The sequence below is a fragment of the Sphingomonas horti genome (assembly GCF_009753715.1).
Lineage (GTDB): Bacteria > Pseudomonadota > Alphaproteobacteria > Sphingomonadales > Sphingomonadaceae > Sphingomonas_B > Sphingomonas_B horti.
In genome coordinates this window covers 277923-393265 of record NZ_WQMS01000013.1, presented here as the reverse complement: position 1 = coordinate 393265, position 115343 = coordinate 277923, and the positions used below count along the sequence as shown (strand labels likewise).

The following is a 115343-nucleotide window of genomic DNA, read 5'->3' as shown; positions in this document are numbered from 1 at the left end:
AGCACGACCTGACGCTGCGCGGGCTGGCGATGTTGGCCGAGCGCGCCCATATGGGCAGGTGACCAGATACAGGTCGTCATCCCCGCGAAAGCGAGGACCCACTTTTTTCTGATGAAGCGTTGGCAGCCCAAGGCAGGTGGGTTCCCGCTTTTGCGGGAATGACGAAGAAGGAAACGACGCGATAGTGACCCCCGGTAACGAACTTCTTTTCCTTGCGCTCGGCGGTTCCGGCGAGATCGGGATGAACGTCAATCTCTATGGCTGCCAGGGCAAATGGGTGATGGTCGATTGCGGCATCACCTTTGCCGATCCGGCCTATCCCGGCATCGATTTGATCCTGCCCGACTTGAGCTTCATCGAGGAGCGCAGCGACGACCTGCTCGGCATCGTGCTGACGCACGGGCATGAGGATCATATCGGTGCGCTGCCCTATCTGGCGGCGGACCTGGGCGTGCCGCTGTACGCGACGCCGTTCACCGCCGGGCTGATCCGTGGCAAGCTGGAAGAGGAAGGCGTTTCCGACCAGGTGAAATTGCACGTGATCGAGCGCGAGCACGGGCAGTTTCATCTCGGGCCGTTCGGCTTCGAATATGTGCCGCTGGCGCACTCGATCCCGGAAGGCAACGCGCTACTGATCGAGACGCCGCACGGAAACATCTTCCACACCGGCGACTGGAAGCTGGACGAGGAGCCTTTGCTCGGCACGCCCTCCACCGCGGCTGAGCTGGAGGCGATCGGCGACAAGGGCGTGCTGGCGCTGGTCTGCGATTCGACCAATGTGTTCAACGAGGACGCGTCGGGCTCCGAAGCGGCGGTGCGCGAGGGGCTTGACGCAGTGATCTCCGAAGCGACGGGGCGCGTGCTGGTCACGACTTTCGCGTCGAATGCGGCGCGGCTGGCGACGTTGGGCGAGGTGGCGCGCGATACCGGGCGGCAGCTATGCGTCGCCGGGCGCTCGCTCGATCGCATCCTGAAGGTGGCGAAAAGCGTCGGCTATCTGCGCGACTTTCCCGAGCCGATCGATTTTGACGCGGCGATGAAGCTGCCGCACCGCGAAGTGATGATCGTCGCGACCGGCGGGCAGGGCGAGGCGCGCGCGGCGCTGGGTCGCATCGCGTTCGACCAGCATCCGCTGAAGCTGGACGAAGGCGATCTGGTCGTCTTCTCGTCCAAGCAGATCCCGGGCAACGAAGTTGCGATCGGGCGCATCCAGAATGCGCTGGCGGCAAAGAACATCCGGATGATCACCGACCGGCAGGCGCATGTGCATGTGTCCGGCCACCCGGGACGGCCCGAGCTCGCGCTGATGTACAAATGGATCCGGCCGGAGATCATCCTGCCGGTCCATGGCGAGCGGCGGCACATGGCCGAGCAGGCGCGCTTCGCCGAGGAACAGGGCGTGCCGAAATCGATCGTGCAGGAGAACGGGACGGTGGTGCGGCTGGCGCCGAACGGGCCGGTGGTGATCGGCAACGAGCGTGCCGGGCGGCTGGTCGTCGACGGCGACGTGATCCTGCCGGCCGACGGCGCGACGATCAACGAACGCCGGCGGATCGCTGCCTATGGCCAGATCTCGGTCGCGGTGGCGCTCGGCAAAGGCGGCCGGGTGCAGGACACGGCGGTGCGGCTGCAGGGCATCCCGGTCGAGGAGGACAAGGACGATTTCATCGCCGACGCCTGCGACGCCGCCGAGGACGCCGCGGGCAAGGGCGGGGCGGACGAGGAAAAGCTCCGCGAGGCGATCCGGCTCGCGGTGCGCCGCAAGGCGGTCGAATGGACCGGCAAGAAGCCGGTCGTCGACGTGATGATCTTGCGCGTCTGATCGGCTAGAGACGCCGCATGCGCTGGACCTCGATCGTCGCCATCTACCTGCTGTTCTGGTCGCTCTCGGCCTTTCTGGTGCTGCCGTTCGGCGTGCGCACGCATGAGGAAGCGGGCGCGGACCGGGTGCCCGGCCAGGCCGACAGCGCGCCGCACGACTATCGTTTCGGCAAGCTGATCCTCCGCACGACGATCGTCGCCGCGGTGCTGTTCGGCCTCTATTACGCGAATTACGTCAACGGCTGGATCACCCCGGCGGACCTGGATTATTCGCGCTAGGTCCTGAGCCTTTCGATCGCCTGGGCGAGGGCGACGTACAGCTTGCCCATGTCCGACGACAGCAGAGTGACCGCGACCTGCGAGCCTTCGCGGGTGGCGAGGACGTTCCTGAGCATCGCCTCGAAATCGTGGATGTAGCGGCCGACCTGCTCGCGGAACTCCGGGTCGCTTTCGTAGTAGGACTGGACCGCGCGGCTCTCGCCGGCTTCGAGCAGCCGCACCGCGCGGCGCGTGAAGACGCCGCGATCGCCCTTCAGATAGGCCGCCCAGGCACTGTCGGTGACTTCGTTCGACAGGATCTTGGCGACGTCGATCGCGGTCGAGTTGAGCGCTTCCATCAGCAGCGCCGCGCGGCGGGCGAAATTGTCGCGATTGGCTTCGTCCGCCTGCTCGCGCGCGGAATCGATCCGCGCCTCGATCGCGGCGGCGCCCTGCTCGACGGCGGCCATCTGCTCCTGCAGCTGGATGGCCGCGGCGTTGGCGGCGGCGACCGCGCGCTCGGCGGCATCGGCGACCGACAGCACCTGCTTCTCGACTCGTGCGGCGACGACGTCCTGGATCGCCTTGTCGGTCGCGTGGCCGATCGAGGCCGCGGCCTGCGGCACGATGCGCTCGAACGTCTCTCGCGCGCGCTCGGCGGCCTGGTTGGCGGCGTCGCGGACGCGGAGCATCACGTCGATCAGCTGCGGGCCCGAGCCGTCGGCAACCGCGGCCATCTGCGCCTGCGCGGAGTCGAGCGCAGCGGTGAGCTCGCCCGCGCTGCGCTTGCCGGACTGGAGCTGGCGATCGGCGGCCTGGCCGAACAGCTCGATCGCCTCGCGCTGCTGCTGGAGCAATTTCTCGGTCTGGGCGAGACGGTCCAGCGCGGCGGTCGCACCCGCCTCGATGCCGCCGACCTCGGGCCGCATCGCTTCGATCCGGCCGCGGCTCGCCTCGGCATAGCCGTCGAGACGGGCGAGGGCGGCGGGAAGCGTCTCGTCGATCTCGCGCGCGCTGGCGTCGAGCGCGGTCAGAAGCGCCTCGCTGCGGGCGATGAAGCCGTCGGCGGCATCGCCGGCGCCGGCGAGCGAGCTCGACAGCCGGTCCGCATTCTCGCCGAGCGCGGCGATCGCGGCGGCAAGCTGCTCGGTCCGTGCCGTGCCGCTCTGGTCCAGCCGCTCGAGCCGCTGCTCGATTTCCGCCATGCCGGTCGACAGCTGCTCGACCAGGGCGCGCCCGGTCTCGTCATGGGCGCCGATGCTGCGGCCGAGATTGTCGACCAGGGTGCCGATCTCGCCGATCCGCGCGGCCAGCGCTTCGGCCGATTGGGTGCCGGTGCTGTCGAGCGCGGCCTTGGACTGGTCGACCATCGCCAGCATCGCCGCGCCCTGCGCCTCCACGCTGCGCCGCGCCTCGTCGAGGGCCTCGGAGGCGCGGGCGAGGGCGGACTGGACCGCGTCGTTCATCTGACCGGCGGTCGCGTCGAGCTGCGTCCGCGCGGTCTGGGTGGCGGCGTCGATCTGGGAGATGTGCGCGGCCAGCTTCTCGGCCGCGCCGCTCGCGATCTCGTCGGCTTCCCGGCCGCGCTCGCGCAAGACCTCGAGCTGCGCTTCCAAGGCACTGGCCTGACCCACGGCGGCCTCGCCGGCCTGGCCGAGGGCGGCGGCGAGGCCGTCGGTCTGCTGCTGCGCCTGGGGGAGGCTGGCGAGCAGGGCGTTCAGCTCGCTACTCGCCGCGCTGGCCGACTGGGCGAGAGTGCCGGCGTGCCGGTCCAGCGCCTCGCCATCCTGGCGGAAGGTCGCGGTGACGCTCGCAAGCCTGGCGGCCGCTTCCTCGCCGATCTGGGTCAGCTGGATGGTCTGGTCGGCAAGGGCTTCGCGATTGGCGGCGATGCGCGCGGTGAGCTCCCCGATCTTCGCTTCGAGCCGGGCGGATTCCGCTCGCATGCCGTGCGCGGTCGCAAGATAGCGCCGGGCCTCGCGGCGGCTGGTGCGGAGCGTCAGTAGCGCGACCACGCCGATCAGCGTCAACGGCGTGCTGGCGGCGCCGATGATCATCGCCAGATTGGCATAGGCGTCCGGCCCGGCGACGATGCTCCACGTGACGAACGCCGTCCAGGCGATCGCGAGCAGGGCGAGCAGGACGGCGATCGCGATGCCGAGCGCGCTCGGCGGCGCCGGCTCCTCGTCCGTCTCCGCTTCGTAAACCGGCGCAGTCTCTTCCACGATCAGTTCGTCTTCATGCTCGGGCCGCAGGCCCACCACTTTTTTCGACCCGTTCATGGACGCGGAACATACCAGCTTTTGCCGGGGTGAGAACAAGGGCGGGTTACCGGCCCTTAAGGTTTTCGGGGATAAGCTTGGTCCATGTCGTTCGAACAGGCCCTCCACACCTCGCTCGCCGCCGCGGTCGGCGACGACCAGGCGCTCGTCGCGGAGCTGCGCGGCGCGTTTCTTGAAAGCGCGACGCGGCACCTGGACGCCATGCGCCGGGCCGCCAGCGACACCGATTGGCGCGAGGCGGGGCTGCGCCTGAAGGGGCTGGCGGCAAGTTTCGGCGCGACTGCGCTGATGAACGAGGCCGGCTGGGCGGCGCAATGCCCGCGCGGCGACGCCGAGGCGCTGGCCGACATCGAGCGCGGCCTGGCGGTGCTGACCATCTAAACGCCTTTTGCCGGGCGCGATTACCGCCTAACGAAAGCCCCGATGCGGGGCGTGCCATGCTGACCGGACTGATCATCGCCTGCGAGGACATCGCCGGCGGGACGGGACTGCGCGCGGAATTGCCGGTCGCGGGGCAAACCGTGCTGGAACAGCAGGTCCGGGTTCTCGCCGAAGCCGGTGCCGAGCGGACCATCGCGATTGCCGAGCGGCTGCCGCCGGGCCTCGCCGCCGCGCTCGCGCGTCTGCGCCGCGACGGCCTGGTCGTGGAAGTGCTGCGCCGGGTCGACGACGTGGCCCAGCGGGTCCGGCCGGACGACCGGCTGCTGGTGATGGGCGACGGCATCGTCACCGACACGGCGGCGGCGGAGCGGCTGCTCGGCGCCTCGCCACCGGCGATCCTGACCATTCCCGACGCGCCGGAAACGCGCGAGTGGGAGCTGATCGACGCCAGCGCGCGCTGGGCCGGGCTGCTGCTTGTCGATGGCGATCTGGTGCGGCGGACGGCACGGATGCTGGGAGACTGGGACCTGCAATCGACGCTGCTGCGCAACGCCGTGCAGGCCGGCGCGGAACGCGTGCCGCTGGAGCGCGGGCCATTGCTGGCCCAGGTGGCGGACCCGGCGGCCGCGCTGGCGGCGGAGCAGGCGATCAGCCAGGCCGCCGCGCGCCGGCCGACCGGGCTGCTCGACCGTTATGTCTTCGACCCGCTGGCGCGCGCGATCGCGCCCCGGGCTATGGCGGCGATGATCGATCCGGCCTGGCTGCGCGGCGGCGCGTCCGGGCTGCTGATTCTCGCGGCGCTCGTCTTCATGGGCGGCTGGCGCTGGCCGGGGCTGGTGCTGGCGATGCTCTCCGGACCCGTGGACGTGCTCGGGCGACATCTGGCCGGGCTGACGATGCGGCTGCGCAAGGACCATAAGCGCTGGACGCAGCTTCGCTATGGCGCGGCGAGCGCGGCGCTGCTCGCGCTGGGCTGGAACACGCGCGATTTCGGCTGGGGAACGCTGGCGCTGGCGGCGGGGACGATCGGCGTCATGACGGCGCTGTTGGAGCACCAGCGCTGGATCGGAAAGCCGCAGCGCCGCCCGCTCTGGCTTGCCGAGCCCGACCTGCTGGTCTGGTTGCTCGCGCCATTCGCCGTCGCCGGCTGGTGGCCCGCCGGCTTGGCCGCGCAGGCGGTGCTGGCGTTCGCGTCGCTGCTTGCGGTGCAGCGCCTGACCCGGCGTCAGACCTGAGGGCCGATCGTCTCGGGCGTGACCTGGCCGACCGGGTCTTCGCCGGAAAACAGGCGATCGAGACGCTGGCGGAGATGCTCGTCGAAATTCGCCGCCGAGACCGATCGTGGGCGATTGAGCGAGATTTCCTTCGCGATCGCTTCCTTGATGCGGTCGACCGCGCCCTGATCCAGCAGGTTCGCGCGCTGAAGCTCGATCGCCAGCTGGATCAGCCCGACCGTGGTCGCCTGCGCACGCATGCCGATCAGATCGATCGAATCATGCACTCGCTTGTCTTCGGCATATCCCATGTTCCGCGCTCCCCGAGAGGAGAGACGATAGAACGCTCGTGCGCCGGTGCAAGGCTCAGAGGATGATGCGGAAGCGGGCGCCGCCGAGCGGGCTGTCCTCGATCGCGATGGTGCCGTCGTGCGCCAGCACGATCTGGCGGGCGAGGCTGAGGCCGACGCCGGTGCCTTTGGCCTTGGTCGTGAAGAAGGGAAGGAAGACTTCGCTGCGCTTGCCCTCCGGAATGCCGGGGCCGTTGTCGTCGACCAGGATCGTCGCGCCGCCGCCGCGGACCGCTTCGAAACGGACCGCGACGCGCGGCTCCGCGCCCTGCGCCTCAGCGGCGTCCGCGCCGTTCCGCAGCAGGTTGATCAGCACCTGCGCGAGCAGGTCCGGATCGGCGTCGAGCATCATCGTCTCGGGTTCGACCGACAGCTCGAAGCCGATCCGATCGGCCGGCCAATCGGCCTGGAACAGCCGCCTCAGCTCGTCGCCGAACGAAGCCGCGACGAAGACCTGCCGGTTGACCTGGGGCGTGCGGCTGATCTGGCGGTAGCTTTCGACGAAGTGCATCACGCCGTCGGCACGCCGGGCGAGCGTCTCGACGGCGGCGCGTGCGTCGGCGATCGTCTCGTCCCCACCGCAATCGGCGCTTGCCATCAGGTCGGCGGCGGTGCGCGCGAGCGAGGTCACCGGCGTCATCGAGTTCATGATCTCATGAGTGAGCACGCGGACCAGGTCGCTTTGGGTCGCGATCTCGACCGCGTTCAGCGCTTCCTGGATCGGCTGGACGGTGACCACCCGGTGCGAGCTGCCGAGCCGGTGCACGGCGGCGACGCGCAACAGGACGCGCTGGGCCTGGCCGCCCTCCGACGTCATCGTGACCAATTGCCGCTGCCCTGGCTGGAGCGCGCGCAGGCACTGGGCGAAGCCGGCGCCGAATTGCGCATAATCGTCGACCCTGACGCCGGACAGCGCGCCGAACATCCGCCGCGCGCTCTTACCGACCGGTTCGACCCGCTCCTCCGGATCGACCAGCAGCAGCGGGATCGGCATGTCGTCGACGATCGCCTGGTAGAAGCGGCTCTCGTCGGCCATCCGCGAGCGCTCGTCGCGCAGCGCGCGGATGCCGGAATCGAGCGCTTCGCCCAGCGCTTCGAAGCCGGAGCCGGCCTCCGGCCGTGCGAAGCTGGCCGACATGTCGCCGAAGCGGATCGCCTCGATGAAGCGCGCGACCTCGCGATTGGTGCGCTGGATGTAGTTCCACAAACCGATCGCGGCGCCCGCAACCATGGCCGCGGCGATGATCCGCGCGGCCCCCAGATTGGGTGCGGCGAGCGAGGCGGCGAAGGCCGCCAGCGCCGCCAGCAGCAGCAGCATCCGCCAGGCAAGGCCCAGCGCGAAGCGGCCGCGGAAGCCGATGCCGTCAGAGGGCATGCTTCTCCATGCGGCGATAGAGGGACGCGCGGGTGAGACCGAGCTCGTTCGCGGCGAGCGAGATGTTGTACGAATGCTTCTGCAGCGCCCGCTCGATCATCTGCTTTTCGGCACGTTCGAGATTGAGGTCGCTGCCGCTCTCGACGGTGACGACCGGGATGTGCCCGGCCTGGCGTCGGATCGAGAAGTCCTCGATCGAGAGCGGGCCGCCGTCCGACAGGATGACCGCGCGCTCGGCGGCGTGGCGCAGCGCCCGGACATTGCCCGGCCAGTCATAGTCGGTCAGCGCCGCGAGCACCGGGGACGCGAGAGGCAGCACCGGCTTGTCGTATTTGCGCGCATAGAGGCCCAGATAATGGTCCAGCAGCAGTGGAATGTCCTCGCGCCGCTGGCGGAGCGGCGGCAGCTCGATCTCGACCGTGTTCAGGCGGAACAGCAGGTCAGGCCGGAAACGGCTCTCGTCGGCCAGGGCCGAAGGGGGCAGGTTGGTCGCCGCCACCACGCGCACGTCGAACGGCACCGACTTGTTCGCGCCGACTGGCGTCACGCGTCGCTGCTCCAGCGCAGTGAGCAGCTTGGGCTGGAGATGAAGCGGCAGGTTGCCGATCTCGTCCAGGAACAAGGTGCCGCCGTCCGCCGCCTGCAGCCGGCCGACGCGGTCGGCGCGCGCATCGGTGAACGCCCCTTTCACATGGCCGAACAGCTCGGAATCGAACAGGGTCTCGGCGATCGCGCCCAGGTCCACCGACAGCATCACCCGGTCGGCGCGGCGCGAGCGGCGGTGCAGCTCGCGCGCGACGAGCTCCTTGCCGGTGCCGTTTTCGCCCAGGATCAGCACGTTCGCATCGGTCGGGGCGGCGCGCTCGATCAGCTGCATCACCCGCTTCATCGCCGGCGAGGTGCCGAGCAGCGGGGTCTCGCCGGCGGCCGGCGCGGCGATGGCGACGGCCTTCTGCCGCTCGGTCGACACCGCGTTGCGCGACTGGCGGAGCGATGCCGCCGTACGTACAGTGGCGAGCAGCCGCTCGTTCGACCAGGGCTTGGATACGAAATCGGTTGCGCCACGTTTCATCGCTTCCACGGCGATCTGCACTCCTCCATGCGCGGTGATCATCACGACCACCGCTTCCGGATCACGTTCGAGGAACCGGGCCAGCGCCTCGAATCCTTCAGCGGCGTTGGTCGCGCCGCGGGCAAAATTGGCGTCGAGCAGGATGACGTCCGGGTTACGCCCCTCGGTCTTCGCGAGCGCCTGGTCCGGCTGCTCAGCGACGATCACTTCGGCGAACAGATCGCGCAGCAACAGGCGCGCGGCGAGCAGGATGTCGGGATCGTCGTCGACCACCAATGCCAGGTCGAAAGGCTTGCTGCTCACTGCGTCCGGCTCCGCACAGTCCGTGTCCGAATCCGAACATAGACCATTCCAGTGTATGATGCACCTAGTACAGTCAATGGCGCATGATTTTTCCGGAAACGGCAGAAATCCGTGATTTTCGAGCGTCTGGCACGGGTTTCGCTGAGCATCCGGCAGCCGGGCAGACGGTCCGGGGGAACAGCTTTCAGGAGCCGAGCCATGATCAAGATTCGCCTGTCCTTCGCGTTTGCGGCGACGGTCGCCGCGGCTTTGACTACATTTGTAACCGTCGCGCCGCAACCGGCCAGTGCGGGCACGGTCGCCTGCCTGCATGCCGACCAGCGGCCGGTGCTCGCTTGAGCCGCGGACGCCCTGTTCAGGATCGGACACTTCTGTCCGCTTCCGGACAGGACTGCCGCCGCCTCGCGCGCGGCCTCTCTTGACTACAAATGTTTTCGTGAATGGCATGATGCTTGCTGCCAAGCCTTGTGGAGACCTGAATGAGCGTTGTTCGAATGAGTTCTGAGCCGCAGTCGCCCCGCGAGCCGGTGAGCGGCGGCGCGATGGACAAGGTCGTCGAGCGGCGCGGTATCTCCAACCGGCTGAAGGCGGGGATCGCGGCCGGCGCGCTCGCGATCGCCGGGATCGGCTTCTATGCCTATGCGCCGAGCGGCAATTCGCAGACGGTCGCGGCCGACCGGGTTACCGTCTCGACAGTGCAGCGCGGCACTTTTGACGACTTCCTGCCGCTGCGCGCACGCGTGACGCCTTTGCTGACCATCTATCTGGACTCGGTCGAGGGCGGCCGGGTCGAGGAAAAGCTCGTCGAGGACGGCGCCACCGTCGAGAAGGGGCAGCTGCTCGCGGTGCTCTCCAATCCCGAGCTGCAGCTGTCGGTGCTCGCTCGCCAGACCGATGTGTCGCGCGAGCTGAACTCGATGCGCAGCCAGGAGCTGGCGCTTGCCCAGACCCGGATGAGCGACGAACGCAACCTGCTGGAAGCCAAGCTCGCGCTCGAAAAGGCCGAACGCCAGTATCGCCGCGAAGCGCCGCTCGCCAAGCGCGGCTTCATTCCAGCCAAGCAGTTCGCCGATACCGAGGACGAGCTCCAGTACCAGCGCGAGCGCCACGAAGTGCTGCGCCGCACCCAGGCCACCGACGAGCGGCTGCAATCGAGCCAACTGGCGCAATTGCGCAAGTCGTCCGCATCGATGAGCACCAGCCTGGACGTCGCCCGGCTGAACCTTGAATCGCTGAAGCTGCGCGCGCCGGTCTCCGGCCAGCTTTCCGGTTTCGACATCCAGGTCGGCCAGTCGATGAACCGCGGCGAGCGGATCGGCCAGATCGACAGCCCGGGCGCGAACAAGCTGATCGCGGGCGTCGACGAATTCTATCTCGGCCGCGTCGCGGTGGGGCAGAAGGCGACGATCGACCAGGGCGGCAAGACCTATCAGCTGAAGGTCACGAAAATCTATCCGCAGGTGCGGAACGGCCAGTTCGAAGTCGACCTGCAATTCCAGGGTCCGCAGCCGGACGGGCTGCAGCGCGGTCAGACGCTCCAGGCCAAGCTGACCTTGGGCGACCCGACGCCGGCGCTGCTGATCCCGAACGGCAGCTTCTACAACGACACCGGCGGCGCCTGGGTGTTCGTCGTCACCGACGATGGCAAGGAAGCGGTGAAGCGCAATGTCCGCCTGGGCCGCCGCAACGCCGACTTCATCGAAGTGCTCGACGGGCTCCAGCCCGGCGAGAAAGTCCTGACCTCTCCCTACACCGGTTTCGCCGACAAGGACCGGCTCGACCTCCAGCAGAAGTGAAAGGAAGCCACATGCTGAGCATGCGCGAACTGTCGCGAGTTTACCGCACCGACACTGTCGAGACGACCGCGCTCGACCGGATCGACCTCGACATCGCGGACGGCGAGTTCGTCGCGATCATGGGTCCCTCCGGCTGCGGCAAGTCGACGCTGCTGAACGTGATCGGCATGCTCGACAGCCCGTCGAGCGGCTCCTACGTCTTCAACGGCGGCGAAGTGGCCGGCCTGCCGGAATCGAAGCTGGCCGATATCCGCAAGAAGCACATCGGCTTCATCTTCCAGAGCTTCAACCTGATCGACGAGCTGTCGGTCCGCGAGAATGTCGAGCTGGCGCTGCTGTACCACGACATCCCGTCGTCCGAGCGCAAGCAGCGGGTCGAAGCGGTGATGGACAAGGTCGGCATCGCCCACCGCGCCAAGCACCGGCCGAGCCAGCTTTCAGGCGGCCAGCAGCAGCGCGTCGCCGTCGCCCGCGCGGTGGTCGGCGAGCCCAAGCTGATCCTCGCCGACGAGCCGACCGGCAACCTCGACACCCAGCATGGCGAGGAAGTGATGCGGATGCTCCAGAAGCTGAACGCGGAAGGCTCGACCATCGTGATGGTCACGCACTCGCCCGCGCACGCCGACTATGCCGGCCGCGTCGTCAACATGCTGGACGGCAAGGTGCTGGTGGAGCGCCGCCGGGCCGCCTGAACCGCGGGGAGGAAAGGGGTAGAGCACGATGTGGCGCAGCAATCTGGTCGCCGGGCTCCGGGCGTTGCAGAAGAACCGGACTTACGCGTTCATCAACATCTTCGGGCTCGCGATCGGGCTCGCCGCGTGCATCGTTCTCCTTCTCTATGTCCGTTACGAGCTGACCTATGACGATTGGCTGAAAGACGCCGATCGCGTCTATCAGGTCCAGCTGATCCACACCGACCCGGAGACCGGCGTCCGCACGATCCAGCAGGAATCGGAAGGGGCGGCCGCGGCGCCGCTGGCCAAGGATTTCCAGCAGATCGATGCGGTCGTGCGCGCGGACGGCGACCGGCCGGTGTTCCTGCGCGACGGCGAGCCGGTCTTTGCCGACATGCTCTCCGCCGACCCGCAATTCTTCCAGGTCGTCAGCGTGCCGTTCCTGCGCGGCGACCCGCGTCATGCGCTCGACCAGGCGAACAGCCTGGTGATGAGCCGGGCCGAGGCGATCAAGCAGTTCGGCACCGACGACGTGCTGGGCCGCACCGTCACCCGCATCATGCGCGGCGAGAAGGTCGAACTGCGCGTCACCGGCGTATTCGAGGATCTGCCGCGCCACAGCCACATGAAATTCGGGCTGGTGACGAAGATCGATCCCGAGGACGCGGCCAGCTGCACGTGGGGCTGCGTCAACGGCTTCGTCTATCTGAAGCTGCGCCCCGGCGCATCGCCCGACCCGATCACGGCGGGCCTGCCGGCCTGGGAGAAGCGCAACATCCCGTCGCGCAACGTCGGCGGCGCGATGGTCAGCGAAGGCGACGATTTCGACTGGCGGCTGGTCAATGTGCGCGACGTGCATCTGTCGGGCGCGTCCGGCGGCGATCCCGAGCGGCCGAACAACGACCGCACCACGGTCGTGACGTTCGCGGTGATCGCGCTGCTGATCCTGGGCATAGCGGTCGCGAACTTCGTCAACCTGGCGACGGCGCGGGCCGGGCAGCGGGCGCGCGAAGTGGCACTGCGCAAGCTCGCCGGCGCGGCGCGGCGACAGCTGATCGCGCAGTTCCTGGGCGAATCGCTGCTGATCGTCGGCCTGTCGATGCTGATCGCGCTGGCGCTGGCGGAGCTGAGCCTGCCCTATATCGCCGCCTATCTCGGCACAGACCTGCATCTCGTGTATCTCGGCGCGGACGGCGTGCTGCTGCCGATCCTCGGCCTGTGGCTGGCGGTCGGGCTGCTGGGCGGTCTCTATCCGGCCTTCTACCTGACGCGGTTCCAGCCGGGCGTGATCCTGCGCTCCAACCGGTCCGCAGCCGAGCCACCCGGGACGGGAAAGCTGCGCGCGCTGCTGGTCGTTGCGCAATTCGCGGTCTCGATCGGCCTGATCGTCTGCACCCTGGTGGTTTACAGCCAGATCCGCTTCGCCCGGTCGATCGACGCCGGCTTCCGCCGCGACGGCCTGATCACGGTCGCCAATCTGGACCGCGCCGTCGTCGTGCCGCTGGTCGACACGCTGATCCGGGAGGCGCAGCGCCTGCCCGCCGTCCGCTCCGCAGCGGCGACGTCGATCTTCCCCGCGACGGGGCAGACGCTCAACACCGATTTCAGCGTCGAGGGACGCGTGAAGCCGATCACGATCGGCTGGTACAGCGTCTCGCCCGAATTCTTCGAGACGGCGGGCGTCGGCCTGCTGGCCGGCCGGCTGCCGTCGCGCGCCAACCAGATGGACGCGACGCTGCTGCCGGTCGATGCCGACGCGCGCAAGGCGATCGCGCAGAGCTATGTCGATCGGGGCGCCAACATCGTCGTCAACCGGCTCGCCGCCCGGCAGCTCGGCTTCGCCGATCCGGAGGCGGCGATCGGCAAGACGGTCCGCGTCAACGCGTTCGGGGCCAAGAACGGGCTGATGCCGGCGACCATCGTGGGCGTCGTCAAGGACTCGCGGTTCCGCTCCTTGCGCGAGCAGCCGGAAGCGGTCGCCTATATGAACAATGGCTTCTATTCGCGGCTGCTGGTGCATTTCGAGGGCGCCGAGCCGGCCGTGGTGCGCGAGCGGCTCGCGCAGCTGTGGAAGCGGCTGGTGCCGACAGTGCCGTTCGAGGCCGATTATGCGGATGCCGAGCTGGCCGAGCTGTACCGCGTCGACCAGGCGCGCGGCCTGAGCTTCGCCGGGTTCGCCGGGCTTGCCGTCGCGGTCGCCTGCCTGGGCCTGTTCGGGCTGGCCGCCTTCACGGCCGAGCGTCGCACCAAGGAGATCGGCATCCGCAAGGTGTTCGGCGCCAGCATCGCCGACATCGTCCGGCTGCTGGTCTGGCAGTTCACCAAGCCGGTGGTGATCGCCAACCTGATCGCCTGGCCCGCGGCGTGGTGGATCATGCGCGACTGGCTGAACCAGTTCGACGCCCGCATCGCGCTGACGCCGGGGCCGTTCCTGCTCGCCGGCCTGATCGCCTTCGCCATCGCGATCGGCACCGTCGCCGGCCATGCCATCCGTATCGCGCGTACCAACCCGATCCACGCCCTCCGCTACGAGTAGGACCCAGACGATGTGGCGCAATTACCTGACGGTCGGTCTCCGCTCCCTGATGAAGAACCGCACCTATGCGTTCATCAACATCCTGGGGCTCGCGATCGGCATGGCCGCGTGCCTGATGATCCTGCTCTTCGTGCGCTATGAGTTCAGCTACGACAAATGGCTGCCCGATTCCGAAAACGTCTATCAGGTCCAGACCTACTTCAAGAACCCGGATTCGGGCGAACTCAGCTACGGGCAGATGTCGACCTACACGTCGGAAGCGGCGCTGAGGAAGGATTTCCCGCAGATCATCGCCTCCGTCTATGTGCTGTCGTCAGAGCCGGTCTTCTACAAAGACGGGCAGGCGAGCTCGACGGAGAATTACCGCTACGTCAACGGCGACCTGCTCGCCACCATCCCGCTGCCGCTGGTCGCGGGCGACAAGAACGCGCTGGGCCGCGTCGGCGACGCGATCCTGAGCGAGACCGAGGCGATGAAGCGGTTCGGCACCACCAACGTGGTCGGGAAGACCTTCACCGTCATCTCAAAGGGCAAGCAGCGCGACTTCCGCGTGACCGGCGTGTTCAAGGACATTCCGAAGAACAGCTCGTTCGCCGCGAACATGATCGGGCGGATGGACTTCCCGAGCTTCTTCGCGACCGAGCCCGGCTTCCTCGACTGCTGGGGCTGCAATTCCGGCTGGGTCTATGTGCGGCTGAAGCCAGGTAGCGACGTAAAGACGATTGAGGCGCAGATGCCGGCCTGGGAAAAGCGCAACATCCCGGACCAGAACAGCGGCGAGGCGCGCTTCAACGCCGGCGATTTCGGCGACTGGCACCTGGTCAACATCCGCGACGTCCACCTGGGCAAGGCGCAGGACGCGGCGGTCACGCCCGGCAACGACAAGGCGTCGATCCTGACCTTCGCGGTGATCGCGATCCTGATCCTCGGCATGGCGGTGGTGAACTTCACCAACCTGTCGACCGCGCGGGCCAGCCAGAGGGCGCGCGAAGTCGCGCTGCGCAAGGTGCTCGGCGCCACCCGCAAGCAGCTGATCATACAGTTCATCGGGGAATCGGTGATCGTCACTTTCCTGGCGATGGTGATCGCTCTGGCGGTGGTGGAGCTTGCGATGCCGGCCTTCTCCGCGTTCCTGAAGGCGGATATCCAGGTCCATTATTTCGGGGCGGACGGCATCCTGCTGCCGGTATTGCTGCTGGTCGCGGTGGTGGGCGTCCTGGGCGGCCTCTATCCCGCCTTCTTCATCTCGCGCTTCCAGCCGGCGTCGGTGCTCCGCGCCAACAAATCGTCGGCGGAAACGCCGGGCTCGGGCCGGCTGCGGCAGGTGCTGGTGGTCGGTCAATTCGCGGTGTCGATCGGGCTGATCATCTGCACGGCGGTGATCTACGCCCAGACCGTTTACGCGCGCACCGTCGATCCCGGCTACAAGCGGGACCATATCCTGCAGATCGGCGATATGAATCGCTACCAGCTGCTCGACAAGGGCGAGATGATCGAGGAACGGGCGCGGCGCGTGCCCGGCGTCGACGCGGTCGGCCGCACCTCGATCGGGATCGCGACGGAAAGCCAGAACAACACCGGCGTGATGCTGCCGGGCCGGAAGGAGCCGGTCACGATCGGCAATTACGTCGTCGATCCCGGCTTCCTGGACGCGATGGGGCTGAAGCTGGTCGCCGGGCGCTGGTTCGACGAGAAGCGGCCGCTCGACGACATGAGCCTTCCGTTCCCGCCGGACGATGCCGCCCAGCAGGCTTTGGCGGCGCGCGGCGCCAACGTGGTGGTGAACGAATATGGCGCGCAGCGGCTCGGCTATCGCAATCCGGCCGACATCGTCGGCAAGACGTTCCGGGCAGCCCTGGTCGACAACAAGATCGGGCTGGTGCCGGTGACGGTGATCGGCGTGGTCGGCGACAGCCGGTTCCGCTCGATCAAGCAGCCGCTCGACCCGATCATGTTCCTGAACGCGCGCAGCGGCGGCGGGCATACGCACATGATCGTGCGCTATCACGGCGATCCCGAGAACGTCCGCCGCGGGCTCGAGCAGATGTGGCAGGGCGTCACCACCGAAGTGCCGTTCCTCGCCAAGTATAGCGACGACATCGTCGGCAAGCTGTACGAGGCGGAGGACGCGCGCGCGGAGACCTTCGCCGCCTTCGCGCTGTTGTCGGTGGTCGTCGGCTGCCTTGGCCTGTTCGGCCTCGCCGCCTTCACCGCCGAGCGCCGGACCAAGGAAATCGGCATCCGCAAGGTCATGGGCGCGCGCACCCGCGACATCGTGCGGCTGCTGGTCTGGCAGTTCACAAGGCCGGTGATCATCGCAAACATCATCGCCTGGCCGGTCGCCTGGTGGCTGATGCGCGACTGGCTGAACAAATTCGACGCACGAATTGACCTTGGCCCGACGCCTTTCGTCGCGGCCGGCCTGCTCGCGCTGCTGATCGCGATCGGCACCATCGCGGCGCACGCGATCAAGGTCGCAAGTGCCAACCCCATCCGCGCCCTGCGCTACGAATAGAGGTATCCATGTGGCAGAATTACCTGACGGTCGGCTTTCGATCGCTGCTGAAGAATCGCGCCTATGCCCTGATCAACATCCTGGGGCTGGCGATCGGCATGGCCGCGTGCCTGATCATCCTGCTGTTCGTCCGCTATGAGCTGACCTACGACAAAGCGCTCCCGGGGTCCGAGAACGCGTATCAGTTCCAGACCTATTATCACGATCCGGATACCGGCGAGCAGAGCTATCTGCAGATGGCCGCCTATGTGACCAAGCAGGCGCTGCTGAAGGATTTCCCGCAGATCGAGCAGGCGGTCTATATCCAATCGAGCCGCCCGGTCGTGATCCGCAACGGCGAGCCGTTCGAAGTCGAGGACTTCAAGTTCACCGACGGGCCGCTGTTCGACATCCTGCAATTCCCGTTCGTGCAGGGAAATCCCAAGACCGCGCTCGCCAATCCCGGGTCGATCGTGCTGACCGAAAGCGAGGCACAAAAGCGGTTCGGCGGCGAGAACCCGATCGGGCAGACGCTGACTGTCGCCGCCCAGGGCAAGAACACCGATTATCGGGTCACCGGCGTCGTCCAGGACCCGCCGAAGAACAGCCATGTGAAGCTCAGCATGGTCGCCCGCTATGACCCGAGCAGCTATTGGGCCGACAATCCCGATTTCCTGACCCAATGGGGCTGGCAATCCGGGCACATGTACCTGCGGCTGAAGCCGGGCACCGACGCCGCGGCGATCAACGCGCAGCTGCCGGCCTGGGAGAAGCGCAACATCGCCGACCAGGTGTTCGGTGGCCAGCGCTTCAACCAGGGCGACATCGCCGACTTCGCGCTGGTCAACATCCGCGACGTGCATCTCGGCAAGGCGCAGGACGGCGCGATGACCCCGGGCAACGACCGGCGCACCATCACGACGTTCGCCGTCGTCGCGCTGCTGATCCTTGGCATGGCCTGCGTCAACTTCGTCAACCTGGCGACCGCGCGGGCGAGCCAGCGGGCGCGCGAAGTGGCGCTGCGCAAGGTGCTCGGCGCGAACCGGCGGCAGCTGATCACCCAATTCCTGGGCGAATCCGTGCTGGTCGCCGGGATCTCGATGCTGGTCGCGCTGGCGATCGCGGAAGTCACGCTGCCGGCGATTTCCGGCTTCCTCGATGCCGATCTGGAAATGACCTATTTCGGCAGCGGCGGGCTGGTGCTGCCGATCCTGGCGCTGGTGCTGATCGTCGGCGCCGCCGGTGGCCTCTACCCCGCCTTCTACCTGTCGCGCTTCCAGCCCGCCAAGGTGCTGAAGGCGAACAAGTCGGCGGCCGATGCGGAAGGGAGCGGCCGCCTGCGCGGCGTGCTGGTGGTCAGCCAGTTCGCGGTGTCGATCGGCCTGATCATCTGCACGGCCGTGGTGTATGCGCAGACCGCCTATGCCCGCACGTCCGACCCCGGCTATCAGCGCGAAGGGCTGATCCAGATCGACGGCGCCGGGCGCCGCCAGATCCAGCCCGTGCTCGACACGATGGTCGCGGAAATGGCCAAGGTCGACGGCGTGGTCTCGGTCGGCCGCACGACGATCGGCATCGCCACGCCCAACAGCAGCAACACCGGCGTGCAGCTGCCCGGGCGGCAGGAGCCGGTCAATATCGGCCAGTACAATATCGACGACGGCTTCTTCAAAACCATGGGCATCAAGCTGATCGCCGGCCGCAGCTTCGACCGAAGCCGCCCCGCCGACAGTGCCGAACGCCCGTTTCCCGAGGATCCGGCCGCCGAGCGTGCCTTTGCCGCGCGCGGCGCCAACGTCGTCGTCAACGAGCTGGCGGCGAAGCGGATGGGCTTCAAGAACCCGGCGGATGCCGTCGGCAAGCAGCTGAAGGCGGCGCTGGTCGATCCCGAATATGGCGGCATGGTGCCGATCAACATCATCGGCGTCGTCCAGGATTCGCGCTTCCGCTCCGTCCGGGAGCCGATCGACTCGATCATGTTCTTCTACGATCCCAAGTCGATCAACCAGATACTGGTGCGCTACAGCAGCAAGGATCCAGCGGCCGTGCGCGGCCGGCTGGAGGGCGTGTGGAAGCGGCTGGCGCCGGAGGTGCCGTTCCAGGCCAAGTTCAGCGACGAGATCGTCGGCAAGCTGTACCAGGCGGAAGCATCCAGAGCGGCCATCTTCGCGGCCTTCGCGCTGCTGGCGGTGATCGTCGGCTGCCTCGGCCTGTTCGGCCTCGCCTCGTTCACGGCGGAGCGGCGGACCAAGGAGATCGGCATCCGCAAGGTGCTGGGTGCGCGCACCCGCGACATCGTGCGGCTGCTGGTGTGGCAGTTCACCCGGCCCGTGATCATCGCCAACCTGATCGCCTGGCCGGTCGCCTGGTGGGTGATGCGCGACTGGCTGAACAAGTTCGACGACCGGATCGCGCTCGGCCCGACGCCGTTCGTCGCGGCGGGCCTGCTCGCCCTCGTCATCGCCATCGGCACCATCGCCGCCCACGCGGTCAAGGTCGCCAGCGCCAATCCGATCCGCGCACTGCGCTACGAATAGGATTGTAGGATGTGGCGTAATTACCTGACCGTCGGCCTTCGTGCCCTGACCAAGAACCGCGTCTATGCGGCGATCAACATCGTCGGTCTGGCGCTCGGCCTCGCCGCGTGCGTGATGATCCTGCTCTACGTCCGCTACGAGATGACGTACGACGACTGGGTGCCTGACGCGGACCAGGTCTTTCAGCTGCAGACCAACTACAAGGCGACCGCGCAGGGCGGCGAGGAAATGCACCTGCAGGTCGCCGCGATCGCGGCCGGCCGCGCGCTGCAGAAGGACTATCCGGACGAGGTCGAGAAGCTGGTCTGGGTGCGCGGCTTCGCGCCGATCGTGATCCAGGACGGGCAGGCGGGGCAGATCAAAGAGCTCCGCATGGTCGACGGCAACCTGTTCGACATCCTGAAGATGCCGTTCGTCCGCGGCAGCGCGGCGAGCGCTCTGCCGGACAGCCATTCGATCGCACTGAGCGAAACCGAAGCGAAGAAGCGCTTCGGCAACCGCGACCCGATCGGGCAGACGCTGACGATCGTCGATAATATGGGCGACGTCGACTACAAGGTCACCGGCGTCTTCAAGGACTGGCCGAAGCATTCGAGCTTCACGGCCGATGCCGTGGCGCGGTTCGACCTAAACACCCAATTCTCCGATCGTCCGCGCGACCTGACCAGCTGGAACAACCAGCAGGGCTGGTATTACGCGCGGCTGCGTTCTCCAAAGGACGCGGCGCTGATCAATTCGCGCATGGATGCATGGAAAAAGCGCAACATTCCGGACGAGGAAGTCGCGGGCCAGAAAACCAATGCCGGCGACGTGCAGGATTATCGCCTGGTCAATATCCGCGACGTCCATCTGGGCGAGGCGCAGCGCGCGCCCGTCACGCCCGGAAATGATCGCTTCACCGTGATCACGTTCGGGGTGATCGCGCTGCTCATCCTTGGCATCGCCTGCGTCAATTTCACGAACCTGACGACAGCACGCGCCTCGCAACGCGCCCGCGAGGTGGCGTTGCGCAAGGTGCTCGGGGCGTCGCGCGGGCAGCTGCTCGTCCAGTTCCTCGGCGAATCGGTCCTGATCGCGTTCGTCGCGATGGTGCTGGCGCTGGCCATGGTCGAGCTGCTGCTGCCGTCCTTCAACGCGTTCCTGGGCAGCGACATCGCGCTTCATTATGTCGGCAGGGGCGGCGTGATATTGCCGCTGATCGGCCTGGTCGTGCTGGTCGGCATCGTCGCCGGCCTTTATCCCGCCTTCTACCTCGCCCGGTTCGAACCCGCGAAGATCCTGAAGGCCAACAAGTCGTCGGCCGACGCGCAGGGCTCGGGCCGGTTGCGCAACATCCTCGTCGTCGGGCAGTTCGCGATCTCGATCGGGCTGATCATCTGCACGGCCGTCATCTACTCGCAGACGATCTATGCGCGCACCGTCGATGCCGGATACCGCCGCGACGGGCTGCTGCAGGTCGGTAACCTCGGTTATCGCGGCGTCGACGGCCGCGACCAGGCCGTGACAGAGCAGATCCGGCGCATCCCGGGGGTGCAAGCCGCGGCGCGAACCCAGATCGCGGTCGATCCCGACAGCAACTCGATCACTCGCGTCTATTTTCCCGGCGCGACCCAGTCGGTCGATCTGGGCGACTATTCGGTCGAGCCGGGCTTCTTCGAAGCGATGGGCATGAAGATGCTCGCCGGCCGCGCCTTTTCGGAAGCGCAGGGGCGGGACGACGTGACCACGCCGCCGCGATCCGACCCGGGGCGCGAAGCCGCGTTGCAGGCGCTGGCCCAGCGCGGCGCCAATGTCGTCGTGACGATGGAGGCGGCGCGCCGGCTCGGCTTCAAGACGGCGCAGGACGCGATCGGAAAGCAGTTCCAGGGCGACATGCTGCCGTCCGAATACGGCCTGCTGCCGGTCACGATCGTCGGCGTGGTGGAGGACGCGCGCTTCCGCTCCGTTCGCGAACCGCTGCAGCCGATCATCTACACGATGCGCCGCAACGGCTTCGAGACGATCGCGGTGCGTTTCTCGGGCGATCCTGCCGCCATCCGTCAGCAGATCGAGACGGTGTGGAAGCGCAACATCCCGCAGGTGCCATTCCAGGCGCGCTTCGCCCAGGACATCGTGCGCGAGCAATATGACCGCGAGGCAGCCCGCGCCCAGATTTTCGCCACCTTCGCGGCGCTGGCGGTCGTGATCGGGTGCCTCGGCCTGTTCGGCCTTGCCGCGTTCACCGCCGAGCGGCGCACCAAGGAGATCGGCATCCGCAAGGTGCTGGGCGCCCGCACCCGCGACATCGTGCGGCTGCTGGTGTGGCAGTTCACCCGGCCGGTGATTGTCGCCAACCTGATCGCCTGGCCGGTGGCCTGGTGGGTGATGCGCGACTGGCTGAACAAGTTCGACACGCGGATCGAGCTGACGCCCACGCCCTTCGTCGTCGCCGGCCTGATCGCCTTCGCCATCGCGATCGCGACGGTGGCCGCCCACGCGATGCGGGTCGCGCGCACCAACCCGATCCACGCCCTCAGATACGAGTAGGCCAACTGCTCCGCCCCGGTCTTGCAAGCGCCGGGGCGGAGTCTTTCCCTCTCTCCGCGCGTTCCGCCGGCATGCGCGTGTTCGTGGATTTCGAAGCCTCGTCGCTGTCGAAGAACAGCTATCCGATCGAGGTCGCCTGGGTGTTCGAGGACGGCGCGCACGAGACGTGGCTGATCCGCCCGGCGCCGGCCTGGAGCGATTGGGACGCGCGCGCCGAGCGCATCCACGGCATCCCGCGCGCGCTGCTGGAGCGGGAAGGGGAGGCGCACGACCGCGTCGCCGCGCGGATGCTCGATGCGCTCAGCGGCCATGACCTGCTTGCCAGCGCGCCGTCCTGGGACGGCAAATGGCTGAGCGCGCTGCTCCGCGCCGCCGGGCTGTCGCGGCATGCGCTCCGCCTGCGCGACAGCGACGACGCGCACCTGGAGACCGCAATGGCGCTGCTGCAGGGCGCGGTCGAGCCGCAGAAGATCGAGCAAGTGGCGTCATCCCTCGTCGCTGGCGCCGAAGTCCGGCCGCCCGACCAGCCGCCCGCCCACCGTGCCCTCGCCGACGCGCAGGAAGAGCGGCTGCGCTGGTTCAGGGTGCGGGAGGAAGCGCGGCTACTGGCGGAACGGTTGCGCGGCTAGACGTCCGCCGCCGCCTTGTCCTTGTCCGAGGTCTCGCCGCGCTCCCGGTCGTCGGGCGAGGGGTCCTGGCCCTTGCGCCGCACATTGCCGGAGACTTCTTCCTCGAACTGCCGCTTCTGATCGAACATCGCGCTCTTCTGCGCGGGACCCTTGCGCCTTTGGCCCGTCATCTGTGCCTCCATCATGCGCGGGAGGAACGAAGCGCGGCAAAGGCCGATCCGGCCCATGCGGCCAGGGGTGCGGAGGGAAAGGCTCGGCACAAGAAGGGAAGGCGTTCGACAAGCTCAGGCCGGCTGGTGACGGGTTGGTCGGTCTCTCCGGAATGTCGGCAATAGGGCGGCAAGCCGACATTGTCGGCCATCACGTAACCTGTCATCTTCATGCTATGGGATACGAGACGCCGCCGTTCTCGCGGCGTACGCGATTAGTGTGGGCGCTATTCTTCGCAGCGTCCCCGCTCGTCCTGATGACGGCCTATCTAGCGATCTCTAGGGGTATGGTGGATAGGTGGAGCGGAGCGACCGACTACTCCGCGCTCGCCGTCAGTGTTGCCGTGGGATTGAGTGGTGTCTGGGTGCTTCCTTGTTCGCGGCTCGCTCGAGCATTGCTCTCGCTGTTGTACGGCGCCGGCGCGCTCTTTCTTCTGTTTGCGTGGAGCTTGGGCTTTGTGTGCGCCGCCTTCGGCGACTGTCTCTAGTCGGCAAAGGGTGGTTACCGGACCAATCACCTCTCCCATAGGGAGAGGTCGAGTCAGCGCTTGCGCTGACCGGGTGAGGGGTCTGGGCCTCTCCACGAAGTCCTGGTCCCCTCACCCCGCTCGCGGCGGAGCCGCGAGTCGCCCTCTCCCATGGGAGAGGGGCCGCAATGGGTCGTTTGCAGACGGACGGCATCTCACGCCGGTGACCGGGCGCGTTCAGTTGGGCTGGGCCCAACTTCCAATGACGGCCCACCAATGGTGCGGACGGCGGGACTCGAACCCGCACGCCCATGGGGCAGAAGATTTTAAGTCTCCAGCGTCTACCGGTTCCGCCACGTCCGCACGCGCCAGCTTGATCGGGGCGGCGCGGGGCGGGGTCAAGCCTGCGGTTGCCCATGGCCCCACGAAACCGCTACCGGAACGAGATGGACCCGATCATCCGCATTTCCGGCCTGACCAAGACCTATGAGTCCGGCCTCCAGGCGCTGAAGGCCGTCGATCTGGAGATCGGGCGCGGCGAGATCTTCGCGCTGCTAGGCCCGAACGGCGCCGGCAAGACGACGCTGATCAGCATCGTCTGCGGGATCGTGCGGCCAAGCGGCGGGACCGTGACGGTCGACGGGCACGACATCATCGCCGGCTATCGCGCGACGCGAAGCGCGATCGGGCTGGTGCCGCAGGAACTGACCACCGACGCGTTCGAGACAGTCTGGGACACGGTCAGCTTCAGCCGTGGGCTGTTCGGCAAGCCGCGCGAACCGGCCTATATCGAGCGGCTGCTGAAGCAGCTGTCGCTGTGGGACAAGCGCACGACCAGGATCAAGGAGCTGTCCGGCGGCATGAAGCGCCGGGTGATGATCGCCAAGGCGCTCTCCCACCAGCCGACCGTGCTGTTCCTCGACGAGCCGAGCGCCGGCGTCGATGTCGAGCTGCGGCGCGGCATGTGGGAGATGGTGCGGGAGCTCAGGGAGCAGGGCGTCACGATCATCCTGACGACCCATTATATCGAGGAAGCCGAGGAAATGGCCGATCGCGTCGGCGTGATCAGCCATGGCGAGCTGATCCTGGTCGAGGAGACGGCGTCGCTGATGCAGAAGCTCGGCAAGCGCGAGCTGACGCTGAAGCTGGTCGAGCCGATGGCGTCGATCCCGCCGGAGCTCGACGAATGGGCGCTGGAGTTGCGCGACGAAGGCAATGAGCTGCTCTTCACGTTCGACGCCAAGGCGGAGCGCACCGGCATCGCGTCCCTGATCCGGCGGATGACCGACCTCGGCATCGGCTTCAAGGACCTGGCGACGCGGCAGAGCTCGCTGGAGGACATTTTCGTCCGCCTGGTACATGAAGGGGAGAGCGCATGACCGGCATCAACTGGCGCGGCGTGCTCGCCATCTACAAATTCGAGATGCACCGGTTCGCGCGGACGCTGTGGACCGGGCTTGCGGTGCCGGTCATCACGACATCGCTGTATTTCATCGTGTTCGGATCGGCGATCGGCTCGCGGATGAGCGAAGTGGATGGCGTGCCCTATGGCGCGTTCATCGTGCCGGGGCTGATGATGCTGTCGCTGTTCACGGAGAGCATCTTCAACGCCTCGTTCGGCATCCACATGCCGCGCTTCACCGGCACCATCTACGAGATCCTGTCGGCGCCCTTGTCGGCGTTCGAGACGGTGCTCGGCTATGTCGGCGCGGCGATGACCAAGTCGACGACCGTCGCGCTGGTGATCCTGTTGACGGCGAACCTGTTCGTCGACGTGCGGATCGAGCACCCGCTGCCGATGATCGCGTTCCTGCTGCTGATCGCCGCGACCTTCTGCCTGTTCGGCTTCATCGTCGGCATCTGGGCCAAGGGCTTCGAGCAGCTGCAGGTGATCCCGCTGCTGATCGTGACGCCGATGACGTTCCTGGGCGGCGCCTTTTATTCGATCGACATGCTGGCCGAGCCGTGGCGCACCGTGACGTTGTTCAATCCGGTCGTGTATCTGATCAACGCGTTCCGCTGGACTTTCTACGGAACCTCGGACGTGGCGGTGGGCGTGAGCTTCGCGATCACGCTCGCAATCTTCGTCATTTGCCTGGCAGTGGTCGCCTGGATTTTCCGCACCGGGTATCGGCTGAAGAGCTGAAACAAGACGGCCGGAGCCCGAAGGCTCCGGCCGCCGATGATAATGGGATCAGGCGAACCGAACGGTCGCGCGGCGACGGCTGCGCAGCGCGCCGCCGACGAAGCCGAAGCCGCCGATCATCATCGCCCAGGTCGCAGGCTCGGGCACGCCGGCGCCGAGCTTCGCATCGATGCTGAGCGACTGCGGGCCACCGGCCAGGCCGCTCACGTCGAGCGTGACGCGGTAGGTGTCGTTGACCCCCGGGTTGAAGCCGATCGGAGCCCAGTTCAGCCGGAAGCTGTTCTGCGAGCTGCCAGCGCCGTTGCTGTTGTCGTTGCCGACGAAAAACGGATCGTAGCTGAACGTCTGTCCCGTTCCGAGATTCTTGAGCGTCAGCAGCGCGGTGATCGAGGCGCCCGCGTTATTGTCGATGCCCCAGTCGAAGCTCATCGGATCGGTGCCCAGCGCAAAGCTGTACACGTTGCCGCTCGAAGCGGGAGCAACCGCGAAGGTCTTGTGGAAGCGCAGGTAGAGCTGGTCGTTGTCGTCGGTCGTCAGCACCGCGGTGTTGGCCGGCGAATAGTCGTTGCCGTTGCCGTAGAACCAGCCATCGGCCGGAGTCGAATTATAGGAAGTCGAGGCGGCCTGGGCCGAACCGGCGACGCAAAGAGCCGTGGCGGCAAGCGCAAGATAGACAGTCTTCATGGCAATCCCCCTGATTTACACGAGCCCCCTTAGACTCGCCCAAGGGAGCGCCTGCAACGTAGATTAAAAAACCGCTAACATACAAGCCGAAAAGACTTGGGCGCTGTTTCAGGCGCGCGACGCGCCGTTGCCGGGCAAGCCGGTCGCACAGTCGCGAGTGATCGGGGATCGTAAACTTCCCTGGCGGGAAGGCAGGCGTCAGACGTTCAGCCGCTGACGCATTTCCTTGCCGGGCTTGAAATAGGGGACGCGCTTCGCATCGACCGCGACGGTTTCGCCGGTGCGCGGGTTGCGGCCGGTGCGAGCGTCGCGCGCGCGCGTCGAGAAAGCGCCGAAGCCGCGCAGCTCGACGCGGCCGCCCTCGGCGAGGCGCTGGCTGATCTCGTCAAAGAAGATCGAGACGATCCTGTCGATCTCCTTGACCGCGAGGCCCGGATTTTCCTCGGCGAGCATCTGGACCAGTTCCGACCGGATCATAGGCTTCCTTTCAAGCTGGCGGTTCCGTGCTGGACCGCCGCCGGGGCCTTTCCCAGCGCTGGCCCCCCTCTGACAATCGACGGCCCCCCCCCGGACCGCCACTCGACTGATAAGCGACAATAGCTGGTACGAATATAGCGCAAGCCAAAAGCCGGCGCGAGTCGCATCGGACGAAACCGCCACCCGGATCGACCGGGTGGCGGTTCCGCTTCGTTACTTGCCCTGCTTCGCCTTGTTCAAGGCTGCGCCCAGGATATCCCCGAGCGACGCGCCGGAGTCGGACGAGCCGTACTGGGCGACGGCCTGCTTCTCCTCGGCGATCTGCATCGCCTTGACCGAGAAGGTCGGCTTCTTCGAGCGATCGAAGCCGGTGACCATGGCGTCGAACTTCTGGCCGACCTGGAAGCGCTCGGGGCGCTGCTCGTCGCGGTCGCGGCCAAGGTCGGAACGCTTGATGAAGCCGGTCGCGCCATCCTCGCCCGCCTGCACCTCGAGCCCGCCGTCGCGGACTTCCAGCACGGTGACGGTGATGACGTCGTTCTTCTTGAGCGTGCCGCCCGCCGATACGCCGCCCGCCGCCGGCGCACCGCGCTCCAGCTGCTTCATGCCGAGCGAGATGCGCTCCTTCTCGACATCGACGTCGAGCACGATCGCCTGCACCATCTCGCCCTTGCGGTGGAGATTGAGCGCGTCCTCGCCGGAGATGCCCCAGGCGATGTCCGACATGTGGACCATGCCGTCGACGTCATTGTCGAGCCCGATGAACAGGCCGAACTCGGTCGCGTTCTTGACCTCGCCCTCGACCTGGCTGCCGACCGGGTGCGCCTCGGCGAACTTCTCCCACGGATTCTGCTGCGCCTGCTTCAGGCCCAGCGAGATGCGGCGCTTGTCCTCGTCGACCTCAAGGATGATCACGTCGACTTCCTGACTGGTCGAGACGATCTTGCCCGGATGCACGTTCTTCTTGGTCCAGCTCATCTCGGAGACATGGACCAGACCCTCGATGCCCGGTTCCAGCTCGACGAAGGCGCCATATTCGGTGATGTTGGTCACGCGGCCATGGAACTTCGCGCCGATCGGATACTTGGCGGCAGCGCCTTCCCACGGATCGCTTTCCAGCTGCTTCATGCCGAGCGAGATGCGCTGGGTGTCGCGGTTGATGCGGATGATCTGCACCTTCACCGTGTCGCCGATGTTCAGCACCTCGGACGGGTGGTTGACCCGCTTGTAGCTGAGGTCGGTGACGTGGAGCAGGCCGTCGATGCCGCCCAGGTCCACGAACGCGCCGTAATCGGTGATGTTCTTCACGACGCCGTCGATCACCTGGCCTTCATGCAGCGACTGGATCAGACCGGTGCGCTGCTCGGCGCGGGTCTCTTCGAGAACGGCGCGGCGCGACACGACGATGTTGCCGCGGCGACGGTCCATCTTCAGCACCTGGAAGGGCTGCGGAATGTCCATCAGCGGCTGCACGTCGCGGACCGGACGGATGTCGACCTGCGAACCGGGCAGGAACGCCACGGCGCCGCCCAGATCGACAGTGAAGCCGCCCTTCACGCGGCCGAAGATCACGCCGTCGACGCGGTTGCCGGCGGCGAACTCGCCTTCCAGCTTGTCCCAGGCGGCTTCGCGGCGCGCGCGGTCGCGCGACAGCATCGCTTCGCCGTTGATGTTCTCGACACGGTCGACGAACACCTCGACCTCGTCGCCGACCTTCAGGTCCGCCTTCTGGCCCGGCGCCGCGAACTCGCGCAGCGGCACGCGGCCTTCGGACTTCAGGCCGACATCGATGACGGCCAGGTCATTCTCGATCGCGGTGACAGTGCCCTTGACGACCCGGCCCTCAAAGCCGTCGTTGTCGCCGAGCGTTTCGTTGAGAAGAGCCGCGAAATCGTCGCGGGTGGGAAAAGCCGCAGTGGCCATAAAGAAAGAGCTTCCTACACTGTCATTGCTGGCCAGCCGGTTGTCTCCGGCGGTCTAGGCGCGACGAACAGGGCGCGCCCAAGGCCAATCCGCCCCGTCGGCCGCATGCCGATGGAGCATCCGAGGGGAGCAGGGAACGGAGGCGCCCAGAAAGCCAAAACGGCGCGTCGGGACACCCCACGCGCCTTCCTCCGCGAACCTAGGCCCGCCGGACGCGGGCGCACATAGGGGAAGCGAGGCGCGATGGCAAGGTGGAGCGGATCAGAACAGCCGGCGCGACGGGCGCCCGCGCGTCGGCCGGAAGGGGAACTGCCGTTCGCTTGTCATGAACGCCGGGCACAACCCGTGTGGCCGCGCTGTGCAAGAATGGGACGGACGCATATTTGGGCGTGCATATTACGCTTAACATGCTTTAGAAACGGCCTGCTATCCACGGTTGAGGGGAAGACCAGTGAAAGCTTCAAAATTAGCCGCTTTGGCCGCGCTCGGCATTGTTGCAGCAGGGAGCAGCAGCGCCCAGGCCGGTGTGTTCACCGTCACGTATAGCGGAATAGTTTCGCAGGGGTTCGATCTGGACAATTACTTTGGTGCCGGGATCGACGTTTACCATCTAGACTATACGATGCGATTCACGATCGACCCGGGAACGCCCGGCTCTTACTTCGCACTCTTTCCATATGCGTCGGTATTGGCCACGGGCCCCGGCGCCAATCCTTTCATCGAATCATCCCTGACCATCAACAATCGATCGCTGACCTGGAGCAATTCGCGTGACGACGGCTACGACAACAGCTCCGGGAAGGCCACCCAGAACGACGATCTGGGAATAATCTTCGGTGGATATGACAAGGTCAGCCATACCAGCATTGATTTCAAGGGTAGCGGCAGCAGCTACGATTACGCCGATTTCTTCATTTCCAGCGCCTTCAATCAGATTGTGAATTCGCCCGATCTCAGGACTCCGCTCGACTATGACGTGCAGCAGGGGGACGTTACTCGGGGCTATTTCCGAAGGCAGACGCTCAACACCGGTGGAATGGATTTGAATCTGCAAGTCCGGCGGATCACGATCGCGCCGCTGGCGGTTACGCCCGTTCCCGAGCCGGCGAGTTGGGCCATGATGATCGCCGGCTTTGCGGTTGCGGGCGCCGCATGCCGCCGCCGCCGGGCGATCGGGCCGCGGTGGTCAAGCGCGGCCTTCTAAAGGCGATCGCGCGAAATCCTCTTTCGCTGAAAGGAGTTGCGGGCTAGCGTCCGGGCGCCGGCGGCGGGGGCTCGACGGTTGGGAATGCCAGAGGCCGATGCGGCTGCACGCGGAAGACGACGAGACACGGACGGCCGCCTTTTTGGAGGGCGGCGGTGAGATGGGTGCGCTGATGCGCGCGCACGACTGGGCTGCAACCTCACTGGGGCCGCCGGAGCGCTGGCCGGCGCCGCTGCGCACAGCCGTTCGGATCATGCTCAATACCGGACACCCGATGTATATCTGGTGGGGCCGAGAGCTCGCTTGCCTGTATAACGACGCCTATCGCCGCTCGATCGGGCCAGAGCGGCACCCTGGATCGCTGGGGCAGCCGGCGCGCGCGGTGTGGGATGAGATCTGGAACATCATTGGCCCGCAGATCGAGCAGGTCATGTCAGGCGGCGGCGCGACCTGGCATGTGAACCAGCTGGTCCCCATCACGCGCAACGGCCGGCGCGAGGACGTGTACTGGACCTACAGCTACAGTCCGATCGACGAGCCCGACGCAACGAGTGGCGTCGGCGGCGTGCTGGTGGTCTGCACCGAGACGACCGAAGCAGTGTTGGCGCAGCGAAGCCTGGCCGAGCAGAGCGAGCGGCAGCGCCGCCTTTTTGAGCAGGCGCCGGGCTTTATCTGCACGCTTCGCGGCCCCGAGCATGTCTTCGAATTCGCGAACCAGGCCTATCGCCGGCTGATCGGGGACCGCCCGCTGCTGGGCCTGCCGGTCCGCACGGCCATTCCCGAGATCGAGGGGCAAGGCTTTTTCGAGCGGCTGGATCATGTCTATGCAACCGGCGAGCGGTTCGTCGGCGACCAGCTTTCGGTCCGCATCGCGCGCAGCTCCGGCGCCGCGCCGGAGCTGCGCGTGCTGGATTTCATCTACGAGCCGGTGATCGAAGGCGGCCGCGTCACCGGCATTTTCGTCGAAGGCTATGACGTGACCGAGCGGACGCGCGCGGAAGCGGCGCTGGCCGAGAGCGAGGCGCGGTTGCGGCTGGTGCAGGCGGCAGGCGGCATCGGCAGCTTCGACTTCGACCTCGTCCGGGACGAGGCGGTCTGCTCGCCCGAATATTATGCGCTGTTCGGCCTGCCCGATGGCACGCCGATGAACCGGGGCACGTGGACGGCGGCGATCCACCCGGACGACCGCGCCCGTGCGATCGAGACGCTGGAGCGGGCGATCGCCGAGCGCAAACCGTTCGACTATGAATATCGCATCGTGCGCGCCGATACCGGCCAGGTGCGCTGGCTGACGGGTCGCGCGGCGATCGTGCTGGATGCGGCCGGGCAGCCGGCGCGACTGGTCGGCGGCAATATCGATATCACCCCGGTCAAGCAGGCGGATATCCGCCAGCGTGCGTTGATCGAGCTGAGCGATTGCATTCGCGATCTCGAGGACCCCGCCGACCTGGCCTATGCGGCGGCTGAAATCCTGGGCCGCTCGCTGGGCGTGAGCAGGGCGGGCTATGGCGCGATCAATCCGGCCGCCGAGACGATCACGATCGAGCGCGACTGGAACGCACCGGGCATCCAGAGCCTGGCGGGCGTGCTGCACTTCAGGGACTATGGTTCGTATATCGAGGACCTGAAGCGGGGCGAGACCGTCGTGTTCGCCGACGCCGAGACGGATCCCCGCACCGCGGCGACCGCGGACGCGCTGAAGGCGATCAGCGCACGCGCGGTCGTCAACATGCCGGTCAGCGAGCGCCGCGGGCTGGTCGGTCTTCTCTACCTGAACCATGCCGAGGCGCGGGAGTGGCCGCCGGAAGAACTGGCGCTGATCAAGGAAGTCGCCGAGCGGACCCGGACCGCGATTGCGCGTCGCGAGGTCGAGGAAGAGCTGCGCGGCCTCGCGGCATCGCTGGAGACCAAGGTCGAGGAACGGACCCGCGAGCTGATGCTGGCACAGGAAGCGTTGCGCCAGTCGCAGAAGTTGGAGGCCATGGGGCAGCTGACCGGCGGCGTCGCGCACGACTTCAACAACCTGTTGACGCCGATCATCGGCAGCCTGGACCTGCTGCACCGGCGGGCCGCCGGAAGCGAGCGGGAGCAGAGGCTGATCGACGGAGCGCTGCAATCGGCCGAGCGCGCGAAGACGCTGGTGCAGCGGCTGCTTGCCTTTGCCAGGCGCCAGCCGCTGCAGCCACGCCCGGTGGACGTGGGGGCGCTGGTCGAGGGCATGGCCGATCTGGTTGCGAGCACCTCCGGCCCGCGCACCCGAGTGACGGTGGATGTCGGCGCGGGCGTTCCGGCCGCGGTCGCCGATCCGAACCAGCTGGAAATGGCGATCCTGAACCTCAGCGTGAACGCCCGCGACGCGATGCCGGAAGGCGGACGGCTGTCGATCACCGTGGGCGCCGAGACTGTCGGCGGCGGTCACCGATCGGGACTGGCGCCGGGGCGCTATGTGACTCTCTGCGTCGCGGATACGGGCGCAGGCATGGAACCGGAGACGCTAAAACGGGCGGTCGAGCCTTTCTTTTCGACCAAAGGCATCGGCAAGGGCACCGGGCTGGGCCTGTCCATGGTCCACGGCCTTGTCGTGCAGCTGGGCGGCGCGATGCAGCTGTCGAGCCGCCCGGGACTGGGCACCCAGGTCGAGCTGTGGCTGCCCGCCACCGAACAGCGCGCGGAATCGGAAACGGAGGCGCGGAGGCCTGGCGCCGCGCTCGCCACCGGCCGCGCTCTCGTGGTCGACGACGAGGATCTGGTGCGCGCCAGTACGGCGGACATGCTCGGCGAGCTCGGTTATGAGGTGACCGAGTGCGGATCGGCCGACGAGGCGCTGCGGCTGCTGCAGGCGAGCGCGCCGTTCGACCTGCTGGTGACGGACCATCTGATGCCCGGCATGACAGGCACCGAGCTTGGGCGCGTGGCGATCCAGTGCCGGCCCGATCTGCGCGTGCTGGTTATTTCCGGCTATGCCGACCTGGACGGCATCGCGCCCGACCTGCCGCGGCTGACCAAGCCGTTCCGCCAGGCCGAGCTCGCCGAGGTGCTGGGCGGCATCGCAAGCGCCACGTGCGCGGAGACTGTCGGCTCGATCGGCCCTCGCTGATCGGAACGATCGAGGCGCATCCGATTACCGGCCCATTTCGCCCGACGGAAGGACGGAGGCAGCGGCTCGTCGCATCCGCCTGCCAAAGCTGTTGATTTCGCGGCAGTTCTCGGCAAGAGGCGAGTCCATGGGGTGGTGATCTGTAAGTAAGGGCGTTTAATGCGTACCACCTCCCGTGCTCGCTTGCTCGCGAGCGCTTTGTTTGTCGTTCCTGCTCTTTGGACTTCCCCGGCATCGGCCCAGAACACTGCAGATGCCACTCCCCAAACCACCAGTCCCGCGACGGCAGACGCCGCGGCCGCCGAGGAAGAGGCTGACGCGATCGTCGTCACCGGCTCTCGCATCACGTCGCCGGCCGCGACCGCTGCGTCGCCACTCCAGATCGTCGATTCGCGCCAGATCGCCAATGCGGGCGCCGTCAACATTCAGGACGTGCTGCTGCAGAACCCGACCTTCGGCACGCCGAGCATCAGCCGCACCAACTCGTCCTTCGCGACGTCGAGTGCCGGCGTTGCGACGGTCGACCTGCGCAACCTGGGCGTCGACCGCACGCTGGTCCTGGTGAACGGCCGCCGCTTCGTCTCCGGCATCCCCGGCAGCAATGCGGTCGACCTGAACGTGATCCCGACCCAGTTCCTGGAGCGGGTCGACGTGCTGACCGGCGGCGCATCGGCACTCTACGGGTCGGACGCGGTCGCGGGCGTCGTGAACTTCATTTACAAGAAGGACTTCGACGGCATCCAGGCCGACGCGCAGACCGGCATCACCGACCGGGGTGACGGCTTCGACTATCAGGCGAACCTGCTCGTCGGCAAGAATTTCGCCGATGGCCGCGGCAACATCATGGCGTTCGGCGGCTATTCGAAGCAGGGCGCGATCTACAAGCGCAAGCACCCGACCGAGGCGGGCCCCTCCGATGTCGACCAGACCAGCCTGGGCGGCCTGACCGGCAACGATGCCGATCTGTTCAAGCCCGAGCGGCCGTTCCTGTCCGGCTACAGCCCGCGCGGACGCTACTACACGGACAATTTCGCCTTCACCTACGACCCGGTGACCGGCGCGCTGCGTCCGTGCACCTCGACCAATGGCGGGCCGGCGCCTGACGATTGCGGGCTGCCGGCGGGCACGCAGATCGGTCCCGACGGCTTCAACCGCTCGGCTTTCCGCTACCTGGCGGTGCCGGTGGAACGCTATGTCGCGGCGCTGCGAGGCAATTTCGAAGTGTCCGACGCGCTGAACCTGTTCGTCGAAGGTAATTACGCTCGCACCCAGGTGAAGACCGAGATCGAGCCGTTCCCGCTTGATTCCAGTTACATCACGCCGGAGGCCGGCGGCCAGATCCCGATCGAATCGCTGGTGAACGGCGTGCTTTACCGCAATCCGTTCGTGCCCGACGCGATCTACGCCGACGCGTCCGACACCGACGGCGACGGGCTGAAGGACATCTTCTTCGACAAGCGCCTGTCGGACTTCGGCCCCCGCACCTCGACTGCGAAGCGCGACACGTTCCGCATCGCCGGCGGCGCCAACGGCAAGTTCTGGGACGATTGGAGCTACGAGGCCTATGGCATCTACGGCCAGACCGTGGAGCACCAGAAGGGTTCGGGCCAGTTCAACAGCCTGAACTTCCAGCAGGCGCTGAACGCGATCCGCGACGTCAACGACATCGACGGGGACGGCGACCGCACCGAGATCATCTGCGCCGACGCCGCGGCACGCGCGGCCGGCTGCGTTCCGGCCAACATCTACGGCCCCGGCAGCCTGACCCCGGCGGTCGGCTACCTCGCCGCGCCGCAGACGCTGGACACGAAGGTGACCGAAACGGTCGCCGGCGCCAACGTGTCGGGCGGCCTGTTCTCGCTGTTCGGCAATCGCGACAAGGTCAGCATCGCGCTGGGCGGCGAATATCGCCGCGAGACCTCGTCGAGCGTGTTCGACCCGCTTAGCCAGGCCGGCCTGAACGGCGGCAACGCGCTGCCCTCGACCAAGGGCAAATTCGACCTGGTCGAAGGCTTTGGCGAAGTGATCGCGCCGATCCTGGAGGATCGTCCGTTCTTCCATCGCCTGTCGCTGCGTGGCGCGGTGCGCGTGTCGCACTATTCGACCGTCGGCGGAACGTTCAGCTACAACTATGGCGGCGAATGGGCGCCGATCGAGGACGTGCGCTTCCGGGTCATGCAGGCCCGGTCGGTGCGCGCGCCCAACGTCAGCGAGCTGTTCGCGCCGCCGCAGCAGGACTTCCCGAGCGGCCTGCAGGATCCCTGCACCGGCATCACGGCGGCCACCACCGGAACGCTGGCGGACCTGTGCCGCGCCGCGCCCGGCGTCAACGCGAACATCGCCGCCAACGGCGCGTTCACGGTGACGCAGGCGGACCGGCAGGGCATCACCAGCTTTGCCGGCGGCAACCCCAACCTGCAGGAGGAAAAGGGCGACAGCTTCACCGCCGGCGTGGTGATCAACCCGCGTTCGCTGGGCGGGGCGCTGCGCAACCTTGTGCTGACGGTCGATTACTTCGACATCAAGATCAGGGACGCCATCGTCCAGACGCCGCTGCAGTTCATCCTGGACCAGTGCTATTCCGGCGCGAACCAGGCGCTGTGCCAGTTCATCACCCGCCGGCCTGCGGCCCAGGGTGCGAACAGCGCGGGCTCGATCGACGAGGTGAACAGCGGCCCGACCAACAGCGGCGGCGTGCGCACGTCGGGTCTCGACACGACCGTCAACTGGCGCACCGACCTGTGGGGCGGCAATTTCGGCCTCAGGGCATCGTACACGCACCTGTTCAAGGGCTATTCGGTGCCGCTGCCGGGCTCTGACCGCGATTATTTCGCGGGCGAGATCGGCGCCGCCAAGGACCGGTTCACGACGACCGTGTCGTTCGACCAGGAGCACGGGATCGGCGGCACGCTGACCGGCACCTTCATCGGCGCGTCCTATCTGGACGACCAGCTGACGGGGGCGAAGCCCGGCGCGAACAAGCTGTACCGGGTCGGCGCCGAGTTCTACCTGGACGGCCAGATCCGCTTCAACGTGGGCGAGCGGTACCAGCTGTACGTCGGCGTCAACAACCTGCTCGACAACAAGGCGCCGTTCCTTGCCGATATCGGCGCGTCGGCGGGCCAGGACACCGACGCGGGAACCTATGACGCGCTTGGCCGGCGCTATTATGCCGGTGCGCGCCTGCGGTTCTGATCGCGACAGACGCCGAAACTTGAGGGGGCGGTCCGGCAAGCCGGGCCGCCCCTTTCATTTCAGCGCTTGCACGCCTCGCTGCCGCGATCGGACGAGAGGCGGGCGAGCGACGACGAATGCTGCGTGCTGATGATGATGCCGCGCGATCCGCAATTCTTGAGCTGGAACCGCACCTTGCGCGCGCGGAAATCGAGCGAGACGCGGCGGAAGGATTCGAGCAGGTCGGTGCCGAGCAGCAGCGCCGGCTCCTCGGACAGGCCGAAGACGGCGAACGGCGGGACTTCGGCAAAGGCGATCGGCACGTTGCGCAGCACGATCGAGCCGATCCGCAGCTCCGCCACGCGCGCCAGCTGCAGGTTCAGGGTCACGCCGGTCACGCCGGTGACGCCGATCGTCGTAAATTTGTCCGGGTCGCGCCGGATCAGCCGGTCGCGCAGCGCCAGATTGCCGATCGTGATCTCGGAACCCGTGTCGATCACGGCGTCGATAGTCTTCCGGTTGGCGGTGACCTGGGTCAGGATCAGCTGGCCCCGGCGGCGGCGCGCCGTCACCACGATCTCGTCGGCCAGGCGCGGCGGCGGGATGCGCGCGTCCTCGACCTTGATGGTGCGCGTTTCGAAATCCATCATCAGCCGCTGCTCGACCAGCGCATCGATGCCGATCATGCCGTCGCCGCCCAGATCCTGTTCCTTCAGCACCGGCAGATGCAGGTCCGGGATCGTGCTTTGGCCAAGCTGCAGCGAATCGACCAGCACGCGGTCGACGCGGCTGCTGTCCGTGATTCCGTTCAGCAGCACCGGCGTGCCCGCCGGCAATTGCAGCGCGCGGGCGATGCGCTGGCCGATCACCGAAGTGTCGGCGCCGCTGTCGACGACGAAGCGGTAGGGGCCCTGGCCGTTCACCTTCACCGCGACCGTCATTCGCGTGCGGACCTTGCGGGCGTCGATATCCTCGCCGCCGATCGTCAGCTTGTCGTCAATGACGGCGGGCGGGAGCGGCGGCATCTTTGCGGCCGGGTCGATCGGCTTGGGTCGCGGCGCTGCCGAAGCGGGAGAGCCGCTCGCGGCGAGCATCAATCCCAGGGCGAGGGCGGTGGTGCTCCGAAGCCTCATCGTCCCCGGGTTGTGAAATGGCGGGGTTGCGATTGCAAGCGGCGATCAGACGCGCGCGCGGGCGCTTTCGACGAGCGTGATGGCGCGGCTGATCGCGGTTTCGATCGACATGTAGCTGGTGTCGAGCAGCGCCGCGTCCTGGGCCTGGCGCAACGGCGCCGTGGCCCGCGTCGAATCGCGCAAATCGCGCGCCTTGATATCGGTCAGCACCTTGTCGAAGCTGGTCGCGACGCCGGCGCGGACAAGCTCCTCGTAACGGCGGCGCGCGCGGATCGCGGAGGTCGCGCGGACGAAAATCTTGGCGTCCGCTTGAGGCGCGATCACGGTGCCGATGTCGCGCCCGTCGAGCACCGCGCCACCGGGCTGGGCGGCGAAAGCGCACTGGCGCTCGATCAGGGCCTGGCGCACCGCCGGATGGGCCGAGACCACCGAGGCCGCATTGCCGGCCGCGGCAAGCTTGAGCCGCGGGTCGAGCAGCAGGTCGTCCGTGAAATCGCAGGCGGCGAGCGCCTCCAGCGCGTTGGCCGGATCGCCGCCACGGTCGAGCACCGTCTGCCCGACCGCGCGGTACAGCAGGCCGGTGTCGAGGTGCGGCAGCTTGTAATGGCGGGCCAGCGCGCGGGCGATCGTGCCCTTGCCGCTGGCGGCGGGTCCGTCGACGGCAATGATCATTTCAGGCGCTCGATCAGGTTTTCGAAATCGGGGAAGCTGGTGGCAACCGGGCCCATATCGTCGATGATGACCGGCGCAAGGCAGTTGAGGCCGGCGACGGCGAAGCTCATCGCGATGCGATGGTCCAGGCGCGAGGCGACGGTTGCGGCGCCTGGCAGGGGATCGCCGCCGGTGCCGTCGACGATCAGGCCGTCGGGCAACTCCTCGACCCGGGCGCCGATCGCGCGCAGGCCTTCGGCCATCGTCGCGATCCTGTCGGACTCCTTCACCCGAAGCTCCTCCAGCCCGCGCATGACGGTGCGGCCCTGGGCGAAGGCGGCGGCGACGAACAGGGCCGGGAATTCGTCGATCATGCTGGGCGCGAGCTCCGGCGGCACGTCGACACCGGACAGCGTCGAGAAGCAGGCAGTGATGTCGGCGACCGGTTCGCCGCCGACCTCGCGCGGGTTCGCGAAGGCGATTTCCGCGCCCATCATGCGCAGCACTTCATAGAGGCCCGCGCGGGTCGGGTTCACGCCGACATTCTCGACCGTCACGGCCGAGCCGGGGACGATCAGCGCGGCGACGATCGGGAAAGCCGCGGAGGAGGGGTCGCCGGGCACGGTGATGCGCTGCGGCTTCAGCTCCGCCTCTCCCCGAATCCGGATATGGCGTTCCCCGTTCTCGAGCTCGACCGTGAGGTCGGCGCCGAAGCCGGTCAGCATACGCTCGCTATGATCGCGGGTCGGGATCGGCTCGATCACGCGCGTGATCCCTGGCGTATTGAGGCCGGCCAGCAGCACCGCGCTCTTTACTTGCGCGGATGCCACGGGAAGGCGGTAGGCGATTGGTACGGCAGGGCAGAGGCCGCGCAGCATCAGCGGCAGGCGTCCGCCCGGCGAGGCGGTCACGTCCGCCCCCATAAGCGACAGCGGCTCGATCACCCGGTTCATCGGCCGCCGGGAAAGCGAGGCATCGCCGGTGAAGGTGGCGGTGATCGGGTGCGAAGCGACGAGGCCCATCAGCAGGCGGGTCGAGGTGCCGCTGTTGCCCATGTCCAGCGCCTGCTGAGGCTGGAGCAGCCCGCCGACACCCACGCCTGCGACCGACCAGCCGTCAGCGTCACGTTCGATCGTCGCGCCCATCGCCCGCATCGCCGCGGCGGTGGCGAGTACGTCGTCTCCTTCGAGAAGCCCGTTGATCCGGCTTTCGCCTACTGCGAGCGCGGCGAGCATCAGCGCGCGGTGGCTGATCGACTTGTCGCCGGGCACCCGGACGGCGCCGGAAAGGGGGCCGGAGCGCGCGAAGCTTTGCGGGCGCGGACTGGCATGCAACGGACAGCGTTCCTATCTTGTCGGAAGGGCGAGCGCGGGGCTTTTGACAGCGCCCCTTTGCTATGGCAAGGCGCGCGCCGATTGGCGGGGCATCGACACGTGATGCGCCGCTGTTTTTCTTTACGTCACACTCGGAGCAAGGCCACAGATGGTGAAGCCTGAATGGGGAGCCAAGCGCAGCTGCCCGAAATGCGCGACCCGATTCTATGATCTCGGCAAGGACGACCCCGTCCAGTGCATCAACTGCGGTTATGCGTGGGAGCCGGAGCCGGTGCTGAAGTCGAAGCAGCCGCTGCCGTTCGACGCGCCCAAGAAGGAAGAGGCGAAGAGCGAGGACGATGAAGTCCTGGTCGGCGGCGACGACGATCTGGACATCGACGAGGGCGAGCCCTCGGCGGACGAGGAAGTCGATCTGGGCGGCGACGACGATCTTGGCGTCGCCACCGGCGACGGCGACGACGAAAGCTGATCGATTTAGGCGATTGATTTACCCGCGCCGCCCCGCTAACGGGCGGCGCTCAAGCCCGCCGGACCAGCCCGGCGGAAAGGCGTGGGGCCGTAGCTCAGCTGGGAGAGCGTCGCAATGGCATTGCGAAGGTCAGGGGTTCGATCCCCCTCGGCTCCACCATTTCACTTCGAGCGCGCCGATCGCTGAGCCGCTCTTTTTCCGAATCGACGTGAACGGCCGGTCTGATCGTTCGTCAGAAAGGCATAGCCCCTCTCCCGGCGAAGGAGAGGGGCTGCATCAGGCTTGCTCCGCCGCGATCCGGCGGAGATTTTCATCGGTTAGGACGTGACGCGGCCCGGGCGCGCGCGGCGGCGCGCGGTGGCGCCGAGCAGGCCGAAGCCGCCGAGCATCATTGCCCAGGTGGCCGGCTCCGGAACCGCGGCGGCGGGGACGGTGACCTGCCCCAGCGAGAACACGGCCGTGTTCGAGCCGCCGGGCGTCCCGTCCGGATTGTTCTTCGTCGACAGGCCGAAAAAGGCATCGACGCCCATCCCGCCGAGGGTCGAGCGCGCGCTGAGCCCGTTGAAGTCGAACGGCGTGAACGGGCCGCCGGTGTTGCGGAAATCCGGTCCCATGTAGGTGAAGACCAGGTTCACGAGGCTCGGATCGTCGTTGAAGCCTGGCGTCACGATACCGCCGGGCGATGTGTTCTCGACCGACACGACGACGTTCGCGTTGCCGTCCGCGGAAATCGAACCGTCGATATAGCCGCGGAAGTCATAGATGATCAGCCGATCGCCGGCGCGCAGACCTTCGTCCGGCCCCAGCGTGCCCTGATAGGTGAAGGTGAAGTCGTTGGCGCCGTTCTGGGTGATGCCACCCAGCGTGATGACGCCCGCGCTGGCCGGTACCGCGAACCCGATCGCCGCAGCTGCGGCCAAGATTGCTTTTTTCATACGCGCACACTCCCTGAGCAGTTGAACCCCCCGTCGATGACGGCTTGCCGCTCTGGGATATCAACCCGCTGCGTGCGCTTCGGTTCATTTCGCGTTCAGTATAATTTTCAAGGCCCAGCCGGGCCTGGGAACCCGGTCAGCCGATCAGCCGCTCGATGATCAGGTCGGCCGCCTGTTCGGGCGACATCGTGGTCGTATCGATGCGCAATTCCGGGTGCTCCGGCGGCTCGTACGGGCTGTCGATCCCGGTGAAATTCTTCAGCTCCCCGGCGCGCGCCTTCTTGTAGAGGCCCTTCACGTCGCGCGCTTCCGCCTCGGCGAGCGGCGTATCGACGAAGACCTCGACGAATTCGCCGGGCGCCATCATCTCGCGCACCATCCGCCGCTCGGCACGGAACGGCGAGATGAAGGCGGTCACCACGATCAGTCCGGCATCGGTCATCAGCTTCGCGACCTCGCCGATGCGGCGGATATTCTCGACCCGGTCAGCGTCGGTGAACCCCAGGTCCTTGTTGAGCCCGTGGCGGACATTGTCGCCGTCGAGCAGGAAAGTGTGGCGGTTCATCCGCGCGAGCTTCTTTTCGACCAGGTTCGCGATCGTCGATTTGCCGGCGCCGGACAGGCCGGTGAGCCACAGCACGGCGGGCTTCTGGTTCTTCAGGGCGGCGCGCCGCTCCCGCGTGACGTCGAGCGCCTGCCAATGGACGTTCTGACTGCGCCGCAGCGCGAAGTGCAGCAGCCCCGCGCCCACGGTCGCGTTGCTGAGCTTGTCGATCAGGATGAAGCCGCCCAGGTCGCGACTTGTCTCGTAAGGTTCGAACACCAGCGGCCGGTCGGTCGACAGGTTGGCGACGCCGATCGCGTTCAGCTCCAGCGTCTTCGCCGCCAGATGCTCCATCGTGTTGACGTTCACCTGGTATTTCGGATGCTGCATGCTGGCGGTGACGGTCTGCGTGCCGAGCTTCAGCCAATAGGGGCGGCCGGGCAGCATCTCCTCGTCCGCCATCCAGACGATCGTCGCTTCGAATTGATCGGCGACCTCGGGCGGCGCGTCGGCGGCCGCGATCACGCACCCGCGCGAGCAGTCGATCTCGTCGGCGAAGGTCAGCGTCACCGATTGGCCGGCCACGGCCTGGGGTAAGTCGCCGTCGAGCGTGACGATCCGCGCGACCGTCGTGGTGCGGCCGGAGGGCAGGACCCGCACCGGATCGCCGGGCCGCACCGTGCCGCTCGCGATCAGCCCGGCAAAGCCGCGAAAGGCGTGATCGGGGCGGTTCACCCATTGAACCGGCAGGCGGAAGGGAGCCCGCTGCCCCTGCTCCGCGTCTATCGGTACCGCCTCAAGATGGCCGATCAACGTCGGTCCGGAATACCAGGGCATATTGCCGCTCGGCCCGGCGATGTTGTCACCCGCGAGGCCGGAAACCGGGATGGCGAGGAAGTCGGCGATGCCGATGCTCGCCGCGAAGGCGCGATAGTCGGCGACGATCCGGTCGAACACGGCCTCGCCGTAGCCGACCAGGTCCATCTTGTTCACCGCCAGCACGATCCGGCGGATGCCGATCAGATGCGCGAGATAGGAATGGCGGCGCGTCTGGGTCAGCACGCCCTTGCGCGCGTCGATCAGGATGACGGCCAGGTCGGCGGTCGAGGCGCCGGTGACCATGTTGCGGGTGTACTGCTCGTGTCCCGGCGTGTCGGCGACGATGAATTTGCGCTTGTCGGTCGCGAAGAAGCGGTAGGCGACGTCGATCGTGATGCCTTGCTCGCGCTCGGCGGCGAGGCCGTCGACCAGCAGCGCGAAGTCGATATTCTCGCCCTGCGTGCCGACGCGCCTGCTGTCGGCCTCCAGGCTGGCGAGCTGGTCCTCGAAAATCTGCTTCGAATCGTAGAGGAGGCGGCCGATCAGCGTCGACTTGCCGTCATCGACCGAGCCGCAGGTGATGAAGCGCAGCAGCGACTTGTCGCGGTGCCGGTCGAGATATGTCTCGATGTCCTCGCCGATAAGGGCGTCGGGCCGGTAGGAGGGCGCGTGCATCAGAAGTACCCCTCCTGCTTCTTCTTCTCCATGCTGCCGCTGCCGGCCTCCTTGTCGATCGCGCGGCCCTGCCGCTCGGACGTGGGGCTGAGGAGCATCTCGCGGATGATGTCGGGCAATGTCGCGGCCGTGCTCTCGACCGCGCCCGTCAGCGGATAGCAGCCGAGGGTGCGGAAGCGGATCGAGCGTTCGACAGGCACTTCGCCGGGGCGGAGACGGAAGCGGTCGTCGTCGACCATCAGGATCAGCCCGTCGCGCTCCACGGTCGGCCGGCGTGCTGCGAAATAGAGGGGCACGATCTCGATATTCTCGAGGTGGATATATTGCCAGATGTCCAGCTCGGTCCAGTTGGAGAGCGGGAAGACGCGGATGCTCTCGCCCCTGGCCTTGCGGGCATTGTAGAGATGCCACAGCTCCGGCCGCTGGTTCTTCGGGTCCCAGCGATGATTGGCGGAGCGGAAGCTGAAGATACGTTCCTTGGCGCGGCTCTTTTCCTCGTCACGCCGGGCGCCGCCGAACGCCGCGTCGAAGCCGTAATGGTCGAGCGCCTGACGCAGGCCTTCGGTTTTCCAGAGGTCGGTGTGGAGTGCGCCGTGATCGAAGGGATTGATGCCTTTCGCGCGCGCTTCGGGGTTGCGCCAGACCAGCAACTCCATGCCGGCGGCGCGCGCCGCCTTCTCGCGCAGCTCGTACATCGCACGGAATTTCCAGGTCGTGTCGACGTGCAGCAGCGGGAAGGGCGGCGGCGCCGGGAAGAAGGCCTTCCGGGCAAGGTGCAGCATCACCGCCGAATCCTTGCCGATCGAATAGAGCATCACCGGCCGATCCGCCTCGGCCACCACCTCGCGCATGATGTGGATGCTTTCGGCCTCCAGCCGCTGGAGGTGGGTCAGGCGCAGCGCGGACGCGGATTCGATGCCGGCGGTCTCGTTCATCGGCGACGCTTATAAACGCGCCGGCGCGGGTTCCCATAGCGCACGCGGTCTTCCCCGGGATCAAGTTTCTCTTCGCCCCGATTGCGCTTTGACCGAGGTTAATTATGGAAGGGAGCGGAAGAGGAGATCCCATATATGACCGGACGGCGCCTGCTGCTCTCGACGATCGCCTGCCTCGCGCTCAGCTCCGCGGCTGCTGCGGCCGATCGGGAGAAGCTGGAAGCGACGTTCGACGCCGGCATCAGCTCCGAAGACCAGCTCGGCTGGCTGAGGCAGATGTCGTCCGCCCCGAACCATGTCGGCTCCCCTCACGACAAGTTCAATGCGGAGTTCATTCTCGCCCGCTTCAAAGAATGGGGCTGGGACGCGCATATCGAGACGTTCCATGTGTTGTATCCGACGCCGATCTCGACCACCGTCGAGCTGATCGCCCCAGAGCATGTCGTGCTGGGCGGGCAGGAGCCTGCGCTGGCGGAGGACCCGACCTCATCGAACCTGGCGGGCGCGATTCCGCCCTATGTCGCTTATCAGGGCGACGGCGATGTCACGGCAGACCTGGTCTATGTGAACTACGGCATGCCGGACGACTACAAGGCGCTGGCCCGCCGCGGCATCGACGTCAAAGGCAAGATCGTCATCGCGCGCTATGGCGGCGGCTGGCGCGGCCTGAAGCCGAAGCTGGCGCAGGATCACGGCGCCGTCGGCTGCATCATCTATTCCGACCCGGCCGACGACGGCTATGTCCAGGGAGACGTCTATCCCAAAGGCGGGACCCGGCCCGCGTTCGGCGTGCAGCGCGGATCGGTGCAGGACATGGCGATCTCGCCCGGCGATCCGCTGACGCCCGGCATCGGCGCGACGGAGAACGCGAAGCGCCTGACCCGCGAGACCGCGCCGACGGTCCTGAAAATCCCGGCGCTGCCGATGTCCTACGGCGACGCATCGAAGCTGCTGGCGCGGTTGGAAGGGCCGGTGGCGCCGGACGGCTGGCGCGGCGCGCTGCCGCTCACCTACCATATGGGCGGGACCGGCGCGGTGAAAGTGCACCTGGCGGTCAAATCCGACTGGTCGATCCGGCCCATATACGACGTGATCGCGACGCTGAAGGGCGCGCGTTACCCGGACCAGTGGATCGTGCGCGGCAATCATCATGACGGCTGGGTGTTCGGCGCGAACGATCCCCTGTCCGGCAACGTCGCGATGCTGTCGGAGGCGAAGGCGCTGGGCGCGCTGTGGAAGCAGGGCTGGCGGCCGGATCGCACGATCGTCTATGCGAGCTGGGATGGCGAGGAGCCGGGGCTGCTCGGGTCGACCGAATGGGCCGAGACGCACGAGGCCGAGCTGAAGCGCAAGGCGCTCATCTACATCAACACGGACGGCAACGGCCGCGGCTTCTTCAACGCCCAGGGCAGCCACGACTTCCAGCACCTAGTCAACGACGTGATCCGCGACGTGATCGATCCGGAGACGGGCGCAACCGCCTATGAGCGCCGCCGCGGCGCCATCCTCGCCAACGCCTTCGACAAGAACGGGCGACGGGACGAGACTGCGATCGCGGCCGCCGAGAAGGGCGCCGACCTGCCGATCGGACCGCTCGGCTCGGGATCGGACTATTCCGGCATGCTGCAGCATGTCGGCATCCCGGCGCTGAACATGGGCTATGGCGGGGAGGACGAGAGCGACGGCGTCTATCATTCGATCTACGACAGCTATCGCCATGTCACGATGTTCGACGATCCGGGCCTGAAATATGGCGCGGCGCTGTCGAAGACGGTCGGTCGGATCGTCATGCGGATCGCCGATGCGGACACGGTGCCGCAGCGCTTCGGGGACTTTGCGGAGGCGGTCGGGCGGTACCTGGGCGAGGTGAAGAAGCTTGAGGCAGACCGTCGCACCGACGACGAGAAGCGCGCGCGATTGCTCGCGGCCGGCGATTTCAGGCTGGCGAGCGATCCGCTGAAGCCGGTCGCGCCGCCCGCGCCCGAAGCCGCGACGCCGCACATCGAGCTCGCGGCGCTTGAGAATGCGGTCGACCGGCTGAAGGCAAGCGCAAAAGCCTATGATGCGGCCTACGCCGCGAAAGGTGCGGGCCTGACGCCGCAGCAGCGGGACAGGCTGAACGCCCTGCTGGCCGATATCGACCAGCTGCTGCTCGATCCGCGGGGGCTGCCGGGGCGGCCCTGGTTCCGCAACATGGTCTATGCGCCCGGCCGGTTCACCGGCTATGGCGCCAAGACGCTGCCGGGCGTGCGCGAGGCGATCGAGGAGCGGCGTTTTGCCGATGCCAACGAATATGCCGGGCGGACAGCCGCCGTACTCGACGCCTATTCCACGCGGCTCGACCAGGCGAAGGCGATCGTGGAGGGCAAATAGCCGCTAGTCGCCTGGAAGAGAGGCTTCGATCAGGCATCGGAGCCCTTCGGGAAGGAACTGCAGCTCGACTTTCCCGCCAAGCTCGGCGGCCAGGGCGCGCTCGATCATGCGGCTGCCGAAGCCGCGCGTGGCGGGCGGCGCGACGGGCGGCCCGCCCTGTTCCCGCCAGACGAGGCGCAGGCGCGGGCCGGCGCCGTCGTGCACGCTCCACTCAATGTCGACGCGGCCCCCGCCGTTCGACAGTGCGCCGTACTTGACCGCATTCGTGCAGAGTTCGTGGAATGCGAGCGACAGCGCGACCGCCGTTCTCGCGTCGAGGCGCAGGTCCGGGCCGTCCGCACGCACGCGGTCACGATCGGCGCCGCAACCCAGCCCTGCCTTGCGGATCAACTCGTGAAGGGATGCGCTTTCCCAATTCCTTGCGATCAGCACGTCGTGCGCGGAGGCGAGCGCGGCCAGGCGCCCGTCAAAGGCGCGTAGGGCGCCGGGCGCTGCGGCGTCCTTGAAGGTCTGCGCCGCCACGCTCTGCACGATCGACAGCATGTTCTTGACGCGGTGGTTGAGCTCGTGCGCGAGGAGCCGCTGCAGTTCCTCGGTGCGCTTGCGTTCGAGCACGCGCCCGACCTGGTCGCCGAGCGCGCGGACGATCAGCATCAGGTCCTCGTCGGGCCGGACATGATCGTAGGTGAAGAACTCCAGCACCGCGATGATGCGGCCTTCGCTCTTGATCGGAAAGCCGAAGGCGGCGCCGAGGCCGAGCCCTTTGCGCGGGAAATGCGGGTCCTGGTCGGCGTCCGCGATCCAGATCGGATCTTCGGCGTCGAGAACCATGCCCGGAAGCCCGACACCGGCCGTGAAGCGGATCTGTTCGGTCGCTTCGCGAAGCCGATCGGCGGCGCCGTCGGTCTCGTCATGCCACACGGTCGTAGACACCAGTTCCTGCCCCGCCAGCAGCAACGCGTGGCCGAGCGGCCAGCCGGTCAGGTCGCAGATCGCCTGAAGGCAAGCGCGCAAGGCATCTTCGAACGAATGGGTGGCGGCGGCGAGGCTCGTCACTTCGAACAGCAATTGCGCTTCGCGGGCCTGCCGCTGGAGTAGCGCTTCGGCCATGCGCCGCGTAGTGATGTCGCGCAGGAAGCCGACGAAAATGTCGTCGCCTTCGAACTTGGCCGTGGTGATCGACAGCTCGATCGGGAATTCGTGGCCGGCCCTGTTGATCGCAGTGATCTCGATGCGGCGGTCGAGAATGCTCGCCTTGGCGGTCCGGTTGAAGCGGGCGATGCCGCGGCGATGGGCGTCGCGATGCTGCGGCGGGATGATGAGTTCGGCCAATGGGCGGCCCAGCACCTCCTGCTCGTTCCAGCCGAAGACCTGTTCCGCCACCCGGTTCCACGCGGCGACGCGGCCATCGGGATAGAGCACGATCACGGCGTCGAGCGCCGTCTCAAGGACGGGCTGAAGCGATTTCAGCATCGGAAGATCGTGCGGCAGCGCATGCGCCACCCGTTGTGCATAGCGGCGCACGCAGGCGCAAGCGCGGCGGATTGCTTTAATCCTAAAATACCCTAGGCTGCCGTGATGGCGCAGCAGGGCAGGCGGGTGCTGGTGACCGGCGGGAGCAGCGGGATCGGGCTGGCCATCGCCCGCGCGTTCCGCGATGCCGGCGAGCAGGTCTGCGTGGCCGGCCGCGACCCCGCCAAGCTGGAGGCGAGCGGCTTCGAACGGCTCCAGGTCGATGTGTGCGACGAAGCCGCGCTGGATGCCGCGATCGCCTCGGCCCCGCCTTTCGACATCGTCATCGCCAATGCAGGCGGCGCCGCGACCGCACCGCTGATGAAGATGGCGCGCGCCGACTGGGACCGGATGCTCGCCCTGAACCTGACCAGCGTGTGGCTGACCGCGCGCGCCACGGTGCCGGCAATGATCCGGGAAGGTCAGGGCCGTTTCATCGCGATCGGATCGACGGCATCGGTGAAGGGCTATGCCTATGCCGGCGCCTATGCGGCGGCGAAGCACGGGGTGCTGGGCATGATCCGCTCGCTGGCGCTGGAGCTTGCGAAGACCGGCGCCACCGCGAACGCGATCTGCCCCGGCTATACCGATACGCCGATGCTGCGCGCGGCGATGGACGGCGTGGCCGCGAAGACCGGGCGAGGCGACGTCGAGGCGTCGTTCGCGGCTATCAACCCGATGGGGCGGCTGATCGCGCCGCATGAAGTCGCGGCGGCGGCGCTGTGGCTGGCGAGCGACGCGGCGGCGAGCGTCAACGGGCAGGCGATCCTGATCGACGGGGGCGAGACGGCGTGAGCCACGACCGCGATGCGCTGCGGGCCTGGCTGGCGCTGCTGGGCACCGCCAATGCCGTCAAGAAAGGCGTCGACACGCGGCTGCGGCAGCGTTTCGGGCTTTCGATCGCGCGCTTCGACGTGCTGGCGGCGCTGGACCGTGCCGGCGAGGACGGGCTTACCGCCGGCGGCCTCACGTCCAGGCTGAAAGTCACCGAGGGCAATACGACGCAGGTCACCGCCCCCTTGGTCGAGGCCGGCCTGGTCGAACGCCGGCCCGACCCGAACGACAGGCGCGTCGCGATCTTTCGCCTCAGCCCCGAAGGGCGGGCGCTGTTCGCGCAAATGGCGGCGGAGAACCGGTCCTGGATCGACGCGGCCTTTGCCGGGCTGAGCACGGCCGAGATCGCCAGACTGCGCGACCTGCTTGGCGCGCTCCAGCCGCCGCTGCACAAGGAAGCCGCATGAACCCGACCAGCTTCGCACCCGAACATTTCCGCTGGACGTTCGCGGACGGCGTCGCGCTGATCACGCTCGACCGGCCGGAGCGGAAGAACCCGCTGACGTTCGAGTCCTATGCCGAGCTGCGCGATACGTTCCGTGCGCTGGTCTACGCGCGCGAGGTCAAGGCGGTGGTGTTCGGCAGCCGCGGGGGCAACTTCTGCTCGGGCGGCGACGTGCACGAGATCATCGCGCCGCTGACCCGCATGGCGATGCCCGAACTGCTCGACTTCACGCGGATGACCGGCGACCTGGTCAAGGCGATGCGCGCCTGCCCGCAGCCGATTATCGCCGCTGTCGATGGCGTCTGCGCGGGGGCGGGCGCGATCGTCGCGATGGCGTCCGACCTGCGCTACGGCAGCCCGGAGGCGAAGACGGCGTTCCTGTTCAACCGCGTCGGGCTGGCCGGCTGCGACATGGGTGCGTGCGCGATCCTGCCGCGGATCATCGGCCACGGCCGGGCCAGCGAGCTGCTGTTCTTCGGCCGCAGCTTCGGCGCCGAGGAGGGGAAGGCCTGGGGGTGGTTCAACGACGTCGTGCCGGCGGACCGGCTCGACGGACACGCGATGGAGGCGGCGCGGCGGATTGCGGCGGGGCCGAGCTTCGCCAACGGCATGACCAAGAACCAGCTCAACATGGAATGGAATATGAGCCTGGAGACGGCGATCGAATCCGAGGCGCAGGCGCAGGCGATCTGCATGCAGACGAAGGACTTCGAGCGCGCCTACCAGGCGTTCGTCGCGAAGCAGAAGCCGGTGTTCGAGGGCGACTGAGATGGACCGGAGCTATCTCGACTGGCCGTTCCTGGGCGCCGAGCACAAGGCGCTGGCGCTGGCGGTCGACGACTGGGCGCGCGCGGCGCTACCCTCGATCGGCGATCATGACGATGTCGACGCCTCCTGCCGGGCGCTTGTCCCCGCGCTGGGGGAAGCGGGATGGCTGCGTTACTGCGTGCCGCAGGCCTATGGCGGCGTGCACGAGGTGCTGGACGTGCGATCGCTGTCGATCATCCGCGAGACGCTCGCCTATCATTCCGCGCTCGCCGACTTCGCGTTCGCGATGCAGGGGCTAGGATCGGGCGCGATCAGTTCCTTCGGATCGGAAGCGCTGAAGCAGGACTATCTGCCGGCCGTTTGCGCGGGCGAAAAGATCGCCGCTTTCGCCTTGTCGGAACCCGAGGCCGGATCGGACGCGGCCGCGCTGTCGGCCTCGCTCGCCGCGACCAGCGACGGCTATGTGCTGAACGGCGAGAAGACCTGGATCTCGAACGGCGGCATCGCCGATTTCTACTGCCTGTTCGCGCGCACCGGCGTCGGCTCGCGCGGGGTCACGGCGGTGGTGGTCGATGCCGGCGCGCATGGCTTTTCCATCGCCGAGCGAATCGAGGTGATCGCGCCGCATCCGCTCGCCCGGCTGCGCTTCGACGATTGCGTGGTGCCGTTCGACAAGCGCATCGGTGAGGAAGGCGAGGGGTTCCGGATCGCGCTTGCGACGCTCGACATCTTCCGCACGACGGTGGGCGCCGCCGCGCTCGGCTTTGCGCGGCGGGCGTTCGACGAGGCCGGGCGGCATGCGCTCAATCGGCGGATGTTCGGCGGCACGCTCGCCGACCTGCCGCTGGCGCAGGAGCGGCTGGCGGAAATGGCGCTCGACATCGATGCCGCCGCGCTGCTCGTCTATCGCTCCGCCTGGACCAAGGACGTGAAGCGCCAGCGCGTCACCCGCGAAGCGGCGATGGCGAAGCTGTTCGCGACCGACCAGGCGCAGGTGGTGATCGACAAGGCCGTGCAGATGTTCGGCGGGATGGGCATCGCCAAGGGCGTGAAGGTCGAGGAGCTGTACCGCGAGGTCCGGGCGCTCCGCATCTATGAAGGTGCGTCGGAAGTGCAGAAGCTGATCATTGCCGGGCAGCAGCTGAACGTGCTGCGGGAGGAGTTATGAAGATCCTGCAGCCGCCCGGCTGGGTCAGGCCGAAGGGCTATGCGAACGGCATTGCCGCCACCGGCCGCATGGTGTTCACCGCCGGCGTGATCGGCTGGAACGAGCGGGAGGAATTCGAGCATCACGACCTGGCCGGCCAGTTCCGCCAGGTCCTGCTGAACACCCGCGCGATCCTGGCCGAGGGCGGGGCGGACCCGTCGGATATCGTGCGGATGACCTGCTACGTGACCGACAAGCGCGAATATGTCGCGGCCCGCACCGCGATCGGCGAAGCGTGGCGCGAGGTGCTGGGCAAGGTCTTTCCCTGCATGGCGGTTGTCGAAGTCTCCGGGCTGGTCGAGGACGCGGCCAGGGTAGAGATCGAGACGATAGCGGTGGTCGAATGAAGATCGCGGTGATCGGCGGCGGGCCGGGCGGGCTCTATTTCGCGCTGCTGACGAAGAAGCAGCTGCCGGACGCGACAATCGACGTGTACGAACAGAACCGCGCCGACGACACGTTCGGTTTCGGCGTCGTCTTTTCCGACGAGACGCTGGACGAATTCCTGTCCGCCGATCCGGAATCCTACGACGCGATCCGGTCCAACTTCGCCTGGTGGGACGATATCGTCATCGAGCACGCCGGCGACAGGACCGTGGTCGGCGGCAACGGCTTCGCGGGCTGTTCGCGCCAGACATTGCTGGGCCTGTTGCAGCAGCGATGCGCGGACCTGGGCGTCGGGCTGCATTTTTCGACGCATATCGACCCGGACGCGGTCGAGACCCGCTTCGGAGACTGCGACCTGGTCGTGGTGGCGGAAGGGGTGAACAGCCCGATCCGCGCTGCGCACGCCGACGCGTTCGGGGTGCGCGCAATCGACACGCGCAACAAATTCTGCTGGCTCGGCTCGACCCGTCCGCTTGACGCCTTCACTTTCTTCTTCGTGCGGACCGAGCGCGGCTATTTCTGCGCGCATAGCTATCAGTACGAAGCGGGCCATTCGACCTGGGTGATCGAGACCACCCCCGAAAGCTGGGCGGGGCACGGCTTCGACACGCTCGACGAGGAGCAAAGCGCGCAGGCGCTGGAGGCAATTTTCGCCGGGCCGCTGCAAGGGCACGGCCTCATTACCAACCGGTCGATCTGGCGCAGCTTCCAGACGATCAGCTGCGCGAAGTGGCGGCACGGCAGGATGCTGCTGCTAGGCGACGCCAAGGCGACCGCGCATTGGTCGATCGGCTCTGGCACCAAGCTGGCGATGGAATGCGCGGCGGCGTTGTCGGGCGCAGTGGTCGCGAATGGGCACGATCTCGACGCGGTCGAGGCGGCCTATGAGAAAGCACGGCGCACACCGGTCGAGATTACCCAGCACAATGCGCAGGTGTCGCTGCGCTGGTTCGAGGACATGCCGCTGCACTGGCGCAAGCCGCGATACCATTTCGCCTTCTCGCTGATGTCCCGCGCCAAGGCGTTAACCTGGGACAATATCGGCTTGCGTGACTCACGATTCCTGGCGGCCGTGGAGGACGAGTTCTACGCGCGCTATTCCGACGAGACCGGCCGCGACACCGCCGACCGACCGACGCCGATGTTCACGCCGTTCGACCTGCGCGGGCTCACCCTGCCCAACCGCGTCGTGATGGCGCCGATGGCCCAGTACAGCGCGATCGAGGGCGACCTGACGCCCTGGCATTTCAGCCACTACACGGCGCGTGCTTTGGGCGGGGCGGGGCTCATCTTCACGGAAATGACGTGCCCGACGCCCGACGCGCGGATCACGACCGCCTGCACCGGCCTGTGGAACGACGCGCAGCAGGCGGACTGGACCCGGCTGGTCGAGTTCATTCACGTGGCGACGCCGGCCAAGGTGGCGCTGCAGCTGGGCCATGCCGGGCGCAAGGGCTCGACCAACGTGCCGGAGCTGGGCGAGAACCTGCCGATGGCTGAGGGCAACTGGCCGGTCTGGTCGGCCTCGCCGCTTCCCTATTTCGACAATGCTTCGCCCGTGCCGATCGAGCTCGACCGGGCGAAGATGCACGACATCCGCGACAGCTTTGTCGCCGCGACGATCCGCGGCGCGCGCGCCGGGTTCGACATGCTGGAGCTGCACGCGGCGCACGGCTATCTGCTGGCCGGCTTCCTGTCGCCGCTGACCAACCGGCGCACCGACGACTATGGCGGCAGCGCGCTCAACCGCGCGCGCTTTCCGCTGGAAGTGTTCATGGCGATGCGGGAGGCCTGGCCGGCGGACCGGCCGATGTCCGTGCGGCTGTCGTGCAGCGACTGGGCCGAGGGCGGGCTGACGCTCGATGATCTCGCGACCATTGCCACGGCCTTCAAGGCAGCCGGCGCCGACATCATCCACGCCTCGTCCGGCCAGACGGTTCCGTGGCAGAAGCCGGTCTATGGCCGGATGTGGCAGACGCCGTTCGCGGAGTTCATCCGCCTGACCTGCGATATCCCGACGATCGCAGTGGGGGACATCACGCTGCCCGAGCAGATCAACGCGATCGTCGCCGCCGGCCGCGCCGACCTGTGCGCGCTCGCCCGGCCGATGCTGAACAACCCCTTCTTTGCGCGACAGGCGGCCGGCCATTATGGCGTCCGGACTGCGTGCGGCATGCCGCTCGACTGGCCGGTGCAGCTGAAGTCCGGCGAATATCAACTGTATCGCGAGGCGGAGAAAGCGAACGAGAAGCTGGCCGAGTTGAACGCGCGCGCCAGGCCCAACCGCCGCCATTACAGCCACGCGGAGCAGGCGCATGGATGATCCGGTGTTTCCCGACGACTTCAATATGGCGGACTGGTTCCTGGCCACCGGCGCCGCGGACAAGACGGCGATCCTGTTTGAGGATCAGGCAATCACCTACGCGGAAGTGCGAGAGAAGGTGGATCGCGTCGCCCGGCGGCTGGTGACGGAAGGCTTGCTGCCGGAGCAGCGCGTGCTGGTGTGCATGCGCGATTGTCCCGAGTTCGCCTATGCCTGGTTCGGCGCGATCAAGGCAGGCGCGGTGGTCACCCAGATCAACCCGTTGCTGCCCGAGGCCGACTATTCCTATTATCTCGATTATGTGAAGCCGCAGTTCGTGTTCGTCGACGAGGCCAGCGCGGTGGCGTTCGGGGCAGCGGCGAAGGCGTCGCGGCACGGACGGGGCGTGATCGGCGATTTTGACGCATGGCTGGCAGCCCCGATCGCGCCGGACGCGGAGCCCTGGCCGACGCGGCTGGACGACCCGGCCGTGTGGCTGTTCACCAGCGGATCGACCGGCAAGAGCAAGGGCGCGGTCCACAGCCACGGCCATTTCCCGTTCAACACCGAAGTCTATGCCAAGCGCTTCATCGGGATGCGCGAGAGCGACGTCACGATTTCAGGCGCGCGACTCTATTTCGGCTATGCGACGGGCACCAACCTGATGTTCCCGTTCGCCGTGGGCGCGACCACCGTCCTGTTTAGCGAGCAGCCAAGCGCGGAGCGGCTGTTCGACCTGATCGAGCGGCATCGCCCCAGCGTGTTCACCAGCGTGCCCACCCTTATTCACAAGATGCTGGAAAGCAGGCGCAAGGCGGACCTGTCGAGCATCCGCTTCATGTGGAGCGCGGGCGAGGCGCTCCCGCGGGAGCTCCATGGGCGCTGGGACCAGGCGTTCGGCGTGCCGATCATCGACGGCATCGGCAGCGCCGAGAGTTTCCACATCTATATCAGCAATCATCCCGACGATATCCGCCCGGGCAGCCTGGGCCGGCTGGTGCCCGGATACGAAGCGCGGCTGCTGGACGACGAGGGCAATCAGGTCGGGAAGGGCGATGTCGGGACCTTGTGGCTGAAGGGCGCGTCGGCGGCGCTCTGCTACCATGCCGATTATGCGAAGTCGGTCGAGCATCTGCGCGGCGGCTGGATCGTCAGCGGCGACAAATTCCGCGAGGATGAAGACGGCTATTGGTATTACGAGGGGCGCGGCGACGACCTGATCAAGAGCGGCGGCATCTATGTCAGTCCGATCGAGGTCGAGAATGTGCTGGCCCAGCACCATGCGGTCGGCGAGTGCTGCGTGACGGGGAAGAAGGACGGCGCGGGGCTGGAGAAGCCGGTCGCGATCGTGTTCCCGCGGCCGGGCGTTTCAGCGTCGGAGGTGCTTGCCGAGGAGCTGATCGCCTTCGCCCGCAGCAGGCTCGTCCATTACAAGGCGCCGCGGGAAGTGATCTTCGCCCAAGCCGCGCTGCCGAGGAACGATCGCGACAAGCTCGACCGCAAGGCGCTGAGGGCGCGGTTCGGATGAGGCTGGGCGATGCACCCTGGACCGCGGTCCGCGACGCGTTGGCAAGCGGAGCGCCGGTGGCGGCGATCCTGCCGCTGGGTGCGGTGGAGGCGCACGGGCCGCACCTGCCGCTCATCACCGACGTGGTGATCAGCGACGGCATGGCCGCGCGCACGGCGGCGATGCTCGAAGGGCAGGGCGTGCGCGCCTTCGTGCTGCCGGCGCTCGCCTATGCGCCGGCCGGCTATGCGTCGGAGTTCGCGGGCACGATCTCGATCGGCGCGGCGGCGGGCAGGGCGGTGCTGATCGACATCGCGCGATCGCTGAAGGAGCAGGGCTTTGCCTGTCTTGCTTTCGCCAACAGCCATTTCGATCCCGAGAACGTCGCGATGCTGCGCGAGGCGGCGGCGGAGGTTGCGGCGCTCGGCCTGCCGGTCGCTTTCCCGGATTTCACGCGCCGCGCGCTCGCGGCGACGCTGACCGAGGAGTTCCAGTCCGGCGCCTGCCATGCCGGCCAGTTCGAGACGAGCCTGGTGCTGGCCGACCGGCCCGAGCTGGTCGATGCCGCCGGCGGCAAGGTGCTGGCGGATAATCCGTCGAGCCTCGTGACCGCTTTTGCGCAAGGCGCAACGACCTTCGCCGAGGCAGGCGGCCCGGATGCCTATTTCGGCAGCCCCTCCAATGCGAGCGCTGCGGAGGGCGCGCGAAGCTATGACATCATGGCCGCGGCGCTTGCCGAAACCATCCTTGCGTGCCTTCGCTGATGCTGGTGGGCGGCGTCGAGCTTGGCGGCACCAAGATAAGGGTGGCGCGTGGCAGCGACGACGGCCGCATCGAGGCGTCGGAGACGTTCCAGACGACGGGCCCTGAGCCGAGCTTTGCCCGGATCCTGAACTTTTTCCGCGGCGGCCCTCCGATAAGCGCGCTCGGCGTAGGCGCGTTCGGACCGGTCGCGGTCCGGCCGAGTGATTCCGACTATGGCCGGCTGCGCGGAACACCCAAGCCCGGCTGGCGCGATTTCGACATTGCCGCTGCCGCCGGCGCGCTGGGTGTGCCGGTCGCGCTCGACACGGACGTCAGTGCGGCGGGGCGCGGGGAAGCGGCGCTGGGCGCCCTCGCGGGGCTGGACTGCGGCATCTACCTGACCGTCGGAACCGGCATCGGCGGTGCGCTGGTGGCGCACGGACAGCCTTTGCCCGGGGCGAGCCATGCCGAGATGGGGCACGTGTCGCTGGTGCGGACGCCGGGCGATGATTTCGGCTCGGTCTGTCCCTGGCACGCGAACTGCGCGGAAGGGCTGGCGAGCGGCCCGGCGATCGAGCGGCGGTTCGGCGCCAATCTGGGCGCCCTGCCGGACGACCATCCCGGCCATGCGCTGATCGCGGGCTATCTGGGTCAGTTGCTCGCAAGCCTGGTGCTGGTGGCGGCGCCGAACCGGATCGTGATCGGAGGCGGGGTGTCGAAGGCGCCGGGCCTGCACGCCCGCGCCCATGCCGCGTTGCTGGCCGGACTCAACGGCTATGGCTTCTACCCGGAGGCCGGGCGTCCCGGCTTCGTCGTGCCGCCCGCGCTCGGCGACGATGCCGGGCTGGCCGGCGCCTTGCTGATGGCCGGCGCTGAAGCCCGTCGTCGCTAGTCGCAAGCCGGTCGACGGCGCGCTTGCCCGTTCCGGCCCGGCACGCCATGGCTCCGGTCCCTTCGATTCGGAACCGCGACCTGACTCTTGCCGGCCTCGAGGCGGTGTTTCTTGCCCACCGCGCCGCGCTGCTGCGCTTCCTCCGCGCCCGCGGCGCTGGAGACGATGCCGAGGATCTGCTGCAGGAGCTGTGGTTCCGGGTCGCCGCTGCCCCCGCCGGGCCGATCGCCGAGCCGGTCGGCTATCTGGTGCGCGCGGCGAACAACCTGATGCTGGACCGGCATCGGGGGCAGATGCGGGCGATGCGGCGCGATCTCGACTGGGCCGAAGCCGCCACCGCGGCCGATCACGAGATGCCCAATGCGGAGCGCGCGCTGGTCGGGCGCGAGGCGCTGGGGCGGGCGGAGGCAGTGCTCGCCGCGCTCGGATCGCGGGTCGAGGCGATCTTCCGCCGCTACCGGCTCGACGAGGTGACGATCGACCAGGTCGCACGCGAGTTCGGGGTCAGCCGCAGCACGGTCGAGAAGGACCTGCAAAAGGCTTATCGCGCCCTGCTGGAGCTGAGGAGCGGCGGCGATGCGTAGTTGCCCGAGCGGCGGCGTCATCCAGGCGGAGGGCCAATGAGCGCGCGCGTGACCAGGGAAGCGGAAGACCAGGCGGTCGCCTGGGTGATGCTGACGCGCGACCCCTCCTTCGCGGACTGGGACGGCTTCACCGCCTGGCTGGAGGCGGACCCCGGCCATGCGCGGCTGTACGACGAGCTGTCGGTCGCGGACGAGCGGATCGCCGAGCAGCTGGCGCGGCGCGAGCCCATCGCGCGGCGGCGCTGGCGCTGGCCGGTCATGGGCGGCGCCGTCGCGGCGGCGCTGGCGCTGGTCGCGGTGGTGCCGAGCATGATGCAGCCCGGCTTTGCGCCGCAGACGATCGCCAGCGCAGCCGGGCAGAAGCTGACCGTGCGCCTGGCGGATGGCAGCCGGATCGACATGAACGGCGGCACGCGGCTGGTGCTCGAAGGCCCGCGCCATGCCCGGCTGGAACGCGGCGAGGCGCTGTTCACCGTCGCGCACGACGAGGCGCGGCCGTTCGAGGTTAGGAGCGGCGATGCGCTGATCCGTGACATCGGCACCGCCTTCAATGTCGTGCGCGAGCCGATGCGCTTCACCGTCACCGTCTCCGAAGGCGAGATCGTGTTCAATCCGGAACGGGAGCAGGTGCATGTGCCCGCCGGCCAGCAGATCGAGGAATCAGGCGACCAATTGCTCGTCACGCGCGTCGACGCGGCGCAGGTCGGTGCGTGGCGGCAGGGACGGCTGATCTACCGCGGCGCGAAGCTTGACCGTGTCGCCGGCGACCTGTCGCGGGGGCTCGGGCTGACCGTCGCCGCCGATGCGAGCGTCTCCGCGCGGCCGTTCAGCGGGATCATCCAGCTGGAAGGGAAGGGGGAGGACGCGCTCCGTTCCGCCGCCACGATCCTGGGTGTCGAGGTGCGCCGCTCGGGCGACCGCTGGCTGCTGGTCGCGCCCTGAGATGAGCGCCGGACGGGCGGCCGTGGCCGCGATCCTGTTGCTTGCGCCGCTGACGGCGGCTGCCGCGGAGGCGTTGCCCGCGACGCGGCTGGACCGGGCGGTGATCCTGCTCGGCAAGCGGGAAGGGGTCAGCATCGGCATTTCCGATCCAACGCTGGCTGGCCTGCGCACCCGGCCGGTCGGCTCGACCGCCGATGTCGGCGCAGCGCTCGGCCGGATGCTTGCCGGCACCGGAGCCGGGGCGGTGCGGGTGGGGGCTAGAAGCTGGCGGATCGTCCGGCTCCCCGCCGCGCCTTATCCGCGCGCCAGGCCGGCGCCCGCGGAGACCCCGGAGCCGCCGGGCGACGAAGAGATTGTCGTCATTGCCAGCAAGCGCGACACGCCGCTCGGCCGCTATTCGGCCTCTGTGTCGATCGTCGACGGCGAGATGGCGGCGGCGGGGCTCGAATCGCTCGGGACCGAAGCTCTGGTCGCCTATCTGCCGAGCCTGACCTCGACGCATCTGGGCCCGGGCCGGAACAAATTGTTCGTCCGCGGCCTCGCCGATTCGAGCTTCAACGGCCCGACCCAGGCGACCGTCGGCGAATATCTGGGGGAAGCCCGGCTCAACTATAACGGGCCGGATCCCGACCTTCGGCTCTATGACGTGCGCTCGGTCGAAGTGCTGGAGGGGCCGCAGGGCACGCTGCACGGCGTCGGCACGCTGGGCGGCGTGATCCGGCTGCAGCCGGCGCCGCCGAACCTGGAGCGGCCGGAAGCGTCGCTCAGCTCCGGCGTCTCCTTCACCGAGCATGGCGATCCCGGTGCCGATATCAGCGCGATCATCGACCTGCCGCTCGGCGATACGATGGGGCTGCGCACCGTCGCCTATCGGGTCCGCGAGGGCGGCTATATCGACGACACGCTGCGCGGGAAGGGCGACGTCAATCGCGTCGACACGGTCGGCGGCCGCGCCTGGCTGCGCTTCACGCCAGGCGGCGACTGGACGATCGATCTGGGCGGCGCGCTGCAGGAGATCAAGGGCCGTGATTCCCAATATGCCGACCGCGACGCGCCGCCGCTGACCAAGGCGAGCCCAATCGCGGAAGGGTTCGCCAGCCGCTACGGGCTCGGCCAGCTGGTGATCCGCAAGAGCTGGGGCGGCCTGACTCTCACCTCCGCGACCAGTTTTGCGCGGCAGCGCATCCGCGAGAGCTTCGACGCGTCCACTGCCGGCGATCCGACGCGCTTCGACCAGCATGCCCGCGTCGATTTCTTCTCGAACGAGAACCGGCTGGTCCGCAACAATCCGGACGGCAGCGGCTGGGTGGTCGGCACCAGCATCGTCGAGAACCGCTACGCGCTGGAACGCAGCTTCGCGCCGATCGCGCTGGCGGCGCGTCTGGGCGGTATTTCCAACCGCATCCAGGAAGCGACGGCGTTCGGCGAAGGCAGCGTCGCGATCGGGGATCGGCTGCTCGCCTCGATCGGCGGCCGGCTGACGGTGCTGGAGCTGTCCGGCTCTGCCGAAGGAGTCACCAGCTTCGCTTTCGCGCGCGCCGCGCAGGACAAGGCGAGCCGGCGCGAAGTGGCGCTGCTGCCGTCGCTGTCGCTGAGCTGGCGGCCGGCCGACGGGCTGCTCGCCTATGCGCGCTACCAGCAGAGCTTCCGCCCGGGCGGCATCGTCGTCCGCGACGCCTTCGTGCAGCGCTATCGGCCCGACGACGTGCGGGCGGGGGAGATCGGCGTGCGCTGGGAAGCGCCGGACGAGACGGTACGGCTGTCGAGCGCGCTGTCCTATACCAGCTGGCGGAACATCCAGGCCGACCAGGTCGACGCCGGCGGGCTGCCGACCACCGTCAATATCGGCAATGGCCGCATCGTCACCCTCGACGCAAAGGCGAGTGTACGCCCGATGCCCGGCCTCAGCCTGGACCTGGCCGGCGTCCTCGCCAACAGCCGGCTGACGCGGCCGGCCCTAGTCCTCGCGGCGATTGTCGCGGCGGACCGGTCCGACCTGCCGAACGTCGCCCGGCTGAACGCGTCGGCTGCGTTGCGCTACGGCACCGCGCTGGGCGCTTTCGACATCAGCTTCTCGGCCTGGGCGCGCTATGTGGGCCGGTCGCGGCTGGGCGTCGGCCCGATCCTCGGCCAACGCCAGGGCGAATATGTCGACACGGGGCTGTCATTGCGCGCGACCCGCGGCCGCTATGCAATCGCGGCGACGCTCACCAACCTGACCGGCGAGACCGGCAACCGCTTCGCGCTCGGCTCGCCGTTGATGCTGGGGCATGAGCAGCAAGTGACGCCGCTGCGCCCGCGCACGCTGCGCATCGGGTTCGAAACCGCCTTTTGATTTTTCATTACGCACTCGCGCCGGCCGCGGCGTCCTCCTGGTGTAAAGGGGGGCCGCTGGGCACTCCCGACATCATGGGAGTTCCTACGTGCGCCGTTTGCTTGCCTGTTCCTGTCTGACCCCGATCCTGTTCATCCCAGCCGTCGCCCATGCCGAAACCACGATCGATGCGAAGCGCACGGCCGGGGTCGCGACCTCGACCGTCAAGAACGGCGCGCGCGACGACCTGCGCATCACCAGCACCGGCTCGATCGAGCCGACCGGCGGCACCGCGGTCACCCTCGACACCGCCAATACGGTCAAGAACGAGGGGTCAATCAGCCTGAAGGACGCGAACGACGCGACAGGCATCCTCGCGACCTCCGGCGCCGGCGAGATCAACAGCAGCGGCAAGATCGTGATCGGCGAAACCTATGTCGCGACCGACACGGACAAGGACGGCGATCTCGACGGACCCTTCTCGAAGCAGGCGCGCAACGCCGGCATCAAGACGAGCGGCGCCTTTGCCGGCAATGTCACCAACAGCGGCGCGATCAGCGTCAGGGGCAATGAGAGCGCGGGGATCATGCTCTCCGGACCGCTGACCGGCAACCTGACGCAAAGCGGCACGGTCGACGTGCTCGGCGACCAGTCGGTGGGTGTCCGGACCAACGGCGTCAGCGGTTCGGTCAAGGTGCTGGGCGGCGTCACGGTGCAGGGGGCCGGTGCGGTCGGGGTGGCGGTCAACGGCCCGGTCGGCGGCGCGCTGCAGATCCAGAGCAGTGTCGTGACCAGCGGCTACCGCACCGCGACGCCGCCAGCCGACGTGTCGAAATTCGATCCTGAGGACCTGCTGCAGGGCGGCCCGGCTGTACGCGTGGCCGGATCGGTTGCCGGCGGCATCATTTTCGACGTCAAGCCGAAGGACGCCGATCCGAAGGACAATGACGAAGACAAGGACGGCATCGAGGACGCGAAGGAAGGCAGTGCCTCGGTGACCTCGTTCGGCGCGGCGCCGGCCGTGCAGATCGGGTCGAGCAGCGGCACTGTCGCGGTCGGCGCGCTTGCCGGCAATGCCGACGGCTTCGGCCTCGTGATCAACGGCGATGTGCTCGGCTCGGGCGTGTACAAGACCATCGACGGCACCGGCCTGCAGATTGGCGGGACCGGCGGGGCGGTCACTATCGCCGGCGGCGCTGCGGTGAACGGCACGGTCGGCGCCAAGTCGCTGGATGCCAACGCGACCGCGATCCGGATCGGCTCCGGCGCGGCGGTTCCGAAGCTGCGGGTCGGCGGTGCCGTGGCGGCAACGAGCGGCGCGGGTGCGGCCGGGCAGGTGCGCGCGGTCTCGATCGATAGCGGCGGCTCGCTGCCGACGATCACCAACAGCGGCCAAATCAGCGCGGTCGCCAGTGGCGACGCCACGGCCACCGCGATCCGCGATGCGTCGGGCACGCTGACGCTGGTCGAGAATACGGGCGCGATCAGCGCGACCTCGAAAAAGGCGGCGGTGGAAAGCGCGGTCGCGATCGACCTGCAAGCCAACAGCAGCGGCGCGACGGTGCGCCAGAACAAGGTCGCCGATACCGCGACCGCGCCGAAGATCGTGGGCGCAGTGCTGTTCGGATCGGGCAACGACGTGTTCGAGGTCGCCGACGGCACGGTTGCGGGAACAACCCGCTTCGGCGCCGGCAACAACCGGCTGGCGCTTTCGGGCGACGCGCTGGTCCAAGACGACGTGGCGTTCGGCGCCGGTGCCGACTCGCTGGCGCTGGGCGGCACCTCCGCCCTGACCGGCGCGGTCGATTTCGGTGGTGGTGCGGACACGCTGACGCTGGCCGACAAGGCGGTGTTCCGCGGCACGCTCGCCAACAGTGGCGGCGCGGCGGTGACGATGACCGGCGGCATGCTCGACGTGCGCACTGCGGGCATTGTTTCGCTAGCCGCTCTCGATGTCTCCGGAGACAGCACGATCGGCGTGACCATCGACCCGGCCACCCGCAGCGCGACTCAGTATCAGGTGGGCAGCGCCAGCTTCGGCCAGGGTGCGAAGGTGTCCGTCTCGGTCGCCAGCGTCGGCAGCGCCGAAGGCAATTACGTGATTGTGAAGGCGGGGACCCTGACCGGCGGCGGTAATCTGACGGCCACCAGCGCGGCGCTGCCGTTCATGTTCAAGGGGGATGTCAGCGCCGATGACCCGGCGGGGCAAGTGACGCTGAAGGTGCAGCGCAAGGCCGCGACCGAGCTTGGCCTCAACCGCTCGCAGGCGGCCGCTTACGATGCGGTGTTCAAGGCGCTCGACAAGGATGCGAAGGTGGCCGGCTCGTTCCTGGGAATCCGGGAGCAGGGCGATTTCCGGGACGCCGTCGCGCAGATGCTGCCCGACCATGCCGGCGGCGTGTTCGAGACGGTGACGCGCGGATCGCGGACGCTCGGCGGCTATATCGCCGACCCGAACGCGATGGTGGCGGAGCTGGGCGGCGGACTGGGCTTCTGGCTGCAGCAGGCGGTCTGGGGCACAAGCAAGCCGCAGCAGGACAGCGCATCCTACCGCTCGTCCGGCTGGGGCGCGAGCGGTGGCATCGAGCTCAACAGCGGCGTCGGCAAATTCGGCGTGTCGCTCGCCTATCTGAACGGCAAGACCGAGCAGCGCCGGACCGACGGCCAGGTCGATGCGAACCAGTATGAAGCAGCGGCGCACTGGAGGAACGCTTGGGGCGGGTTCAACGCCTTCGCCCGAGCATCCGCCGCGCTGGTGAATCTTGACGGGTCGCGCCGGTTTGCCGGCACGTTCGGCACCGAGCAGGTGGTGCGCACCGCCACCGGCGACTGGGACGGCCGGCTCTATTCGGCATCGGGCGGGCTTTCCTATCAGTTCCGCACCGGCCGGCTGACGATCCGTCCCGCGGCGACGATCGACTATTTCCGGCTGCACGAGGACGGCCGCGCCGAAAAGGGGGGCGGCGATGCCTTCGATCTGACCGTCGCGTCGCGCACCAGCGACGAGCTTGCCGCCACCGGCACGATCGCGGCGGGCTACGAGCTGAGCACGTCCGACACGGGCTTCCTGCGCGTCGAGCTGGAAGGCGGCCGGCGCGAGATCGTCGGCGGATCGCTTGGGCGCACTGAAGCCCATTTCAAGGACGGCGACAGCTTCACCCTCACGCCCGAGGATCGCAAGGCGGGCTGGCTGGGCCGGGTGCGGCTGGTCGGCGGCGGCGACGGCTTCCGCGCGGGAGCGGAGGCTAGTGCGGAACAGCAGAATGGCCGCGCGGCGCTGGGCTTCCGCGCGACACTGAGTGTCGGCTTCTGATCGAAGCCGAGGCGCACCTCTTCCCCCCTTCCCACGGTCCGTGCGGACGGGGTGCGCCGGCGAGGGCGGGCTTTTCACCCCCGCCCGTCCTCGCCCTGTTTTCCTTGCCGGGAGGGATCGGACGGCTATTCTCTGAGTGAGGGAGGGGACCGGCGTGTCGACAACCCGTTCGCAGGCGCAGGAGAACGCCTTGCCGCTCCAGGGCATGAGCGAGCGCGGCGCCATCGCCACTCCTGACCATCCGGCGCTGATCCATGGCCAGCGGCGGGTCAGCTATGCGGAGCTGCACGGGCTGGTGCTCCGCTGCGTGGGCGCGCTGCGATCGATCGGGATCGGCGAGGGCGACCGGGTCGGCTATCTCGGCCTCAACAGCATCGACTATGCGGTGCTGATGCAAGCGGCGCTCAGGATCGGCGCCGTGACCGTCGCGATCAACTGGCGCCTGGTCGCGCGCGAGATCGCCTATATCGCCGCCGACGCCGAGCTGGCGCTGCTGGTCACCGAAGCGGAGCGGCTGCCGCAGATCGGGTCCGGCACCGTAGGGCGCGTGATGCTGGTCGACGCGCCGCATCAGGACATGCCGGCTTTCGAAATCTGGGTGCGCGAACATGCCCCGGATCCGGATGTCCTTGCCGTCGGCCCGGACCATGCGGCGATCCAGCTCTACACCAGCGGCACCACCGGCCACCCGAAAGGGGCGATCCTGACCCATGGCAATTTCGCCGCCGCGATCGCGCAGAGCCGGCTGATCGGCGAGAGCTGGGCGGAGTGGGACGCAAACGACGTGTCGCTGATCGCCATGCCGCAATTCCATATCGCGGGGACCGGCTGGACGGTCAGCACGCTGAACGCCGGCGTGACCGGCGTGTTGCTCGACCGGCCCGAGATCGGCGAGTTGATCGACGCGATCGAGCGGCACCGGGTGACCAGGATGTTCGCGGTCCCGGCGGTGCTGGGCATGATCCTCGATCACCCCCGCGCCGCGGATGCGGACCTGAACTCGGTCCGCTGCCTGCTCTACGGCGCCTCGCCCATTCCGCTCGATGTCCTGAAGCGCTCGATGGCGATGTTCCCGAACGCGCGCTTCGTGCAGATGTATGGCGCGACGGAGACCTGCGGCACGATCGTCTATCTGCCGCCCGAGGATCACCGGATCGAAGGGACGCCGCGCATGGCCGGCTGCGGCAAGCCCTATCCCGAGGTCGAGCTGCGCATCGTCGACGCCGCGGGCGAAGCGCTGCCGGCGGGCGCGATCGGCGAGGTGCTGGTGCGATCGCCGCTGGTGATGAGCGGCTATCACAAGCTTGCCGACGCGACCGTCTCCGCGTTCGTTGAGGGCGGCTGGTACCGGACCGGGGATGCCGGCTATCTCGACCAGGACGGCTATCTCTATCTCTACGACCGGGTGCGGGACATGATCGTCTCGGGCGGCGAGAACATCTATCCCGTCGAGGTCGAGAATGTGCTGCATGAGCATGATGCCGTTCGCGACTGCGCGGTGATCGCCGTGCCGGACCCGCGTTGGGGCGAAGCGGTGAAGGCGATCGTGGTGCCGGAGCCCGGCGCGGCCATCGACGCGGCCGCGCTGATCGCATTCGCGCGCGAGCGCATCGCCGGCTACAAGGTGCCGAAATCGGTCGATTTCGTCGACGAGCTACCCCGCAATCCGTCAGGCAAGATCCTGAAGCGGGAGCTGCGCCGGCCCTATTGGCCGCTCGGCGAACGGAAGATCGGATAGGGAGGGACTGATGGCCTATGCAGGCGGCGAGGGGCATTTCGGGGATCTGCAGAACGCGATCTACGGCGCGGGCCTGAGCGGAATCCTGCCGACCATCCCGGTCGATTTCCCGACGCTGGAGAAGCGCGCCCAGGCCGCGTTGCCGCCGCATGTGCTGAGCTATGTCCAGGGCGGATGCGGGGACGAATGGACGCAGGACAGCAACGCCGCCGCCTTCCGCCACTGGGGCATGGTGCCGCGGATGATGGTCGACTGCACCAGGCGCGACCTGTCGACGGAGCTGTTCGGGCTGACGCTGAAGAGCCCGCTGTTCATGGCGCCGATCGGCGTCAACGGCATCATGACGGCGGACCAGCATGGCGATCTGGCCGCCGCCCGTGCCTCGGCGCTGACCAGCGTTCCCTATTGCTCGTCGACTCTCTCCAACGATCCGCTGGAGACAGTGGCTGAGGCGCAGGGCGACACGCCCGGCTTCTTCCAGCTCTACACGCCGCGCGACAAGGCGCTGGCGGAAAGCCTGGTCCGGCGCGCCGAGGCGGCCGGGTACAAGGCGATCGTTGTCACGCTCGACACCTGGGTGACGGGCTGGCGGCCGCGCGACCTCAACACCGCGAATTTCCCGCAGCTGCGCGGGGCGGTGCTGATGAACTATTTCAGCGACCCCGTCTTCCGCGCGAGCCTTCCGAAGCCGCCCGAGGAGGACCCGGCGGCGGCGATCCGCGCCTGGGCGGGCGTGTTCGGCAAGGTGCTGACCTGGGACGACATGCCGTGGCTCCGCAGCATGACGAAGCTGCCGCTGGTGCTGAAGGGCATCTGCCACCCCGACGACGCGCGGCGCGCGATCGATAGCGGGGCGGATGCGATCTATTGCTCCAATCATGGCGGCCGGCAGGCCAATGGCGGGATCGCCGCGATCGACATGCTGCCCGATGTCGTCGAGGCGGCGGGCGGCAAGCCGGTGCTGTTCGATTCCGGCATCCGATCGGGCACCGACGTGATCAAGGCGATCGCGCTGGGCGCCGCCGCGGTCGGCGTCGGGCGGCCTTATGCCTATGGCATGGCGCTCGGCGGCGCCGAGGGCGCGGCCGCGGTGCTGCGCGCGATCCTCGCCGAAGCCGACCTGCTGATGGCCGTGAACGGCTATCCGACGCTCGCGGCCGTGCGCGCGGCGGGCGCCCGCCGATTGTAGAAATTCGCCACTCCCCACGGCCTGTGTCGGGAACCTGACATAAAGGTTCGCCGTTGGTGCGGCCGTGGGGACATGGGTTTGAAGCTGCGTCAGTCTTGCGTTCGACGGCCGTTCCCGGAAGCGGCACGATGAGTGGGCCGCTTGCCGGCCTGCGCGTCCTGCTGGTCGAGGACGAGCCGCTGATCGGCATGGGCATCGAGGACGCGCTGGCGCGCGCCGGTGCCAGCGTGCGCCTGATGCGGACTGACCGCGAAGCCTATGCGACGCTGGAGCAGGCTGCCGGCCGCACCGACCTGCTGATCACCGACATCAACCTGCGCGAAGGGACCACCGGGTACGACGTCGCCCGCTTCGGCCGCCGCCTGAATCCTTCGCTGGACGTGCTGTACCTGAGCGGCGGGCCACCGGAATCGGCGATGTCGTTCGGCGTCGAGGGTGCCGAATTCGTCGCCAAGCCGGTCACGGAAGCCAGGCTGATCGCCAGGGTGGAGACGATGATCCGCGGCCGCCAATCGGCGCTGTGTCCTCCGCCCGCGGTCGCGTGAGCGCGAAACGATGGTGAGCCCTGCTGGATTCGAACCAGCGACCTACTGATTAAAAGTCAGTTGCTCTACCGACTGAGCTAAGGGCCCTTGAGGCGGTGCTGACTAGGCGCGGGGAAAGCGGCGGTCAACCGCATGGCGCAGTTGACGGACAGTGCGGCCGGTCAGCGGGTCGCGCGCACCGGGGGCGATCTGCTCCAGCGGAGCGAGCACGAAGCGGCGCTTGCGGAACTCGGGGTGCGGGATGGTGAGGCCATTCTCCGCCCACACGCCGCCTGACCAGAGGATGATGTCCAGATCGAGCACCCGCGCCCCCCAGCGGCGGCCGCGGCGGCGGCCGAACTGGCGCTCCAGCTGCTTCAGGCTCGCGAGCACGGCAGGGGGCGGGAGGTCCGTCTCGAGAATCGCGACGGCGTTGGCGAAGCTGCGCCCTGCGGGCCCCAGCGGCGCGGTCCGCAGGATGCGCGAGCGTGCCTGCACGGTGCCCAGCTCCGCCAGCGCGTGCATCGCGGCGCGGACCACGCCCGCCGGGTCGCCGTGACGGTGGTGCGGGCGGTTGGAGCCGATCGCGATCGCATAGCTTGAGACGGGCACCCTGACGCGCCTATCGCGTGGCATGGCCTTCGTCAGCCCCATTCCGGAAACCGAGCCGCCGCACGACTGCCCGCGCTGCCCGCGGCTGGTCGCGTTCCGCGAGGCGCTCAGGGTCGAGCATCCCGACTGGTGGAACGCGCCGGTGCCGGCATTCGGCGATCCCGACGCCTGGCTCTGCATCGTCGGCCTCGCACCGGGCAAGCACGGCGCCAACCGCACCGGCCGGCCGTTCACCGGCGACTATGCCGGCGATCTGCTGTTCGAAACCTTGGCCAAATACGGGCTTGCGCACGGCACCTACCGTGCCGATCCGGATGACGGGCTGAGCCTGCAAGGGATCGTCATCTGCAACTCGGTCAAATGCCTGCCGCCGGAGAACAAGCCGCTGCCGCAGGAGATCGCGAACTGCCGCCCGTTTCTGGCCGCGCAGATCGACGCGGTGGCGAAGGCCCGCGTCTATGTTGCGCTCGGCCAGATCGCGCATCAATCGGCCGTACGGACGCTCGGCGGCAAGCTTTCCGAGTGCAAATTCGGGCATCTGGCGGAGCACCGCTTTCCCGGCGGCGAGGTGCTGATCGATAGCTACCATTGCTCGCGCTACAACCAGAACACCGGCCGGTTGACGCGCGAGATGTTCGAAGCGGTGTTCGAACGGGCGCTTGCACTCCGGCCCTGAGCTTTTCGCAAGGCGCGGAAAGGCTTATCTTGGCGACAACGAGAGGAGAGTCGCGATGAGCCTGATTGCGATCGCCCTGTCCGCCGCCGCTGTGGCGCAGAACCCGCACGCGCTGCCGATCTGCGGCCAGACCAGGCCGACGCCGGTCGACGTGTCGGAGAAGGCGAAGCTGAAACGCCTCGACAGATTGCCGCCGGCGGAAGCCTATCTGACCGTCATGCGCACCGAGAATGGCTGCATCCGCCCGGTCAAGGTGAGCGAGGAACGCGCGCGGCGCCGTTAGCGCCCGCTTTCCGACTCCCCCACTCCCAACGTTTCGACAGATTCGAGTCGATCGGCAGCAGCTTTGCGCACACCGCTATCCAAGGTGGAAAAGCAGGTGCCGCCAGCCTCGCTCGCTAGGGCGAGATGCAACATATCGGCAAAGTCGGCACCAGCCGCGAACCTGTCCATTGCCCAGCGCACCGCTGCGCCCTCGATGAGCTGGGTCAGCGGGGTAGCCCAGAATCTGGCTCAGATGATGCGATATGTCCGCTCGGGACATTCGATACGACGATTGCAGTACCCACACCGTCTCGATGAGCACCGTGGGGAGAATGAGGATCGGCTCATGCAAGAGCGACTGGGCAATTTTTGCTTGTTCAGGGTCGTCCTGGGTCACCAGGCGAACCAGGACGTTCGCGTCAACTGCGCGCATTGCGCTCCTGCTCGGCAAAGATTTCCCGCAGCGCGTCGTCGCTTAACCGACTGATCTCCCCGATTGACTTGGCGGGCCCCTGCCATTTCGGCAGCGAGAGAATGTCGTCGAGAGTCGTTCTGGGAAAGGGGTTGTGCCGGGCGATCGGCTTCAACCGGATTTCCCCGGCTTTTTCAATAACTTCGAACCGCGTTCCGGGGGTCAGCTGCAACCGCTCCCTGACGTCGCGGGGAATGACGACCTGGCCTTTGGCGGAAAGAGTCGTGCGCGCGTTCATGTGGTCGTCTTACATGTAAGACCGAGTCGGATCAAATATCCTCCACCAAGCGCCCGTAAAGTTCCGGCCGTCGGTCGCGGAAGAATCCGAAGGCGGCGCGGTGGCGTTTGACGCGGTCGAGATCCAGCGTGGCGGTGAGGACGCCGGTTTCCGTCGCGCCGAATTCGGCCAGCAGGTCACCGCGTTCGTCGCAGATGAAGCTGTGGCCGTAGAAGCGCTGGCCGTCCTCGGTGCCGATGCGGTTGGCGGCGACTACCGGCACGACGTTCGACACTGCATGGCCGATCATCGCGCGGCGCCACAGCCGGCTGGTGTCGAGATCCGGGTCGTGCGGCTCTGAGCCGATCGCGGTCGGGTAGAACAGGATTTCCGCGCCCATCAGCATCATCGCCCGGGCGGTCTCCGGATACCATTGGTCCCAGCACACGCCGACACCCAGCGTCGCGGATGGCGTCTTCCAGGTCTTGAAGCCGGTATTGCCGGGACGAAAATAGAATTTCTCCTCATATCCGGGGCCGTCCGGAATGTGGCTCTTGCGATACAGCCCCATGATCGCGCCCTTGTCGTCGATCATCGCGAGGCTGTTGTAATGGTGCGGCCCGTCGCATTCGAAGAAGCTGGTCGGGATATAGACGTTCAGCTCTGCCGCGAGCTTCCGCATCGCGACCACGGACGGGTGCTCGGAGGTGGGCCGGGCGTTCGAGAACAGGCCTTCATCCTCGACGCGGCAGAAATAAGGGCCCTCGAACAATTCGGGCGGCAGGATGACCTTGGCGCCCTTCGCCGCCGCTTCCCGGACGAGCTCGGACACGTGCGCGATATTCTCGGCCTCGGGGCCGGGCAGCGCGAGCTGCAGGGCGGCTACGGTGATTTCCGACAATTTAGTCTCCGTTCGTTTCGAGCGAAGTCGAGAAACGCTTCCCGCTACTGCGTGTCTCGACTTCGCTCGACACGAACGGGGAAGATGTCCCTAGGCGACCGGCACTTGCTGGCTGATGCAGTGAAAGCTGCCGCCGCCGGTCAAGATATGATCGGCGCGGAAGCCGACAACCCTGCGGGTGGGAAACAGTGCCTGGATCGCATCGACCGCGGCCTGGTCGTTGGCCGCGCCGTAGAGCGGCACCACCACCGCGGCGTTGCCGATATAGAAATTCATGTAGCTGGCCGGGATGATCTCCCCATCGCGCAGCACGCGGCCGGGCGAGGGGAGGGGCACGACCGCCAAGCCGAACGCACGGGCGCGGGCCTGGGCGTCGCGATAGACCGTCGCGTTCGGGTCGTCCGCGCCGGCCGGCTCGGGGATTGCGATCCGGCCTTCGCCGACGAAGCGAGCGAGATTGTCGACATGCCCGTCGGTATGGTCGTTGAGCAGCCCGTCGCCGAGCCACAGCACGCGGTCGAGCCCAAGGTCGCCCAGCAGCCGCGCCTCGATCTCCGCCTGGCTCAGGTTCGGATTGCGGTTCGGGTTCAGCAGGCATTGCTCGGTGGTGACGGCAAGGCCGGTGCCGTCGACGTCGATCGCGCCGCCTTCGAGCACATATTTGCACCGCCTCGCCTCGCTGAAGCCGCCGCTTTTCGCCAGCCGCAGGGCGAGATCGTCGTCGCCTGCCAGCCGGTATTTCCCGCCCCAGCCGTTGAAGAGGAAGGCGCGCGCCGCACGCGCCCCCCCGTCGGAAACGATGATCGGCCCGGTATCGCGCAGCCAGATGTCGCCGAACGGCGCGACGATCACGTCCACGCCCGGCTGCACGAGAGCGCGGGCCGCGTCGGCGGACTCGGTATCGGCCGCGACCAGCCGCACCGTTTCGCCCGCGCCGCCCGCGTGCACGGCATCGGCAAAGGCCGCGACCTCGGCGCGTGCTGGCTCCAGATCGTCTTCCCAAAGGTCAGCGTGGCTGGGGAACCCGATCCAGACGCTTTCGTGCGGCGCCCATTCGGGGGGCTGGCGCTCGATCCGATTCATGAGGTTTTAGCCATTGTTTTCAACTCCGAAACGGACCTGGGGCTTGCCTTCGGTCGCGAGACCGGCTGCTATAGGCAGGTCCGTCCAGGGGGGGAAGAATGAAGCTCGTCCGTTACGCCGCACTCGCCGCAGTTCTCGCCGGTGGGGTCTCGACATTTGCGCTGGCCCAGCAGGTCCCGCCGGAAAAGGCGTTCGGCGCGCGCGAGTCCGTGACCAGCGCCAGCCTGTCGCCCGACGGCAAGACGATGGCTTTTCTTGCGCCGACGACCGGCAAGGGAAATGCCCTCTTCACGGTGCCCGTCGACGGGAGCACGCCGCCCAAGCGCTCCATGGTCGCCAGCGGCGAGCCCGAGATGATTGCCGGCTGCGGCTGGGTCGCGAACGATCGCCTGCTCTGCACGGTCGTCGCCCCGCGCGAGGAATCGGGTTTCATCCTGAACGCGTCCCGGCTGGTCGCGATCGACGCCGCCGGCACCAACTTCAAAATGGTCAGCGAGCGCAACACCGACAATGCGCTCTATTTCAACCGCTATGGCGGCGGAATCGTCGACTGGCTGCCAGGCCAGGACGGCGCTTTTCTGATGAGCAAATGGGTGGTGCCCGAAGTCACCACGGGCACGCTGATCCAGAAGCGGAAGGAGGGCTTTACGGTCGAACGGATCGACACGCGCAACATGCAGTCGCGGACCGTGGTCAAGCCCATCATCGATGGTTCGGAGTTCATCAGCGACGGCAGCGGGGAAGTGCGGATCGCCGGCGTCACCCAGTTCACCGGTGACTACAGCGCGACCGGCATGGTCAAATACATGTACCGGGCAAAGGGAAGCGGCGACTGGAAAGACCTGGGCGTGCTCGACACGCGAACCGACGAAGGCTTCAATCCTTATATCGTCGACCCGGCGGAGGACGTCGCCTATGGCTTGAAGAAGGAGAACGGCCGGCTGGCACTCTACAAGCGCAAGCTGGATGGATCGAACCTCGAAACGAAGGTGTTTGCGCGGCCGGATGTCGATATCGACGGGCCGCTCCGCCTGGGTCGCAAGCAGCGCGTGATCGGCGCGACCTTCGCCACCGACAAGAGGCAGGCCGTCTATTTCGATCCCGCGCTGTCCAAGCTGGCCGACTCGCTTTCGAAAGCGCTGCCAGGCGCGCCGCTGATCAATTTCGAAGGCGCAAGCGACGATGAGAAGCGGCTGCTGATCCGGGCCGGGAGCGACACCGACCCCGGACGCTATTACCTGCTGGATCGCGAGACGAGGCAGATGCGCCCGCTGCTGCTCAGCCGTCCGGAGCTGGACGGCTACAAGCTCGCACCGGTCAAGAGCGTGCAGGTGAAAGCCGCAGACGGGACCCTGGTGCCGGCCTATCTGACGCTGCCCGTCGGATCGTCAGGCAAGAAATTGCCGGCTATCGTGATGCCGCACGGCGGGCCCAATTCGCGCGACGAATGGGGCTTCGACTGGCTGGCGCAGTATTTCGCCTACAAAGGCTATGCGGTGCTGCAGCCGAACTTCCGCGGGTCATCCGGCTATGGCGACCAGTGGTTCCAGGACAATGGCTTCCAGTCATGGAAGACCGCGATCGGCGACGTGACCGATAGCGGCCGCTGGCTCGTCTCCGAAGGGATTGCAGATCCGGCCAAGCTTGCGATCGTCGGCTGGTCCTATGGCGGCTATGCGGCGTTGCAATCGGGCGTGGTCGCGCCCGACCTGTTCAAGGCGATCGTCGCGATCGCGCCGGTCACCGATCTGGAAGAGCTGAAGCGCCAATATGTCGGCACCACCGGCCAGCGCGTCATCCGCGATTTTGTCGGCAACGGTCCGCATGTCCGCGAGGGCTCGCCTGCCCAGAACGCCGCGGCGATCAAGGCGCCGGTGCTGATGTTCCACGGAGACCTGGACGTGAATGTCAGGATCGTCGAATCGAAGCTGATGGAGGGCAAGCTGCGCGAGGCCGGCAAGCAGGTGACGCTGATCACCTATCCCAATCTCGCCCACTCGCTGAATACAAGCGAGGCGCGCGCCGACCTGCTGGCGAAGAGCGACGCCTTCCTGCGGACGAGCCTGGGTCTGCAATAGCAAAAGGGGCGGCCGTTTCGGGCCGCCCCTTTCGTTTTGCGGCTGAGGCCTCCGCTTAGAAGCGGTAACCGATGGTCGCCGCGAGCTGGTGGCGCGACAGGCCGGCTTCGTAGTTCGAATAGCGATACTCGGCGCCGACATAGGCGTTCGAGGTCACCATATACTGCGCGCCCACGCCGGCGCGGATGCCGTCGGCGTTGCCCGACGCGCTGGTCGTGGTGGTGCCGGTCGTCACGCTGCCCTTGAAGCGGGCGTTGGTGTAGCCGACCTTCGCATAGACGTTGAACGTGTCGGAGACGGCGCCGGTGACGCGGCCGCCGACATACAGGTCGCGGCCGGCCGAGAGGCGCGCGCGCGTGGTACCGGCGGTCACGTCGAAATCGGTCGAGGCATCCGAGATCTCGGCGTCGAGGCCCAGCGCGACCTTGCCGCCGACGGCGAAGTCGTAGCCGAGGCCGAGGCCGTACAGGAAGCCATCGCTGTTCAGGCTGCCGGTGCCCGCCGGGTTGGCCCGGACATGATCCCAGCCAAGGACCGCTTCGACGCGCGGGCCGGCAATGTCTCCGGCGAAGGCAGGCGCGGAAGCGGTGGCCGCGACGGCGGCCAGCAGAACGGAAATCTTACGCATTTTAGGAAAAGCCCCTTGTGCTCTTTTGATGTTGTTGAAGGGTGTCTTTCGACGCGGTGCGGCATGCCGCCTGGAGCGCATGGAATCAAATGGTTGCTCGACCAATGTGGCATTTTGATCGACCAGAGTTGCTGCGATGCAACATGGCGCAGGCACAAAAAAGGGCGGGGAAACCCGCCCTTCGTTGCGCGATGAAGCTCAGCCTCAGCGCGAGTAGAATTCCACCACCAGGTTCGGCTCCATCTTCACCGGATACGGCACCTCGTCGAGGCTCGGCACGCGGGTGAAGGTCACCTTGGCATTGCCGTCGGGCGCGACGTAGTCGGGGATGTCGCGCTCGGGCAGGCTCTGCGCTTCCAGCACCAGCGCCATTTCCTGCGCCTTGCTGCCCAGCGTGATCTCGTCGCCGACATAGCAGCGGCGCGAGGCGATGTTGCACTTGACGCCGTTCACGCGGACGTGGCCGTGGCTGACCAGCTGGCGCGCGGCCCAGATCGTCGGCGCGAACTTGGCGCGATAGACGATCATGTCCAGCCGCTGCTCGAGCAGGCCGATCAGGTTCTGGCCGGTATCGCCCTTCATCCGCGACGCTTCCTGATAGCAGGCCTTGAACTGCTTTTCGGTGACGTCGCCGTAATAGCCCTTCAGCTTCTGCTTGGCGCGGAGCTGCAGGCCGAAGTCCGACATCTTGCCCTTGCGGCGCTGGCCGTGCTGGCCGGGGCCGTATTCGCGCTTGTTGACCGGGGATTTCGGGCGGCCCCAGATGTTCTCGCCCATCCGGCGGTCGAGCTTGTGCTTGGCGCTATGGCGCTTCGACATGATCGTTCCTTCAATTGCTACAACGTTGGTTCCGGTCTCGCCTGCTTGTCCCGTGTTGGGGGCAGGGCCGCCGCTTCACCGGAGTGCGGGGCCAATTGCGAAGGGGGCGCGCCTATACGACGCGCCGCTTCAGGTCAAGCACGGTGAAATCAGAAGGGGCAGACGCCGCCGTCATGACCGCACGCGCCGGCGCCGTCCTCGACGAGCGCGCGGGCAGTCGCGTTTCCGTCGTCCGCGCGCTTCTGCCATTCCTTCTTGGTCAGGCACATCTTGCGCGTGGCGATCAGCGATCCGATCGGCACTTCCCGTCTGCAGATCAGCGGATCCTTATCGGGCGCCGGCTTCACCGCGTTCGGCTGCTCGGCCGCATAGACCGCCCCACCAGCGGCGACCGCGAGCAGGGCTGCGATGACGATCCTCATCCTCTTGCCTCCTCAGCCGCTCGGGGTGGGATTGCGCGCGGCATTGTCCTCCATCTGCTTGCGCGCCTCCTCGTTGCCACGAGTCGACCGCTCCTCCCATTGCGATTTGGTCAGGCAGACCTTGCGGGACGCGATCAGCGAGCCGATCGGAACCTCGCGGCGGCAGATCACGCGATTATCGTCCTTGTTGTCGCCCTGCGACTTCGGGTTCGCGGCGAATGCGGGGGTGCTGAGCACGATCAGCAGCATGGCAGTAGCAAGACGCATTGGGCCCTCTGTCTCGATGGGACTCAGGTTGCTAAGGCTAACCCGAAATCGCGCCATCGCAAAGGGAATGTATCAAGTTGCTGCAGCCTGAAGAGTGCCGGACGATGACCGAAGTGCGCATGGGCGTAGATGCCGTGGACCGGGAGCTGGTGCAGCTGCTCAAGCGCCGCTTCGGCTATATGGACGCGGCCGCCCGCATCAAGCCGGAGCGCGGGCTGGTCCGCGACGAGCCGCGCAAGGCGCAGGTGATCGAGAATGTGCGCCGGCACGCGGCCGAGGCCGGCATCCCCGATCAGCCGATCGCCGACTTGTGGGACCGGCTGATCGAAGCCTCGATCGCCTATGAATTCGAGAAATTCGACCGGATGCGCGGCTAGCGCTGTTGCCGGCCAAGCGCGCTCAGCACGCCGCGCAGGGTCCGGATTTCAAGGCTGTTCCAGGCCGGCCTGGTGAGCACGCCGCGCAGCGTGCGCTTCGTCGCCCGGACCCGCTCGGGCGGGGCGAAATAGCCGGTCGGCTCCAGCAGCGTTTCGAAATGCCCGATCAGCGCCTCCAGCTCGGCATGCGGGGCCGGGGGCAGCACGTCGGTCGCGGTCGGCTGCACCAGGCCCGCGCCCCCCTCGGCTGTGCCGGGGGCATGCTTCGACCATTCATAGGCGAGCAGGATCACCGCCTGGGCAAGGTTCAGCGAACCGAATTCGGGGTTGATCGGCACCGTCACGATCGCGCGGGAAAGAGCCACGTCCTCGGTGTCGAGCCCGGACCGCTCGGCGCCGAACAGGATCGCGCTGCGGCCAGGCGCGGAGCGGATGCCGCGCGCCGCCTCCTCGGGCGTCAGCACCGGCTTGGTGATGCCGCGCTTGCGCACCGTGGTGGCGAAGATGTGCGCGCAATCCCCGACCGCTTCGGCGGTGGTGTCGAAAACACGGGCGTGTTCGAGCACGCTGTCGGCGCCCGAAGCCGCGGGGCCGGCGGACGGGTTCGGCCAGCCGTCGCGCGGCGCCACCAGCCGCAGCTCCGTCAGCCCGAAATTGAGCATGGCGCGCGCCGCCTTGCCGATATTCTCACCCAGCTGCGGCCGGACCAGGACGATGATGGGGGGAGGGGGAGTGGCGGGATTCCTCCTGGCCCGTTCGTCCCGAGTAGCCGTCGAGCTTGTCGAGACGGCGTATCGAGGGATCGACTCCGAACGGGATTTCTTGTGCCCCGCCGCCGACACGCCATCCCAATCGCCCCGGATCAGCGCTTCCTTCTTTGCCTGGGACCAGTTCTTGATCTGGCGCTCTGCGGCCAGCGCCTCATGGCGGCTTGGGAAGGACTCGCTCCAGACGAGCTCCACCGGACGGCGGCTGCTGGTCCAGCCGCCGAATTCACCGCTCTGATGTTGAGCGACGCGGATTTCGAGATCTTCGGTGTGACCGGTGTAGAAGCGACCGTCGCTGCAGCGGAGCATGTAGGTGTAAAAAGCCATTGCGGCACGCGGTCCCTCGATATGCCGTCTCGATACGCTCGCTTGCGCGAGCTACTCGACGGCTACTCGGGACGAACGGGAAGGGAAAGACCGACAGCCTATTTTGACGGATCCCCCGCTTCCGCCACCGCCCCCGCAAACTCATGAAAGTCGCGCGCTTCGGCGAAGTCCTTATAGACGCTGGCGAAGCGGATGTAGGCGACGCTGTCCAGCCCGCGCAGCGCCTCCATCACCAGTTCGCCGATATGCTTGGCCGCGACCTCGTTTTCGCCGCTGGTCTCGAGCTGGCGCTGGATGCCGCTGATCAGCCGTTCGATGCGGACCGGATCGATCGGCCGCTTGCGGCAGGCGATCGCGACCGATCGGGCGAGCTTCTCGCGGTCGAACGGCTCGCGCCGGTCCTCGCTTTTCACGACCGTCAGGTCGCGAAGCTGGATGCGCTCAAAGGTGGTGAAGCGGGCCGCGCAGCCTTCGCACTGGCGCCGGCGCCGGATCGCGGCGCCGTCATCGGTCGGCCGGCTGTCCTTGACCTGGCTGTCCTCATGTCCGCAATAGGGGCAGCGCAACTCAGCCCCGCCGCTTGTGGATGCGGTAGGCGGCGATCGCGCCGCCGATCAGGCCGCCGGTGAACCAGGTGACGATCGGGAGCGGCATGCCCAGCACGGCGCCGATCGCGGCGCCGGTGAGCAGCTCCTTGGTATCGGGCGACATGCTGCCGTCAGGCCGGCGCTTCAGGTCCATGCTCAGAGCTCCGGATAGATCGGGAAACGTTCGCACAGGGCGCGGACGCGGGCGCGGACATCCGCCTCGACCGCGGCATCGCCATGCTCGCCCTTGGCGCGCAGACCGTCAAGCACGTCGGCGATCATGTCGCCGATCTCGCGGAACTCGGCCGGGCCGAAGCCGCGCGTGGTGCCGGCGGGCGAGCCGACGCGGATGCCGCTGGTCTTGACCGGCGGCAGCGGGTCGAACGGGATGCCGTTCTTGTTGCAGGTGATGGCGGCGCGCTCCAGCGCCTCGTCGGCGTCCTTGCCGGTGACGCCCAGCGGCCGCAGGTCGACCAGGGCCAGATGCGTGTCGGTGCCGCCGGCGACCAGGTCGGCGCCGCGCTCCTTCAGCCGGCCGGCGAGCACCTTCGCATTCTCGACGACGGCAGCGATATAGCTGCGATAATCGGGGCGCAAAGCCTCGCCGAACGCAACCGCCTTGGCGGCGATCACGTGCATCAGAGGGCCGCCCTGAAGGCCCGGGAACACCGCCGAGTTGATCTTCTTCGCGATCCCCTCGTCGTTGGTCATCACCATGCCGCCGCGCGGGCCGCGCAATGTCTTGTGCGTGGTGGTGGTGACGACATGCGCGTGCTCGAAGGGGGAGGGGTGCAAGCCCCCGGCGACGATGCCCGCGAAATGAGCCATGTCGACCATGAACAACGCGCCGACCTCATCCGCGATCTGGCGGAAGGTGGCGAAGTCGATGATGCGCGGATAGGCCGAGCCGCCGGCGATGATCAGTTTCGGCTGGTGCTGCTTCGCCAGGTCGCGCACCTGGTCGAAATCAATCAGGTGGGTGTCGGGCCGCACGCCATATTGCACGGCGTTGAACCATTTGCCCGACATCGCCGGCTTAGCGCCGTGGGTCAGGTGGCCGCCGGCATCGAGGCTCATGCCCATGATCGTGTCGCCGGGCTTGGTCAGCGCCAGCATCACCGCGCCGTTGGCCTGCGCGCCCGAATGGGGCTGGACGTTGGCGAAGCCGCAGCCGAACAGCTGCTTGGCGCGCTCGATCGCCAGCGTCTCGACCTCGTCGGACGGTGCGCAGCCCTGGTAATAGCGCCTGCCCGGATAGCCCTCGGCATATTTGTTGGTGAAGACAGAGCCCTGCGCTTCCAGCACTGCCTTGGAGACGATGTTCTCCGACGCGATCAGTTCGATCTGATAGCGTTCGCGCGCGATCTCGTGCTCGACGCCGGCGAAGACCTGCGGGTCCGCCTCGGCCAACCGCCGCGTGAAAAAGCCTTCGAACTGAACGTCGTGCAGCGTCTGCGGATGAGTGCTCATGCGGGTTCCCTGGCGGATGCGGAGAGTTTGTCGACGCGGCGCTGGTGGCGCCCGCCGAGGAAATCGGTGGCGAGGAACGCCTCGATGCAGGCCTTGGCCATGTCCGGCCCGATCAGGCGCGCGCCCATCGCGATCACGTTGGCGTCATTATGCTTGCGCGCGAGGCGGGCGGACAGCGGCTCCGATACCAGCGCGCAGCGGCAGGCCGGGTTGCGGTTGACCGCGATCGAGATGCCGATGCCGGAGCCGCACAAGGCAATTCCCTGATCCGCGTCTCCCTTCTCGATGGCGGCGGCGAGACGGTAGCCGAAGTCCGGATAGTCGACCGACGCCTCGGTCGCGGTGCCGAGATCGAGCACCTCGTGCCCGCGCTCGCCCAGCCAGTCGCGCAGCATCGTCTTCAGCTCGACAGCAGCATGATCGGAGGCGATGGCGATGCGGGTCATGGCTCTTTCCTGAATCGTTGCGCGGTCTTTAGGATTGGGCCCGCGGAATTGCCACAGCGTATGACCCAAAACCCGTTCGGGCTGAGCTTGTCGAAGCGCTTCCTTCTTCTTACGACGAAGCAGAAAGCAAAGGGAGGGCTTCGACAGGCTCAACCCGAACGGAGTCCTCGTCGTGCCTATCCGAAGCGCACCCGAAATCCGCACCGAGCGCCTGCGCCTGCGCCCCCATCGGCGCGACGATGCCGCGGATATCGTCAAACTCTGGCAAGACCCGGCCGTCGTGCATCACTTCGGCGGCCAGCCGGTCGCGGCTGAGGACTGCTGGAACCGATTGCTCCGCTATGTCGGCCATTGGGCGGTGAACGGCTATGGCCTTTGGGCGGTCGAGGAGCTGGAGACCGGGCGCTTCATCGGCGACGTTGGGTTGTTCGAGGGGCGGCGGGGGCTGGGCGAGCGCTTTGACAGTGCGCCCGAAGCGGGCTGGGTGCTGCTGCCCGCCGGGCACGGCAAAGGCTATGCCCGCGAGGCGATGAACGCGGCCCTGCGCTGGGGCGAATCGGAGCATCGCTGGCCGCGCACGGTTTGCATGATCGACCCGGAGAACCTGCCCTCGATCCGCACCGCCCAGGCGCTCGGCTATGCCGAATATGGACGGGGCAGCTATCGCGGCAAGGAGCTGGTTTTGCTCGAGCGCACTAAGCCCTGAAAAGAAACAGCTTTTCCGGCGCGTTAACCGGATTTCAAAAGACTCCCGACAAGCTCGATCCCGCAGGATGGGAACGGTCGCGCTGATGCGGCCGCAGATCGGGGACTTTTATGGGGATCATCGACAAGGGGCTTGCCGCTGCCGCCGCGGCCGCGATGCTGGCCACTCCGGCCAGTGCCGCCTGCTGGACCGACGCCGCCTACCAGGCCGCGCAGGTCCGCGAACTCGACACGATGCTGATGGTGCAGGCGCTGCGTTGCCGCAAGACGTCCGCCAGCTTCCTGACCGAATATAACCGTTTCGTTCAGATCAGCCGCCCGGCGCTGCTGAAGGCGAATGCGGAGCTGAAGGCCCATTTCGGCGGCCTCAATGCCTATGACAATTACATGACCACGGTCGCGAACCGCTACGGTGCGGGCACCGGCGACCTCGATTGCGCGGACACCGCGTCGATCGTCCGGGCGGCGGTGGCGACCAAGGGTTCGGCCGAGGCGCTGTACCGCCTCGCTGCCGATGCCCGGATGGAGCCGGCGATCGACGGCGCGCGCTGCCGCGGCGTGACCAAGGCGCCGCTGACCTACGCGTCCAATCGCTAAGACATATATGCCCCGCCCCGATCTCTGGGGGGCATATAAAGATATCTTTATATTTGCCTTGAGCGCTTCACGGCGCTAAGGGCTCCGGCAACCCGGCCGTCCGCGACTCTGCAGACGGCCGGTTTTGTTCTTACGCCGGAGATTGCCCGTGGCCACCGTTCTCGAAGCCAAAGATTATGTCGTCGCCGACCTGAGCCTTGCCGATTTCGGCCGCAAGGAGATCGAGATCGCCGAGACCGAAATGCCCGGCCTGATGGCGCTGCGCGAGGAATATGGCGCGGAGCAGCCGCTGAAGGGCGCGCGCATCACCGGATCGCTGCACATGACGATCCAGACGGCGGTGCTGATCGAGACGCTGACCGCGCTCGGCGCGCAGGTGCGCTGGGCAAGCTGCAACATCTTTTCGACCCAGGACCATGCTGCCGCCGCGATCGCCAGGTCGGGCGTGCCGGTGTTCGCGGTGAAGGGCGAGACGCTCGAGGAATATTGGGATTACGTCGTCCGCATCTTCGACTGGGGGCAGGACATGACTGCCAACATGATCCTGGACGATGGCGGCGACGCGACGATGTTCGCGCTGTGGGGCGCGCGGGCCGAGGCGGGCGAGGAGCTGTTCACGCCGACCAATGAGGAAGAGGAAATCTTCGTCGCCACGCTGAAGCGCTTCCTCGCGGAACGTCCGGGCTACCTCACCAGGACCGTGCAGACGATCAAGGGCGTGTCGGAAGAGACCACCACCGGCGTCCACCGGCTGTATGACCTCGCCAAGAAGGGCAAGCTCCCGTTCCCGGCGATCAACGTCAACGACAGCGTCACCAAGTCGAAGTTTGACAATCTCTATGGCTGCAAGGAATCGCTGGTCGACGCGATCCGCCGCGCGACCGACGTGATGCTGGCCGGCAAGGTCGCCTGCGTCGCCGGCTTCGGCGATGTCGGCAAGGGTTCGGCCGCGTCGCTGCGCAACGGCGGTGCCCGCGTGCTCGTCACCGAGATCGATCCGATCTGCGCGCTGCAGGCGGCGATGGAAGGCTATGAAGTCGTGACGATGGAAGAGGCGGTGAAGCGCGCCGACATCTTCGTGACCGCCACCGGCAACGCGGACGTGATCACGCTCGATCACATGCGCGAGATGAAGAACATGGCGATCGTCTGCAACATCGGCCACTTCGACAGCGAGATCCAGATCGGCGCGCTCGCCAACATGAAGTGGACCGAGATCAAGCCGCAGGTCGATGAGGTCGAGTTTCCGGATGGGAAGAAGATCATCGTGCTCGCCAAGGGGCGGCTGGTGAATTTGGGCTGCGCGACGGGGCATCCGAGCTTCGTGATGTCGTCCTCTTTCACCAACCAGACGCTGGCGCAGATCGAGCTGTGGAAGAACCACGCCAGCTACAAGAACGAAGTGTACGTGCTGCCCAAGCACCTCGACGAGAAGGTGGCGATGCTGCACCTGGAAAAGCTGGGCGTGAAGCTGACCAAGCTCAGCAAGAAGCAGGCCGACTATATCGGCGTATCGACCGAAGGCCCGTTCAAGCCGGACCATTACCGCTATTAACCGCGATTGAGAGAAACCGGAGCGCCTGTCCGCTGTTTTCCCGGCATGGTTGAAGGGAGAACAAGGTGCTCTGGCTGATCGGCGCCGCGCTCGGCACCGTCGCATTGCCGGCGCAGGCGGCGGCGGCGGAATGGTGGTGGGTCGCGGGCGACTCGCACGATGCGGCGGCGGTGTTCGCCGATGCCGGCAGCATTCGCCGCGACGGCGACCGGGCGAGCGTGCGCGCGGTCCGCATCACCCGCGACGGCGCGGCCAGCATCGCGAGCTGGTCGGGCCGTTGCGACGGTGTTCATGCCGAGACCGCCCCCCTCGCCCACTTCGCCTGCGGAAGCGATGCCGATCGCATGCGCCAGGCGGCGATCCTGCCCGGCCTCAGTCCGGCCGAGGCGGCGCGGGCGATCTTCGGGGTGCGCGGGCTCGGCGCCGATCGGCAACGGACTGGCGCTCGTCGAACGGACTGATCACATAGCCTTGTCGGGCAGGGCGGTTTGTTCCTAGAGCAGTCCCCCAGAATAGAATCCTGGGGATGCTCACGACATGACGATTCGATTGACCGCGCTGCTGGCCGGATTGCTGGCGACGACCTCGGCCTTTGCGCAGGCGCCGACCCCGCCAAAGCCCCAGCCGCAACCGGTCGAGGAGACCCAGGCGCCTGAAAACCAGGTGCTCAATCCGGAGCAGCGCAGCGCGCCACTGCCGCCCACCGGTGCCACGACGCCGGCAGTGAACCCGGCCCAGCCAGAAAAATGGGACGTGAACGCACCCCCGGGCATGGCCACGCGCCAGATCGCGGTCGACGTGCGCGAAGGCAGCTGGATGAACACCGACGTGTCACCCGACGGGCGATGGATCGCGTTCGACCTGCTGGGCGACATCTACACCATTCCAATCGCCGGCGGCACGCCGACCCGGATCGCGGAAGGCCTGGCCTATGAGCAGCAGCCGCGTTTTTCGCCCGACGGCAAGCGCATCGCCTTCGTCTCCGACCGCGGCGGCGGCGACAATATCTGGGTGATGAACGTCGACGGCTCCGACAAACGGCAGGTGACGAAGGAGGACTTCCGCCTGCTGAACCAGCCGAGCTGGAGCCCGGACGGCCGCTTCATCGTCGCCAAGAAGCATTTCACGACCGGGCGTTCGCTCGGCACCGGCGAGGTGTGGCTGTATCACGTCTCTGGCGGGGGCGGCGTGCCGCTCGTCAAGCGCGCAAGCGAGCAGCTGCAGAAGGAGTTGGGCGAGCCGATCTTCGCGCCCGACGGCAAGAGCGTCTATTACGAACGCAACGTCACGCCGGGCCCGATCTTCGAATACGCGCAGAACTCGAACAGCGACCTGTTCCACATAGAGAATTACGACCTCGAAACCGGCGAGGTGACGACGATCGCGTCGGGGGCGGGTGGGTCGGTGCGGCCGACGCCATCGCCGGACGGCAAGAAGATCGCCTTCGTGCGGCGCGAGCGCACCAAGTCGAAGCTTTACGTGCGCGACCTCGCCTCGGGCGAGGAGCGCAAGATCTACGACGATCTCGACCAGGACGTGCAGGAGACCTGGGCCGTGACGGGCGTGTACCCGAACATGGCCTGGACGCCGGACGCGAAGAGCGTCGTCTTCTGGGCGGGCGGCAAGATCCGGCGCGTCAACGCCGACGGCACGGGCGCCGCCGAAATCCCTTTCCACGTGCAGGACACGCGGGTGGTGATCGACGCTACCCATCCGCAGGTGGAGGTCGCTCCCGACAGCTTCACGACCAAGATGCCGCGCTGGGCCACCGTCTCGCCGGACGGGCGGCAGGTCGTGTTCGAAACGCTCGGCAAGCTCTGGGTGAAGCCGATGGCTGGCGGCACGGCGCGGCGGCTGACCAACGCCAAGGACGACAGCTTCGAGATGTACCCGACCTGGTCGCGCGACGGGCGGACGATCGCCTTTGTCGACTGGACCGACCTGGGAGTGGGGCGCGTCCGTACCGTCTCTGCGAGCGGCGGGACGGCGAAGGACGTGACGACGCAGCCCGGCCATTATGCGCGGCCGCAATTCTCGCCCGACGGCAAGACGATCGTGTTCGAGCGCGTCGAGGGCGGCTTCCTGACCTCCGACAAATGGTCGAACGATCCCGGCGTCTACAAGGTCGCGGCAAGCGGCGGGGCCCCGGCGCGCGTCGCGAAGGACGGCGCAGTGCCGCAATTCGGCGCGGCCAGCGACCGGGTGTTCATGATCGTGAGCGAGCGGGGCAAGCGCCAGCTCGTCTCGACCGACTTGAGCGGCCAGGCGAAGCGGGTCCATGCGACCGGCGAGCTGGTCAACGACTATGAAGTCTCGGCCGACGGCCGGCTGCTCGCGTTCCGCCAGAATTACGAGGCGTTCGTGATGCCGCTGATGCCGGGCACGCAAGACGTATCCGCCGACCAGAAGGGCGGGCCGCTGCCAGTGACGCGGGTCAGCGCCGAGGGCGCCGACTTCATTCACTGGTCGAACGACGGGCGGCAGCTCCACTGGAGCATGGGGCCGACCGTGTTCACCGCAGACTCGGCGAGCTTCTTCCAGCTCGCGCCCGCCGGCGAGAATGCCCCGAAATTCCAGCCGCCGCGGACGGGCGTGAACCTGTCGATGCAGGTCCCGGCCGACAAGCCGACCGCCACCATCGCGCTGACCGGCGCGAAGATCGTCACCATGGCGAGCAAGGACGGCGGCATCGTCGAGGATGGCGTGATCGTGATCCGCGGCGACCGCATCGTCGCGGTCGGCCCGCGCGGCTCCACGACGATCCCGGCCGGCGCCAGGACAATCGACGTTGCCGGCAAGACGATCATCCCCGGCCTGGTCGATGCGCATGCGCACGGCCCGCAGGGCGAGGACGGGCTGGTCCCGCAGCAGAATTGGTCGAATATCGTCAATCTGGCGATGGGAACGACGACGATTCACGATCCCTCGGCACGGGCGTCGGAGATCTTCGTCGCGTCCGAGATGCAGCGGGCGGGCAAGATGCTGGCACCGCGCATCTTCTCGACGGGCGAGATCATCTACGGCGCCAAGGCGCCTGACGTGTACGCGGAAATCAACAAGTACGAGGACGCGCTGGCCGATGTGCGCCGCCTGAAGGCGCAGGGCGCCCATTCGGTCAAGAACTACAACCAGCCGCGCCGCGAGCAGCGGCAAATGATCGTGCGCGCCGCCCAGGCCGAGAATATGGAGGTCGTGCCGGAAGGCGGCTCGCTGTTCACGCTGGACATTACCCATATCCAGGACGGCAACTCGACGGTCGAGCACAACGTGCCGCTCAACGTCTTCTACGACGACCTAGTCCAGTTCTGGACCCAGACCAAGACCAATTACACGCCGACCCTGGTGGTGACCTATGGCGGACCCGCGGGCGATCCCTATTGGCGATCGCATACCGACGTGTTCCGCCAGCCCGTGCTGATGCGGCACATTCCGCCCGGCATCCTGGCATCGCAGAACACGCGCCGCGAGATCGCGCCCGAGGAAGACTATGTCGACGACGACAGCGCGCGCGAGGCCAAGAAGCTCGCCGACAAGGGCGTGCAGGTCGCGATCGGCGCGCACGGCCAGCAGGCGGGGATGGGTGCGCATTGGGAGCTCTGGTCGTTCGTCCGCGGCGGCTGGTCGCCGCTCGAGGCGCTGCGCGCCGGCACGATCATGGCGGCGACCTCGCTCGGCTATGCGAAGGACGTCGGCTCGCTGGAGCCGGGCAAGCTGGCCGACCTTCTCGTGCTCGACGCCGATCCGACCGAGAACATCCGCAACAGCGAGAAGATCAGCCGCGTGATGCTGGGCGGCCGCATGTTCGACCCGCTGACGATGAATGAGGTCGAGACCGGCAGCCGGAAGCGTCAGCCCTATTGGTGGGAAGCGTCCGGCAGCGCTTCAGCCGGCCGGGCGGGCGCGTCGCACAGCGATGGGGATATCTGATCCAGGCAAGTCCGGCTAAGACGCTCGCGTGCTCCAGCTGACGACCTCCGCGGCCGCGATTGTCGGCGCGCTCCTTGCCCTCTGGCTCGGGGCCGCCGCCTGGGCGCTCGCGACCGGGCTGCGGCTGCGGCGTAGCGCCCAGGAGGCGGCGCTGCGCAGCAGCCGGCTGCAGGCGCTGATCGGCGCGGCGCCGGCGCTGATCGTGCTGGTCCATGCGGACGGCACGCTGGAAGGGTCAGACCGCCTGGCCGACTGGATGGGGCTCGACGAGCAGCCGGCGACGCTCGACGCGCTGACGGCGGCGGACAAGGGACTTTCGGAGGCCGATCTCGAGGCGCTGCGCGACGATGTCCGGCTTGCCCAGTCGACCGGCAAGGCGGTCTACCGCTCATTGCGGCCGCAACAATCGAACCGCACCTTCACCGTGCGCGGCGGGCCCGCGCCGCCCGGCGTGGCCGAGCCGGGCGCGGCCATTCTCTATCTGTTCGACGCCACCCAGGTGCGCGGCGAAATCGCGCGGCTGACCGACGAGGCCGATCGGCTGGCCAAGGCCTTCGACGCGCTCTCCGGGCTGATCGAGGCGTCGCCCATTCCGATGTGGCATCGCGGGCCGGACCTGAAGCTGACGCTCGTCAACACCGCCTATGTGAAGGCGGTCGAGGCGGAGAGCGCCGCGGACGTGATCGCGCGCGGGGTCGAGCTGGTAGAGGCGGCGCCGGGCCGGAACCCGATCGCAGCTGCGGCCGCCGCGCGCGACGGCGACCGCACCATTTCCCGCGTCCTGCCCGCCACCGTGGGCGGCGAACGGCGTAGCCTTTCGGTCGTCGACGTGCCGCTCGGCAAGGCAGGAGTGGCGGGCTATGCCATCGACGTCGAGGAGCTGGAGCAGGCGCGCGTTGCGTTCCGGCGCTTCGCCGAAGCGCAGCGCGACCTGCTCGACCGTCTGTCGGCCGGCGTCGCGCAGTTCGCGGCGGACCGGACGCTCAGCTTTCACAACCAGGCTTTCATGCGGCTGTTCGCGATGAAGTCCGAATGGCTGTCGGAGGGCCCCGAGTTCGACCGGGTGATCGAGCGGATGCGCGAGGCGGGGCGGCTGCCGGAAGTGCGCGACTTCCGCGCCTGGCGCAACGAGCGGCGCGGCTGGTTCACTGCCGCCGACGAAGGGCAGGAAGAAGCGTGGATGCTGCCGGGCGGCGTTCACCTGCGCGTCGTCGCCCAGCCCCTGCCCGATGGTGGGCTGCTGCTCATCTTCGAGGACCGGACCGAGCAGGTCGCGCTGGCGAGCGCGCGCGACACGCTGCTGCGGGTGCGGGCGGCGACGATCGACAACCTGTTCGAGGCGATCGGCGTGTTCGCGGCCGACGGGCGGCTGCAGCTTTGGAACCAGAAATTCCGCGAGGTCTGGGACCTCGACGAGAGCTTCCTGACCGCGCACCCGCGCGTCGACCATCTGGCCGAGGCGGCGGGCCGCCAGCTCGCCAACCCCTCCCGCGCGGCGGTGATCCGCGAGCTGGTGCGGGTGGCGACGCAGGAGCGCAAGCAGCGCAGCGGCCGCGTCGCGTTGAAGAACGGCCGGCATTTCGAGTTCGCCGCGGTGCCGCTGCCCGACGGCAACGCGCTGTTCACGATGCTCGACATTTCCGACAGCCGCCGGATCGAGGCCGCGCTCAGGGATCGCAACGAGGCGCTGGAGGACGCCGACCGCGTCAAGACCGCCTTCGTCGCGAACATGAGCTATGAACTCAGGACACCGCTAACCTCGATCGGCGGCTTCGCGGAGATGCTGGCAGGCGGCTATGCCGGTCAGCTGGCGCCGGCCGCAGACGAATATGTCCGGGCGATCCTCGATTCGGTGGCGCGGCTGAGCACCCTGATCGATCATGTGCTCGACCTGACGCAGAGCGAGGCCGGGGGACTGCCGCTGGAGCGCAAGTCGGTCGACATGCGCCGCGTCGCGCGCGAGGCGTGCAAGGCGGCGGAGTCGGCGGCGGCCGAGAAATCCATCGAATTCGTGGCCGAGCTCGACAAGAGCCTCGGCACGCTGCACGGCGATGCGCGGCGGATCCGGCAAGTGCTCGACAATCTGCTGGCCAATGCGATCCGCTTCACGCCGCCCGGGGGCCGCATCCTGCTGAAGGGTGAAGGATTCGCGGAAACGGCGCGGATCGTGATTTCCGACAATGGCCCCGGCATGACGCCGAAGGAGCAGGCGCGCGCATTCGACCGCTTCAGCCGCGCGACCGGCGAGGGCGAGCGCGGCGCCTCGCTGGGGCTTGGCCTTCCGCTCGCGAGACAGTTCGTCGAGGCGCATGGCGGCTCGCTGAGCCTGGCGTCGGAGCCGGGCCAGGGCACCGCCGTCACGGTCGAGCTGCCGCGGACGTGATCCTCCGGGACGAGGCGGCCACGCTCGCAGCGGGCGCGGAATTGGCGGCGCTGGCGAAAGCGGGCGACGTGATCACCCTTTCGGGCGAACTGGGCGCGGGCAAGACGACGCTCGCGCGCGGCCTGCTGGCAGCGCTGGGGCTGCAAGGCGAGGCGCCGAGCCCGACCTTCGCGATCGTGCAGGCCTATGGCCCCCCGGAAACGCGCCTGCCCGTCGCTCATGTCGACCTGTACCGGATCGAGCATCCGGAGGAGGCGGAGGAGCTCGGGGTGGACGAGCTGCGGGGCGATCACCTGCTGCTCGTCGAATGGCCGGAACGGCTGGGCGCAGAGTTTTGGCGCGGGGCGCTCAGGCTGCGGATCGAGGCGGCGGCGGAGGGCGGGCGGCGCTTGACAGCGGACGTGCCGCCGTCATGGGAGGCGCGATGGTCGCCCCGATGAATCCGCCTGCCGCCGCGCCCGAATTCCTGAAGCGCGCGGGCTGGCACGATGCCGAAATCCTGCCGCTTGCCGGCGATGCCTCGTTCCGACGCTATTTCCGGGTGGAGGCGCCCGGCCGGCATGCGGTTCTGATGGATTCGCCCGCGCCGCACGAGGATCCGCGGCCGTTCCTGACGGTCGCCGAGCACCTGATCGCGATCGGCCTGTCGGCTCCGCGGACGCTTGCCGCCGACCTGGAACAGGGGCTGGTGCTGCTCGAGGATTTCGGCGACGCGCGGATGCGCGAGGTGCTCGACGCCGCGCCCGAGGCGGAGCTGCGCATCTATTCCGACGCGGTCGACCTGCTCGCGCGGCTGCACAAGCATCGTGCCGCCGACCTGCCGCCCTATGACGAGCAGGAATATCTGCGCGAGGCGGGACTGCTGACCGAATGGTTCGCGCCGGCGGTCGGGCTGGACCTGGATCCGGGCAGCTATCGCGTGGCCTGGTCCGAAGCGCTTGCCCCGCTGCTGCACGACCGGTCGGTCACGGTGCTGCGCGACTATCACGCCGAGAACATCATGCTGATCGAGGGCCGCGAGGGGATCGAAGGCCTGGGCCTGCTCGATTTCCAGGACGCGCTTGCGGGGCATCCGGCCTACGACCTGGTGTCGCTGCTGCAGGACGCGCGCCGCGATGTGCCGAAAGCGCTCGAAGCCGACATGCTGAACCGCTATTTGGAGGCGACGCGCCCGGGCGAGGGTTTCACCGATGCCTATTGGCTGCTCGGCGCCCAGCGCAACGCCAAGATCGTCGGCATCTTCACGCGCCTGTGGAAGCGGGATGGCAAACCGCGCTATCTCTCCTACCTGCCGCGCGTCTGGGGTTATCTGGAACGGGATCTGGCGCAGCCGGCGCTGGCGCCGGTCCGCGCCTGGTTCGACGCCAACATCCCCGCCGACAAGCGCGGCAGCGCGACGATCGCATGAGCCGCTACAGGAAGCCGCTCGCGCTGCGCCCGCAGCCGGACGCGCCGCCGCTCGACACCGCGATGGTGCTGGCGGCCGGGCTCGGCAAGCGGATGCGCCCGCTGACCGCGACCCGGCCCAAGCCGCTGGTCGTGGTCGCCGGCAAGCCGCTGCTCGACCATGCGCTCGACCGGCTGAAGGCGGCGGGGGTGAAGCGGGCGGTCGTCAACGTCCATTACCTCGCCGACGCGCTCGAAGCTCATCTGAAGCGCCGGGTGCAAGGGATTGATATTGCTATCTCTGATGAACGGGAGCAATTGCTCGACAGCGGCGGCGGGCTGGTCAAGGCGCTGCCGCTGATCGGCGATGATCCGTTCCTGGTCGTGAACAGCGACAGCCTCTGGGTCGACGGGCCGGCCGACTCGATCCGCGCGCTGGCGGCGCGCTGGAACGACGCGGAGATGGACGCGCTGCTGCTGCTGGTGCCGTTCGCCCGCGCCAATGGCTATCCGGGCCGCGGCGACTTTCACATGGACGGGGCCGGACGGCTCAGCCGGCGCAGGCCGGGGCGAGTGGCGCCGTTCGTGTACACGGGCGTGCAGATCCTCTCGAAGCGGCTGTTCGAAGGCGCGAAGCCGGAGCCGTTTTCGCTGAACCTGCTCTGGGACCGCGCGATCGCGCAAGGCCGCGCCTATGGGCAGGTGCACAACGGCTTGTGGTTCGAGGTCGGCACGCCGCCGGCGGTCAAGCTGACCGAAGCCATGCTGGCCAGGGAATAGCGCCAAAGCGGAACAAAAGGTGCTCGACTTGAGGCGTGCCGTCGCTATCGTCGCCGCGTGATCCGCCCGTCGCTCTACACCATCCCGCCGCATCGCAGTTTCGCCGACGCGCTTGTCGCCGGGCTGATGGCGCGGGAGGGGCGGGACCGGATGACACTGGCCCGCGGGCTGGTGCTGGTGCCGAACAACCGCGCGGCGCGTGCCGTTCAGGACGCGTTCGTGCGGCGGGCAGAAGGCGGGTTGCTGCTGCCGCGGCTGGTGCCGATCGGCGATCCGGAGCTGGACGAGCGTATCGGCGCCTTCCTCGACCCGATCGACGAGGAGCCGATTCCGCCCGCGGTGGGTCCGCTGCAGCGCCAGTTGATCCTCGCGCGGCTGATCGAGGAAAGCGGCGGCGCTGCCGGCGCCGAGGCGATGCGGCTGGCGGCGGAACTCGCACGCACGCTGGACCAGCTGCACGTCGAGAGCGTGCCGCCGCAGCGGCTGCGCGAGATCGATGTGGGGGAGCTGACCGAGCATTGGGCCCGCTCGCTGAAGCTGTTCGAGCTGGTGCTCGACCGCTGGCCGAGGGAGCTGGCGCGGCTCGGACGAATCGACCTCAGTGATCGCCGCAACCGGCTGCTGGAGCGCGTCGCGAACCGCTGGCGTGAGTCGCCGCCGCCCGGGTTCGTCGTCGCCGCGGGTATTTCCACCGCGGCTCCGGCGGTCGCCGCGCTGCTCAGGACGGTTGCGTTCATGCCGAACGGGCGCGTGGTGTTCGACGCGCTCGACCCGGGCATGCCGGAGGAGCAATGGGCGGCGCTCGGACCGCACCGCGCCGATCCCGAGACTGGCATCGCCGAACGGCCCGTGGAGACGCACCCGCAATTTCACCTGAAGCTGCTGCTCGACCGGATGGGCGTCGCGCGCGGGGAAGTGGAGCGCTGGCGCTGGGGCGGCGGCCACGCCGCGCGCGCGGGACGCAGCCGGCTGATCTCCAACGCGCTCGCGCCGGCGCGCTTCACGACCGAGTGGACCGACCTGCCGCGCAAGGAGCGGGACCGGTCGGGAGTCGAAGTGCTCGAGGTCGCGACTCCGGCCGACGAAGCGCAGGCGATCGCGCTGGCGCTGCGCGAAGGGCTGGAGGTGCCCGGACGCACCGCGGCGCTGGTGACGCCGGATCGCGGGCTCGCCCAGCGCGTGTCGGCGCATCTGAAGCGGTGGAACATCGACGCCGACGATTCCGCGGGCGTGCCATTGTCAGTGACACCGCCGGGCACGTTGCTGCTCGCGATCGCCGAGGCGGTGGCGGAGCGGTTCGCCCCGGTACCGCTGCTGGCTTTGTTGAAACACCCGCTGGTGCAGGCCGGCGAGGGCAGAGCGGAATGGCTGGAGCAGGTGCGGCGGCTCGACCGCAAGCTGCGCGGGCCGCGGCCCGCACCGGGGCTCGCGCATCTGCCGGATACGGTGGCCTCGGAGCGCGTGTGGGCGTGGCTGGCGCCTTTGGAAGCCGTGTTCGCTGCCGGCGCGAGCTTTGTAGATCTCTTGGCCGCGGTCCGCGAGACGGCGGAGCGGCTTGCGGGGGACGAGGTCTGGGCGAAGCCGGCCGGGCGGGCTGCGGCTGAGCTTTTTGCCGGCCTTGAGGAACACGCGGCCGACGGGCCGGCGCGGATCGACGCCGATGCGCTCGGTCCGATGCTCACCGAGCTGATGAACGGGGTCGCGGTGCGGCCGCCGCAGGGCGGGCATCCGCGCATTTTCATCCGCGGCCTGATCGAGGCGCGATTGCAACAGGCCGACCTGACGATCCTGGCCGGCCTGAACGAAGGCACCTGGCCCGCACTGCCGTCGCCCGACCCGTGGCTAGCGCCGCGCATCCGCGCGGAACTCGGCCTGCCTGGGCTGGAGACCCGGATCGGTTTGGCGGCACACAGCTTTGCCGGAGCGCTGGGCGCGCCGCAGGTGCTGATCACGCGAGCGCGGCGCGATGCGCGGGGGCCAGCGGTGGCATCGCGCTTTTGGCTGCGGCTGGAGGCGCTGACCGGCGGACTGCCGCGCGCGGAGCGGCTGAAGCATTGGGCACAATCGCTGGACGGCGTGGAGGAGCCGAAACCCACGCCGCGGCCAGCGCCCGCGCCGCCGGTCGAGGCTCGGCCCAAGCGGCTGTCGGTCACCGACTTGGACCGGCTGAAAGCCGATCCGTTCGCCTTTTACGCAAAGGCCATGCTCAAACTTTTCCCGCTCGATCCGGTCGATGCCGACCCGACGGCGGCGTGGCGCGGGACGATGGTCCACAAGGTGCTGGAGCTCTGGGCGAAGGAGGACGACTGCGATCCCGCCAGGCTCCGCCCCCGCGCCGAGGCGATGTTGGCCGACGCCGATGCGCACCCGCTGATGCGCGCGCTATGGGAGCCGCGGCTGATCGAGGCGATCGACTGGATCGCGGCGGAAATGGCTGTGCGCAAGGCGGACGGGCACCGCGTGCTCGCCGTCGAATGCAAGGGCGAGATCGAGGACTTCGGCGTGACGCTGAAGGGTGTCGCCGACCGCATCGACCGGCGGCCGGACGGCAGCCTCGCGATCATCGACTACAAGACCGGCAACGCGCCGTCGCCGAAGCAGGTCGCGAGCGGCTATGCCCAGCAATTGGGGCTGATCGGGCTGATGGCCGAGCGCGGCGCGTTCGATGGCGTGGCCGGCACGGCGGGTGGCTTCGAATATTGGTCGCTCGCGCGCAACACGCAGGACGGGTTCGGCAAGATCGTGACGCCGGTCGATCCGGTGGGGAAGGGCGGGCGCATCTTCACTGACCAGTTCGTCGCGCGCGCGGCGAGCAACCTGCAAGGCGCGGTCGAGCGCTGGCTGACCGGCGCCGAGCCGTTCACCGCCAAGCTGCACCCGGAGCATGCGCCGTACGGGGATTACGACCAGTTGATGCGGCTGGAGGAATGGTATGGGCGGGATCAATCCTCCCCTGCGAATGCAGGGGAGGGGGCCCATGCGAAGCACGGTGGAGGGGCGGGCCGCGAAGCGGACGGAAATACCCATCCCCCGGCTCAAGGCCGGGGAACGGGCCCCTCCACCGCCTTCGGCGGTCCCCCTCCCCAAGCACAGCTTGGGGAGGATTTGTGATGCGGCCCCTTCCCCCCCTCCAGCCCGAACAGCGCGAGGCGTCCGATCCGCGCGCGCAGGTGTGGCTTTCGGCGTCGGCCGGGACCGGCAAGACGCAGGTGCTGGTCGCGCGGGTGCTGCGGCTGCTGCTCAGGTCCGGCACCGATCCGTCTTCGATCCTGTGCCTCACTTTCACCAAGGCGGGCGCCGCCGAGATGGCGAACCGCTTGAGCGAGCGGCTCGCGCATTGGGTGCGGCTGCCCGGTGCGGAACTGGCGACTGAACTCAAGGCGCTGGGGGAGGACTTCGGACCCGCCGCGCAAGCCCAGGCGCGGGGCCTTTTCGCGCGGGTGCTCGACGCGCGCGGCGGCGGCTTGCGCATCCAGACGATCCACAGCTTCGCTCAGGCGCTGCTCGCCTCGTTTCCGCTGGAGGCCGGGCTTGCCCCCGGCATGCGGCCGCTGGAGGGGCGCGAGGAGACGGCGCTCGCGCGCCGCGTGCTCGCCGACCTGGTGCTCCAGGCTGAGCGCGAGGGGCGGCGCGGGCTGATTGCCGACCTGCAGGCGCTGAGCCGCCGGCTGGGCGAAGAAGGGGCCGAGACTTTCCTTCGCGACTGCGCCCGTGCGCCGGACGCGATGGCGCAATTGCCTCCGGGCATTGCGCCGTTCGTGCGCCGCGCGCTCGACATTCCGGTCGATGACATCGAGGCGCATATCGCAGAGCAATGCGGAGACGCGCTGTTCGACCTCGCCAGCCTGGAGCAGGTCGCGTTCGACAATCGCGACTGGGGCACGGCGAAGGGGCTCGACCGGGCGGAGGTCATCGGCAGGTGGCGCGGCCTATCGCCGGGCGATCGCGCGCTGGCGCTGGAGGAGCTGCACAGCGTCTGGGCGACGACGAAGGGCGACCCGCGCTCGTTCGGCAAGGGCCAGGCGCCGCAGACCAGCGGTTATGCCGAGCTAGCCTCGCGGCTGCACGGGCGCTGCAAGGAACTGATCGAGATCCGCGTGCGCGCGCGGCTTGCCGACCTGTTCGCAGCTGCGCTGGACGCGGGCCGTGCCTATGCCCATGCCTATGCCGAAGCGAAGCGCGCCGCGGGCGTAGTCGACTTCGACGACCTGATCCGCGCGACGGTGCGGCTGCTGGGCGAACCAGGCATGGGCGAGTGGATCCGCTACAAGCTCGACCAGGCGACCGACCATATCCTGGTCGACGAGGCGCAGGATACGAATGCGAACCAATGGGCGATCGTCGGCAAGCTGGCCGAGGAATTCTATGCAGGGACCGGACGCAAGGGATTGAAGCTGCGCACGATTTTTTCCGTCGGCGATTTCAAGCAGGCGATCTTCGGCTTCCAGGGCACCGACCCCAACCTGTTCAACGGCGCGCGCGAATGGTTCCGGGCGCGGATCGACGGCGTCGAGGGGTGGCGGCTGAAGGACCTGTCGCTCGACCGTTCCTTCCGGTCGACGCCGCCGGTGCTGGAAGCGGTGGACGCGACGCTGGCCGGGCTGGTGGATGGCGCACTCGGAGACGGCGTGCGGCTGGAGCCGCATCGCAGCGCCGTCGGCGGGCCGGGCCTGGTCACGCTGTGGAAGCCGGTCTCGGCCGAGCAGGCGGATGACGAAGAGGGCGAGGAAGGCTGGGTCGACGATGCCCAGCGCCAGTTCGCGACCGGCCTCGCGCGCCAGATCAAGGGTTGGCTTTCCGCGCCGATGATGCTCGGCAAGGGGCCGCTCCGCCCGCAGGATATCATGGTGCTGGTCAGGAAGCGCGGCGACCTCGCCTCGCTGATCGTCGCGCGGCTCTATGCCGAAGGCGTGCCGGTGGCGGGACTCGACCGGCTGCGGCTGAACGCACCGCTCGGCGTCCGCGACCTGCTCGCGGCGGCGCGGTTCGCGCTCCAGCCCGATGACGACCTGACGCTCGCCAGTTTGCTGGTCTCGCCGTTGATCGGCTGGAGCCAGGAGCAACTGCTGGCAAATGCCGTGCCGCGGCAAGGAAGTTTGTGGCGGCATCTCCGTCAAGGGCGCCAAAGCCCGCTCGTCCGGAGCGAAGTCGAGGGGCGCAACCCGGACTCTGTGCCAGCGCCCCTCGACTACGCTCGGGACGAGCGAGTCCTGGTGCCGGCCGTCGAGTCCTTGACGGCCATCCTCAACGCCGCCGACTTCACCACGCCGTACCGCTTCTTCGAAAACATCCTTTCCGGCCCGCTCGACGGCAGGCGCAGGCTGCTCGCCCGGCTGGGCGAGGAAGCGCGCGACCCGGTCGAGGAATTGCTCTCCGCCGCGCTGGCGTTCGAGCGGCAGGCGACGCCGTCGCTGCAGCGCTTCCTCGACTGGTTCGATCGTGGCGATGTCGACATCGTGCGCGACCCGTCGCAGCCGCTCGACGCGGTGCGGGTGATGACCGCGCACGGCGCCAAGGGCCTGCAGGCGCCGCTGGTGATCCTGGCCGACGCGACGACCGATCCGGGCGCCAATCGTCGCAATCGGCTCGACTGGAAAGTGGAAGGACTGGCCGAACCGCTGCCGCTGTTCCGCCCGCGCAAGGACGAGCTGGCCGGCTCGCTCGCCGACGATCTTGCCGAGGCGGAGCGAAAGGACCGCGAGGAGCATTGGCGGCTGCTCTATGTCGCGATGACGCGTGCGGAGGAGCGGCTGTATGTCGGCGGCGCGCTCGGACCGCGCGCGAAAGGGGTTCCGCCGGAGGACAGCTGGTATGCGGCGGTCGAGCGGGGCCTGAAGGCGCTCGGCGCCGAGCCGCTGGAGGATGGTCGGCTCGAATGGGCCGGGCGCGTTCGCCAGCCGGCGGGCAAGGCAAGGACAGACCAGGCGACGCGCGACCGGACGCCGGAGTCCGTGCCGGAATGGGCACGCCGGCCGGCGCCGCAGGAAGCGAGGCCGCCGCGGCCGCTCGCGCCGTCGTCGATCGGGCTGGACGAGGCCGCCGATCCGCCGCCATCGCCACAGATGCGCGCAGCCGCCGAGCGAGGGCGGCTGCTGCACGCGCTGTTCGAGCGGCTGCCGACGGTTCGGACGGAGACGCGCGCCGAGGCCGGCGAGCGCTGGCTGACGGGCGCTGGTGGCGTGGCTGACCCGGAACTCCGTGCCGAATTGATCGCAACCAGCTGTGCGATCATCGCCGATCCCCGTTTTGCCGACGTGTTCGCGGCCGATGCCCTCGCCGAGGTGCCGCTGGCAGCGGTGGTCGAGGGCCGTGTGGTGGCGGGCAAGGTCGACCGGCTTCACGTGTCGGACGATCGCGTCCGGGTGGTCGACTTCAAAACCAATCGCCGCGCCCCCTCCGTCCTGGCCGAAGCGCCCGGATCGCACCTGAAGCAGATGGCTGCCTATGCCGCCGCGCTCGCCAGGGTCTTTCCCGGCCGGTCCATCGAGGCCGCACTGCTCTACACCGCCGGGCCGGTGCTGCTGCCGCTCGACGCCGAGACGCTGGAGCGGTTCAAGCCCGGCTTGGCGGACGCGTAACAATCTTTGGCGGTCGCGGCGGTTGAGCGCTCCGCGCGCCCTCCCTAAGTAGGGCCGAAACAAGGAGTCGAACGCATGGCCACCAAACAGATCACCGACGCGAGCTTCCAGACCGACGTGCTCCAGGCCGACAAGCCGGTGCTGGTCGATTTCTGGGCGGAATGGTGCGGGCCCTGCAAGCAGATCGGCCCAGCACTCGAGGAGATTTCCGACGAGCTGGGCGACCGCATTACTATCGCGAAGCTGAACATCGACGATCATCCCGATGCCCCCGTCCGCTACGGCGTGCGCGGCATCCCGACGATGATCCTGTTCAAGGGCGGCGTCCCCGCCGCCACCAAGGTCGGCGCCGCACCCAAGAGCCATATCAAGGGCTGGCTTGAGGGCGAGCTCTGAGCCTTACTTCGGGGGTTCGGTCCCGCTGAGCCCCCGCGTATCCGGCCGGAAGCGGTCGTGGCGCGGCAGGTCGTCGCATGCGTGCGCCCAGGGAATTCGGCTGGCGTAGAAGATGTGGAATGTGGGCGGGAGACGCTGCGGCTGGTCCAGCGTCGCGACGCTGAAATCGATCGTATCGGGCTGGTGCCGGACGTGCATGCCGAGCGGCGTGCCGCATGCGCCGCAGAAGATGCGCCAGCCGAAGTCGCTGGAGGCGAATCGCTTCACGCTGTCCTTGCCGACCATCACCTCATAGTCGTCAAACGGTACCGTCGCGAACGCCATTGCCGGGGAGCCGGAGTTCAGCTGGCAGGTCCGGCAATGACACCAGCCGGCGTCATGCGGATCGCTGTTCAGCCGGTAGCGGACCGTCCCGCACGCGCAGCCGCCCGTCCATTCCGTCATCGCTCAGCTCCGGTAATCGGCGTTGATCGAGATATAGCCGTGGGTCAGGTCGCAGGTCCAAACCGTCGCGCGGCCGGCGCCGAGTCCGAGGTCGACGCCGATCTCGATTTCCTGGCCTTTCAGGTGCGTCGCGACCGGCGTTTCGTCATAGCCGGTGACCGCGCAGCCGCCTTCCGCGACGATGGTGTTGCCGAAGCGGATCGATAGCTTGTCGCGATCCGCGGGCTCGCCGGCTTTGCCGACTGCCATCACTACGCGGCCCCAGTTCGCGTCCTCGCCGGCGATCGCGGTCTTGACCAGGGGCGAGTTGGCGATGCTCATCGCGACCCGGTGCGCGCTGCCGTCGGTGGTGGCGCCCGTGACCTGCACCTCGATGAACTTGGCCGCGCCTTCGCCGTCGCGCACCACCAGCTGGGCAAGCTCCAGGCAGAGCGCGTCCAGCGCCGCCGCGAACGCGTCCGCGCCGGGATCGCCGAACGAGGCGAGGGGCGGGTTGCCGGCCTTTCCGGTCGCGAAGGCGAGCACCGTGTCCGACGTCGACGTGTCGCCGTCAACGGTGATGCAGGAGAAGGTGCGGCGATTGGCGGCGCTCAGCAGCTGCTGGAGGAAACCGGGCTCGACGGCCGCGTCGGTGAAGATGAAGCCCAGCATCGTCGCCATATCGGGCGCGATCATGCCGGAGCCCTTGATGATGCCCGCGAGCGTGACCGTGCGGCCGCCGATCACCGCGCGCTGGACGGCGCCCTTGGGGAAGGTGTCGGTCGTGCCGATCGCCTCGGCTGCAGCCAGCCAGTCGCATGCGGGCGCGGTGAAGGCAGCGTCGAGGCCGGCCTCCGCCTTGTCGATTGGCAGCGGCACCCCGATCACCCCGGTCGAGGCGACGAAGACGTCCGACGGCTGGCAGCCCAGACGCGCCGCCGCTCGCGCCGCGATCGCCTCCACGGCCGCGCGTCCGCGGCTGCCGGTGAAGGCATTGGAGTTGCCGGCGTTCACGACCAGCGCGCGCGCCTGCCCCAGCGCCAGCGCGTTGCGGCACCATTCGACTTCCGGCGACGGACATTTGCTGTTGGTCAGCACCCCTGCGACAGCCGTGCCTTCGTCCAGCGTGACGAAAGTCAGATCACAGCGATCCCATTCCTTGTAGCGCGCTCGAGCGACGGCGGGCCGGGCGCCGGCGATCTGCGGCAAAGCAGGGAAGGGACGGGCGAGGGGGGAGGGAGTCATGGCCGAGCCGATACTCACCCGGGCCTTGCGACGCCAGACGTGGCGAACACGCATCGTCGCCAGTGGACGTGGGCGCGGGGCGACACTATGTCACGGCCGTTACCGGACCCATTTTGTCGAACGGACTAGCGTTTGCGTTTGCTGCTGCACCTCCTGGCGTTGATTGCGGGCTTCAACGGCTTGATCGCCGGCCCGGCGGTCGCGCGTGCCAGCGAGCCGGCGGTGATCGCCGCACCGGCGCCCGCCGACGTCGAGCAGATGCGCGAATCGATCGCCGTCCAGCACGTGGCGCCGCCGCTCTGGCCGATCGCTGCGCCGCCCACCCAGGCCGACGCACGCGCTCCGGTCTTCGCGCCGCAGACGCATCCGGTCGACGAGCGCCGGATCGAATAGCGCGCAGCCGCGCTATTCCTGATTATCGCCGGGCGCTGGCGCCCGACCTGACCCCAGTTATCGATAGGTATGTCCATGTTCGGCGCACTCGCCAAAACGGTTTTCGGTTCTTCCAACGATCGTTACGTCAAATCGCTCGGCCCCATCGTCAATCGGATCAACGGGTTCGAACCCAGCGTCTCGGCGATGAACGACGAGGAACTGGCGCAGCAGACCGTCCGCTTCCGCGAGCGGCTGGCGAATGGCGAAAGCCTCGATGCGATCCTGCCCGAAGCATTCGCGACGGTGCGCGAGGCGGCGAAGCGCACGCTCGGCCAGCGCCATTATGACGTGCAGATGATCGGCGGCATCGTGCTTCACCGCGGCGAGATCGCGGAAATGCGCACCGGCGAAGGCAAGACCCTGGTGGCGACGCTTGCCACCTATCTGAACGCGTTGCCGGGCCAGGGCGTCCACGTCGTCACCGTCAACGACTATCTCGCCCGTCGCGACGCCGAGTGGATGGGCCAGATCTACCGCTTCCTCGGCCTCACCGTCGGCGTGATCGTGCCGAACCTGACCGACCAGCAGCGTCGCGAAGCCTATGCTTCGGATATCACCTACGGCACGAACAACGAATTCGGCTTCGACTATCTGCGCGACAACATGAAGTACGAGCGTGAGTCGATGGTGCAGCGCGCGTTCAATTTCGCTATCGTCGACGAGGTCGACTCGATCCTGATCGACGAGGCGCGCACGCCGCTGATCATTTCCGGCCCCACGGACGACAAGTCGGAGCTCTACAAGCAGGTCGACGCGGTGGTGAAGCAGTTCGTTCCCGACGACTATGAGCTGGACGAGAAGCAGAAGACGATCATCCTGACAGAGGAAGGCACCGAAAAGGCCGAGCGGATGCTCGAGGCCGCGGGCCTGCTGCAGGGCGACAATCTCTATGATTTCGAGAACACGCAGGTGGTCCACCACCTGAACCAGTCGTTGCGCGCAAACGCGATGTTCAAGCTGGACACCGACTATATCGTCAAGGACGGCAAGATCGTCATCATTGACGAATTCACCGGCCGCATGATGGACGGGCGCCGCTGGTCCGACGGCCTGCACCAGGCAGTCGAAGCCAAGGAAGGCGTGAACATCGAGCCTGAGAACCAGACGCTCGCCTCGATCACGTTCCAGAATTACTTCCGCATGTATCCGAAGCTGTCGGGCATGACCGGCACCGCCGCGACGGAGGCCGGCGAGTTCAACGACATCTACAAGCTGAACGTCGTCACGATCCCGACCAACCTGCCCGTCAAGCGCGTCGATGAAGACGACCAGTTCTACAAGAATATCAAGGACAAGTTCGCGGCGATTGCCAAGTCGATCGAAGAGCATAGTTCGCGCGGGCAGCCGGTGCTCGTGGGCACGGTCTCGATCGAGAAGTCGGAGCTGCTGAGCCAGTTTCTGCGCCAGCTGAACGTGCCGCACAACGTGCTAAACGCCCGCTTTCACGAGCAGGAAGCGCACATCGTCGCTCAGGCCGGCCAGCCCGGCGCGGTGACGATCGCCACCAACATGGCCGGCCGCGGGACCGACATCCAGCTGGGCGGCAATGTCGAATTCCGCGTCGAGGACGAGCTGTCCGGCCTGCCCGAAGGCCCCGACCGCGACGCCGCGATCGCCCGCATCAAGCGCGAGGTCGAGGAATCGAAGCGCAAGGTGATCGAGGCGGGCGGCCTGTTCGTGCTCGGCACCGAGCGGCACGAGAGCCGGCGCATCGACAACCAGCTGCGCGGCCGCTCGGGCCGCCAGGGCGATCCGGGCCTGTCGCGCTTCTACCTGTCGCTGGATGACGACCTGCTGCGTATCTTCGGACCGGACACGATGTTCGCCAAGATGATGAACTCGAACCTGGCCGATGGTGAGGCGATCGGGTCGCGCTGGCTGAACAAGGCGATCGAAACCGCGCAGAAGAAGGTCGAAGCCCGCAACTACGACATCCGCAAGCAGCTGCTCGAATATGACGACGTCATGAACGACCAGCGTAAGGTGATCTACGAGCAGCGCACCGACATCATGGACTCCGAAACGCTGGAGGACGTGGTCGAGGACATGCGGCACGAGACCGTCAACACGCTGGTCGCGGAGGCCTGCCCACCGCACACCTATCCCGAGCAGTGGAACATCGAGGGACTGAAGACCCGCGCGCGGGAGATCCTGGCGGCCGAAGTTCCCATCGACGACTGGATCAAGGAAGCGGCGGTCGATCCCGAAATGATCGAGGAACGGCTGCGTGCGATGACCGACGAGGCGATGGCGGCGAAGGCGAAGGAGCTGGAGCCCTCGACCTGGGCGCAGGTCGAAAAGAGCGTGCTGCTGCAATCGCTCGACCATCACTGGAAGGAGCATCTGGCCACGCTCGACGCGCTGCGCCAGGTCGTTCACCTGCGCGCCTATGCCCAGAAGACGCCAATCAACGAATATAAGCAGGAAGCCTTCGCGCTGTTCGAGCGGATGCTCGAATCGATCCGCGAGGACGTGACGCGAGTGCTCGCGCACGCCCAGTTCATGGCCGCGCCGCCGGAACTGCCGCCGATGCCGGAGTTCGTGACGACGCACATCGATCCGCTGACCGGAGACGACAACAGCTGGGACCAGGACGCGGCGAGCGGTCTCGTCACCTCGACGCTGCCGCCGCTGCAGATCGCGCAGCCGGCAATGGCGGCGGAACTCGGCACCGATCCGGCCCAGTGGGAAGGCCGGGTCAGCCGCAACGCGCCGTGCCCGTGCGGATCGGGGCAAAAGTACAAGCACTGCCACGGGGCGCTTTAACGGCCCCAGCCCCAAACTTCGTTGGGCCTGAGCTTGTCGAAGGCCTCCCTTCTTCTTACCAGCGATCGAAAGAAGAAAGGGGGGGCTTCGGCAAGCTCAGCCCGAATGGAGCTGAGGCTTGGCCTTTCTCGCGTTAGCCTTCGTCGTCACTGCCATCCTTTACGCGAGCGTCGGCTTTGCGGGCGGCTCGACCTATAATGCATTGCTGGCGCTGGCCGGGGTCGACCATCGGGTCTTTCCGATCGTCGCCCTCGCTTGCAACCTGATCGTCGCGACGGGGGGCACGATCAGGTTCGCACGCGCGCGGCTGGTGCCGTGGCGACGGTTGGCGCCGCTGCTGGCGTTATCGGTTCCCGCCGCCTGGATCGGCGGCATGCTGCCCGTTTCAAAGCATCTGTTCCTCGCCCTGCTCGGAGGCTCGTTGCTCGTCGCCGGCATCCTGCTGCTGGTCCAGCCGGAGCGCGAGATGGAACCCCGCCGCGCTGCGCTGGTCGGCCCTGCGGTTGCCGCGCCGATCGGGCTGCTGTCCGGCATCGTCGGCATCGGCGGTGGCATCTTCCTCGCCCCGGTGCTGCACCTGGTCGGCTGGGACCGCGCGCGACGCGTCGCGGCGACGGCCTCGATCTTCATCCTTGCCAATTCGATTGCGGGACTGGGCGGGCAGCTGACCAAGCTTGCGGGCCATCCGGAGCTGATCGAAGCGGCGTTCGGCTATTGGCCGCTTGCCCTGGCCGTCCTTGTCGGCGGTCAGATCGGCAGCCGCGCCGGGGTCCAGCTGCTGCCGCCGACGTGGCTGCGGCGGCTGACGGCGCTGCTGATCCTCTACGTCTCGGTCCGCATCCTGCTGCAGGTCTGGGGCGGATAGGCCAGGCAGCGGCCCGCGGCGGCCCCGGAACATTGGCGCGAGCCGAGGCATTACGTCCGGTGTCGCTGAGCCAGCACAGACGAACCGCCGAGCGGCTGATCCTCGCCTTGCTGCTGATCGCGCTCGCCGCTGCACTGTGGACGCTCAGGGCCGTCGTGCTGACGGCTTTCGCGGCGGTGCTGGTCGCGCTGCTGCTGTCGGAGATCGCTCGGCTGCTCTCCACGCGGCTCCGCCTGCCGCGCCGGGCCGCACTGGCCGCCGCCGTCGTCATCGCGCTCAGCATTCCGCTCGGCGCGGCCTGGCTGTTCGGCCGGGAAGTCTCCGCTCAGCTTCAGCTGATCGTCGAGGCGATCCCGCGGGCGATCGACCGACTGGGCACGTTGCTCGACACGATCGGGGCGGGCGATGCGTTCCGAAGCTCGGTCAGCACTTTGTTCGCCCCTGAGGCGCTGATGCGGCACATGGGCAGCATCGCCTCGTCCTCGGCCGGCGCCGCGGTCGACCTGCTGCTGGTGATCTTCGGCGGCATCTATTTCGCCGCCCAGCCGCTGTTGTACCGGACCGGGCTGGTGAAGCTGGTGCCGCCCCGGTCGCGCGCGCTCGCCGGCGACGCGCTTGACAATGTCGGCGTGGCGCTCCGGCGCTGGCTGCTGGGGCAACTCGCGGCGATGGCCCTGGTCGGGCTGCTGACCGGCATCGGGCTGCTGCTGCTCGGCTCACCTTCGGCGCTGGCGCTCGGCGTCCTCGCCGCGCTGCTGGAGTTCATCCCCTATCTCGGCCCGATTCTTTCGGCCGTGCCTGCGATCGCGGTCGCGCTGGTCCAGGGGCCCGAGCATGCGGCCTGGGTGACCGGTCTCTATATTCTCGTGCAGCCGATCGAGAATCACCTGATCCAGCCGCTGATCCAGCAGCAGGCCGTGGATATCCCGCCGGCGCTGTTGCTGTTCGGCGTCGCGGCGATGGGGACGTTGTTCGGCATCCCGGGCGTCGTTCTCGCGGCCCCGCTGGCCGTAATGATCTTCGTCCTGGTCAAGCAGCTCTGACGTACGCGAGGCGCTGCACACGCCGACGCCCCTGCCGAGCGAACAATGAGCTGTGGTGAGGCGCTGGCTCCCCGGGCCTGATTCGAACAGGCGGCCGTCCGATTAACAGTCGGATGCTCTACCGCTGAGCTACCGGGGAATGCCGAGCGAGGCCGGGCCTATAGCAAGGCTTCCGGCCTTTGCAAGCGGGTTAGGCGATGAACTGCTCCATCGTGATGCGATCATCGAGCGCGTGCTCGGGATCGAACATCAGGCAGAGCGTCTGGCTACGGTCGATCGCGACCTCGACGGTGGCGACGTCGCGCACTTCGCGCTGGTCGGCAACCGCGCTGACCGGGCGCTTGACCGGCTCCAGCACACGGAATTTGACCGTCGCGCTGTCCGGCAGGATCGCGCCGCGCCAGCGCCGCGGGCGGAACGGGCTGATCGGCGTCAGTGCGTGGAGCGCGGAGCCGAGCGGCAGGATCGGCCCGTTCGCCGACAGGTTGTAGGCAGTCGACCCGGCCGGCGTGGCGACCAGCACGCCGTCGCAGACCAACTCGTCGAGCACGACCCGCCCGCTGACCGTCACTTCCAGCTTTGCGGTCTGGCGGGTCTCGCGAAGCAGCGAGACTTCGTTGATCGCCGGCAGTGTCGAGAATTCGCCGGCGACCGTCTCGGTCGTCATCCGCAGCGGCGAGACCTCGAAGCGCTTGGCGCGAGCGAGCCGCTCGTCGAGATGCTCCAGGCTCCAGTCGTTCATCAGAAAGCCGACGGTGCCGCGGTTCATTCCGTAGATCGGGCAGATGCGCCGCCGCTCCAGCATCGCGTGCAGCGTCTGCAGCATGAACCCGTCGCCGCCCAGGGCGACGACCATGTCCGCTTCGGCGATGTCGTGCCATTCGTAGCGCCGGCGCAGCTCGCGCTCGGCCTCGACGGCGACATCGACGGTGGACGCGACGAGCGCGCGGCGAATGTTCATCCCCCGGTGACGCTCATGTGCCGGGATACGGCGGTGCGCTCGATCCTGAAATCGTGCGCCTTGGGCTTGATGCGCATGGCTTCGTCCAGCGCGGCATCGAGCGCCCGCGGGCCGCCGCCGCGTAGCGCCGCCTTCAGGTCGACGCAATCGGCCTGGCCGAGGCACAGATATAGCTTGCCTTCCGCCGTCAGCCGAACGCGATTGCAGCTGGCGCAGAAATTATGCGTGAGCGGCGAGATGAAGCCGATATGGATGTCCAGTTCCCGGGCATGGATGTAGCGCGATGGCCCCCCGGTGCTGTGGTCCGAATCCTCGAGGGTGAAGCGCTGCGCCAGCCGCTCGCGCGCCAGGTTGAGCGGCAGGAAGCGATCGGTGCGGTCCTCGTCGATCTGGCCGAGCGGCATCGTCTCGATGATCGAGAGGTCGAAGCCCTGCGCCGCGCACCACTCGGCCATCTCGACAAAGCCGTCGTCGTTAAGGCCCTTCAGCGCGACCATGTTGATCTTGATCGCCAGCCCCGCCGTGCGTGCCGCCGCGATTCCCGCGAGCACCTCGTCCAGGCAGTCGCGGCGCGCGATATAGGCGAAGCGTTCGCGATCGAGCGTGTCGAGGCTGACATTGATGCGGCGGACGCCCGCTTCCGCAAGCGGGCGCGCGGCCTCGGTCAGCCGAGTGCCGTTGGTGGTGAGCGTCAGTTCGTTCAGGCCGGTGCCGATCCGCTCCCCGATACGCTTCGCCAGCTCCGGCAGGCCGCGGCGGACGAGCGGTTCGCCCCCGGTCAGCCGCACCTTGGTGACGCCGCGATCGACAAAGCGGTCGACGATCAGCGCCAGCTCCTCCAGCGACAGCAGTTCCCGGCGGGGAAGGAACGTCATCGCCTCGGCCATGCAATAGCGGCAGCGGAAATCGCAACGATCGGTGACGGACACGCGCAAATAGCTGACTCGCCGACCGAAGCTGTCGACCAGCAGAGGCTTGGGGGCGGGGTCGGCGACGATCATGACGGGCAAAGCTTATGTGGCGGGCGTGCGCGCGGCAAGCCATTGGCGAAAACGCACGGCGCGCTAGAATGAGCCGAAAAGGGGAGCGCATTTGATCGATCAGGCCGGCGGATCACCCGGGGAGGGTGCTTCCCTGTTCATCCTGTCGTTCCGGCATCGCGACGAATTGCTGGAAGCGGCGAGCCGGGGGGGATGGTTCCCGATTGCGGCGCGCCGCGCGGGCGGCGTGGAGCGGCGCTTCATCGATAGCGGCGCCGCCCTCGCCATTGTCGACGGGCGCGGTGCCTTCGACGAGGCGATCGGCGCGATCCGCACGCTCGCCGATCCGGTCGAGGCGAACAGCGCCGCGCTGGTTGTGCTTCTCTCCCGGGGAGACGTGGCGCGGCTGGGCGAAGTCCATGCGGCGGGCGCGACCCATTATCTGGCGAGCCCGTTCGGCGAAGCCGAGCTGCTGCAGGCATTGCGCTTTGCCGCCCGCTACGCCCGGCGGCTCGGCGGCGGACCGATCAGCCGGCCGGCGCTGAGCCGGGCGGAAGGGATGCGCTGGAGCTTCGGACCGGACGGCCTGACGCTCAGCGTCGCACTCAACCGGCGCTATGGGCTGGGCGACGAACCGCTCAGCCTGCGCTGCGCCTATCGGCTGCTGGGGCCGGGCGACCGGCGCGCAGCCCGTGCCGCGCGGCTGCGGCTGAAGGCCGGCTATGCCTCGACCGCCTTTTCGCATCTGCTGCCGGACGGGAGCCGCGTTGCCCATCACCTGATGGCAAGCGCGGGCGAGGTGAACGGACTGCTCGAGCCGCTCGACCGGGAGCGGGTGCTGCCGCTCCACCGTGATCCGTTGACCGGCCTGCCCGACGGCACCGCCGCACGGCGCTGGCTGTCATCCCAGCTCACCGGTGACGGGCGGCCGGGCGTGCTGCTGATCGGCGTCAGCCGCCTGCCGGTGATCAACAGCCTGTACGGCCGTGGCGGCGGCGACGCGCTGCTGCAGGCGGCGGCGCGGCGGATCGAGCGGGTCGCGCGCGAGGTCTGCGCGGGGGCATGGGTGGCGCGGCTCGCAGGGACCGAGTTCATGGTCGGCCTGCCGCGCGCCGACGCCGCCCAGCTCGGCGACGCGGCGGAACGAATCGTCGCGGCGGTCGAACGCCGAGTCGCGGTCGCGCCCGATGCGGTGCTGATGGGCGCCGATGTCGGCGGCGCCATCGCCCGCGAAGAAGATCCAAGCGCGCTGCTGCGCCGGGTCAGCGCCGCGCTCGCCGAGGCGCGGGAAGCGAGCGGCAGCGCGATCCGCCTGCTCGACGGCGGCGGCGCCGAGGCGGCCGAGCGCGCGCAGCAGCTCGCCACCGACCTGCGCGGGGCGATGGCGGAGGGGCAAATCGAAATCCTGTTCCAGCCGCAGGTCCGCATCGGTGACGGAGTCATCGAAGGAGTGGAGGCGCTGGCGCGCTGGCGCCACCCGCTGTTCGGAGAGCTCGGCGCGGAAGCGCTGTTCGGGGCGGCACAGCGCGCCGACCTGGTCGCGCCGCTGTCGGAGCTCGTCCAGCGCTGCGCGCTCGACGCAGCCGCAGCCTGGCCGAAGCCGCTCGACGGGCTGCGCCTGTCGCTGAACGTCACCGCGGCCGATCTGGCGCGCGCCGATTTTGCCGAGCACATGCTGGCGGCCATCGACGCCAGCGGCTTCGCGCGCGACCGGGTCACGGCCGAGGTCACCGAGGAAGGGCTGATCGAAGATCTGGGCACCGCCGCCGCCGCGCTCGCGCGCCTGCGCCAGGGCGGCTGCCGTGTCGCCGTCGACGATTTCGGGACGGGCTATTCCAGCCTCGCCTATCTGAAGGCGCTGCCGCTGGATTATCTGAAGCTGGACCGGCGCTTGAGCCAGGACATTGCCGGCTCGGCGCGGGGACGCGTGGTTGTGCGCAGCGTCATCGACATGGCCCGTGCGCTCGGCCTGGGCGTGATCGCGGAAGGGGTGGAGACCGAGGAGCAACTCGCCCTGCTCGCCGCCGAGGGCTGTACCTTGTACCAGGGCTTCCTGTGCTCGGGGCCGGTGGGCGTGGCGGAGCTGGTCAACCTGGTGGGAGCCTAGTCATGAACAAGCCTGACTCTGCGCAAGTCCTTCACGATCCGGGCAAGCACCGGTTCGAGCTGCCGATCGAAGGAGAGGCGATCGCGGCCGCTTATTATCGGCGCGATGATGAGGGGCGCTTCGTGCTCACCCACACCGAAGTGCCGAGCGAATATGAGGGGCGGGGTCTCGGATCGGCGCTGGCGCGCGGCGTGTTCGAGATCGCGCGCGCTCAAGGGTTCAGGCTGGTGCTGCGCTGCCCGTTCATGCAGCGCTGGTCTGCGCGCCATCCGGAATTCGGCGATGTCGTGGACGGCTAGAAGAGCGCGATCCTGTGGAGGACCCGATGGTACGCAATGACGATCCCGCCGCCGTGAATGGCGTGGTTGCCCGAGCGACGGGCACCGGCCTGTTCCAGACCCGGATCGCGGTGCGGGAGACGGTGTTTCTGACGGACGAGCCGGTCGCGGTAGGCGGCGAGGGCAGCGGGCCTACGCCCTACGAATTGCTGTCGGCCGCGCTTGCCGCCTGCACGTCGATGACGCTGCGGCTCTATGCGAAGCGCAAGGGCTGGGAGCTCCCCGCCTTCTCGGTCGAGGTCGCGCATGAGATCGTTCCCGGCGGGCGGCCGCGCGATCGCCTCAATCGCCAGATCACGTTCGAGGGGCCGCTTCCGCCGGCAGCGCGCGAAAAGCTGCTGGAGATTGCCGATAAGTGCCCGGTCCACCGGACGCTGGTCGGCGGTTTCGAGGTGCGCAGCTATGTCGGCCAGCCCGAGGTCCATCCGGCAGGCGACCCCGTCGTGCGCCACGAGCAGGAGATGGAGCGCGCCTGCGACGACTAACCAGCGTCGTCAGGATAATTTGGCCAGGCCGCGCGACAGCTGCAGCGCGCCATTCAGCCGCTGCTTCGGGTTGGTCCAGTCGCGGCTGATCACAAGCTTAGAATCCGGCCTGAGCTTGGCCGACGCGCCGATCTTCTGGACATAGCCGAGCAGTGCCGGCACGTCGGGCGGCGTGTCGTTGTGGAAGGTGACGACCGCGCCGCGCGGGCCGGTCTCGATCTTCGCCACACCGGCTTTCCTAGCATTGAGCTTGATTTCGATCAGCCGGATCAGGTTCTCGGTCGGGGACGGAAGCTTGCCGAAGCGATCGATCAGCTCGGCGGCGAAGCCCTCGATCTGCTCGGCCGAATCAAGCTCGTTGATGCGGCGGTAGAGGCCCATCCGCAGGTCGAGATCGGGGACGTAGTCCTCCGGAATCATCACCGGCACGTCGACCGTGATGGTCGGTGAGAATTCGTCGCGCTTCAGCTCGTCGCGGCGGCCGCCGGCCTTCGCCTCGAGGATCGCCTCCTCCAGCATCGACTGGTAGAGTTCGAACCCGACTTCCTTGATGTGCCCGGACTGCTCGTCGCCCAGCAGATTGCCGGCGCCCCGAATATCGAGATCGTGACTGGCGAGCTGGAAGCCGGCGCCGAGGCTGTCGAGGTCCGATAGAATCTTCAGCCGCTTCTCCGCCGTGTCTGTGATCGACGTGTCCGCGGGCGTGGTCAGATAGGCATAGGCCCTGATCTTGCCGCGCCCGACCCGGCCGCGCAGCTGGTAGAGCTGGGCGAGGCCGAAACGGTCGCCGCGGTGCACGATCAGCGTGTTGGCGCTGGGGATATCGAGCCCGCTTTCGACGATCGTGGTCGAGAGCAGCACGTCGTAGCGCTTGTCGTAGAAGGCCGACATGCGCTCCTCGACCTCCGTCGGGGCCATCTGGCCGTGCGCGACGACGTAGCGGACTTCCGGCACTTCCTCGCGCAGGAACGCCTCGATGTCGGGCAGGTCGGCGATGCGCGGTGTGACGAAATAGCTCTGCCCGCCGCGATAATGCTCGCGCAGCAGCGCCTCGCGCAGCACGATCGGGTCCCACGGCATGACGTAGGTGCGTACCGCCAGCCGGTCGACCGGCGGCGTCTGGATCACCGACAGCTCGCGGAGGCCGGACATCGCCATCTGCAGCGTGCGCGGGATCGGCGTCGCGGTCAGGGTGAGCTGGTGCACGTCGGTCTTCAGCGCCTTCAGCCGCTCCTTATGAGTGACGCCGAAGCGCTGCTCCTCGTCGACGATGACAAGTCCGAGGCGCTTGAACTCGACCCCTTTGGCCAGGATCGCGTGGGTGCCGATGACGACGTCGATCTTCCCATCCGCTAGCCCCTGCTTCGTCTCCTTCGCTTCCTTGGCCGGGACCAGGCGGGAGAGGCGGCCGATATTGAGCGGGAAGCCCTGAAACCGCTCACAGAAGGTGTTGTAATGCTGGCGGGCGAGGAGGGTGGTCGGGCAGACGAGCGCGACCTGCATGCCGGCCATAGCGGCCACGAACGCGGCGCGCAGCGCGACTTCGGTCTTGCCGAAGCCGACATCGCCGCAGACGAGGCGGTCCATGGGCTTGCCGGCGGCGAGGTCGCCCAGCACGTCGTCGATCGCGCGGTCCTGGTCGTCGGTTTCCTCATAGGGAAAGCGGTCGGCAAAGGCGGGGTAGCTGCTCGATTCGGCCTCGGCGATCTCGGCGGGGCGGAGCGCGCGTTCGGCGGCGGTGCGGATCAACTCGTGCGCGATCTCGCGGATCCGCTCCTTCATGGCGGCCTTGCGGCGCTGCCACGCCTCGCCGCCCAGCCTGTCGAGCGTCACGCCCTCGCTCTCGGCGCCGTAGCGGGAGAGGACTTCGAGATTTTCGACCGGCACGTAGAGCTTGTCGCCGCCGGCATATGAGACGGCGACGCAGTCGTGCGGCGTCTTTGCGACGGGAACCTGGGTCAGGCCTTCGTAGCGGCCGATGCCGTGATCGACATGGACGACGAAGTCGCCGGGGCTTAGCGTCGCCAGCTCGTTCAGGAACGCGTCCGCCTGCTTGCGGCGCTTGCGCCGGCGGACGAGGCGGTCGCCGAGCATGTCCTGCTCGGTCAGGAGCGCCACGTCCGGCGTGGTGAAGCCGTGGTCGAGCGGGAGGACGATCAGCGCGGCCTGCGCCTTGTCGGCGGCGCCCAGCGCTTCCTGCCAGGACTCGACATGGCTGGCGTGCTTCAGGCCATGATCGGCGAGCAGGTTGCCGAGCCGCTCGCGCGCGCCCGGCGAATAGCTGGCGAGGATGACCTTGTGCCCGCCCTTCTTCAGCTTGGCGGCGTGTTTGACGACCGCTTCATAGACATTCGCGTTCTGCGCCCGCTCCGGTGCGAAATCGCGCGCGCCTTCGACGGCGAAGTCGAGGCTCTTTTCGCTTTCGGGCGTGGCAAAGGGCGTCGCGAGATGCACCGGCTGGGCCTCGATCGCCTCGCCCCATTCGTCGGCACTGAGGTAAAGCGCGCCGGGCTCGATCGGGCGATAGCTGCCCGGCTGGGCGACCATCGCTTTCTGCCGGTTGGCGAAATAGTCGTCGATCGCCTCGAACCGCTGGTCCGCCGCCGCGCTGGAACCGAAATCGCGCACCACGACCGCGTCTTCGCCCAGGTGATCGAACAACGTGCCGAGCCTGTCCTCGAACAGCGGCAGCCAATGCTCCATGCCGGCCAGGCGGCGGCCGTCCGAAACGGCTTCATAGAGCGGGTCGCCGGTCGCGGTGGCGCCGAACGTCTCCCGGTAGCGGCCGCGGAAGCGCTTGATGCTGTCTTCGTCCAGCAGCGCTTCGGACGCGGGCATCAGCGTGAAGCCGTCGACGCGGCCGATCGTGCGCTGGTCGGCGGGGTCGAACTGGCGGACGCTCTCGATCTCGTCGCCGAAGAAGTCGAGGCGAAGCGCATAATCCTCGCCGGTCGGGAACAGGTCGATCAGGCCGCCGCGGATCGCGAACTCGCCGGCTTCGGCGACGGTGTCGACGCGCTGATAGCCGTTGGCGTTGAGCCTGGCGGCAAGCTGATCGCGGTCGATCCGCTCGCCCGGCGCGAGCTTCGCGACGAGTTGGCGGATACGGAACGGTGTCAACGTGCGCTGGATCGCCGCGTTGGCGGTGGTGACGACCAATTGCGCCGCGCCCGGCTTCTGCTGCAGCCGGTGCAGCGTGCCGAGCCGTTCGGACTGGATGCGCAGGCTGGGCGAGGCGCGGTCGTATGGCAGTACGTCCCAGGCGGGAAAGCTCAGCACTTCCAGCTCGGGCGCAAAATAGCCGGCCGCGTCGACCAGCGCGCGCATCGCCGCTTCGTCGGACGCGATGAACACCGCCCGCTTCGCCGACGCGCGCGCCAGGTCCGCCATCAGCCAGGGAAGGAAGCCGGCGGGCGCGGAGGCGAGGGTGAGGGGGCTCTTCGCCTTCAGGATTTTGGTGAGATCAGTCATGCAAGTACAAACCGCTCGGGCTGAGCCTTTCGAAGCCCTCCCTTGTTCTTGATGAGGCGGGACAAAGAGAAGGAAGGCCTTCGACAAGCTCAGGCCGAACGGAGTTTATGGAGCTCATTCAGCGGGCGATCGGAATGTAGTTGAGCCGTTGCATCGCGCTCATCATCTCGCTCTGCCAGCGCTGCGGCACCTCAGCCGTACCGATCGCCCAGGCCATGATGTCGACGTCCTGCTCTTCCATCAGTGCCTCGAACCAGCCGATCTGGTCATCGTTCCAACCGCTCGCGTGGGCGTCGAAAAAGCCGCCGACCAGCAGGTCCGCTTCCTTGGTGCCGCGATGCCAGGCACGGAAGCGCAGGCGTTTCAGGCGGGCGTCGCGGTCCATGCCGGCTCCATGCGTGATTGCCCGACGGCGCTGGCGGGCGCCTCGGGTCTGTGGTTAGAAGGCGCCAGATAGGCATGCGACCCGAAATCCTCAATCCGCTGTTCGCCGAAGTGGAGGCGCTGAAAGGAATCGGGCCGGGCCTGAAGAAGCCGCTCGAACGCCTGGGCCTCGCGCGGGCGATCGACGTCGCCTTCCACCTGCCGACCGGGTGGATCGACCGCAAGCGGGTCGAGCGGCTGGACATGGGCGATGCGGGGCGGACGATCACGATCGCGCTGACCGCCGTCGACTATCGCCAGTCCGGGAGCGGACGCGGCCCTTTCCGCGTGCATGCGACCGATGCCGGCGGCGATTATGTCAGCCTCGTCTATTTCGGCGGCAATCCGGGCTGGGCGCGGAAGCTGTTCCCGCTGGGCGACCAGCGCATCGTGTCGGGCAAGCTCGAAAGCTATGGCCAGGAACTGCAGATCGTCCATCCGGACCTGGTGCTGAAACCGGGCGAGGACCTGCCGGCGGCGCGGGAGCCGATCTATCCGCTCTCCGAGGGCCTGACCTCGCGCCGGCTGCACCAGCTCGCGGAGCAGGCGATCGCGCGGGCGCCCGAGCTGCCGGAGTGGGTCGAGCCGAGCGTGCTGCAACAGCGCGGGTGGAAGCCGTGGCGCGCGGCGCTTGCGTCCGTGCACGCCGATCCAGCGGACGCCGCGTCGCGCGCGCGGCTTGCCTATGACGAGGTGTTCGCGAACCAGCTCGCGCTGATGCTGGTGCGTGCCTCGACCCGGAAACGGCGCGGCCAGCCGCTGCAAGGCGACGGGCGGCTGCGGGATGCGCTGAAGCTTCCCTATACGCCGACGGATGCGCAGCGGCGCGCGGTGGCGGAGATCGAGGGCGACATGGCGCAGCAATCTCCGATGTTGCGGCTGCTCCAGGGCGATGTGGGCTCGGGCAAGACCCTGGTCGGGCTGATGTCGTTGCTCGTCGCCGTGGAAGCCGGGGCGCAGGGGGCGTTGCTTGCGCCGACCGAAATTCTCGCGCGCCAGCATTTCGAGTCGCTGAGCCGGATGCTCGCGGGCCTGCCGGTCAACCTCGCGATCCTCACCGGGCGCGAGAAGGGGAGGGCGCGCGATTCGACGCTGATGGGACTGGCCGACGGCTCGATCGACATTCTCGTCGGCACCCACGCTATCTTCCAGCAGAGCGTGAGCTACAAGCGGCTGGGACTCGCCGTGGTGGACGAGCAGCATCGCTTCGGCGTGTCGCAGCGACTGATGCTGAGCCAGAAGGCGGAGCGGCCGCCGCACCTGCTGGTGATGACGGCGACGCCGATCCCGCGCACGCTGACGCTCACCCAATATGGCGAGATGGACGTCAGCCGCCTGGACGAGATGCCGCCCGGCCGCCAGCCGATCGAGACGCGCGTGATCTCCGACGAGCGGCTGGCGGAAGTGGTCGACGGGCTCGGGCGGCACATCGCGGCCGGCGGCCAGGCCTATTGGGTGTGCCCGCTGGTCGAAGAGAGCGAGAAGAGCGACCTCGCCGCCGCCGAGGAGCGCGCGACGGCGCTGAGGCTGCGCTTCGGCAACAGGATCGGCCTGGTGCACGGCCGCATGAAAGGACCGGACAAGGACGCCGTCATGGCGGCGTTCGCGAGCGGGCAGCTCTCGGTGCTGGTTGCGACCACGGTCATCGAGGTCGGCGTCGACGTGCCGAACGCGACGCTGATGGTCATCGAGCACGCCGACCGCTTCGGTCTCGCCCAGCTCCACCAATTGCGCGGGCGGGTGGGGCGCGGGGAGGGCAGGTCCGTCTGCCTGCTGCTGCGCTCCGGCCAGCTCAGCGAGACGGCGGGGTCGCGCCTCGCGCTGATGCGGGAGACCAATGACGGCTTCCGCATCGCCGAGGAGGATCTGCGCCTGCGCGGGCCGGGCGAGTTGCTGGGCACGCGCCAATCGGGCGAGCACGTCTTCCGTCTCGCCACGCCCGAGCTGCTGAACGAGCTGCTGCCGATCGCGAGCGACGACGCACGCCTGCTGGTCGACCGCGATGGCGGCCTCGACGGCGAACGCGGTCAGGCGGCGCGGCTGGCGCTCTATCTGTTCGAGCGCGACGCTGGCGTGAACCTGCTCAGGAGCGGGTAGGGTAAATCGCCGCCGACTCGGTTAGCCTCCATTTATGACGCAGAGAGGCCGTCCGCCGCACGATGACGTGCTCACTCCCGCCGAGTGGCGCGTGATGGAGCTCGTGCGGCACGGGCTGACCAACCGCGCGATCGCGGCGCGCATGGGGACCAGCGCCGACGCGGTCAAGTTCCACGTCGCCAACATATTGGTGAAGCTGGGGCTGCCGAGCCGGATGGAGCTTCGCCACTGGACCGGCATCCGGCGCGGCGCTGCGCTCGGGCGTCAATCGCATGATCCGGAGAA

Annotated in this window: 95 protein-coding genes and 4 tRNA genes (2 of these 99 cut by a window edge); 62 read left to right on the top strand and 37 right to left on the bottom strand. The window is 67.8% G+C overall.

Features of this window, described 5'->3' with window-relative positions; translation table 11 throughout:
- The 3 genes from GON01_RS11420 to GON01_RS11410 all read left to right on the top strand — a co-directional run.
- Positions 1–62 carry the end of a type III pantothenate kinase gene (locus GON01_RS11420; protein ID WP_157027473.1) on the top strand. Its footprint begins 721 nt before the window's first position, so 62 of the gene's 783 nt are visible here — the last part of the coding sequence; the start codon falls outside the window, past its left edge; it ends in the stop codon at positions 60–62.
- Positions 63–184: 122 nt separating this feature from the next.
- Positions 185–1822: a ribonuclease J gene (locus tag GON01_RS11415; RefSeq protein ID WP_181600058.1), complete on the top strand. Its 1638-nt coding sequence runs from the start codon at positions 185–187 to the stop codon at positions 1820–1822.
- 17 nt (positions 1823–1839) lie between these two features.
- Complete coding sequence (locus GON01_RS11410) at positions 1840–2100, top strand: DUF1467 family protein (protein WP_157027471.1); 261 nt, start codon at positions 1840–1842, stop codon at positions 2098–2100.
- On the opposite strand, the gene GON01_RS11405 is transcribed toward GON01_RS11410, so the two are convergent.
- A complete protein-coding gene (locus GON01_RS11405; RefSeq protein ID WP_157027470.1) occupies positions 2097–4361 on the bottom strand; it encodes a coiled-coil domain-containing protein in 2265 nt (754 codons plus the stop codon). The genes GON01_RS11410 and GON01_RS11405 overlap by 4 nt on opposite strands.
- 84 nt (positions 4362–4445) lie before the next feature.
- Between GON01_RS11405 and GON01_RS11400 the strand changes: the two genes are divergently transcribed.
- Together GON01_RS11400 and GON01_RS11395 are read left to right on the top strand one after the other, a co-directional pair.
- Positions 4446–4742, top strand: a complete 297-nt coding sequence (locus GON01_RS11400; protein ID WP_157027469.1) for an Hpt domain-containing protein — start codon at positions 4446–4448, stop codon at positions 4740–4742.
- A gap of 56 nt (positions 4743–4798) precedes the next feature.
- The gene (locus GON01_RS11395) at positions 4799–5977 is read left to right on the top strand and encodes a hypothetical protein (RefSeq protein ID WP_157027468.1); all 1179 of its coding nucleotides are present in this window, start codon (positions 4799–4801) and stop codon (positions 5975–5977) included.
- Here the strand turns inward: GON01_RS11395 and GON01_RS11390 are convergent.
- The 3 genes from GON01_RS11390 to GON01_RS11380 are packed head-to-tail and all read right to left on the bottom strand — an operon-like array spanning position 5968 to position 9056.
- Entirely contained in the window at positions 5968–6267 is a 300-nt protein-coding gene (locus GON01_RS11390) for a hypothetical protein (RefSeq protein ID WP_157027467.1), read from the bottom strand. The genes GON01_RS11395 and GON01_RS11390 overlap by 10 nt on opposite strands.
- A 55-nt stretch (positions 6268–6322) precedes the next feature.
- Entirely contained in the window at positions 6323–7681 is a 1359-nt protein-coding gene (locus GON01_RS11385) for a sensor histidine kinase (protein ID WP_157027466.1), read from the bottom strand.
- Complete coding sequence (locus GON01_RS11380; RefSeq protein WP_309503502.1) at positions 7671–9056, bottom strand: sigma-54-dependent transcriptional regulator; 1386 nt, start codon at positions 9054–9056, stop codon at positions 7671–7673. Before GON01_RS11380 ends, GON01_RS11385 begins: the two co-directional genes overlap by 11 nt.
- A 198-nt stretch (positions 9057–9254) precedes the next feature.
- Here GON01_RS11380 and GON01_RS17015 point away from each other — a divergent pair, with 198 nt between their 5' ends.
- From GON01_RS17015 to GON01_RS11345, 8 genes are all read left to right on the top strand, one after another.
- Positions 9255–9395 carry a hypothetical protein gene (locus GON01_RS17015; RefSeq protein WP_232328783.1) on the top strand — a complete coding sequence of 47 codons (141 nt, stop codon included), beginning with the start codon at positions 9255–9257 and terminating at the stop codon, positions 9393–9395.
- Between the two features lie 155 nt (positions 9396–9550).
- Entirely contained in the window at positions 9551–10852 is a 1302-nt protein-coding gene (locus tag GON01_RS11375) for an efflux RND transporter periplasmic adaptor subunit (protein WP_232328782.1), read from the top strand.
- A gap of 11 nt (positions 10853–10863) precedes the next feature.
- Positions 10864–11544 carry an ABC transporter ATP-binding protein gene (locus tag GON01_RS11370; RefSeq protein WP_157027465.1) on the top strand — a complete coding sequence of 227 codons (681 nt, stop codon included), beginning with the start codon at positions 10864–10866 and terminating at the stop codon, positions 11542–11544.
- Between the two features lie 28 nt (positions 11545–11572).
- Entirely contained in the window at positions 11573–14062 is a 2490-nt protein-coding gene (locus GON01_RS11365) for an ABC transporter permease (protein WP_157027464.1), read from the top strand.
- Positions 14063–14072: 10 nt separating this feature from the next.
- The gene (locus GON01_RS11360) at positions 14073–16577 is read left to right on the top strand and encodes an ABC transporter permease (protein WP_157027463.1); all 2505 of its coding nucleotides are present in this window, start codon (positions 14073–14075) and stop codon (positions 16575–16577) included.
- Between the two features lie 8 nt (positions 16578–16585).
- Positions 16586–19093, top strand: coding sequence for an ABC transporter permease (locus tag GON01_RS11355; protein WP_157027462.1), 2508 nt, complete (start codon positions 16586–16588; stop codon positions 19091–19093).
- A 9-nt stretch (positions 19094–19102) separates the two neighbouring features.
- Complete coding sequence (locus GON01_RS11350) at positions 19103–21619, top strand: FtsX-like permease family protein (RefSeq protein WP_157027461.1); 2517 nt, start codon at positions 19103–19105, stop codon at positions 21617–21619.
- A gap of 71 nt (positions 21620–21690) precedes the next feature.
- The gene (locus tag GON01_RS11345) at positions 21691–22248 is read left to right on the top strand and encodes a 3'-5' exonuclease (protein ID WP_157027460.1); all 558 of its coding nucleotides are present in this window, start codon (positions 21691–21693) and stop codon (positions 22246–22248) included.
- Here GON01_RS11345 and GON01_RS11340 read toward each other — a convergent pair.
- Entirely contained in the window at positions 22245–22418 is a 174-nt protein-coding gene (locus GON01_RS11340) for a hypothetical protein (RefSeq protein WP_157027459.1), read from the bottom strand. The genes GON01_RS11345 and GON01_RS11340 overlap by 4 nt on opposite strands.
- A gap of 783 nt (positions 22419–23201) precedes the next feature.
- Positions 23202–23287: transfer RNA gene (locus GON01_RS11335), tRNA-Leu, on the bottom strand.
- Between the two features lie 83 nt (positions 23288–23370).
- On the opposite strand from GON01_RS11335, the gene GON01_RS11330 reads away from it, so the two are divergent.
- The gene (locus tag GON01_RS11330) at positions 23371–24303 is read left to right on the top strand and encodes an ABC transporter ATP-binding protein (protein WP_157027458.1); all 933 of its coding nucleotides are present in this window, start codon (positions 23371–23373) and stop codon (positions 24301–24303) included.
- Positions 24300–25070: an ABC transporter permease gene (locus tag GON01_RS11325; RefSeq protein WP_157027457.1), complete on the top strand. Its 771-nt coding sequence runs from the start codon at positions 24300–24302 to the stop codon at positions 25068–25070. Before GON01_RS11330 ends, GON01_RS11325 begins: the two co-directional genes overlap by 4 nt.
- Before the next feature lie 48 nt (positions 25071–25118).
- On the opposite strand, the gene GON01_RS11320 is transcribed toward GON01_RS11325, so the two are convergent.
- The 3 genes from GON01_RS11320 to rpsA all read right to left on the bottom strand — a co-directional run bounded on the left by GON01_RS11320 (position 25119) and on the right by rpsA (position 28154).
- Positions 25119–25754 carry a PEPxxWA-CTERM sorting domain-containing protein gene (locus GON01_RS11320; protein WP_157027456.1) on the bottom strand — a complete coding sequence of 212 codons (636 nt, stop codon included), beginning with the start codon at positions 25752–25754 and terminating at the stop codon, positions 25119–25121.
- Positions 25755–25952: 198 nt separating this feature from the next.
- Positions 25953–26231: an integration host factor subunit beta gene (locus GON01_RS11315; protein ID WP_157027455.1), complete on the bottom strand. Its 279-nt coding sequence runs from the start codon at positions 26229–26231 to the stop codon at positions 25953–25955.
- 213 nt (positions 26232–26444) lie between these two features.
- Positions 26445–28154 (bottom strand): 30S ribosomal protein S1, encoded by a 1710-nt coding sequence (gene rpsA / locus GON01_RS11310; RefSeq protein WP_157027454.1) that lies wholly within the window; start codon positions 28152–28154, stop codon positions 26445–26447.
- A 451-nt stretch (positions 28155–28605) separates the two neighbouring features.
- On the opposite strand from rpsA, the gene GON01_RS17010 reads away from it, so the two are divergent.
- The 3 genes from GON01_RS17010 (at position 28606) to GON01_RS11295 (ending at position 35650) form a co-directional block, all read left to right on the top strand.
- Positions 28606–29358 carry a PEPxxWA-CTERM sorting domain-containing protein gene (locus tag GON01_RS17010; protein ID WP_309503498.1) on the top strand — a complete coding sequence of 251 codons (753 nt, stop codon included), beginning with the start codon at positions 28606–28608 and terminating at the stop codon, positions 29356–29358.
- A gap of 97 nt (positions 29359–29455) precedes the next feature.
- Positions 29456–32455: an ATP-binding protein gene (locus tag GON01_RS11300; protein WP_157027453.1), complete on the top strand. Its 3000-nt coding sequence runs from the start codon at positions 29456–29458 to the stop codon at positions 32453–32455.
- A 159-nt stretch (positions 32456–32614) separates the two neighbouring features.
- Positions 32615–35650 (top strand): TonB-dependent receptor plug domain-containing protein, encoded by a 3036-nt coding sequence (locus tag GON01_RS11295; RefSeq protein ID WP_157027452.1) that lies wholly within the window; start codon positions 32615–32617, stop codon positions 35648–35650.
- 59 nt (positions 35651–35709) lie between these two features.
- On the opposite strand, the gene GON01_RS11290 is transcribed toward GON01_RS11295, so the two are convergent.
- The 3 genes from GON01_RS11290 to aroA are packed head-to-tail and all read right to left on the bottom strand — an operon-like array spanning position 35710 to position 38747.
- The gene (locus GON01_RS11290; protein WP_157027451.1) at positions 35710–36762 is read right to left on the bottom strand and encodes an aspartyl protease family protein; all 1053 of its coding nucleotides are present in this window, start codon (positions 36760–36762) and stop codon (positions 35710–35712) included.
- Between the two features lie 45 nt (positions 36763–36807).
- Positions 36808–37434: a (d)CMP kinase gene (locus GON01_RS11285; protein WP_157027450.1), complete on the bottom strand. Its 627-nt coding sequence runs from the start codon at positions 37432–37434 to the stop codon at positions 36808–36810.
- A complete protein-coding gene (aroA, locus tag GON01_RS11280; protein WP_157027449.1) occupies positions 37431–38747 on the bottom strand; it encodes a 3-phosphoshikimate 1-carboxyvinyltransferase in 1317 nt (438 codons plus the stop codon). The genes GON01_RS11285 and aroA overlap by 4 nt, the downstream gene beginning before the upstream one ends.
- Positions 38748–38895: 148 nt before the next feature.
- On the opposite strand from aroA, the gene GON01_RS11275 reads away from it, so the two are divergent.
- Both GON01_RS11275 and GON01_RS11270 read left to right on the top strand, forming a co-directional pair.
- Positions 38896–39216 carry a TIGR02300 family protein gene (locus GON01_RS11275; RefSeq protein WP_157027448.1) on the top strand — a complete coding sequence of 107 codons (321 nt, stop codon included), beginning with the start codon at positions 38896–38898 and terminating at the stop codon, positions 39214–39216.
- An 83-nt stretch (positions 39217–39299) separates the two neighbouring features.
- A tRNA-Ala gene (locus GON01_RS11270) sits at positions 39300–39375 on the top strand.
- 158 nt (positions 39376–39533) lie between these two features.
- Here the strand turns inward: GON01_RS11270 and GON01_RS17005 are convergent.
- The 3 genes from GON01_RS17005 to cysD form a co-directional block, all read right to left on the bottom strand.
- Positions 39534–40151: a PEPxxWA-CTERM sorting domain-containing protein gene (locus tag GON01_RS17005; protein ID WP_157027447.1), complete on the bottom strand. Its 618-nt coding sequence runs from the start codon at positions 40149–40151 to the stop codon at positions 39534–39536.
- 136 nt (positions 40152–40287) lie between these two features.
- Complete coding sequence (cysN, locus tag GON01_RS11260) at positions 40288–42189, bottom strand: sulfate adenylyltransferase subunit CysN (protein WP_157027446.1); 1902 nt, start codon at positions 42187–42189, stop codon at positions 40288–40290.
- Positions 42189–43124, bottom strand: coding sequence for a sulfate adenylyltransferase subunit CysD (gene cysD, locus GON01_RS11255; RefSeq protein ID WP_157027445.1), 936 nt, complete (start codon positions 43122–43124; stop codon positions 42189–42191). The genes cysN and cysD overlap by 1 nt, the downstream gene beginning before the upstream one ends.
- 135 nt (positions 43125–43259) lie before the next feature.
- Here cysD and GON01_RS11250 point away from each other — a divergent pair, with 135 nt between their 5' ends.
- Positions 43260–45497, top strand: a complete 2238-nt coding sequence (locus tag GON01_RS11250; RefSeq protein ID WP_157027444.1) for a transferrin receptor-like dimerization domain-containing protein — start codon at positions 43260–43262, stop codon at positions 45495–45497.
- A gap of 3 nt (positions 45498–45500) precedes the next feature.
- Here the strand turns inward: GON01_RS11250 and GON01_RS11245 are convergent, their stop codons facing one another.
- Positions 45501–47000: an HWE histidine kinase domain-containing protein gene (locus GON01_RS11245; RefSeq protein WP_198159843.1), complete on the bottom strand. Its 1500-nt coding sequence runs from the start codon at positions 46998–47000 to the stop codon at positions 45501–45503.
- 75 nt (positions 47001–47075) lie between these two features.
- Between GON01_RS11245 and GON01_RS11240 the strand changes: the two genes are divergently transcribed.
- The 16 genes from GON01_RS11240 (at position 47076) to GON01_RS11165 (ending at position 66720) form a co-directional block, all read left to right on the top strand.
- On the top strand, positions 47076–47804 hold the full coding sequence (locus GON01_RS11240) for an SDR family NAD(P)-dependent oxidoreductase (RefSeq protein WP_157027442.1): 729 nt from the start codon (positions 47076–47078) through the stop codon (positions 47802–47804).
- Complete coding sequence (locus tag GON01_RS11235) at positions 47801–48250, top strand: MarR family winged helix-turn-helix transcriptional regulator (RefSeq protein ID WP_157027441.1); 450 nt, start codon at positions 47801–47803, stop codon at positions 48248–48250. The genes GON01_RS11240 and GON01_RS11235 overlap by 4 nt, the downstream gene beginning before the upstream one ends.
- A complete protein-coding gene (locus GON01_RS11230; protein ID WP_157027440.1) occupies positions 48247–49056 on the top strand; it encodes an enoyl-CoA hydratase family protein in 810 nt (269 codons plus the stop codon). The genes GON01_RS11235 and GON01_RS11230 overlap by 4 nt, the downstream gene beginning before the upstream one ends.
- A 1-nt stretch (position 49057) precedes the next feature.
- A complete protein-coding gene (locus GON01_RS11225; RefSeq protein WP_157027439.1) occupies positions 49058–50224 on the top strand; it encodes an acyl-CoA dehydrogenase family protein in 1167 nt (388 codons plus the stop codon).
- On the top strand, positions 50221–50610 hold the full coding sequence (locus GON01_RS11220; protein ID WP_157027438.1) for a RidA family protein: 390 nt from the start codon (positions 50221–50223) through the stop codon (positions 50608–50610). Before GON01_RS11225 ends, GON01_RS11220 begins: the two co-directional genes overlap by 4 nt.
- Positions 50607–52973 (top strand): oxidoreductase, encoded by a 2367-nt coding sequence (locus GON01_RS11215; RefSeq protein ID WP_157027437.1) that lies wholly within the window; start codon positions 50607–50609, stop codon positions 52971–52973. The genes GON01_RS11220 and GON01_RS11215 overlap by 4 nt, the downstream gene beginning before the upstream one ends.
- Positions 52966–54480 (top strand): benzoate-CoA ligase family protein, encoded by a 1515-nt coding sequence (locus tag GON01_RS11210; RefSeq protein WP_157027436.1) that lies wholly within the window; start codon positions 52966–52968, stop codon positions 54478–54480. Before GON01_RS11215 ends, GON01_RS11210 begins: the two co-directional genes overlap by 8 nt.
- The gene (locus tag GON01_RS11205; protein WP_157027435.1) at positions 54477–55223 is read left to right on the top strand and encodes a creatininase family protein; all 747 of its coding nucleotides are present in this window, start codon (positions 54477–54479) and stop codon (positions 55221–55223) included. Before GON01_RS11210 ends, GON01_RS11205 begins: the two co-directional genes overlap by 4 nt.
- Positions 55211–56095, top strand: coding sequence for an ROK family protein (locus GON01_RS11200; RefSeq protein WP_157027434.1), 885 nt, complete (start codon positions 55211–55213; stop codon positions 56093–56095). Before GON01_RS11205 ends, GON01_RS11200 begins: the two co-directional genes overlap by 13 nt.
- Before the next feature lie 47 nt (positions 56096–56142).
- Positions 56143–56679, top strand: a complete 537-nt coding sequence (locus GON01_RS11195; RefSeq protein WP_157027433.1) for an RNA polymerase sigma factor — start codon at positions 56143–56145, stop codon at positions 56677–56679.
- A 36-nt stretch (positions 56680–56715) separates the two neighbouring features.
- Positions 56716–57621, top strand: coding sequence for a FecR family protein (locus GON01_RS11190; RefSeq protein WP_157027432.1), 906 nt, complete (start codon positions 56716–56718; stop codon positions 57619–57621).
- 1 nt (position 57622) lies between these two features.
- Positions 57623–59956 (top strand): TonB-dependent receptor, encoded by a 2334-nt coding sequence (locus tag GON01_RS11185; RefSeq protein WP_198159842.1) that lies wholly within the window; start codon positions 57623–57625, stop codon positions 59954–59956.
- A gap of 88 nt (positions 59957–60044) precedes the next feature.
- Complete coding sequence (locus GON01_RS11180; protein ID WP_181600057.1) at positions 60045–63248, top strand: autotransporter outer membrane beta-barrel domain-containing protein; 3204 nt, start codon at positions 60045–60047, stop codon at positions 63246–63248.
- 154 nt (positions 63249–63402) lie between these two features.
- The gene (locus GON01_RS11175) at positions 63403–64986 is read left to right on the top strand and encodes a long-chain-fatty-acid--CoA ligase (protein ID WP_309503494.1); all 1584 of its coding nucleotides are present in this window, start codon (positions 63403–63405) and stop codon (positions 64984–64986) included.
- Positions 64987–64996: 10 nt separating this feature from the next.
- Positions 64997–66175, top strand: a complete 1179-nt coding sequence (locus GON01_RS11170; protein WP_157027430.1) for an alpha-hydroxy-acid oxidizing protein — start codon at positions 64997–64999, stop codon at positions 66173–66175.
- A gap of 128 nt (positions 66176–66303) precedes the next feature.
- Positions 66304–66720, top strand: a complete 417-nt coding sequence (locus GON01_RS11165; protein ID WP_157027429.1) for a response regulator — start codon at positions 66304–66306, stop codon at positions 66718–66720.
- Between the two features lie 11 nt (positions 66721–66731).
- On the opposite strand, the gene GON01_RS11160 is transcribed toward GON01_RS11165, so the two are convergent.
- Together GON01_RS11160 and folK are read right to left on the bottom strand one after the other, a co-directional pair.
- A tRNA-Lys gene (locus GON01_RS11160) sits at positions 66732–66807 on the bottom strand.
- A 15-nt stretch (positions 66808–66822) separates the two neighbouring features.
- Positions 66823–67311 carry a 2-amino-4-hydroxy-6-hydroxymethyldihydropteridine diphosphokinase gene (gene folK, locus GON01_RS11155; RefSeq protein WP_181600056.1) on the bottom strand — a complete coding sequence of 163 codons (489 nt, stop codon included), beginning with the start codon at positions 67309–67311 and terminating at the stop codon, positions 66823–66825.
- Between the two features lie 22 nt (positions 67312–67333).
- On the opposite strand from folK, the gene GON01_RS11150 reads away from it, so the two are divergent.
- Both GON01_RS11150 and GON01_RS11145 read left to right on the top strand, forming a co-directional pair.
- A complete protein-coding gene (locus tag GON01_RS11150) occupies positions 67334–67987 on the top strand; it encodes a uracil-DNA glycosylase (RefSeq protein ID WP_157027427.1) in 654 nt (217 codons plus the stop codon).
- Positions 67988–68042: 55 nt separating this feature from the next.
- Positions 68043–68270, top strand: a complete 228-nt coding sequence (locus GON01_RS11145) for a hypothetical protein (protein ID WP_157027426.1) — start codon at positions 68043–68045, stop codon at positions 68268–68270.
- 400 nt (positions 68271–68670) lie between these two features.
- Here the strand turns inward: GON01_RS11145 and GON01_RS11140 are convergent, their stop codons facing one another.
- The 3 genes from GON01_RS11140 to GON01_RS11130 form a co-directional block, all read right to left on the bottom strand.
- Positions 68671–68961: an AbrB/MazE/SpoVT family DNA-binding domain-containing protein gene (locus GON01_RS11140; protein WP_157027425.1), complete on the bottom strand. Its 291-nt coding sequence runs from the start codon at positions 68959–68961 to the stop codon at positions 68671–68673.
- Between the two features lie 31 nt (positions 68962–68992).
- Positions 68993–69841 carry an N-carbamoylputrescine amidase gene (gene aguB / locus GON01_RS11135; protein WP_157027424.1) on the bottom strand — a complete coding sequence of 283 codons (849 nt, stop codon included), beginning with the start codon at positions 69839–69841 and terminating at the stop codon, positions 68993–68995.
- A gap of 90 nt (positions 69842–69931) precedes the next feature.
- Positions 69932–70924, bottom strand: a complete 993-nt coding sequence (locus GON01_RS11130; RefSeq protein ID WP_157027423.1) for an agmatine deiminase family protein — start codon at positions 70922–70924, stop codon at positions 69932–69934.
- A 98-nt stretch (positions 70925–71022) separates the two neighbouring features.
- Between GON01_RS11130 and GON01_RS11125 the strand changes: the two genes are divergently transcribed.
- Positions 71023–73002, top strand: a complete 1980-nt coding sequence (locus GON01_RS11125) for an alpha/beta hydrolase family protein (protein WP_157027422.1) — start codon at positions 71023–71025, stop codon at positions 73000–73002.
- Between the two features lie 55 nt (positions 73003–73057).
- Here GON01_RS11125 and GON01_RS11120 read toward each other — a convergent pair whose 3' ends face one another.
- From GON01_RS11120 to GON01_RS11105, 4 genes are all read right to left on the bottom strand, one after another.
- Positions 73058–73630 carry an outer membrane protein gene (locus tag GON01_RS11120; protein WP_157027421.1) on the bottom strand — a complete coding sequence of 191 codons (573 nt, stop codon included), beginning with the start codon at positions 73628–73630 and terminating at the stop codon, positions 73058–73060.
- A 204-nt stretch (positions 73631–73834) separates the two neighbouring features.
- Positions 73835–74449 (bottom strand): 30S ribosomal protein S4, encoded by a 615-nt coding sequence (gene rpsD, locus GON01_RS11115; RefSeq protein ID WP_157027420.1) that lies wholly within the window; start codon positions 74447–74449, stop codon positions 73835–73837.
- Between the two features lie 149 nt (positions 74450–74598).
- Positions 74599–74871, bottom strand: coding sequence for a hypothetical protein (locus tag GON01_RS11110; protein WP_157027419.1), 273 nt, complete (start codon positions 74869–74871; stop codon positions 74599–74601).
- A gap of 12 nt (positions 74872–74883) precedes the next feature.
- Positions 74884–75138 (bottom strand): hypothetical protein, encoded by a 255-nt coding sequence (locus tag GON01_RS11105; RefSeq protein WP_157027418.1) that lies wholly within the window; start codon positions 75136–75138, stop codon positions 74884–74886.
- 104 nt (positions 75139–75242) lie between these two features.
- Between GON01_RS11105 and GON01_RS11100 the strand changes: the two genes are divergently transcribed.
- Positions 75243–75515 (top strand): chorismate mutase, encoded by a 273-nt coding sequence (locus GON01_RS11100; RefSeq protein ID WP_157027417.1) that lies wholly within the window; start codon positions 75243–75245, stop codon positions 75513–75515.
- Here the strand turns inward: GON01_RS11100 and GON01_RS11095 are convergent.
- The 5 genes from GON01_RS11095 to rpiB all read right to left on the bottom strand — a co-directional run bounded on the left by GON01_RS11095 (position 75512) and on the right by rpiB (position 79112).
- Positions 75512–76609 carry a TrmH family RNA methyltransferase gene (locus tag GON01_RS11095; RefSeq protein WP_157027416.1) on the bottom strand — a complete coding sequence of 366 codons (1098 nt, stop codon included), beginning with the start codon at positions 76607–76609 and terminating at the stop codon, positions 75512–75514. The two genes, GON01_RS11100 and GON01_RS11095, sit on opposite strands and share 4 nt — an antisense overlap.
- Before the next feature lie 98 nt (positions 76610–76707).
- A complete protein-coding gene (nrdR, locus tag GON01_RS11090) occupies positions 76708–77175 on the bottom strand; it encodes a transcriptional regulator NrdR (protein WP_157027415.1) in 468 nt (155 codons plus the stop codon).
- A gap of 1 nt (position 77176) precedes the next feature.
- Positions 77177–77350 carry a hypothetical protein gene (locus tag GON01_RS11085; protein WP_181600055.1) on the bottom strand — a complete coding sequence of 58 codons (174 nt, stop codon included), beginning with the start codon at positions 77348–77350 and terminating at the stop codon, positions 77177–77179.
- Positions 77351–77352: 2 nt separating this feature from the next.
- Positions 77353–78666, bottom strand: a complete 1314-nt coding sequence (gene glyA, locus GON01_RS11080) for a serine hydroxymethyltransferase (RefSeq protein WP_157027413.1) — start codon at positions 78664–78666, stop codon at positions 77353–77355.
- Entirely contained in the window at positions 78663–79112 is a 450-nt protein-coding gene (gene rpiB, locus GON01_RS11075; protein ID WP_157027412.1) for a ribose 5-phosphate isomerase B, read from the bottom strand. The genes glyA and rpiB overlap by 4 nt, the downstream gene beginning before the upstream one ends.
- A 172-nt stretch (positions 79113–79284) precedes the next feature.
- On the opposite strand from rpiB, the gene GON01_RS11070 reads away from it, so the two are divergent.
- From GON01_RS11070 to trxA, 12 genes are all read left to right on the top strand, one after another.
- A complete protein-coding gene (locus tag GON01_RS11070; protein WP_181600054.1) occupies positions 79285–79818 on the top strand; it encodes a GNAT family N-acetyltransferase in 534 nt (177 codons plus the stop codon).
- Positions 79819–79928: 110 nt separating this feature from the next.
- Positions 79929–80414 carry a hypothetical protein gene (locus GON01_RS11065; protein ID WP_157027411.1) on the top strand — a complete coding sequence of 162 codons (486 nt, stop codon included), beginning with the start codon at positions 79929–79931 and terminating at the stop codon, positions 80412–80414.
- A gap of 148 nt (positions 80415–80562) precedes the next feature.
- Positions 80563–81969: an adenosylhomocysteinase gene (gene ahcY, locus GON01_RS11060; RefSeq protein ID WP_181600053.1), complete on the top strand. Its 1407-nt coding sequence runs from the start codon at positions 80563–80565 to the stop codon at positions 81967–81969.
- Between the two features lie 65 nt (positions 81970–82034).
- On the top strand, positions 82035–82430 hold the full coding sequence (locus tag GON01_RS11055) for a hypothetical protein (RefSeq protein ID WP_157027409.1): 396 nt from the start codon (positions 82035–82037) through the stop codon (positions 82428–82430).
- Positions 82431–82506: 76 nt separating this feature from the next.
- The gene (locus GON01_RS11050) at positions 82507–85896 is read left to right on the top strand and encodes an amidohydrolase family protein (RefSeq protein WP_157027408.1); all 3390 of its coding nucleotides are present in this window, start codon (positions 82507–82509) and stop codon (positions 85894–85896) included.
- A gap of 28 nt (positions 85897–85924) precedes the next feature.
- Positions 85925–88279 (top strand): sensor histidine kinase, encoded by a 2355-nt coding sequence (locus GON01_RS11045; RefSeq protein WP_181600052.1) that lies wholly within the window; start codon positions 85925–85927, stop codon positions 88277–88279.
- Positions 88276–88719, top strand: coding sequence for a tRNA (adenosine(37)-N6)-threonylcarbamoyltransferase complex ATPase subunit type 1 TsaE (gene tsaE, locus GON01_RS11040; RefSeq protein ID WP_181600051.1), 444 nt, complete (start codon positions 88276–88278; stop codon positions 88717–88719). Before GON01_RS11045 ends, tsaE begins: the two co-directional genes overlap by 4 nt.
- Positions 88716–89687, top strand: coding sequence for an aminoglycoside phosphotransferase family protein (locus GON01_RS11035; protein WP_157027545.1), 972 nt, complete (start codon positions 88716–88718; stop codon positions 89685–89687). The genes tsaE and GON01_RS11035 overlap by 4 nt, the downstream gene beginning before the upstream one ends.
- Positions 89684–90445, top strand: a complete 762-nt coding sequence (locus tag GON01_RS11030) for a nucleotidyltransferase family protein (RefSeq protein ID WP_157027407.1) — start codon at positions 89684–89686, stop codon at positions 90443–90445. The genes GON01_RS11035 and GON01_RS11030 overlap by 4 nt, the downstream gene beginning before the upstream one ends.
- 57 nt (positions 90446–90502) lie before the next feature.
- Positions 90503–93556: a PD-(D/E)XK nuclease family protein gene (locus GON01_RS11025; protein ID WP_309503486.1), complete on the top strand. Its 3054-nt coding sequence runs from the start codon at positions 90503–90505 to the stop codon at positions 93554–93556.
- Positions 93556–97023: a double-strand break repair helicase AddA gene (addA, locus tag GON01_RS11020; protein WP_157027406.1), complete on the top strand. Its 3468-nt coding sequence runs from the start codon at positions 93556–93558 to the stop codon at positions 97021–97023. The genes GON01_RS11025 and addA overlap by 1 nt, the downstream gene beginning before the upstream one ends.
- Positions 97024–97098: 75 nt before the next feature.
- Positions 97099–97419, top strand: coding sequence for a thioredoxin (gene trxA, locus GON01_RS11015; protein WP_157027405.1), 321 nt, complete (start codon positions 97099–97101; stop codon positions 97417–97419).
- A gap of 3 nt (positions 97420–97422) precedes the next feature.
- On the opposite strand, the gene GON01_RS11010 is transcribed toward trxA, so the two are convergent.
- Together GON01_RS11010 and argJ are read right to left on the bottom strand one after the other, a co-directional pair.
- On the bottom strand, positions 97423–97863 hold the full coding sequence (locus GON01_RS11010) for a GFA family protein (RefSeq protein ID WP_157027404.1): 441 nt from the start codon (positions 97861–97863) through the stop codon (positions 97423–97425).
- A gap of 3 nt (positions 97864–97866) precedes the next feature.
- A complete protein-coding gene (gene argJ / locus GON01_RS11005) occupies positions 97867–99087 on the bottom strand; it encodes a bifunctional glutamate N-acetyltransferase/amino-acid acetyltransferase ArgJ (RefSeq protein ID WP_157027403.1) in 1221 nt (406 codons plus the stop codon).
- A gap of 138 nt (positions 99088–99225) precedes the next feature.
- On the opposite strand from argJ, the gene GON01_RS11000 reads away from it, so the two are divergent.
- The 4 genes from GON01_RS11000 to GON01_RS10985 all read left to right on the top strand — a co-directional run bounded on the left by GON01_RS11000 (position 99226) and on the right by GON01_RS10985 (position 104196).
- On the top strand, positions 99226–99480 hold the full coding sequence (locus GON01_RS11000) for a hypothetical protein (RefSeq protein ID WP_198159841.1): 255 nt from the start codon (positions 99226–99228) through the stop codon (positions 99478–99480).
- Between the two features lie 75 nt (positions 99481–99555).
- Positions 99556–102288: a preprotein translocase subunit SecA gene (gene secA, locus GON01_RS10995; protein ID WP_157027401.1), complete on the top strand. Its 2733-nt coding sequence runs from the start codon at positions 99556–99558 to the stop codon at positions 102286–102288.
- Positions 102289–102406: 118 nt separating this feature from the next.
- Positions 102407–103153: a sulfite exporter TauE/SafE family protein gene (locus GON01_RS10990; protein WP_157027400.1), complete on the top strand. Its 747-nt coding sequence runs from the start codon at positions 102407–102409 to the stop codon at positions 103151–103153.
- Between the two features lie 59 nt (positions 103154–103212).
- Positions 103213–104196, top strand: coding sequence for an AI-2E family transporter (locus tag GON01_RS10985; protein ID WP_181600050.1), 984 nt, complete (start codon positions 103213–103215; stop codon positions 104194–104196).
- A 64-nt stretch (positions 104197–104260) separates the two neighbouring features.
- Here GON01_RS10985 and GON01_RS10980 read toward each other — a convergent pair.
- From GON01_RS10980 to moaA, 3 genes are all read right to left on the bottom strand, one after another.
- Positions 104261–104335 (bottom strand) — tRNA-Asn (locus GON01_RS10980).
- Positions 104336–104386: 51 nt separating this feature from the next.
- On the bottom strand, positions 104387–105157 hold the full coding sequence (locus tag GON01_RS10975) for an NAD kinase (RefSeq protein ID WP_157027398.1): 771 nt from the start codon (positions 105155–105157) through the stop codon (positions 104387–104389).
- Positions 105154–106158, bottom strand: coding sequence for a GTP 3',8-cyclase MoaA (gene moaA / locus GON01_RS10970; RefSeq protein WP_157027397.1), 1005 nt, complete (start codon positions 106156–106158; stop codon positions 105154–105156). The genes GON01_RS10975 and moaA overlap by 4 nt, the downstream gene beginning before the upstream one ends.
- 91 nt (positions 106159–106249) lie before the next feature.
- Between moaA and GON01_RS10965 the strand changes: the two genes are divergently transcribed.
- From GON01_RS10965 to GON01_RS10955, 3 genes are read left to right on the top strand one after another with little or no spacing between them, the layout of a single operon-like run.
- Complete coding sequence (locus tag GON01_RS10965; RefSeq protein ID WP_232328781.1) at positions 106250–108244, top strand: putative bifunctional diguanylate cyclase/phosphodiesterase; 1995 nt, start codon at positions 106250–106252, stop codon at positions 108242–108244.
- A gap of 2 nt (positions 108245–108246) precedes the next feature.
- The gene (locus GON01_RS10960; RefSeq protein ID WP_157027396.1) at positions 108247–108543 is read left to right on the top strand and encodes a GNAT family N-acetyltransferase; all 297 of its coding nucleotides are present in this window, start codon (positions 108247–108249) and stop codon (positions 108541–108543) included.
- Between the two features lie 26 nt (positions 108544–108569).
- Complete coding sequence (locus tag GON01_RS10955) at positions 108570–109067, top strand: OsmC family protein (protein ID WP_157027395.1); 498 nt, start codon at positions 108570–108572, stop codon at positions 109065–109067.
- Positions 109068–109076: 9 nt separating this feature from the next.
- Here GON01_RS10955 and mfd read toward each other — a convergent pair whose 3' ends face one another.
- Complete coding sequence (mfd, locus tag GON01_RS10950) at positions 109077–112538, bottom strand: transcription-repair coupling factor (protein WP_157027394.1); 3462 nt, start codon at positions 112536–112538, stop codon at positions 109077–109079.
- A 118-nt stretch (positions 112539–112656) separates the two neighbouring features.
- Positions 112657–112923 (bottom strand): FAD assembly factor SdhE, encoded by a 267-nt coding sequence (locus tag GON01_RS10945; RefSeq protein WP_157027393.1) that lies wholly within the window; start codon positions 112921–112923, stop codon positions 112657–112659.
- Positions 112924–112997: 74 nt separating this feature from the next.
- On the opposite strand from GON01_RS10945, the gene recG reads away from it, so the two are divergent.
- Both recG and GON01_RS10935 read left to right on the top strand, forming a co-directional pair.
- On the top strand, positions 112998–115058 hold the full coding sequence (gene recG / locus GON01_RS10940; protein ID WP_157027392.1) for an ATP-dependent DNA helicase RecG: 2061 nt from the start codon (positions 112998–113000) through the stop codon (positions 115056–115058).
- 34 nt (positions 115059–115092) lie between these two features.
- A protein-coding gene (locus tag GON01_RS10935) for a LuxR C-terminal-related transcriptional regulator (RefSeq protein ID WP_157027391.1) crosses the window boundary here: on the top strand, positions 115093–115343 show its 5' portion. Its footprint extends 379 nt past the window's final position; only the first 251 of its 630 coding nucleotides appear in the window; its start codon is at positions 115093–115095; the stop codon falls past the right edge of the window.

Coding starts and splice junctions, on each gene's coding strand:
- mfd (WP_157027394.1), bottom strand. CDS start 112,538: ATGACTGATCTCACCAAAATCCTGAAGGCGAAGAGCCCCCTCACCCTC.
- GON01_RS11400 (WP_157027469.1), top strand. CDS start 4,446: ATGTCGTTCGAACAGGCCCTCCACACCTCGCTCGCCGCCGCGGTCGGC.
- GON01_RS11375 (WP_232328782.1), top strand. CDS start 9,551: ATGAGTTCTGAGCCGCAGTCGCCCCGCGAGCCGGTGAGCGGCGGCGCG.
- GON01_RS11120 (WP_157027421.1), bottom strand. CDS start 73,630: ATGCGTAAGATTTCCGTTCTGCTGGCCGCCGTCGCGGCCACCGCTTCC.
- cysN (WP_157027446.1), bottom strand. CDS start 42,189: ATGCACGCGCCCTCCTACCGGCCCGACGCCCTTATCGGCGAGGACATC.
- GON01_RS11240 (WP_157027442.1), top strand. CDS start 47,076: ATGGCGCAGCAGGGCAGGCGGGTGCTGGTGACCGGCGGGAGCAGCGGG.
- GON01_RS10955 (WP_157027395.1), top strand. CDS start 108,570: ATGGTACGCAATGACGATCCCGCCGCCGTGAATGGCGTGGTTGCCCGA.
- GON01_RS11050 (WP_157027408.1), top strand. CDS start 82,507: ATGACGATTCGATTGACCGCGCTGCTGGCCGGATTGCTGGCGACGACC.
- GON01_RS11110 (WP_157027419.1), bottom strand. CDS start 74,871: ATGAGGATCGTCATCGCAGCCCTGCTCGCGGTCGCCGCTGGTGGGGCG.
- GON01_RS11395 (WP_157027468.1), top strand. CDS start 4,799: ATGCTGACCGGACTGATCATCGCCTGCGAGGACATCGCCGGCGGGACG.
- GON01_RS11095 (WP_157027416.1), bottom strand. CDS start 76,609: ATGGCTTTTTACACCTACATGCTCCGCTGCAGCGACGGTCGCTTCTAC.
- GON01_RS11385 (WP_157027466.1), bottom strand. CDS start 7,681: ATGCCCTCTGACGGCATCGGCTTCCGCGGCCGCTTCGCGCTGGGCCTT.
- GON01_RS11340 (WP_157027459.1), bottom strand. CDS start 22,418: ATGACGGGCCAAAGGCGCAAGGGTCCCGCGCAGAAGAGCGCGATGTTC.
- GON01_RS11145 (WP_157027426.1), top strand. CDS start 68,043: ATGAGCCTGATTGCGATCGCCCTGTCCGCCGCCGCTGTGGCGCAGAAC.
- GON01_RS11035 (WP_157027545.1), top strand. CDS start 88,716: ATGAATCCGCCTGCCGCCGCGCCCGAATTCCTGAAGCGCGCGGGCTGG.
- GON01_RS11125 (WP_157027422.1), top strand. CDS start 71,023: ATGAAGCTCGTCCGTTACGCCGCACTCGCCGCAGTTCTCGCCGGTGGG.
- GON01_RS11290 (WP_157027451.1), bottom strand. CDS start 36,762: ATGAGGCTTCGGAGCACCACCGCCCTCGCCCTGGGATTGATGCTCGCC.
- GON01_RS11285 (WP_157027450.1), bottom strand. CDS start 37,434: ATGATCATTGCCGTCGACGGACCCGCCGCCAGCGGCAAGGGCACGATC.
- GON01_RS17005 (WP_157027447.1), bottom strand. CDS start 40,151: ATGAAAAAAGCAATCTTGGCCGCAGCTGCGGCGATCGGGTTCGCGGTA.
- rpsD (WP_157027420.1), bottom strand. CDS start 74,449: ATGTCGAAGCGCCATAGCGCCAAGCACAAGCTCGACCGCCGGATGGGC.
- GON01_RS11165 (WP_157027429.1), top strand. CDS start 66,304: ATGAGTGGGCCGCTTGCCGGCCTGCGCGTCCTGCTGGTCGAGGACGAG.
- GON01_RS11250 (WP_157027444.1), top strand. CDS start 43,260: ATGACCGGACGGCGCCTGCTGCTCTCGACGATCGCCTGCCTCGCGCTC.
- GON01_RS11275 (WP_157027448.1), top strand. CDS start 38,896: ATGGTGAAGCCTGAATGGGGAGCCAAGCGCAGCTGCCCGAAATGCGCG.
- GON01_RS11330 (WP_157027458.1), top strand. CDS start 23,371: ATGGACCCGATCATCCGCATTTCCGGCCTGACCAAGACCTATGAGTCC.
- trxA (WP_157027405.1), top strand. CDS start 97,099: ATGGCCACCAAACAGATCACCGACGCGAGCTTCCAGACCGACGTGCTC.
- GON01_RS10945 (WP_157027393.1), bottom strand. CDS start 112,923: ATGGACCGCGACGCCCGCCTGAAACGCCTGCGCTTCCGTGCCTGGCAT.
- GON01_RS11010 (WP_157027404.1), bottom strand. CDS start 97,863: ATGACGGAATGGACGGGCGGCTGCGCGTGCGGGACGGTCCGCTACCGG.
- GON01_RS11205 (WP_157027435.1), top strand. CDS start 54,477: ATGAGGCTGGGCGATGCACCCTGGACCGCGGTCCGCGACGCGTTGGCA.
- GON01_RS11390 (WP_157027467.1), bottom strand. CDS start 6,267: ATGGGATATGCCGAAGACAAGCGAGTGCATGATTCGATCGATCTGATC.
- GON01_RS11185 (WP_198159842.1), top strand. CDS start 57,623: ATGAGCGCCGGACGGGCGGCCGTGGCCGCGATCCTGTTGCTTGCGCCG.
- addA (WP_157027406.1), top strand. CDS start 93,556: ATGCGGCCCCTTCCCCCCCTCCAGCCCGAACAGCGCGAGGCGTCCGAT.
- GON01_RS11360 (WP_157027463.1), top strand. CDS start 14,073: ATGTGGCGCAATTACCTGACGGTCGGTCTCCGCTCCCTGATGAAGAAC.
- GON01_RS11405 (WP_157027470.1), bottom strand. CDS start 4,361: ATGAACGGGTCGAAAAAAGTGGTGGGCCTGCGGCCCGAGCATGAAGAC.
- rpiB (WP_157027412.1), bottom strand. CDS start 79,112: ATGACCCGCATCGCCATCGCCTCCGATCATGCTGCTGTCGAGCTGAAG.
- GON01_RS11410 (WP_157027471.1), top strand. CDS start 1,840: ATGCGCTGGACCTCGATCGTCGCCATCTACCTGCTGTTCTGGTCGCTC.
- moaA (WP_157027397.1), bottom strand. CDS start 106,158: ATGATCGTCGCCGACCCCGCCCCCAAGCCTCTGCTGGTCGACAGCTTC.
- GON01_RS11325 (WP_157027457.1), top strand. CDS start 24,300: ATGACCGGCATCAACTGGCGCGGCGTGCTCGCCATCTACAAATTCGAG.
- GON01_RS11320 (WP_157027456.1), bottom strand. CDS start 25,754: ATGAAGACTGTCTATCTTGCGCTTGCCGCCACGGCTCTTTGCGTCGCC.
- GON01_RS11300 (WP_157027453.1), top strand. CDS start 29,456: ATGCGGCTGCACGCGGAAGACGACGAGACACGGACGGCCGCCTTTTTG.
- GON01_RS11365 (WP_157027464.1), top strand. CDS start 11,573: ATGTGGCGCAGCAATCTGGTCGCCGGGCTCCGGGCGTTGCAGAAGAAC.
- GON01_RS11195 (WP_157027433.1), top strand. CDS start 56,143: ATGGCTCCGGTCCCTTCGATTCGGAACCGCGACCTGACTCTTGCCGGC.
- GON01_RS11100 (WP_157027417.1), top strand. CDS start 75,243: ATGACCGAAGTGCGCATGGGCGTAGATGCCGTGGACCGGGAGCTGGTG.
- recG (WP_157027392.1), top strand. CDS start 112,998: ATGCGACCCGAAATCCTCAATCCGCTGTTCGCCGAAGTGGAGGCGCTG.
- GON01_RS11150 (WP_157027427.1), top strand. CDS start 67,334: ATGGCCTTCGTCAGCCCCATTCCGGAAACCGAGCCGCCGCACGACTGC.
- GON01_RS11370 (WP_157027465.1), top strand. CDS start 10,864: ATGCTGAGCATGCGCGAACTGTCGCGAGTTTACCGCACCGACACTGTC.
- GON01_RS11230 (WP_157027440.1), top strand. CDS start 48,247: ATGAACCCGACCAGCTTCGCACCCGAACATTTCCGCTGGACGTTCGCG.
- GON01_RS11140 (WP_157027425.1), bottom strand. CDS start 68,961: ATGAACGCGCGCACGACTCTTTCCGCCAAAGGCCAGGTCGTCATTCCC.
- GON01_RS11355 (WP_157027462.1), top strand. CDS start 16,586: ATGTGGCAGAATTACCTGACGGTCGGCTTTCGATCGCTGCTGAAGAAT.
- GON01_RS11130 (WP_157027423.1), bottom strand. CDS start 70,924: ATGAATCGGATCGAGCGCCAGCCCCCCGAATGGGCGCCGCACGAAAGC.
- GON01_RS11190 (WP_157027432.1), top strand. CDS start 56,716: ATGAGCGCGCGCGTGACCAGGGAAGCGGAAGACCAGGCGGTCGCCTGG.
- GON01_RS10975 (WP_157027398.1), bottom strand. CDS start 105,157: ATGAACATTCGCCGCGCGCTCGTCGCGTCCACCGTCGATGTCGCCGTC.
- GON01_RS11225 (WP_157027439.1), top strand. CDS start 49,058: ATGGACCGGAGCTATCTCGACTGGCCGTTCCTGGGCGCCGAGCACAAG.
- GON01_RS11220 (WP_157027438.1), top strand. CDS start 50,221: ATGAAGATCCTGCAGCCGCCCGGCTGGGTCAGGCCGAAGGGCTATGCG.
- GON01_RS11030 (WP_157027407.1), top strand. CDS start 89,684: ATGAGCCGCTACAGGAAGCCGCTCGCGCTGCGCCCGCAGCCGGACGCG.
- rpsA (WP_157027454.1), bottom strand. CDS start 28,154: ATGGCCACTGCGGCTTTTCCCACCCGCGACGATTTCGCGGCTCTTCTC.
- GON01_RS11345 (WP_157027460.1), top strand. CDS start 21,691: ATGCGCGTGTTCGTGGATTTCGAAGCCTCGTCGCTGTCGAAGAACAGC.
- GON01_RS11210 (WP_157027436.1), top strand. CDS start 52,966: ATGGATGATCCGGTGTTTCCCGACGACTTCAATATGGCGGACTGGTTC.
- GON01_RS11170 (WP_157027430.1), top strand. CDS start 64,997: ATGGCCTATGCAGGCGGCGAGGGGCATTTCGGGGATCTGCAGAACGCG.
- GON01_RS11295 (WP_157027452.1), top strand. CDS start 32,615: ATGCGTACCACCTCCCGTGCTCGCTTGCTCGCGAGCGCTTTGTTTGTC.
- GON01_RS11315 (WP_157027455.1), bottom strand. CDS start 26,231: ATGATCCGGTCGGAACTGGTCCAGATGCTCGCCGAGGAAAATCCGGGC.
- GON01_RS11350 (WP_157027461.1), top strand. CDS start 19,103: ATGTGGCGTAATTACCTGACCGTCGGCCTTCGTGCCCTGACCAAGAAC.
- glyA (WP_157027413.1), bottom strand. CDS start 78,666: ATGAGCACTCATCCGCAGACGCTGCACGACGTTCAGTTCGAAGGCTTT.
- GON01_RS17015 (WP_232328783.1), top strand. CDS start 9,255: ATGATCAAGATTCGCCTGTCCTTCGCGTTTGCGGCGACGGTCGCCGCG.
- GON01_RS11065 (WP_157027411.1), top strand. CDS start 79,929: ATGGGGATCATCGACAAGGGGCTTGCCGCTGCCGCCGCGGCCGCGATG.
- GON01_RS11215 (WP_157027437.1), top strand. CDS start 50,607: ATGAAGATCGCGGTGATCGGCGGCGGGCCGGGCGGGCTCTATTTCGCG.
- GON01_RS10960 (WP_157027396.1), top strand. CDS start 108,247: ATGAACAAGCCTGACTCTGCGCAAGTCCTTCACGATCCGGGCAAGCAC.
- argJ (WP_157027403.1), bottom strand. CDS start 99,087: ATGACTCCCTCCCCCCTCGCCCGTCCCTTCCCTGCTTTGCCGCAGATC.
- secA (WP_157027401.1), top strand. CDS start 99,556: ATGTTCGGCGCACTCGCCAAAACGGTTTTCGGTTCTTCCAACGATCGT.
- GON01_RS11105 (WP_157027418.1), bottom strand. CDS start 75,138: ATGCGTCTTGCTACTGCCATGCTGCTGATCGTGCTCAGCACCCCCGCA.
- GON01_RS11085 (WP_181600055.1), bottom strand. CDS start 77,350: ATGGACCTGAAGCGCCGGCCTGACGGCAGCATGTCGCCCGATACCAAG.
- cysD (WP_157027445.1), bottom strand. CDS start 43,124: ATGAACGAGACCGCCGGCATCGAATCCGCGTCCGCGCTGCGCCTGACC.